Here is a 113279-nt window from a genome sequence, read left to right as displayed (position 1 = left end):
GTCGGACAGTCGTTCTCCCAGATAGGTCAGGCGCTCGGCGTGCAGGTCGAGGTTGGCGTCGAAACGGTTTAGCAGGGCGCCCAGGGCCGTCGCGTCCTGGCGCAGGCGTTTCGCCTTTTCCTCAGGGGTGTCGCTGTCACGCGGCAGGTATCCGTCCAGGTTCAGGCGATCGATTTCAAGTCCGAGGCCCAGACCCGGCCGTTCTCTCAGGGCGATAGCGAGGCCTCCGGTCAGGCGACTGACATCCAGGTTCAGTTCCAGGTCTGTGAACTGCAGCAGATCGTGGCTGTACTGGAAGGCCGTGGCCACGTCGGCATGGCGCAGGCGTTCGCCCGGAATGTGGCCTGTGTCCATGTCCAACCACGTCAGGAAATCCCTCAGATTGCCGGTTTGCCCCTCGAGGTTGCCTTCGAACTCCAGAGCTTGTGCGCCTGGAGAGAGAGTCCCGGTCAGTTGAAGGCTGCTGCCTCCCGGGGCTGAGGCTTCCAGGCGTTCGACCAGCGCCGCACCGGGGGCCAGGGTCGCGTCCAGGCGCAGGTCCTGTATCAGATCCCCCATGAAGCGTGCACTATCGGCCCTGAGGCGTAGCCGGCCATCAAGTTGACGGCCTAGAATGTCCTGCAACAGGCTCTGACCTCGTCCGTCCAGCCGCGCCACCCAGGATGCGAGGTCGAGTTGCGGCATGTTCAGGCGGAGGTCGAAGGCCGGAATTTGGGCGAAGCGGACCTGTACCTCGCCGCTGGCATCTATATTGCCCAGGCGAAGCTGTGCGTTGTCTGTCTGCAATTCCTCGAAATTCGTGGTCACCTTGGCTTCGAGGCTGGCCGGCAGGGCTTGCACCTCCCCCGGAGGGCTCGGGAACACCTGCTCCAGGTCCGCGATCTCTGCCGTCAGTTGCCCAGTCAGTTGGCGCTCGTCGTCCGAAAGCAGGATCTCGCCTCGCAGGCGGGCCTGTGCTTCGCCATACTCGGCGCTGGACCAGGAGACATCGACGGCACGCCGTTGCTCTGCATCGCTTTGTCCCACGGCCAGTGAAAACCGGTGCATTCTCCCTCGCAGGCGGCCCTGGCCCTCGAATCGCAAGGGTGTGCCGCTTTCCGGGACGCGGACGGTCAAGGCGACGCTGTCCGCAAGCATGCGGCGGTCCTCCTGAGATCCCAGGAAGATGGCTTCGCCACCGGAAATCTCGAGGTGGAGGGGGCGCAATCCTTCCAGTTTCTGCATCCACTCGTCGGCCAGCGTCAGGACCCTGTTGAGTGCATCGTCGCCGGGCGAAGCGAGAGAAAGTCGGGGTGTCTTCAGGTAAACTCTCTCGAACGCAGGGTCGCCGGAGAGCAGGGCAGACAGGGAGATGTCCAGTTCGGCCTCGGCAATCTGCATGAACGAGGTTGGCGCGGAACGCTCCTCGGCCGGCCGGATTCGCACGTCCCGCAGCTGCAGCTGAGGACGGGGCAGCAATGAGGCGCTCACGTCACCTGAAATGTCGACCCGGACATGCAGGTGTTCTTCCAGTTCCGCGGAAATGGCGTCCTTGCGCGCCTCTTCGTCAATCACGAAAGGTACCGCCACGGCGCCTGCCAGCAGGAGGCCGCAGAAAACCGCTAGGCACCACAAGACTGTCTTCAAAATCGTATTCCCGTAATCCCCCACAGCCCCGTGAGCCGGGCCCCCATGCGGCACAGGGTAGTGTTTCCCCCTGCCAGAGGCAAACCAAGGATATATCAAGCCTGTGCTTTTCAGGCTGGCAGCTTTTGCTTAATAAAATCCTGCAGTGCAATCTTTTCAATGGAGTTCAGTATGGATCGCCCGGCCGTTGATATCAGGTTCGAGGTGCTCACGGGGGATGCTCTCGAGCGGCACCTGCGAGAGCTTGCACGACTGCGTATCGATGTTTTCCGGGAACATCCCTATCTCTATATCGGCTCCATGGAGTATGAGGCCCGTTATCTTCGCGCCTATCAGGAGGCCGAGGAAAGCGTCATCATAGGCGCCTTCGACGGGAACGCCCTGGTTGGCGCAGCGACGGGCCTGCCGCTCAGTGCCGAGCCGCCGACCATGACCGAACCATTCCGTGCCCGGGGCCTGGATCCCGAGAGTTTCTTCTATTTCGGCGAATCCGTCCTGCAACGCAGTTACCGCGGCCGCGGGATCGGCGTGCGCTTCTTCGAGGAACGCGAGGCCTATGCCCGCTCGCTTGAACGCTTTTCCCGCTGCTGCTTCTGTGCCGTGGAGCGTTCCGAGGAGGATCCGCGCCGTCCGGCCGATTACCGGCCTCTCGACCGGTTCTGGCACAATCGGGGATACCGGAAGATCGAGGGCATGAGCGTCAGCCTGTCCTGGCAGGACGCCGACGAAACCGAGGAAAGCCTCAAGCCCATGAGCGTCTGGATGAAGTCCCTGTAGTTGGTCTCAAGGAGAACCGGGTTTCTAGGGGTGACGGTTCAGGCTGTTGGGCACGCCCACAAGGTCGGCCAGGCGCTGTCCCTCGCGCAGCAGCAGCGAGAGGTTGGAATCCCGCACCGTGGGCAACAGGTAGCGGGCTTTGCGGAACTGGTCGCAGTCCAGTTCGGCCGAGATCAGTTCCTCCGCCTCGCCGGCCTGTGCCAGGATGTGGCCGAAAGGGTCGATGATGCGCGAGCCGCCCCAGAAGCTGAGGTGACCTTCCCGCCCCACGCGGTTGGTCATTACCGAAACCGGCGCTCAGCTTATCTGGCGCTATCCTTTCGAGGTGGCGCTGCTGGGACGTCAGGTGTGAGCAAGGGGCTTCGCTAGTCATTCCTCTCAGAAGACGCCCTTAAACGAGCCTCAGGCAGCGCGCTGCCCGTTGTTTCCTGCCATGAAACGCTTTGCGGCCTGGAGCATGAAGCCGGAGCGGGTATAGCCGTGTGCTTCGGCATAGCGGTCGATCCTGCTCAGGATATCTTCCGGCAAGGTGATATTGACCCGGACGATGGGGGCAACGTCATCCGGTGCCGCCACGAGAATAGCCACACCGTCCCTGTTTTCCAGGTTGTCCATGATGTCTTCCAAGGAAGAGGCTTCGGGGACGGGTTCGCCGTCTTTCTTCATGCCTTCCAGATGCAGGGCGAGCGCTTCCTCTGCCATGACTCGAGCTTCGTCCAGCGTCGAGCCAGCTGTCACGCATCCCGGTAGATCAGGAAAGGAAGCGCCGTAATCACAGTCGGTTTCCTTGTGGATCAATGCTATGTACTGACGCATCACTTTGACCTTCGAAGCTTGAGACCGGCCTGCTTCTCGATGCTGAGCAGTGTTCCGGGAGGAAGATCCTTCTTTGGGTGCGGGATCGTTACACCTCCTTGCTTCTCAGGATGCTTGAACTGGATGTGGCTGCCTTTCTGGGCGACCTGATATCAGCCATCCTTCTCTATAGGCCTGATCATATCCCGACTGTTCATTTCTGCCCATGTATATTTATACACACTTTCCTTGGCAAACGATAGGTTCTAGTGGACTGGGAAGTTATGAAGGGGCAGATGTATCGGGTGATTGCTTGTTATGGTAGTAGCCAGCGATTGAAATCCAGGGATGGCGACAGGCATGGCGCCACGCGCGCTGGCTGATACAGGATATGGGAGAGAACTGAATCTCCGAGCTTCATCGAATGAAGAGGAGGAGGGTCCAAGCCGTTCTGATTGTCGCTGTGATAAAGGGTGGCATGCCGAGTGAGCCAATGACCCCTACGATGTCAAGAGTGGGCTCGCTCAATAATTATCAGGAAAAACAGATAGTTAAGGTGCCTCGAACCTAATATTAATATATGGTCGATTCTCACTGCAGAAATGACACCGCAACGAAGAAGCAGGGTAAGTGAACTGAGGATGCTGATGACCAACGAGGGACGACTGAGCCGCCGGAGTCAGATGAAACTGAGTGCAGCTTGCTATGAGTTAGGTGTCGCTAACGAACGACCGTTCAGATCAGAGATCCGGAGCATGTCAATTTACCACATATCGCTGAATTGCCATTTCTCGTGGCAATGCGCTGCGTTAAACTCGTAAAAGCCTTTGTAGTCCAAAGAGGCCGCGCTGCAGAATGAGCGATAAGGTTGAACGATGCTCTTCGAGTGAATTTGCAAGGGGGAACACGCCGACGGACCGGCGAGCCCGGAGGCTCGATTCTTTTCTCTTCCGCGTGATGGCGGGATGCGCAGGATTATTCATTCGGCATGGCAACATCAATCTTCAGTTTCGCGATAGCGGCTGGTTGACCCTCGGTGACGGCACCGGCCAGCCAGTAGACATTCACTTCAACCGGTTGCCGGCCTTGTTGCGAATCCTCGTCAACCCCGGTCTGGCTGTGGGAGAGACTTACGTTAACGGCGACTGGGAAATTGAAGAAGCTGACCTGCCCCGCTTCCTTGGCTATCTGCTGATAAACGAAGCACGTATCGAGGGCTGGCCACTGGTCCGGGCGCTGAACGGCATATACGGCATGGCATCGCATGTTTTGCGAACCAACACTACGCGCCAGAGCCGAAAGAATGCCTCGCACCATTACGATATAGGAAACGATCTCTATGAATCATTTCTCGATGGCGAGATGGTTTATTCCTGCGCCTTCTTCACACACGATACACAAAGCCTTGAAGCCGCGCAGAAGAACAAGCTGGAGATAACGCTCGACCGCCTCCAGGTGGAGCCTGGGATGCGCGTCCTGGATATTGGCTGCGGGTGGGGGGCGATGACCCGCGCGATTGCCCGCCGCAATGCCGAAGCAGTCGGGATTACCCTTGCAGACAGGCAATTGACATGGGCCGAACGGCATCTGCCTTTCGATCTGCAAGACAGGGTTTCCTGCCAATTGCAGGACTACCGTGACCACGCGGAGGAAAACCCGGAAGCTTACGATCGTGTGGTTTCGATCGGTATGTTCGAGCATGTCGGCCGACAGCACTTCGTCGACTACTTCAAGGCGATAAATCGTATGCTGAAGCCGGGCGGCCGGGCCCTCGTTCACAGTATAATCAAGCCCAACCGAACCCGGACGAATGCCTGGATGAGGAAATATATCTTCCCCGGGGGGTTGATTCCGCAACTTGAGGATATGACGGTCGGCGCCGAGGCGGCGAAACTGGTACGATCGCAGGAACCGTTCATCCATGACGGTAGTCACTACGCGATGACCCTTCGGCATTGGCGCAAGAGGTTCAACGGAAATTTCAGTGCGCTTGATCATGACCGTTACGATGAACGGTTCCGCCGCCTCTGGAATTTCTATTTGGCGAGTTCGGAAGCGGCGTTCGATACGCTCGGTTACGGGGTGGCGCAAATGGTCGTCGAGAAACCGGCCTGAGACTATTCCGGGCATCCGGTTCCCGTGGATGCGCCTGCAACCGATCGCTCCGGTAAGATAAGGCTCTAGCATCCAAAGTCCGCAGAAATCGCGAAACCCTGCCGCTGGGTCGAACAAGTGTTGCTGAAATTGGGTTCAAGCATGAAAGGGGTCCGATGAGAAGAGCAGGTACAGCGATGAACAGATTATTGGGTTTCTGAGAGAGCATGAGGCAGGCTCGAAGATCGCGGATCTTTGCCGCAAGCACGGCACGTCAACAGCGACCTTCTCTGCCTGGTAGGCCAAATATGGCGGCAAGGAGGTTTCCGATGCCAACCGCCTGAAGGCTTTGGAGGGGGAAAACCTGACTCAAGAAGCATCTGTGCCGATGCCATGCTGGACAACGCAGGCCTGAAGAATCTGTTGCCAAGAAAGTGGTGACGCCCGCTGCCCGGCGCAGGGCCATCGCTCTACTGAGGGACCGCCATGGGGTGCGCGAGCAGCGGGTCTTCGGCTTCGGGAATTACGAGAATTATCGCATGAGGGCCATGACCCTCTACAGCCGGAACGGTGTAATTAACCGTGTCTAATGAATGCCCATCCCCCGTTAATGGGGAAGAGCTTGATTTTTCTGGAAAATGGTGGGCGCGGCTGGGATTGAACCAGCGACCCCTGCCGTGTGAAGGCAGGAGACAATCTATTCCTGCTTCTGGCCCGAGATAGATAAAGCTTACTATATCATTGATTTTCGAAACAGTTTCCGTCATTGGTAATAGGCGGTAAGCGCGGGTAATTCTCGGATATGCTTACCTGGTGCTTACCTTGTGCTTACCCGAGGACGCCTATGCCGAAACTCACAAAGCGAACCGTTGATGCCATCGTTGCGGGTTCACGTGATTTTGTCGTTTGGGATGATGGCCTGCCGGGCTTTGGTATTCGGGTGAAGCCCTCCGGCGCAAAGTCTTTCCTTGTCCAGTACAGAAACCGGCATGGCCGTTCTCGGCGGCTGACGGTTGGACGTTATGGCGTGCTGACCCCGGATGAGGCGCGAGGGGAGGCACGCCAGTTTCTGGCGGCCGTGGCTCGTGGCGAGGATCCCGCGGAGAAGAGAGGTACCGATCGTTCGGCCTGGACAGTGAGGGATCTATGCGAGGATTACATGAAGGCCGCGCGAGCGGGAAATATCTTCACTCGGTACGGTGCCACGAAACGCCCTTCGACGCTTGCGACCGATGAGGGCCGGATCGACAGGCATATCGTGCCGCTGCTCGGCCATCGTGTTGTTCGCGACCTCAGGCGCCAGGATGTCCGCGCCTTCTTCATTTCTGTGAAGGCTGGCAAGACGGCTGCCGACGTAAAGACGGGCGTTCGAGGTCGCGCCATCGTGAAAGGGGGTGAAGGCACAGCGCGGCGAACCGTAGGCCTGCTTTCCGGTGTGCTGGCATATGCTGTTGATCAAGGCGTGATCGAGGTGAACCCGGCTCACGGACTGCGCCTGCCCGGAGATAGGAAGCGGGAATTATCCGGTTTCATGGCCAAATACGCTGCCCTGGGACGCGCCCTGGCGATGGCGGAAGATCGCCGGGAACCCTGGCAGGCTGTTGATGCCATTCGCCTTACGGCACTCACTGGTCTGCGACGCGGTGAAGTCTCCGGGCTCAAGTGGTCCGAGGTCGATCTTGCCGGGCAATGCCTATACCTGCGAAACACCAAAACCGGTGACAGCGTTCGACCGCTCGGACTGCCGGCGGTGGAATTGTTGCGATCTGTCCAGGAACGCGGGGCACTTGGGGAGTTTGTGTTTCCTTCGGTGCAGAGGGAGGCCGCGAGTTATGGGGGACTTCCTAAAGCGTACAAGCGGATCGTCACTCATAAGGAGCTGGAACAAGAGCAGCAAAACGCACTATCGGATCTGACGCTGCATGGGCTGCGTCATGGCTTTGCGACGACCGCGGACGGGCTCGGGCTCACTCTGCCAACCGTGGCTGCGCTCCTGGGGCATTCTGCTGGCGGTGTGACGGCCCGCTATATAGGCAGAACGGATACCGTCCTTCTGGCTGCTGCGGACAAGGTCGCGGAGGAAATTGCGCGACTTATGGACGGGAGCCAATGAAGCGATCGCTTCATTGCATCCGATAGCCCAGGAATTTATTTCCGTACGATTTCCGCTAACAGTGACAGTCAGCAATCCGACGAAGCTGGAGCTCGAAAATCCGCTCGAGGCAATCGATCGCGATTTTTTATTCTCCCCCGATCCTCCCCTGCTATAACAGCCCTCAGACCACGTAATGGGCCTGATAGAACGTCCCGCCAATATTTATTCGACCTCGCTTCGACCTTCTATCAACGGCCCGTAAATCGCGCCTGCGTGTTGGTCCTGCTGAGGTCGATGATTTTATTTCCTCCGGCTTTACACAGGGTCAATACAGCTGTTCTTGCGGCAATTCTCGACCTCAGATAACAGGCAGGGGCCGCTCAGAGAATTATAACTCATTGATATTATTTAGTTCTGAAAAATTGGCTATATTAACCTTTTGCCGGCGATTCTCGGCACTGTTGAGAAACAGAGGAGAAATGACCGATGCAAAACGTTCCCACTCGTTTGACCCGTTCCGAGGCTTCAGAGTACCTGCGGCAGCATCATGGCATTAGCCGCGCGCCAGCTACACTCGCCAAGCTAGCAGTGAAAGGAGGCGGACCAGCATATCGCAAGGCTGGAACACGCCTAGTTATTTATGAAGTAACAGAGCTCGATCGATGGGCTGAGGAAATTCTGTCGCCGCCCATGGGTTCCACGAGTAAAGCCTCAAGCAATGCTGCGGAATAATCGCCGCTGCGCCGGATCGAAAAAAAACCCGGCGGGCCATGTCCTAGACCAACCGGGCGGCGAAGTTTGATTTCCTACGTTGCTTGTATCGCAACACGCCGCCCCATGCAACCAATGGGGTACCAATGTCTGATTTTATCCCAACATTCCCGAGAACCGTTGCCGGAACTCGCTGGCGTGAGCCGCTCAGCCATCCTGAAATTGATGCTTTGGGAAAACGCGCCGATGTCTTGTATAGCCTCGCACTGCTCTCGGTGCAGGAACGCACGGCATTGCTACAGCTGTACCGTGAGCTTCAACGGGCTGACCGCAGCCTGTCGAACCTCTTGGAAGGGAAGCCGTTACCGCACGTCGAGGTGCGCCCGTCTCAAGCCATGCGTGGCGGCGTGGCGGCGAAGAAGATAGAGCACGACGCTGGTTTCGTCGCTCGTTTTCGTGAGTACATAGTGCGGCTCGAGCATCGTCATGGCCTGGGGGACGGGGATGCCGATGATATTTGAAACGTCACCATTCATACCCCTTCGTTGCTCCCTCACTGTTGACCTGAACAGTCGTCTCCGGCCTCAGGAGGGCGGCTCATGATGTACACTTTTGCAGACTTTAGCTCCGGACAAAGGCCACCGGAAAGCTGGGACGTTGCCGATGCCGTCGCGGCGGGCTGGACCAAGGACCAGATCGACGGGTTCATGCGCGCCAGGGTCCGCGATTGGAAACCACAGACGCCCAAGGAGACAGCGCGGGAGGATGAGCCTTTGGAGGTGGATCTTGAGGGACCCCCCATCCTCGACCCGAAGGATCCCTTGCGGTCCGCACGATCCCTGTTGAGAGACAATTACACCTCGAATGAGGTCCGGACCCTGCATCACCACCGTGGTGCCTTCTATGAGTGGGTCGGCCATTCCTATGCCGAGGCGGATCAGAACGCGGTCCAGGCGGCGGTGTGGCTCTTTCTGGACAAGGCGAAACGCTGGACAAGCGCAAAAGAGCTGGGACCGTTTCAGCCAAATCGTTCACGTGTCGGGGATGTAACCGCGGCGCTGGCGGCCGCTGCCAATTTGCCGGCCCACGTCGAGCCACCGGCCTGGTTGGAGAAGCCCGCAGACGCCCCGCCTGCCGATGAACTGCTGCCGGTTCGCAACGGCCTGCTGCATCTCCCCAGCGGGCGTCTGTATCCAGCCACGGCCAAGTATTTCGGCTTCAACGCAGCGGACGTGGATTACGATGCCGAGGCACCGGAACCCAGGGAGTGGTTGAAATTCATCAATCAGCTTTGGCCGAACGATGAGCAGTCCATTGCGGCCCTCCAGGATCTATTCGGGTATTACCTGTCGCCCGACACCTCCCAGCAGAAGATCGGCTTGATCGTGGGCCCGAAGCGCTCCGGGAAGGGAACGCTCGCCCGTGTCCTGACAGGCCTGCTGGGGCAGGGCAACGTTGTTGCGCCGACCCTGGCCAGCCTGGCAACGAATTTCGGCCTCGCCCCTCTGATTGGCAAATCGCTCGCCATTATCGGGGATGCACGTCTGAGCGCGCGAGTGGATCAGGCCTCCATTGCCGAGCGCTTACTGTCGATCTCTGGTGAGGACGTTCAGACCATCGACCGCAAATACCTGCCTCCGTGGACCGGACGAATGCCGGTCCGCTTCCTGGTCATGACAAATGAACTGCCGCGGCTGGCGGATGCGTCTGGTGCGCTCGCATCCCGTTTCGTTGTCCTGACAATGGAAAGGTCGTTCTATGGGCAGGAAGATCGCGGCCTTGGAGCGCGTCTGTTGGGGGAGCTGCCGGGGATCCTCAATTGGGCTCGGCAGGGATATCTGCGCCTGCGTGATCGTGGGTACTTCATGCAGCCGGAGAGTGCCCGGGAGGCAATCAGCGAACTGGAAGAGCTCGGCTCTCCCATGGGGGCCTTTGTCGAGCAGAAATGCGAGACGGGAACAGGCCTGCAATGCACCCCGGAAGAGCTGTTCAACGCCTGGCGCCAATGGTGTGAGGCGAACGGCCGCAAGGAACCAGGAACTCTACAGACGTTCGGCAGGGACCTCCGTGCAGCAGTTCCGAGCTTGAGTGTCAGCCGGCGCGGTGCCGATGGGGCGCGTAAAAGGCTCTATGAGGGCATCGATCTCGCCCCGGAAGCCCGTCCATTAGGTGGATACGGTATGGATTGGTGACTGGTCCGCAGTCGTCCGCGCACGTCCGCGCAACATCCTCAATTGGCTGCCCGCTGAAACCCGCAGAAAACCTCGCTTGGTCCGCGCACGTCCGCAGTCGTCCGCGATTATGCAAGATCTATATGAGAAAAATGTTGATGCATGTATATACCGGGGGAAATAAGAAAAAGTAGAGAATACAATGCATGCGACCGCGGACGTGCGCGGACGTTAGATGTGAGTACGGCGTAAAAACAGGCATCTAGGACGGCAGGACTATCTGAGGTCAGGAGCCGCTCAGAACATCGTGCTGGCGATGGAAACCACGGCCCAGCTTCCGGAAATGCCAATCCCGATCCCGAGCAGGACACCGCGCAGGCTTGAAGTCTCATAGGTGCGAGGGAACAAGCTGACGCCAAGCTTTTCCCCCGCGACAGTTGCCAGATATCCGATGCCCAGAAACGCCGCCATCGAGGCGATCGCACCGGACAGAAAGGCAATGCTGGCACCGGCTCCCACGTCGACCAGCGCGCCGGACACTGCGGCGAGTGGTAGTGTCAGGCAGGCCATTGCCACGACCCAGCTCAACGAGAATTTTATAGCTGCGCTCAATGTTCCGCCTCCGTCTGTCAGAGCGGATCCAAGCCTGTTCCAGGTAATGATCCTGGGGCTTGGAGCAGATTCTAGCCTCAACGAGGAACTGCCGGCAACCATCAGCCCTTAACTTAGTGAAACTTAGTAACTGGTTGCGGCAACACTTCAAGGCAGGCTCGTTCCATGACGCCCCGACAAGAGCGTTTCGTTCAGGAATATCTTTTGGATCTGAATGCCACTCAGGCCGCGATCCGTGCTGGATACTCTGAAAAGACCGCGAATGAGCAGGGTGCACAGCTGTTGAAGAAACCCGAGATTGCGGCGGCGATCGATGCCGCCAAGGCTGAGCGCGCCGACCGGGCGGATATCGATGCCTTCTGGGTGTTGCGCCGCCTTGTCGATGAAGCGGAGGCCGATCTTGCCGATCTGTTCGACAAGGAGACCGGCCAGGTGAAGCCGGTTCACGAGTGGCCGGAGATATTCCGCAAGGGCCTTGTCCAAAGTGTGGAGAGTGAAGAGCTATATGAGGGCTCCGGCCAGGATCGCGAACACATTGGACGCGTACGCAAGCTCAGGTTTTCGGACCGACACAAGCGCACGGAGCTCATCGGTAAACACGTCGACGTGAACGCGTTCCAGGATCTCATAAAGCACAACATGCATGAAGACCTGGCCAAACGTCTCGAGCGGGCAGCTGAGCGTTGGGGGGCGCCCACAGCGCCTGTCCGTCCAGCTCCCCAGGCCGATGGAACGCCCCCGTCGCCCCAGAAGCCCGAGGTAAAGCCTCATCCACTCAACACTCGAATGCGCAAGGCGGGAAAGGATGATGAGGCCAGGGAAACGGACAGCAAGCGCCCGCAGCCGCAGGCCAGTGAAGATTGGAACAAGCCTGCACCGCCCGCCTACAGCCCAATCCTGTCGGACTGGCCCGAAGGTGTTGGCCACGTGGAATGCGACTACGCCTCGTTGGAAGACGGGCTTATAGGCAGTCGCAACAAAGGAGACAAAGACAAATGACTATGACTTCTACGGATATTTCCAAGAAGATCAGGGCCGTAAATGATGAGTTGCGGTCCCGTGAAGCGGAGTTTGATACTCGTTCCGCCGAGGTTGCCGATGGCGTGGAGGGCGCCGGCAAGAAAATAACTGAGGTGAATGCCGAGATCGAGCGCCTCAAGCTCGAGCGGCGCATTCTGGAGCGGGCACTCCAAAAGGCGGAAGAGGCTGAAACGGCTGAGAGGGTCAGGCTCGAGGCTCAGGAGTGTGAGCGGCACTTTAGCGCAGCCCAGGCCAACGCAAAGACGCTTCTGCAAACGGCTGAGAAAGCCGACAACCTCCTATCTGAACTGAATGTCGTATTGGATGAGCTGACCAACCAGGAAAAGGCGGTCTGGTCGGAACTCCGCCTGGCAAAAAAGCCGCCAGGAAACACTACTGTCGGACGTAGAGGGGTTGCCGACCGCGCAAGTACTCTTGTCACTGCGATGGCGAATGGGCAGTTCGTGTACCTGCATGACAAGCGCGGCATTGCCGATTTTGTCTCTATCGGCTGGGCTTACCTCCTGGAAGGCAGCGGCGAAAAGGACGCCAACTGAGATGAGCGATAACGATACTTCCAGCGAGGCGGCGTACGTCCTCTTCCCAGACGATGCCCCGAAAGGGGAGGGGGCGCCTGAATGGTTCGATGCACGCATAGATGCCGCTACACAGCGGCTGTCTGGGCAGCAGGGCGCATCCCCTAAGGCGGATGAAGCTACGGGAGACGACAGCTCCGAAGCTGCTGAGCAGCTGTTCAAGAATGAGCAGCAGTATAACGATCAGCCAGTGCGCGACTTTGTTTCCGGGTTTGCGCACTCGGCCGCGGCGGATGGTGATGCTGAGCGCGCTCAGGAACTCCTGGCGGCCGGCGATGCCCTCTCCGACGACTTCAAGGCTGCTGGTACGGATCCTGGTGCTCTGGATCAGGCTTTTCAGATCGTCAAGGACCGGCAGGCCGATACCGTCGCGGGTCCGATCTCGGAGGAAGCCGTGCAGGCGGAATACATGGAGAGCATGGAGCTTCTCCAGGCCGAGGGCGTTACTGAGGCCGATATCTCGGCAGCGCGTCAGTTCATAGATGACCTAGAGGTTGTTGCGCCGGGCACGAAGGCGACGCTTCAGGCAACAGGAAGCGGAAACGATCCCAAACTTGTTCGCCTGGTTATCCAGGAAAGTCGTCGTCGCGGATATGGATCATAAGGACGCGGGCTGCGTCTCAACGTGGGGGTGTTTCGTTGGTAAACTCAATCTCTGATTACGCGAAGTGGAAAGCGAAGCGCCAGAAACACGGTGTTGGCGGTGTAAAGATCGTCCTGGGCTCAGTCGAGGACCAGCCGGACAAGGTGGCAAGCGATATCAAGCTGGCCAACGAGTTCGGCCAGGTGACCGGCAATCCTATACCGCCCAAGGCGATGGTGAAGGAGTACCGGAATGTCTTCGAGCGCAAGATCGAGGAAGTCCGCATACAACAAACCCTCGCTGCTTCCCCCAAGCTGACAGATTGGCTGCACTCCCCTGACAATATCGCTCTTTCGCGTGACGATCTCGAGCGGTTGGCCTGGATGGAGCGCTTTGGCGTCGGTGCCGCTGAGGAAGAAGAGCGTTCGCGTTGGACGGCTGCGCTGGAGCGCAGGATCCGGACATTCCCGCAAGGCTACCAACAGTGGATGGCGTTTAATGCAGCGGAGCGCGCACAGGACCAGGACAGAAGCTTTGGCGAAATCCTGGGGGATCGAACGCAGGTTCAGGACGATGAGGGCAATGTTGTTGCGGAGCGCAGACTTCCCGGGCCTGACGATCTCTTCTTTGCAGGGTCGCGCTACCTGACCTCTCGCCTTTCCGGATTGATAGGAGGTGATCAGCAAGAGGCTGCGGCGGAATATCAGCGCACCGCCGGCGAGATGGCCGATCGGATCATGGAAATTCCCATGTCACCGGCCGCAGAGCGTGGGCGCGAACGCCTCTTTGCACCGGCCGAGCCCGAGCGGATCCGAGACTATAGGGCTGCGCTCGAGGCGTGGAATGGGGAGGGTGAGCCGCCCGAAAAACCCGAGGCGGCGAGCTGGGGTGAGCAGGCCTGGCTCGATACGGCCCAGTTTGTTCGCGCCTTTGCGGAACAGCCTGGCGATGCGCTTGCCTTTCTGACGGAAACGGCGGTCGAGAGCCTGCCTACCCTGGCGGCCGCCAGCGCCGTGACCCTCGCGACCCGAAACCCAAGTCTTGGCGCTGCTGTTTCGGGTGGGCTGTCCGGGACGGTTGAGGCCAGCATAGAGCCTGCACAGTTCTTCCGGGAGCGTGGTATCGATATCTCCACGCCTGAGGGCGCAATGAAGGCGATATCAGATCGCGCACTCATTCAGGAAGCCGCCGAGCGTGCCGGCCTGCGAGGGACGATAATTGGTGTTATCGACGGCCTCTCAGGTGGCATTGCGGGGCAGCGATTGGCGCAGTCGCCTGTTGGCGACATGGTGCTCCAGTCCATCGTTCAAGCGGGCCTGGGCGGGGCCGGAGAGGCCGGGGCGCAACTTGCGACAGACCAGACGGTTGATGTCCGTGAAGTTTTCGTTGAGGCACTGGCCGAGTTTGCAACGACACCCGTTGAGGTTCTCGGCGTTGGCGGTCGCGCTCTCGTAGATAACCGTCGCAAGGCCCGGGCCGCTGAAAACAGGAAACAGCTCTTCGAGGCTTTGTCCGGACAGGCGCAGTCCTCGAACCTGCGCAACCGCATGCCCGACAAGTTCCGCGAGTTTGTCGATCGGGCCACGGCGAACGGTCCGGTCGAGACGGTTTATGTCCCGGCCGAGCAGTTCAACGAGTATTTCCAGAGCCAGGGCATGGATCCGCACGCTCTGGCCGATGAGCTCGAGGGCGTGACGCGTGACGATCTCGACGTTGCCCTTGCTGCCGGTGGTGACCTGGCTATCCCGACCGCGACCTATGCGGCCAAGATGGCGGGCAGCGAGCATGACGCGTTCCTGATGGAGAACATGCGGTTCTCGCCCGACGAGATGACGGCGAGCGAGGCGGCGCAGTTCAACGAGAACGTCCAGGACATCATGCAGGAGGCCTGGGAAGAGGCTGAGCGGATCCGCCAGGACGAAGAGCAGTTCCGCTCCCACGAGCAGGAAATCTACGACACCATGGTTTCGCGCCTGCGCATGGCCGGGCGCTCAACGGACGTGGCCACGACCGAAGCCATGCTGTATCCCGCGTTCTATCGGGTGATGGCCGAACGCTCGGGCCTGTCGATCGATGAGTTCATGGAGCGGTATCCCCTGCCCCAGGTACAGGGCGACCTGCCTCAAGGTGCTGTGCCGCGTGACGTGGACGACATGACGCGGATGTTGGCCGAGGCCCGCGCGGCCAAGCCGCTGAACGTGCGGCGCGGCATGACGCTGACCGAATTCATTGACCAGTACGGCGGGATCAATGATCCGGGCGGCGAGTTGCGTGCCCGCGATGCCGAGACGATCCGGCGTGGCCGGGGCCGGAAGACGTTGAACCTGGCGCGTGACGCGAACGACCAGGATCAGGGCAACATCCAGGGCCATGGTCCCGATGATGTGGCCCGGGCCGCGATCGAGGCGGGATACCTGGCCGACAATCCCATTGCCCAGCAGTACAGGGCGGCGGTGGAGAGCGGGGAGCAGGAGCCGGACATTACCGGTGCCCTGTGGGACGCCATCGATCAGGAGCTGCGCGGCACGCCTCAGTATGCCGGCGAAAACGTCACGGCCGACGAAGCGGAGCGGTCCAACGAGTGGCTCGAGCAGTTCCTGGAAGAGCTCGATCGGGCCGGTGTGTCGCTGGACGATGACGATGCCACGATCCGGGCAGCGCTGCAGCAGCGTTACGGGACCGATGACGGGCAGATGTATAATCAGTCCGGAGAGATCGACACGTCGAGCGAGGCGTTCCAGCGCTGGTTCGGTGACAGCAAGATCGTTGATCGTCAGGGGCGTCCCAAGGTCGTTTATCACGGCACGCCCGATGCCAGGGATATCTATACGCAGGGATTTTCGACGGCCCAGGAGCGGCTCAACGATCTCGATCAGGAAGGTCCGTATTTCTTCACGGACAACATCTCCGTTGCACGAACCTATGCCGATGATACGCGGGCATTCGACTATCAGAACGCGGAGCCGGAAACGCTCGGTGTTTACGTGAAGATCGAAAATCCGCTGACAGTCAATGCCGGTGGCGCTGCATTTAGCGGGATGGATCCTGCGTCGTTTCTCGCGGCTATTCCTGACGGTCCTGCCCGCGACAATGCAGAGCGGGCGGTCAATTCAGTAATCCGGGAAAGTGGTGGGCGGCTCACAACGGATCAGGTCGGAAGCCTGGCGCGGCGCTTCGGGTTCGATGGCGTCGTGGTCAACAATGTCGTTGATGACTACCTGGGCGCAGGAAGGCCCGCGACCGTTTATATGGTCTTCGGCGCAACCAATGTAAAATCCGTCAACAACCAGGGCACCTTTGATCCGAACGATCCGCGCATTCTGTATCAGTCCGCCTATCACGGCACGCCGCACCTGTTCGAGAAATTCTCGACGGATCGCATCGGCACCGGTGAAGGGGCGCAAGCCTTTGGTTGGGGGCTGTATTTCGCGGGCCGGCGCGAGGTGGCGGAGCACTATCGCAAGGCGCTGACGGATACCGGCGGATTTTCCCGCGCTGTCAATCTGGCTGAGGAAATCGCTGCGGATCCGGAGTTCTTCGGGTTTGGTCCGGATGATCTTGATGCCGAAGGTATAGTCGAGGCATTTAGTGCTGACGGGAACAATGTTTCCGCACGTGATCTCCCTGATGGCAGCATAGAAGTTACTGTTGATGCAAGGCGGGCCACTGGTCACCCCGGCCCTCCTGGTGTTTTCACGATTGAAAACGGCACTGTAAACATAACCCAGGAGCCGAGCGGACGCCTGTTCGAGGTCGAGGTCCCGGATGACAGTGAGCTGTTGCTCTGGAATGCACCGTTGAGCGAGCAGCCGGCAGAGGTGCGCGAGAAACTCCTGCCTCTTCTCGATCGCGAGAATGAGGACCGCATTGCCGACCTTTCGACGGCAGCGGCGATCGCGCGCGGAGAGGATCTTACTTTCGAGGAAGTGTACGCAGGCATTGAGGCCCGCCTCGGCTCCGATCGCGCCGCTTCCGAAGCCCTGCGCTCTGCCGGCATTCCTGGTCACCGTTTCCTTGACGGCGCCTCTCGCAGCGATGGTGACGGTACATACAACTATGTGATCTATGACGACAGCCGGATCCAGGTTCGCGGATATGAACAGAACGACGAACGCGGTCCGCGCGGTTCGGTCCAGTTTCCGGGCGCAGGTATGGGCAATGGCGACACGGTCATTCGCCTGTTCGAGAGCGCGGACCTGTCCACCTTCCTGCACGAGAGCGGTCACTATTTCCTGACCGTGATGCAGGACCTGGCGCAGCGTGGCGAGGGTAGCTCTGTTGAGGATCTGGCCGCGGTCAAGCAGTGGTGGCGCGAGAATGCCGCCGCGGTGGCCCGTGATGCACGCCGCGCCATGCCCGAGGTCGAGGTCACGGCCGAGGATGTGATGAGCGCGATCGACGTGGGCGCGATCGATGATGAGGCCAAGGCCCGGGCCATCGATGTGGGCATGCAGGAACAGTGGGCCCGTGCCTTCGAAACGTATCTGATGGAAGGTAACGCGCCCTCGAGTGCCCTGCGTGGTGCCTTCGAGAAGTTCCGGGCCTGGCTGATCTCGGTCTATCAGCGCCTGCGCGGCCTCGATGTCAGCGTGTCGGCCGATCTGCGCCGGGTGTTCGATCGCATGATCGCCACGGATCAGGAGATTGCCGAGGCCGAGCGTCAGTCCGGCGCGACCGGTCCCGTATTCGCCTCGGCCGAGGAAATGGGCCTGACGGATCAGGAGTACGATCGGTTCCTGAAACTGCGCGCCGATGCGGAAGAAGAAAGCCGCCGTCGCCTGCTGCGCGAAACCATGGCGCCGATCCGTCGCCAGCAGGAGAAATGGTATCGCGACGAACGCGCCCAGGTTCGCGAAGAGGTCGAGCGCGAGGTCAACGCCTATCGGCACTATCGCGCCCTGGAATGGATGGGGAACCGGCGCTGGCTGGGAGACGGGGAGGTTAGGGACATGCCCGACATGCGCATGTCCAAGGATATTCTGGTCGATCGCTATGGCGCCGGTATCCTGAAAACCCTGCCTCGAGGGCAGCAGACCGTTTATGCCGTCGAGGGCGGCGCGGATCCCGATGAGATCGCGGGCTGGTTTGGCTTCGACAGCGGCGATGAGATGATCCGGGCCATGGAACAGGCCCCGCCGCGCAAGGAAGCGATCGAGGCCGAAACCGAGCGTGTCATGTACGAGCGCCACGGCGATGCGCTGAATGACGGAACGATCGAGGCCGAGGCCCTGGAGGCGGTCCATACCGATCGCCGTGGCGACTGGATCGCGGCCGAGCTGCGCGCCGTGACGGATGTTGCGGGATCCGATGCCGCCATGACGCTGAAACAGGCCCGCGAGACTGCCCGGCGTTCCATTGCCGGGATGCGGGTCCGTGACGCGATCAAGCCCAACCGGTTCCTGGCAGCGGAGCGCAAGGCCGGGGAAGAAGCCGAACGCCTGGGCCGAATGCTGGCGCGCGAGAAGATTTGGATGAACAACGCCCGGCGCCGGATCGCCACGAAGACGCGTGCTGCGCTGCGCGAGGAAGGCAGCGTCGACGCGCCGGCCAGCCAGGTCGACCAGGCGAACCGCTCGACGGCGAACTATAACCAGACGGTCCGTGATTTCATCATCGCCAAGCGGCGCCAGCTGCTGAACCATGCGCTCTACATGGAGAGCCGGAAGGTTGCGGAAGAGGTCGAGAAGGCCGAGAACTACGTCACGAAGCTGGGCCGCAAGAGCACGCGAGAGAAGATTGCGGGCGCCGGTCGGCGCGAGAATGCGCAGATCGATTACCTGGCCGCGATCGATGATATTCTCGAGCGTCACGACTTCCGGCGCATAAGTGGGCGCCAGGAAGAGCGTCGCGGGGCGCTGGCGGCGTTTGTCGAGGCCATGACGGCGGCAGGCCGGGAGAACGAACTCGCCATTCCTGAGGCCGTTTTGAGGGACACACAGCGCAAGCCCTACAAGACCCTGTCCGTCGAAGAGCTGCGCGGCGTGGTCGACAGCCTGAAAAACCTCGAGCACGTTGCCCAGCGCTGGAACAGGCTGATCGATGAGCAGCGCCAGCGGGATCTGGACGAGAGCGTCGACGATGTCGTGACGGCCTTTGCCGAGAACATGAAGGAACGCCCGCCCGGTCGGGTCGGATCGCGCGGTGAAGGCCTGCGGCGATCCGCGCGGCAGTACCTGGACCTGGTTCTCAACGCCAGCACCCTGTTGCGCGAAATCGACGGGTTCAAGGATTACGGCGCGGCGTACAAGAACATCAAGGAGCCGATCGATCACGCCATGGACCGGCTCTATCAGCGCCGGGAGCGGGCCGCGATCGACCTCGAGGGACTCTATGACGTCTATACCTCCGAGGAACGCCGGCGCATGTCGGTGCGGGAGTACATGCCGGAGCTGGGCTATTCCCTGTCCAAGTGGGAGCGGATCGCCGTGGCGCTCAACACGGGCAACGAGGGCAACTATCACCGGATGACCGACGAGCGCGTGAACGGTCACCTGACCGAGGCCCAGGTTAATGCTGTGCTGGAAACCCTGGATCAGCGCGACGCGGACTTCATTCAGTCCGTATGGGATTACCTCGAGACGTTCCGTGACGATATCAGCCGGCGCGAGCAGCGCGTGACAGGCGTCGAGCCGGAATGGGTCGAGCCCTCGCCCGTCACCATTGCCGGCAAGGAGCTGCGGGGCGGTTACTATCCGCTGCGTTACGATCCGCGCCTGTCCTCCCTGGCGCGCGACGATGACACGGCGCTGCAGACACAGTCCCTCCAGGCCGGCCGGTTCGGCAAGGCACAGACGCGCAACGGTCACCTCAAGGAGCGCGCCTCGTCTTCGGGGCGTTCGGTGGAGCTGGATATCTCGGTCCTGCACCGGCACGTCAACCAGGTGATCTATGACCTGGAGCTGAGCGAGCCGGTCGCGAACTCCTGGCGGATCCTCCAGGACACGCGGATCCGCGACGCCTTCATCAATGCCGGTCGTCAGCCGGACTTCGAAGCCCTTGAGATATGGCTGCAGGACGTGGGTAACGGGGAGCTGCGTGCGGCCGACCTGGTCAACCGGTCGACGCGCATGCTGAAATCGAACTTCACCGCGGCCAAGTTGGCCCTGAACCTGTCGACTGTGGCGATCCAGGTGACGGGCCTGGCGCAGTCGGCCGTGGTCGTGGGCAAGCAGAACATGCTGAAGGCGACGATGCGCACCGTGGTCAATCCATTCGCGTCGGGCGCGGACATTGCTTCGCGCTCGAGCTTCATGCGGCTGCGTCAGACCACGTTCAACAAGGATATCTACGACTTTTACAACGATCCGCGCATGGGACCGGCTGCGTCGCGCTGGGGCGACTTCCGCCGCGAGATCATGGGGCCGCTGTCGTTCTGGCTCATGACCAAGGTGCAGTTCTATGCCGTCGACGTGCCGACCTGGTACGCCGGGTATCAGCAGGGCCTGGAGATGTTCGGCCAGGATGAGGCGCAGGCCATTGCACACGCCGACGCTGTCGTGAAGCGCGCCCAGGCCTCGGGCTTGTTCTCGGACCGTTCGGCCGTCGAGCGTGGATCTGTGAGCCGCACGACGCGTCAGAACGAAGTGGTGCGGCTGTTCACGGCCTTGGGATCGTACATGTTCGCCAAGTTCAACGTCGCCTATGAACGCACGGCCCGGGCCCGGCGCGTGATCGATGAGGAAGGCATGTCGACGCGTTCGGCGCAAGAAGCCCTGTCCTGGGCCATTGACATGGCGTTCCTGTTCACGCTCGAAGCTATCTTGTACTCGCTGATCAAGGGGCGCCTGCCCGACGAGGACGACGATGATGATAGCTGGGGCGAGTTCCTGGCCCGTGAAACGGCGTTCTCTGTGCTGGGATCCATGCCGTTCGTGCGGGACATTGCCTCGGTATCCTCAGGGTTCGAGGGTGGTGGTGCCTATGGCGCGATCACGAAGGAATTCGCCGCGCCCTTCACGCAGGCCGGCCAGGGCGAGGTCGATCCGGCCCTGGTCAAGTCCGTGATCAACGCCACGGGCCTGGCGACCGGCCTGCCCTCGACACAGATCAACCGGGCCGTGGATGCGGCCTGGCGCGAGGCCGAGGGCGAGGACGTGTCGTTGGGTGAGTATTTTCTGGGTCGCAAAAGATAGGCTGTTATCGTACATTATAAACTAAAGTGAAGAATTTGCATTAAGGCCAATACGTTAGCTGAGAAAAGCGCGCGTTTCTCAGTAGGGATCAGAATATGCTAACGTCCATTTTCAGAAAGTGGCTGTCGAACCATTGCTCATTCGTGGTTACGTAAAGCAGCCTAAAGGACATGGGAATGGGAAATAGGTCCATATCCATTACGGTTCATCCATCATCGGAAAAGGGTGAGTACCTGACCGTCGAAGATGCTATGCGCCAAGTTCTGGATATGATTGAAACTGTAGAATGCTCAGAAAACCCTCATGAGGCCAAACGAAAGATTGTGTGGCGGCTCACCGAGGCTCACACAAACTCGCCACCATTTACCGTGACGGCGGAAGCATTCTCTAAAGATCCCGAGGTTTCTGTATCCCTAGAAGCCAGCAGGGTTATGGATCGCTTTAAGAATGATGTAACGCGTTTGTTTGATGGCGAGCCACCGCGTTGGATGGGCTCTGCCGCAGAAAAGGCGATACATCGGTTGCTGGCAAGGAACTTAAATGGCGTAGCTTACACAGGTGTCAATTTCGACGGGGAGCCTGCTTTCTCGGTCAATCCAGTGAGGGCCCAGAAAGCAATTGATGTAATTGAACGTAGCATCGACCAGGATATAGATGGCGAACGTACGGAAATGGGGACCGCCGAGGGTGAGGTCATTGGTCTTACCAAATATTACAGCTCCCCTGCTCTTATTGTTCGGGAGCGAATTTCCGGCACCAAGGTTTATTGTGTCTTATCTGAAGATCTGGCGGAGAAGATTGGCCCGGAGCATAGCTGGTTAGAGGCTTGGCAGGACCTAACACATAGGTTCAGCGGTGAGCTGGTTTATGGGAAGGATGGCTTCCTAAAGAGGATTATTGTCAGCCACCACGAACAGGTCGATTGGAAAGACATTTCCTTATCGCAATTGAAGGACGTCAATGTAATAGAGAATAAGTCCATTCAAGAGCACTTAGATGAATTCTGGGGGGAGAAACTTGGCTAGTCCCGCTCAAGTTTATTGGGATTCTTGCGCATGGTTAGGACTTGTGAATGGCGAAGAGTCTAGAAAGGCAGCGCTTGGCAACGTCTACGGACAGGCTAAGAAAGGGTACATCGAGATATGGACTTCAACCATATCAATAGTTGAGGCAAATAGGTTGGCGTCAGAAATGAAACTCTCAAAACCTATAGCGCCCGATAGCATTGAAGTATTTGATGATGTTTTCTTTCAGCCATTTGTGAAATTGGTCGCACTTGATATTCCTATTGCGCGAAATGCTCGAAAGTTGGTTCGTGAGACACCCAAGCTAAGCAAGAAGCCGGATGCAATACATCTTTCGACTGCCTTATTTTGGAGCATTCCAACTTTGCATACCTACGATGGAAATGATCTTCTACATCTGGATGGTGAGATGGAGTGTCGGGATGGGACAAACTTGAGGATTTGCGAGCCTGGAGACGAAACAGATGGGGGCTTGTTTGATCGATCAGTTTCCAAAGGCTCAAACTGATCGCTTCAACGAGAGGCTCTATGGAAGGTCGCGAAGAGGAAATCTCAACATACAAGCAGCTTGATAAGTAGGGCACGCATTGAGGGCATTAGGCCGGCGATCATGTGGCGTTCCGCAAGTAGCCGCCTGCCAAGACAGACCTTTAATGGATAGGTTGCGGTCTTGCGTTTCGGTATGGCTTGGTCGCGATCTGCCGGCCCAGGAAAGCGCGATTTTCGATCCTAGCGACAGGATTGAGAGCTTTGGCTTCGGGTGCGGCTATTGTTTGATCCTGTCCACACTGTCCGCACACTGAAGCTTGCCCATCGGTGTTGCGATTATCGCATCATGTTGCGAAACTACCAACGTGATTGCGATCTCTCCCACAGACACCTGATCCAGGCTCGAGGTAGCCTTCCTTATCGTTTGATGAAGGAGGCAATGCCATGAACACAGAGCATGAAGTGATCGCCCTGGGGTCTTTGTTTGAAGAGGCTATCCAGATTGCGAACCAGCGGATCGATGCCATTCCTGAGGATACCAGTCCCGAGGAAGAGCTGCGCGCTATTCAGGATGCCAGCACGGTTCCGGAGGTCATCGCATACCGTATCTCTGAGCTGCCAGCGGAGAGCGAACAGGGCCAGGCAGTGAAGCACAAAGCGCTCTCCTGGCTGGGCTGACCGGCAGCCAAACCAGTTCCCACTTGCGAGGCGAGGCTCGCTCCACTGCTTACCTATTGCTTACCCGGGATATGGAAGTTTCTGTATCCTGGGTAAGCTTTCTGGATAACATATTGTTTTTTATTGAAAAATAATGGTGGGCGCGGCTGGGATTGAACCAGCGACCCCTGCCGTGTGAAGGCAGTGCTCTCCCGCTGAGCTACGCGCCCTGTAAGATGGAATGGGGCTGTGTACTGACGCTTGTGCCGGCTGTCAAGGTGCCGACAAGGGGACGTGTCTGGTTTCAGATAGTTGTCTTGTGCTGGCACTGTGACGTAAGGTCATGACATAAGCTTGCCTTCGAGGAGCCCATCCATGGCCACCGAGCAGGACAACGAACAGGACGCTTCCCCGCAACAGGACCGTCTCAATCCCACCGTTTTCTACAGCTCGAGCATCGGCATCGTGTTGTTCGCGCTGTGGACGATGTTCTTCACGGAGACCGCCAGCGGGGTGATCAATGCCGTGCTGGCGTGGATTTCGAACAGTTTCGGCTGGTTCTACTTCCTCGCCGTGGTGGTCTACCTGATTTTCGTGATCGCGATCGGCCTGTCACGTTACGGCAAGCTCCGGCTCGGCCCGGCGCATTCCGTTCCAGAATTCAACGTGATCACTTGGGCCGCGATGCTGTTTGCGGCCGGCATCGGTATCGACCTGCTGTTCTTTTCCGTTGCCGAGCCTGTCACGCATTTCCTGGCCCCGCCGGAAGGCGACGCGGAAACCGTCGCGGCGGCGCGCCATGCCATGGAGCTCACGTTCCTGCACTGGGGGCTGTCGGGCTGGGGGATCTATACCCTGGTCGGCATGTCCCTGGCGTTCTTCAGCTATCGGCACGGGCTGCCCCTGACCATTCGTTCCGCCCTCTATCCGATCTTCGGCAAGCGGATCGAGGGGGCCATCGGTCACACGGTGGACACCGCCGCGGTGCTCGGCACGATCTTCGGCATCGCGACCAGCCTGGGCATCGGCATCATCCAGTTGAACTTCGGGCTCAGCTACATGTTCGGCATTCCGGAGAGCACGGCCACCCAGGCGGCGCTGGCGGTGCTGATCGTGATCTTTTCTGCTGTCTCCGCGGTCACGGGTGTGGACAAGGGGATTCGCCGGCTGTCCGAGTTCAACATGCTGCTGGCGCTGCTGCTTATGCTGTTCGTCCTGTTCACCGGCAAGACGCTGTTCCTGCTCAACGCCTTCGTGATGAACGCCGGGGACTACCTGTCCCAGTTCATAGACCTGTCGTTCAACACCTATGCCTATGATCCCCCCACCGACTGGCTGAATGCCTGGACGGTCTTCTTCTGGGCCTGGTGGATCGCCTGGGGACCGTTCGTCGGCCTGTTCCTGGCGCGCATCTCCCGCGGGCGGACCATCCGGCAGTTCGTGGCGGGAACGCTGATCCTGCCCATGGCCTTCATGATGGCCTGGATGTCCACCATGGGGAACAGCGCTATCGACATGGTCATGCACGGAACCGGCGTGGCCGATTTCGGCCAGCAGGCCATGGAGAACCCCGGCTCGGCCATCTATCTGTTCCTGGAGGGCATTCCATGGTTCGGGCTCACCACCGTGGTGGTGACCATCCTGGCCATCGTGTTCTTCGTTACCTCCGGGGATTCGGGCTCATTGGTGCTTTCCAACCTGACCTCGGTGCTGACCGATCCCAATCACGATGCACCGGCATGGATGCGTATCCTCTGGGCGGCGATCATCGGCGTGCTGACCCTGGCATTGCTGATCGTCGGTGGCCTGGGCGCCCTGCAGAGCGCTGTCGTCATCATGGGCCTGCCCTTCGCCTTCGTGCTGTTCCTGATGATGGCGGGGCTGTTCAAGGCACTCAAGGTCGAGGGCCTGAAGGAGGACAGCCACTACGGCAGCATGGCTGGGCATCTGTCCGGACGCATTGCACACGACGAGCAGGGCATTCTCAGCTGGCGGCAACGCCTGACCCGGGCCGTCAGCTTCCCCGGTCGCTCACAGATTGGCCGTTTCCTGCGCGAGGTGGGCAGACCGGCCATGGAAGAGATCCGTGAGGTGCTGAAAGAGAAAGGCTTTACCGCTCAGATCGGCGAAGGAGAAGGCAGGGACGCGCACCTGGCCCTCAACGTCAACCTGGGCGAAGAGCAGGATTTCACCTATCAGATCTGGCCACGCCCCTGTGCCATGCCGGCCTTCTCGATCCGCGACACGCACGCGGGCACGCACTACTACCGTCTCGAAGTGCATATCCTCGAGGGCAGCCAGGGGTATGACATCTATGGCTACACCAAGGAGCAGTTGATCGCCGATATCCTCGACCAGTTCGAGCGACACATGCTGTTCCTTCATGCGCAACGGGAGTCTCCCGGAACAAGCGCCGCCATGCCCGATGATCCCGAGACGGCGGCGCCGTGAGGCAGCACGAGGAGCCAAGCGATGAGCGAGCAGACATTCGATCAGTCCGTCGACTACATTGTCGTCGGGGCCGGGTCGGCCGGCTCCGTTCTGGCCAACCGGTTGAGTGCGGACGGCAGTAACCGGGTGCTCGTGCTGGAGTTCGGCGGCAAGGACAACTCCATCTATATCCAGATGCCCACCGCCTTTTCCATTCCGCTGAACAAGCCCCGCTTCGACTGGGGACTGCACACGGAGCCGGAGCCCGGCCTGCAAGGGCGGCGTATCCACCAGGCCCGGGGCAAGGTCATCGGCGGCTCGTCCTCGATCAACGGCATGGCATATGTGCGCGGTTGTGCCGGGGACTATGACGAATGGGTCGAGCGCGGGGCCGAGGGCTGGAGCTATGCCGATGTCCTGCCCTACTTCAAGCGTGCGGAAGACTGCCTGTACGGAGAGGACGAGTACCGCTCTACCGGCGGTCCGCTCGGCGTGTGCAACGGCAACAACATGAAGAATCCGCTGTATCGCGCCTTCATCAAGGCCGGTCGTCAGGCAGGATACGGCGAGAGCCGGGACTACAACGGTTATCGCCAGGAAGGCTTCTGCCGCATGGACATGACCGTGCGCGACGGTGTGCGCAGCTCGACCGCCAACGCCTATCTCAAACCCGCAATGAGCCGGCAGAACCTCCAGGTCGAGACGCACGCCCTGACGACGCGTATCCTGATGGATGGCAAGCGGGCGGTGGGCATCGAATACCAGAAGGACGGCAAAACGTATCGGATACAGGCTCGACGCGAGGTCATCCTGTCCGCCAGCGCGTTCAATTCACCCAAGCTGCTGATGCTCTCCGGGATCGGCCCGGCGGAGCATCTGAAGGAACACGGCATCGAGCCCGTGCACGACCTGCCGGGCGTCGGCCAGAACATGCAGGATCACCTGGAGGTCTGGGTCCAGCAGATGTGCACCCAGAAGATCACCCTGAACGGCTGGCTGAACCCGCTCGGACAGGCCTGGATCGGTGCCCGCTGGCTGCTGTTCAAGAGCGGCCTGGGGGCAAGCAACCACTTTGAATCCAACGGCTATATCCGCAGCCGTGCCGGCCTGAAGTATCCCGACCTGCAATACCATTTTCTGGCTGGGGCCATCGCCTATGACGGCTCCAGTGCCGCCAAGGGGCACGGCTTCCAGGTCCATCTGGGTGCCAACAAGCCAAAGAGTCGCGGATGGATGCGGCTGACCTCGGCGGACCCGGCGGCGGCGCCGGAACTGGTTTTCAACTATCTGCAGGAGGAAGAGGACAAGCAGTCCTATCGCAACGGCCTGCGCCTGACCCGGGAGATCTTCGCCCAGCCGGCCTTCGACCCCTATCGCGGCGAGGAACTGTCCCCCGGCAAGGACGTCCAGAGCGACGACGAGATCGACGAGTGGGTCGCACGGACGGCGGAAACCGCCTATCATCCCTGCGGCACCTGCCGCATGGGCTCGGGCCCGATGGCGGTGGTGGATCCGCAGTGCCGCGTCTACGGCATCGACAACCTGCGTGTCGTCGATTCCTCGATCATGCCCACGGTGACCAATGGCAACATCAACGCACCGACGATCATGATTGGCGAGAAGGCTGCGGATTCCATTCTCGGCCGCGATCCCCTGGCCCCTTCGGAAGCCCCGGTGTACGCCCCCTCGGATTGGCAGGAGCACCAGCGCGAGACCGCGCCGGAGCGGCCGGGAACGGAGCAGGCCGGATCATCGTGAGGCATCGTCGTGGTCGGGAGGCGCCCTGCCGGTGTAAGCCGGTAGGGCGCCTCCCTGAATATCAGGCACCCATGACGTGGGCGCCGTGCGTCAGCACATAGACCGCATAGAGCGACTGGCTTGCCGTCATGAACAGGCGGTTGCCCTTCGAGCCTCCGAAGCACAGGTTCGAGCAGATTTCCGGAAGACGGATCTGCCCGATCCGATCGCCGTTCGGTGCAAAGATGTGTACGCCGTCGTAACCATCGCCAACCCATCCGGCACTTGACCAGATATTGCCGTCCTCGTCGCAATCGATGCCGTCGGCAAGCCCGGCCTTGTCGTCGAGCGTCATGTCGGTAAAGGTTCTCGGGTTTTTCAGTGTCTTGCCGTCGACGTCATAGGCCCAGATGATCTTTTCCGCTTCGGAATAGTGTGTCGCGCCGGTATCGGCGACGTAGAGAATGCTGAAGTCCGGCGAGAAGCACAGGCCGTTCGGCTTGTATGGCTCGTCGGCGACCTTGTCGACCTCGCCGGTCTGCGCATCGATGCGGTAGACCGCTTCCTTCCGATAGGGCTGCGGCGAGCCCGTATCGGCCTTGGTCCCCTCGTAATCGAGCAGGCTGCCGTAGCCGGGATCGCTGAACCAGATGGAGCCATCCTCACGATGGACCACCACATCGTTCGGGGCATTGAAGTCCTGCCCGTTCTCTGGGCCGGCGAGATTCGTGACACTGCCATCGTGCTCGTATCGAACGACCCGCCGTGTCTTGTGTTCGCAGGTGATCTGGCGGCCTTCCCAGTCGAAGGTGTTGCCGTTGCTGTTTCTCGAGGGATAGCGGAACTGGCGGGAAACGTGCTCGTCTTCCTCGAGCCAGCGCAGCTGTTCGTCGCCTGGAATGTCGCTCCAGACGAGATAGCGGCCAACACCGTTCCAGGCGGGTCCCTCAGCCCAGAGCGTACCGGTGTGAAGCCTGACGATCGGCGTATTGCCGATCTTGGCGGTGAACCTTGGATCGAGCTTGACGACGTCTGGCTCAGGATAGCGTATCGGCTCAGCATCGGGACCGAAATTCCGGGCAAGCGCGTGTGGCGCCATCGCCGTCGTGGCGGCAATGGCTCCTGCTGCCTTCATCAGGTTACGGCGAGACACCGAAGGCGCTGAACTTTCCGTCTCGTGCGATGAGGGTGCAAGGTCCAGGAATTTGTGTGCTTGTACTCTGCGCATGGCGCTTCCTCCCCTGTGGGTGTCGTCTGGATATAAATCCGCGAGTCTCCCATCCTGCCCAGTTTGCCTGGGCTTGCTGTGCGAGGCGTAGCCACCCTCTAGGTAGGAGCAGGTGACAAGGGTATGGGGAATGCCTCGCTCGTCGGGGATGACGAATTCTCTGAAACTGCTCATCCTTCATTATCATCGGCAATGCCGTCAAGTATGGCTGCGTTCCGTGCAGTGGAGTTGCAGCTGACCTCTGCATTTGCCGTGCTTTAATCTGTTGGGATGCGGAAAATCGTACGCGAGTACAGTTTCTGATTATCAGAGTGCTACACGTCTATTCGCCTGCGGCTGGTGCGTGGGGCCGCATCTTCAGTTTCAGCTCGACGATCTTGCGCAGGCTGAGGCCGGTGATCTCGGCGATTTCGGTCAGCGGCAGCGCGGTTTCCCGGATCAGTGCACAGGCGAAGTCCTTGCGTGGCCGCTGACGGTGGCTGCGCCGGTGATTGCCGCTGCGCCAGAGCCGCTCGACGCGGCGCTGCTCCTCCTCGGCCTCCTGTTCCCGCTGGATCTCCTCGCGTCGCTTCTGGCGCATGCGGCTGGCGGCCGCGTCGTAGGCATAGGCGGCATAGGTGCGCCACATCCAGGCCTGGTTGGCACGACGCTTCCTGGCCTCGGCCTCGCGATCCTCGTGGACACGCTGTTCAACGGCGTCGTCCTCGTAGCTGTCCTGTCGACAGGCCCGGGCGGCTTCCTCGAGATCCATGCCGAGTGAGGACGCCAGGCGCTTCGCGGCTTCCAGTGCGGCCGAGCGTTCGCCCGCGAAGGGGCTCTCGGCCGCCAGGGTCAGCAGCTTGCGGAATCGTGCGCGTTTGTCGGCGGTGAATGCGTCGTTCATTATGCCTTCAATTTAACCCGAAAGACCCCGTATGCCGCAACAGGCGCCGTGCTCCGGAAGGCGGCATGACGGGGCAGAAGTATTGAGCCTGCGGCCCGAGCGTGGCAGCGTGATTTCCCGTGCAACAGAACAATCGAAGGATACACACCCATGCGTCTTGAGAACAAAGTCGCTCTCGTAACCGGTGCGGCCGCCGGCATCGGACTCGCCTGCGCCAAGAGCTTGGCGAAGGAGGGGGCGAAGGTGGTCATGGCCGACGTGGCGACGGAACGCGGCGAGGCCGCGGCCGAAGCGGTTCGTGGCGAGGGCGGCGAGGCCCTTTTTGTCACCTGCGACGTCGGCGAGAAGGCCGAGGTCGATGCCCTGGTGGCGCGCAGCGTGGAAGCCTTCGGAAAGCTTGATATCGCGATTGCCAATGCCGGAATCGTGCATGCCTGTGACTTCCTGGAACTGGAAGAGGAGGACTGGGACCGCGTCCTGCGGGTGAACCTGAAGGGCGTCTTCCTGACCGGCCAGGCAGCGGCCCGACAGATGGTTGACCAGGGTACGGGTGGCACCATCATCAACATGTCCTCGGTCAACGGCGTCATGGCGATCCCCACCATTACCCCCTACGTGGTGTCCAAGGGCGGCGTGAACCAGTTGACCAAGGTCATGGCACTGTCCCTGGCCGACAAGAACATCCGGGTCAATGCCATCGGTCCAGGGTCGATCCACACCGAGGTCTTCGAGTCCGTCGCCAACGATCCGGCCAAGATGGAGGGCATCCTGTCGCGCACGCCCATGGGCCGTGTGGGCGACCCCTCCGAGATCGGCTCGGTCGCGGTCTTCCTGGCCAGCGATGACTCCAGCTACATGACCGGTCAGACGATCTATCCCGATGGCGGGCGCCTGGCTCTCAACTACACGGTCCCGACCAAGAAGTGATCTGTCGGACAGCCGGTCCAATGCGAAAGGGCGGCCCCGTGGCCGCCCTTTCTTGGTCCTGACGAGAGGAACCGCCTTATTCGGGCAGTTTGAAGATGCTGAGATCCGGACGGCTGGGATCCTCGCTCTCCGAGGTTTCCGGCTTGTTTTCCGCCTCGAAGGGGGCCGCGGCCTTGGGAACGTTCTTGCCGCTGCGTTCAGCCTCCTTCTTGGCCTTCTCGATCGCGGCGTTCAGTTCCGACTGGGTAGAGAGACCAAGCAGAACGGGATCCTTCGGTCGGATGTTGGAAGCGTTCCAGTGACTGCGGTCCCGAATGGACTGAATCGTGGCCTTGGTGGTGCCGATCAGCTTGACGATCTGGCTGTCCTTCAACTCGGGATGGTTGCGCAGCAGCCAGGCGATGGCATCCGGTTTGTCCTGGCGCTTGGCCACGGGCGTGTAGCGCGGGCCCTTGGAGCGCTTGGATGGCTTGGGCAGGTCCTGTACCAGCATGCGCAGGCGCCGGTTGGAGTCCTGCTGGGCCAGTTCGATTTCTTCCTTGGTCAGCTGGCTGTTGGCCACGGGGTCCAGGCCCTGGATGCCGGATGCGACCTCGCCGTCGGCAATTCCCTGGATTTCCAGCTTGTGAAGACCGCAGAAATCGGCAATCTGCTCGAAGGTCAGGCTGGTGTTCTCGATCAGCCAGACCGCCGTGGCCTTGGGCATAAGGGGCTGTTGCTGCATAAAAACTCTCCTCCGACAACGAAGCTGGTTCTCTCCGTCGCCGCATCGCCCGGAAGGCGACGTTCGCAAGGTGTCAGGAAACTTCTATTCACGCTATATAGAACGCCCGATCCCATGGTAAAAGCCCTAAAACACACCTGAGAGTGCAGTTCGTCAACTTTCTCCCTGCACGTTGAGCATGAGCTTGCCGATATGCGTGCTGGATTCCATCAGGGCATGGGCTTCGCTGGCCTCCGCCAGGGGGAAGGCGCGATGTATGATCGGCCGGATCCGTCCCTGTTCCAGCAGCGGCCACACCCGGCTCTGCAGGGATGCGGCAATGGCCGCCTTGAAGGTTACGTCGCGGGCGCGTAGCGTCGAGCCCGTGATCGACAGGCGCTTCATCATGACCTTGGCGAAGTTCACCTCTGCCTTCGGGCCGCCCAGGAAGGCGATGAAGACCAGCTTGCCCTCGGGCTTCAGGCAGTCGACGTTGCGCTGGACGTAGCTGCCGCCCACCATGTCGAGCACGAGGTCCACTCCCTCCTTGCCGGTTTCCGCCTTGATGACGTCGACGAAGTCCTCGCTTCGGTAATTGATGGCGCGCTTGGCCCCCAGTTCCTCGCAGAAGCGGCATTTCTCCTCGCTGCCAGCCGTCACGTAGACCTCGGCGCCGAACGCCGAGACCATCTGGATGGCCGTGGTGCCGATGCCGGAGGATCCGCCGTGAACCAGGATCTTCTGGCCGGGCTGAAGTCCGCCCCGATCGAAGACATTGGACCAGACCGTGAAGAAGGTTTCCGGCAGCGCCGCCGCTTCCAGCAGGGACAGGTTCTCGGGCACCGGCAGGCACTGGGCCGCCGGCGCTACGCAATATTCCGCATAACCGCCACCGGTCACCAGTGCGCAGACCTTGTCGCCCGTACGGAAGGATTCCACGCCCTCACCGCAGCTCACGATGCGCCCGGCAACCTCGAGGCCCGGCAGGTCGGATGCGCCTGGGGGCGGATCGTAGGCGCCCTGCCTTTGCATGACGTCGGGGCGGTTGACGCCAGCCGCCGCAACCTCGATCAGAACTTCACCCTGTCCAACGGCGGGGACGGCGCGGTGAACGGGCTTTAATACCTCCGGTCCGCCGGGTTCGGAAATCTCGATCGCGGTCATCTCAGAGGGAATTTGGCTCTGGGTGGAGTTGGTCATCTGGCTGCTGCCTCCCTGCTCGCGGCTTTCTCCTCCATTGAAGAAGAGCACGGTTCTGTGTTGGAATACGATCAGGCTTCGAGGTGGTGGCCTACGGCTTGGAGATGAAGGATGGAGATAGATCCTGAAGAAGATGTGCGGGTCAAAAGCCTGTCGGTTGGACGCGATCTGGACTTGATGGGCATTGTCGAGCTCAAGGATTACCTGTCGGAACTTGAAGCAGAGATGGAGCGTGTCAAGGAGAAGATCTCCACCAAGGGAGAACACCTGAACGCGGCTGCCGAGCTTTTCAAGACCTGACACCCGCCGGTCTGCGACGAGCCTTCATGAACAGCAGCCAGCCCAGCGGACCTGCCAGCATGACCAGGACCAGCCAGCCGAGGCGCGGGCTGAAGGGGCAGCGGACGTTCGTTTGAGCGCGCCAGCTCCCGCCACGCGGTGAAAGCGCGACATGCAGCAGCGGCAGCAGCCAGCCGAACGTCAGGATCATCCAGGCAATCAGGCTTTCCATAACCCCGACAGAATGACCTTTTCCTTCGGCCTTGACCAGAGGGGGTGACAAGGCTGTTCTGTATGCCGGGTTTCACACAGGACCAAGAGGAAAGGAGAACTGCGTGGTTAAGGGGAAAACGGTGCTGGTGACCGGCTCTACAAGCGGAATCGGACGGGGCATCGCCGAGGCCTTCGCCATGGAAGGCGCCAATATCGTGCTCAACGGCTTCGGCGATTCCGAGGAGATCGACCAGCTGAAACAGGATCTCGCCGCGCGCCATGGCATGAAGGTTGGCTACGAGGGGGCCGACCTGATGGATACGGCGGCGATCGAGGAGATGATGCGCAACATCGAGGCCGATTTCGGCGGTGTCGATATCCTGGTGAACAATGCCGGTATCCAGCATGTGGATTCCCTGGAAGACTTTCCCGCCGACAAGTGGGATGCCGTGATTTCTCTCAATCTTTCCTCGGTCTTCCATACCACGCGCCTGGCGCTGCCCTATATGCGGACCCAGGGCTGGGGGCGAATCATCAACATCGCCTCGGCCCACGGGTTAGTCGCCTCAGAGAAGAAGTCGGCCTATGTTGCCGCGAAGCATGGCGTCGTGGGCCTGACCAAGGTCACCGCCCTGGAAACAGCGAACAGCGGAATCACCTGCAACGCTATCTGTCCGGGATGGGTCCTGACCCCGCTGGTCCAGAAGCAGGTGGATGCCATCGCCGAGAACCAGGGTGTGGAGCTGGAGGAGGCGAAGAAGATCCTGCTGTCCGAGAAAATGCCGCTGCATCAGTTCGTCACCGTCGAACAGCTGGGGGCCATGGCGCTTTTCCTCTGCTCGCCGGCCGCGGACACCATGACGGGGACGCCTGTGACCATGGATGGTGGCTGGACGGCCCGCTAAACCCGGGCACTGCCTGGGGGCGGCGGCATCCTTCAGAAGTGGATCTCCATGCGCAGGCCGCGGGAGTCTGTTTCCGCTGAGTCGCTCGGGACATGATGTCCCTGCTGATGGACCGACCAGCTTGCGGCCAGGGCACAGGCTGCGGCATCGAGGAAGTCGTCGGGGGATGCCCGGTTTCGCGCTACGGAGGGAATTGCGCGCTCCACCTGTTCCAGGCCCGCCCTGGCCAGAAGGTGCAGGCGGTGCCGCCGTCCCTCGGCTGTCTTCTTGTTGGCGAGCCTGTGCCAATCATTCAGTCGGTGGAAGACCAGTTCGGGGTGGGCTTCCAGAACCCGGGCCTGCCGGGCCGGCGTGATAAAGGCATCCAGCTCGCACAGACGCGGATGCAGGTTCCAGGCCTGTTTGCTGAGGCCTTGGCCGTCCTCACGCGCCATGCGATTGGCCGCCTCGTAGTCGGGACACTCCAGCAGGGGGCGTCTCAGGTCCATGAAGATCCGGCTTCGCGTGCGTGGGGGCAGAAGAGCGCGCGCCTCAAGGTCACAACGACGCCGGCCGCTGTCCGGCAGGCCAATGGGCATGTCCACGGCAATACAGGCTATTCGCTCCAGACTGTCCTTGGGCCAGCGTTCCAGAAGTTCAAAGCCCGGAGTTCGCCGGGACGCATTCAGGGAGCAGAGAATCCAGCCTGCACGGCAGCCGTCGAATCCTCCATAAATGATATCTTGTGTCCCCAATTTGTGTTAACCTTATTTTAGTATTGTTGCTGCAGGATAGCTTGTATCAGCGGAACACGAGCATTTGTATTTCCGCTTTGTATCCTTCGATTGCGAGTCTCCCTGTGCAACTTGCCGCCGATACTCTCGGCGGCATTTTCTTTGTCGGCGCTCAGGGGGCGACAAGGAGGTGGTCTTGCGACGCCCTTGTTGCCCATGCGCCGGACTATCCTGCGCCCTGTAATTCTCTTCAGTAAATAGAATGCAATCTTAAGGCTTGATTCTTTGCCTCGGATGTCTTTAGGCTTCGTTCCTAGGCAAGTTGCACAGGGCAAGGCTTGTAAAAGAAGGGGGCCGCACTTCCCAAGGGGGAGCTGCGGCCCTCAAAACTTTCAGAGCCTTGCCGCCTGCCTTGTGAAGGCCTTCGGGGGGCCACCATGGAATACCTCGTCGACAACACATCCGTACATGCGCTTTCCCAGGATCCGCCTGGTGGGGCGGAGCCTGTGCTTGTTTTCCTGCATGGGGCAGGCATGAGCCATGGTGCATGGTCCCCCCTTCTATCCGCCTTCACCGAAACGCCGGCCATTCTGGCGCCGGACCTGCCCGGGCATGGCCGCTCGGGCGGTCCGCTTCTGCCGGACATAGCGGCGATGGCGCAGTGGCTTGAGAAATTGCTTGAGGAGGCGGGCGTGATGCAGGCCTGTCTCGTGGGCCATTCCATGGGGGCACTGGTCGCCCTGGAAACTGCGGCGCGCTGTCCGGATCGCGTGCACAGTCTGGCTCTGCTGGGGGTGGCCGAGACGATGCCAGTTCATCCCAAGCTTCTGGTGGCCGCCAAGGAAGGCAATCCTCAGGCTGTGGAGATGATTGTCGGATGGGGCCATGCATCTCCAGCCGACCCGGGTGCAGAGGCGGCCACGGCCGTGCAGCGGACGCGGCAGCTGCTGAGCGAGTCGGTACCAGCCGTTCTCTACAATGATCTCGCCGCCTGCAACGACTATCGGCAGGCCGCGGAGACAGCCGTCCGCATCGACTGTCCCGTGCTGCTGGTCCTGGGCAGTGAGGACCGCATGACACCGGCCAAGGCGGGACGCAAGCTGCTGGACCACCTGCGAAACGCACAGGCCTGCCAGATCACCGGTGCGGGACATATGCTCATGCTGGAGCAACCTCGGGAAACGGCGCGGGCATTGGAGTACGGCCTGCCGGACTGCTTCGGTGGCTTAGCGCCGGAAACCACTTGATCGCGGATCGAGCGCATCCTGGAGACCGTCGCCCAGGAAGTTGAAGGCGATCACCGTCAGGAAGATGAACAGCCCCGGCCAGATCGCCAGCATGGGCGCTTCCCAGATCAGTTCCTGGGCCCCCGTCAGCATGTTGCCCCAGCTGGGCAGCGGCGGCTGGATGCCCAGGCCCAGGAAGGACAGCGCCGATTCCAGCAGGATGATGTTGCCGATGGACAGGGTGGTGGCCACCACGATGGGCGAGAAGACGTTGGGCAGGATATGACGCAGCATGACGCGCCAGGGTCCCGCCCCCAGGGCTTCGGCCGCGATGATGAATTCACGGCGCTTGAGACTGAGCGTGGCGCCGCGGACCAGGCGGGCCACGGTGGTCCAGCCGAACAGGGCGATGAGCGCGACGATGCGATAGAAGCTCAGCAATGTGGACTCGGCGACATCCTGCGGCACCCCCAGCTTGGTGGGATCGATCGCCGCCATGATGATGAGCAGCGGCAATAGGGGCAGGGCAATCACGGTGTCGGTCAGGCGCATGAGCACGGCATCGAAGCGCCCGCCGAAATAGCCGGCCACGATGCCCAGGCAGGTGCCGATCACGGCAGAACAGAGTGCCGCCAGCAGACCGACCGCGAGCGAGATGCGCCCGCCGTAGAGCAGTCGGATCAGCGTGTCGCGGCCCAGTTCGTCGGTGCCCAGTGGATGCTCGGGTGATGGCGGTGCGTAGCGGGCCATCAGGTTCACCTGCTCCATCTCGGCCCCCAGCCAGATCTCGAACAGAGGGGCGGCCGTGCAGGCAGCAGCAAAGATGACAAGCAGGATCAGGGAGAGGACAGCCGGCTTGTGCCACAGGAAGCGTCGCCAATAGGTTATCGTTCCGTCCCTATTGCCCTGAGGCTGTCCCTGGTTGGCAGAGAGGACTGTCTGCTGGCTCATTCGTATTCGATCCTCGGATCCAGCCAGCCGTAGACAAGGTCGGCCAGGATGTTGGCGAGCAGAACCGTTGCGGTGGCCAGCAGCAGGCCGACCAGCGCCAGGTTGTAGTCGTTGCCCATGACGGCGTCATAGATCGTCTTGCCCATGCCCAGCCAGCCGAAGATGGTCTCGGTGATCAGCGCGCCGCCGAACAGCGTGCCCATGTCCAGGGCCAGAATGGTCACCACCGGAATCATGGCGTTGCGCAGCACATGCCCGTAGAGGATGCGATTTTCGCTGAGTCCCTTGGCACGGGCGGTGCGCACGTAGTCCTGGCGCATGCTCTCGCGTACGGCTGCACGAACATGACGCAGCAGCGTGCCGATGCTGGTGATGCTGAGCGCCATTACCGGCAAGACCATGTGCCGGGCTGTTTCCACGAAGCCGCCGTCGCCGGTGCCGCCGGCAGGAAACCAGCCCAGATGGACCGCGAACAGCAGGATCAGAAGGATGGCCATCCAGAAGGAGGGGAGGGAAAGTCCGGCAAAGGCCAGCAGGTTGATCGTGATATCCGCCAGGCTGCCGGGCTTGCGCGCCGCCAGAAGGCCGGCGGGCAGGGCGATGATGAAGGCGACCAGCAGGGCCGCGAACATGAGCAACAGGGTGTTGCCAAGACGTGGCAGCAGGACTTCGGTTACGGGCACGGCGAACAGCCGCGAATAGCCGAGATCTCCGGACAGGGCTGAGGTCAGCCAGTTCCAGTAACGCTCGTGAAACGGCTGGTCGAGGCCGTATAGCGCCTTCAGGCGCTGGGCATCCGCAGCCGTCAGGTTCGGATCGGCGGAGATCATCAGGTCGACCGGGTCCCCGGGCATGAGCGCGATCAGCCCGTAGATCACGAAGGACATGACGAACAGGACGAACAGGGATTCAAGCAGGCGCCGGGTGAGATAGGCGCCCATCTAGACCTCGTTCTTCCCGCCGCGTGTCCGGCTGCTCATGCCTTCAGGATCCCTCGCGGTGCCAGTCCTCGACCCATAGGGTCGAGGTGCCCATGTGCCCGGTGGGCTGAACCCCCTCGAGCCATTCCGGCAGGATGAAACTGTTGGCACGCCAGAACAGAGGCAGGGCGGGCAGTTCCTTGGCATAGAGGGTTTGCAGTTCGCCCCACAGTTCGCGGCGTTTCTCGCGGTCGAGCTCGACCTCGATCCGGTCGATCAGGCTGTCCATGCGTTCGTTGGAGAAGCCGGTGAAGTTCTGTCCCACCCATCCGTTCTCTTCGCTGGGAATCTCCTCGGAGTGCAGGGTCGTGCGCGGCACGCTTTCCGGACTGGAAATCCAGGCGAAGAGTGCCATGGCACTGAATTCGCGCCGGTTCAGAGTCTCCCCGAAGAGCACGCGCGGCGGCTGGTTGCGGATGGCCAGCTCCACACCGATCTCCTGCCACTGGCTCTGCAGGACCTGCTGGATCAGTTCGCGCGTGCGGTTGCCGGCCGTGGTCATGATCTCGAAACGCAGGGGCTTGCCCTCGGCATTGTGGCGGACCCCCTGGCGCATCTCCGTCCAGCCGGCCTCCTCGAGCAGGGCGACGGCCTTCTCGGGATCGTAGGCATAGCGTGGTACGTCCTCCTCGAACACCCAGTCCAACGGGCTGACGGAGGTCAGGGCCACCGGCTGTTCGCCATGGAACAGCTGCTCTGAGATGGCCTTGCGATCGAGGCCGTAGAGCAGGGCGCGCCGCACGCGACGGTCGGCCAGGATGGGGTTGTCCAGATTGAGGTCGATGTGCTCGTAGATCAGCCCCGGCTTGTGAATGACATCGTAGCTGTCGCCGTGCCGATCCTCGAAGGCCAGTGCCTGGTCGATGCTGAGCCCCAGCTCACCGGATATCATGTCGATTGACCCCGACAGCAGGTTGGCTTCCAGCGCCGTGGTATTCTCGAAGATGCGGACGACGATCCGGTCGAAATGGGGATCCTTTCCGGACCAGTGCTCGTTCTTCACAAGCGTGATGCGCGCGCCTGGCTCCAGATCGCTGACACGGTAAGGCCCCAGGGAGAGCCCGGGATTCGTGGGGTTGCTGTCGAAGGCCGTGCGATTGCGATACTGCGCCGGGTTCTCCTCGAAGATCGGGCGTTCGATATGGGCGGGCAGCAGGCGGTAGTCGGCAAACGCGTTATAGGCGAAGGTCACCCGGTCCAGGTGGAAAGTGAAGGTTCTTTCGTCGTGGACGGTGATGTCCTCGATGCGGCGATAGAGTTCGGCGTTGCTGATACCGGACTCCGGGTGGCTGCCCACGTCCCAGGTGAAGACGACATCCTCGCTGGTGACCGGCGTCCCGTCGCCCCATTCGAGGCCCTCCTTCAGCTGGAAGGTGACTTTCAGGCCGTCCCGGCCCTCGTCGCGCGAAACCCGTTCGGCGCCGCCGTTCTCGAGGGTCGGTACCTCCGTACACAGGAAACAGGTGACCTGCCAGTCCTGATCGTAGTGCGAGAGCGGCCGCGAGGTCATGCCGTTGACGTAGCTCTTGGCCAGCATGCTGTCGATGTTGGGATTGAGTGTCGAGGGATACTGCGTGATGCCGATGGTCAGGGTCTCGGCGCCGGCGGCGCGGGCGGAAAGCGCGAAGGCTGCCAGCAACACAACGAGGGTCAACTTCATGAAAGAACGCATTTTCTCTCCTTTTCTCGCAGCCACGAGACTAACGCAGCTTGCAAGCAGGCGCGAGGGAGGAGGTTGTCCGGCCGGAAAGATTTCCCCGGCGCGAAGCCGCCAGCGGACAAGCCGCGCGGCGGCAGGCGTTGACAACCACGAGGGCCGCGATGACGCTGTTCCCACCATAACTCGAGGTATTTCGGGGGAGCCTCACGCTGGCAGGCACAGGCTCTGGACGACTCTCGTTCTTTCCATTTCAGGGGATGGTTCCATGAATCTCTATTCGATGCTTCAGCGCCGCCAGTCGGAAGGCCGACCGATTCGCGTCGGCCTGATCGGGGCGGGCAAGTTCGGCTCCATGTTCCTGGCCCAGGCGCGGGTCATTCCGGGGATGCAGATTCTCGGCATCGCCGATCTCTCCCCGGATCGTGCGCGCTCGGCGCTGGCCAGCACGGGCTGGGATGTGGAGGCCGTGGTCACCTCGAGCTTCGAGGAGGCGCGGGACAGCGGACGGACCTGCATCACCGACGATGGCGAGGCGCTGATCCGTGCGGATGGCCTGGACGTGGTCATCGATGCCACGGGCCATCCCACGGCGGGCCTGCAGCATGCCCTGCTGGCTGCCGAGCAGGGCCGGCACATGGTGATGGTGAACGTCGAGGCCGACGTGTTGGCCGGACCCTATCTGGCCGCGCAGTTCCGCAAGGCAGACCTGGTCTATTCCATGGCCTACGGCGACCAGCCGGCGCTGATCTGTGAGATGATCGACTGGGCGCGCACCTGCGGCTTCCGCGTGGTGGCGGCCGGCAAGGGCACCAAGTATCTCCCAGGCTATCATGCCTCCACGCCTGATACGGTGTGGGAGCATTATGGCCTGTCGCCGGAAGAGGCGGAAAAGGGTGGCATGAACCCGCAGATGTTCAATTCCTTCCTGGACGGGACGAAGTCGGGCATCGAGATGGCCGCCGTCTCCAACGCCGCTGGCCTGACGGCGCCGAAAGACGGCCTGTTGTTCCCGCCGGTGGGCGTCCACGACCTGCCGAAGGTGCTGAAGCCGCGCGATCACGGCGGTGTGCTCGAACAGGCGGGGATGGTCGAGGTGGTGTCCAGCGAGGAACGGGACGGCCGCCATGTCTTCGGTGACCTGCGCTGGGGTGTCTATGTGACCTTCGAGGCGATGGACGACGCAGGAATCGGTGCGGACTATGTGCGCCGCTGTTTCCGCGAGTACCAGGTGGTCACGGATCCGTCCGGCCGATATGCCACGCTGTTCCGCCCCACCCACCTGATCGGGCTGGAACTGCCCGTCAGTGTCGCCAACGCCGCCCTGCGCGGCGAGCCAACCGGCACCTCAGAGGCGTTCAACTCGGACGTCGTGGCCGTGGCCAAGCGCGCGCTCACCGCCGGTGAGGTGCTGGACGGAGAGGGCGGCTACACCGTCTGGGGCCGCCTGATGCGGGCCAGCGATTCGCTCTCCAGGGGCGGCTTGCCCATCGGGCTGGCGCATGGCGTGACTCTCAAGCGTGCGGTTGCCGAGGGTGAAATTGTTGTCTGGCAGGACGTCGAGGTCCCGGATGGAGATGCGGTAAATGTCCGCCGCGACATGGAAGAGATGTTTGGCAAGCGGCTGGAGACGGCGGTCTAGAAGCGCCTATCCAGCCTTCTCAACGCTTACCGCTCAGATCGCAGATGGCCCGGACGAAAGCATCCGGGGCCTCCTGGGGCAGGTTGTGGCCGGTACCGGGGATGATGCGGCGTTCATAACTGCCCGTGAAATGCGATGCGTGGCGATCCAACTCAGCGGGCGGGTCGACACCGTCGTCGGCCCCTTCGAGGACAATGGCAGGTACGGTGATGGCGGGCTGGTCGGCCAACTGAGCTTCAAGGCTCTGCAGAGCTGGATCACTGGGAACCAGCCCATAACGGTGCCGATAGGAGTGGATCACCACCTCGACGAAGTCCAGATTGTCGAAGGCGGCGGCGCTGCGTTCGAAGGTTTCCGCGTCGAAGCGCCAGGTCGGCGACCAGAGCTCCCAGAGCAGGTGCGTCAGGGCCCGGCGGTTCTGTTCCAGGCCGGCACGGCCGCGTTCGGAGTGTAAATAGTACTGGTACCAGAAGCGCCGTTCCTGTTCCGGCGCGGCCGGCATCCCCGCGTTGGCAATGTCCTGGATGTTGTATCCGTCCCCGCAACTGATCAGCCCCCGGGCGCGTTCCGGCCAGAGAGCGGCCACGACGCAGGCGGCCCGGCCGCCCCAGTCGTAACCGGCCAGGATGGCCCGCGGGATGTCGAGTGCGTCCAGGAGTGCCCGCAGGTCGTTTCCCAGCGCGGCCTGCTGGCCCGAGCGGGGCGTGTCTGCAGACAGGAAGCGTGTCGGCCCATAGCCGCGCAGGTAGGGAACAATACAGCGGATGCCTTTTTCGGCGAGGCGGGGAACCACCTCGTCGTAGGCATGAACATCGTAGGGAAAACCGTGCAGCAGGACAGCCGGAAAGCCGTCCCGTGGCCCCTGGTCCAGGTAAGCGACTTCGAGATCCCCGGCCACGATCCGCTTCATCGGTCTGCCTTCATGCCAGGTTTGCTGCGAAGTACCTCCCAGCGCTCGAGGCTTTCGGGCGGCCAGTGCTGGCTGCGGCGATAGTACTGGGGCATGGCGGGAACGTCATCGGGCAGAGGCAGCCAGGGCTGCTTGGACTCTGTGAAGATATGGATATCGGGCGGGAAGCGGTCGGGGTCGTCCAGGGTGCCGACACGCAGGAATGCAACCTTGTCGCCGGCGCCGGCATAATGGCTCCAGAGCGCGACGTGACAGTTCGGACAGCGGATGACCTTCTGGCCCTTGCCGCTTTCCGAGGGCGTATCAATGAGCAGCGGGCCACCTTGCAGGAGCTCCACGCGCTCGCTCTCGATCATGGCGTTGATGGCCAGCGCGCTGCCGGTTTCCCGCTGACACCAGCGACAATGGCAGCCGTGCACGAACAGGGGCGGGCCTGCCATGCGATAGCGCACTGCGCCGCAGGCACAGCCACCCTCGAGGTTCTCTGGATTTTCCGCTTGGCTCATATCCCGTTATCCCCCGATCATTGTCCTGACCCATGGAAGGACCAGAGTACTCCGCTGTGCCGGCCTTTGGCCAGCCATGGCCATTCCACAAGTCTCAGGCCACGCGCGTCAGCAGGACCTTGATGCCGGCCGAGGCGAAGGCCAGCGCGAAGAAGGCCTCGAACCAGCGGCGCAGGCGCAGGTAGCCACGGACCACCGGCGGAATCGAGAACAGCAAGGCATAGCCGTGGAAGACCAGGAAGCTCTGGAGCCCGATTGCGGCGATCACCAGGATCAGGTCCTGCAGCGTGGCGCCGGAGGGAATGGCGATGGAGTAGAGCGAGCCGAAGAACAGGGCGGCCTTCGGATTGGTCAGATGGATGGCCAGGCCTTTGCCATAGGCACGGCCGAGGGAGGTCGAGGGCAGTGTGTTCGTCTGAGGCTCACGGGCCGTCATCGCCTTGCGCCCCGCGATGGCAGCCAGGTAGACAAGATAGCTCGCACCGAGATAGCGCAGGATTTCCAATGCCCAGGCATTGGTCAGCATGATCGCGCCCAGCCCGAATGCGGCACTGACGGACCACAGCAACGAGCCGGTCATGACGCCCGAGGCCAGCGCCAGGCCGAACCTGCGCCCGCAGGTCATGGAGGTGCTGGCGATGGCCAGGGTCGTTGGGCCGGGACTGAGTGAGGCGATCAGGGCTGTGCCCAGGATCAGTGTCAGCTGGATGCTCTCGGACATGGGCCTGTTCAAAATGAGCGATGTGGACTCCGGCCGGGGCGAGTCACGCCTCCTCGCGTGCGCTTGACCAGCCGTCGGGGTCGTTCAGGAAGGACTCCACTTCGCGGATGCCGGCCTCATCCAGGTACTTGCGCTCGGCGGCTACCTGCAGCGCCTCGTGCCAGGTGCAGAGTGCGTGCAACTCCACGCCCTGTGCCCTCAGTTGGGCGATGCCTTCCGGGAAGATGCCGTAGTGGAAGATGACGAAGGTGTGCGCCACCTTGGCTCCGGCCTCGCGCAGGGCCTCGACGAAGCTCAGCTTCGAACCGCCGTCGGTAGCCAGGTCCTCGACCAGCAGGACGCGCGCGCCCTCGGGGAAGGTCCCCTCAATGCGGGCGTCGCGGCCGAAGCCCTTGGCCTTCTTGCGAACGTAGACCATGGGCAAGCCGAGGCGCTCGGCGATCCAGGCGGCGAAGGGAATGCCGGCCGTTTCGCCCCCGGCCACGGCGTCGAAGGCCTCGACACCTGCCTCCAGCCTCAGGCGTTCCACCGCCAGGTCCATCAGGGCCGCGCGGGCCCGCGGAAACGAGATGATCTTGCGGCAGTCGATATAGACCGGGCTGCGCCGGCCCGAGGTGAAGGTAAAGGGCTCCTGCGGACGGAAGTGCACGGCCTCGATCTCCAGCAGGGTCGCGGCGGTCAGGCGGGCATGGTCTGTCAATTGGGTCATGGTCTTTCGGTCCCCTTGCATCGCTCCCGCTAGATATCCTGTTCGATGCGACAGGACAATCTCGGAGGCGAGGGAAAAGCGTGCATTTCCTTTCATCGGCAGCCAGACTGCCCATCTGTCGGACAGGACATTCTTGAAGAGAGCGCTCAAAGGCATGCTGACAGACCCATCCCCTGGGCGAAGCCTGGACGCCATCCGGCAACGTGGCCCGCTGGTTCACAACATCACGAATCTCGTGGCCATGGACCTGGCCGCCAACGCCCTACTGGCCATCGGGGCTTCGCCCGTGATGGCCCATGCGCAGGAGGAGGTGGAGGATTTCGTCTCCCTGGCCGGGGCGCTGGCGATCAACATCGGCACCTTCACGCCGGAGTGGCAGGACGCGGCCGTGAGCGCGGCGGTCCAGGCCCTGGGGAACGAGACCCCCTGGATACTGGATCCGGTGGGCTGCGGGGCCACCCGCTTTCGCATGGACAACGCCATGCGCCTGCTGAAGATCCGTCCTTCGCTGGTGCGCGGCAATGCTTCGGAGATTGCCGCCCTGGCCAACAACGCGCTTGGAACCGGCAAGGGTGTCGAGGCCACGATGTCCGTGGCGGATGTGGAAGCAGAGGCCAGCCGGCTGGCCAGCGAGACCGGCCTTGTCGTGGCGGTGACAGGCGAAGAGGATTTCGTCACGGACGGACAGCGCGCTCTGCGTGTCGCCGGCGGCCATACCCTGATGACACGGGTCACGGCGGTCGGGTGTGCGCTGACCGCCATAACCGCTGCCTTCATGGCGGTGGAAGAGGATGTCCTGGCTGCCACCGGTCACGCGCTGGCCTGCATGGCCGTGGCCGGTGAGACGGCCGGCAAGGCAGCCGATGCGCCAGGCTCCTTCCGGGTGGAATTGCTGAATGCACTCTATCGCATGCATCCCGGGGAATTGGACGAACGCGCGGCAATTCAGTGGCTGGAGGCAGACGCATGAAGCGACCCGATTTCGATCTGTCCGTCTATCTCGTCATGGGGCCCGACGATGTCAGGCATCACACCCTGGAAGAGATGCTTTCCCGTGCCCTGAAGGGCGGCGTTACCCTGGTGCAGTTGCGTGACAAGACGGCCGACAGGCAGCGGTTCGTGGAACTCGGCCGGGCCATGCAGACTCTCCTGAAACCGGCCGGCGTGCCGCTGATCGTCAACGACCGGGTGGAAGAGGCCATTGCCCTGGGTGCGGCCGGCGTGCATGTGGGCCAGGACGACATGTCAGCTCGACTGGTGCGTCAGTCCGTGGGGCCCGACCGGCTGGTCGGTCTGTCCAGCTCGCGACCCGAGGACGCGGCAGCTGCCGACCCTGGAATCGTGGACTACCTTGGTGCCGGTCCGGTTCATGCCACGACCAGCAAGGCGGATGCCAAGACCCCGATCGCGGCACAGGGAGTGGGGGCGATCTGCCGCGCTTCTAGCCTGCCGGTGGTGGCGATCGGTGGAGTCCGGGAGGGGGATGTCCCGGACCTTGTCGCTGCTGGAGTGGCCGGCGTGGCAGTGGTTTCGGCCATCTGTGCCGCGGAGGATCCCGAGGCGGCCGCCCGAGGCTTGCGCCGGGCCATGGAGCAAGCCCGAAAGCCGGCCTGAAACGCGCTGGGACGCAAGGGGGAGCGTCAACCGGGCTCGCAGGCCAGGTTCCCCACACGCTCGCGCGCAAGCGTGCGGAAGATGCTGCTGGAAATGATTCCCAGCAACAACCAGAACCCCGCTGAGGTGCTGAGCGAGGCAAGCAGGAACTGCTCGCTGAGCTCCGGCGGGATGCTGCTCTGCACGGCCGGGACGGCAGGAGCGCCGTAGACATGTGGCAGGGCCAGCAGGGCCAGGCCTATCGGTTTCAGCCAATGCGGTCGCAACAGCACCAGGGCCAACAGTCCCGCCGAGCTGCAAAGCGCCGTGGCCAGGAACCAGGACTGGCGCTCAAGCAGCGGAGCCTCCTCCACGCCCGGCAGGCGAGGTGGAACGCCGAGTGCAGGCAGCAGGCTCCAGGCCAGGAAGCCGCCGATACCCCAGAGCAGGCCATGCCAGGCCCGGGGGCGGCCCACCAGGCTCATGCCCGCGGCAATCACCAACCCGAATCCGATTCCGGTCATGCCGTTGGACAGCAGTGTCAGCAGGCTTTTTCCAAACACACCGGCCTGGTCCCGGTCCTGCAGGATATTGTCGTGCATGCTGAGCGTCTCGTTTGCGCCATGGCCAGCTTCGTAGACCTCGGCCTGATGCACCAGGGGCATCAGAGTGGCGAACTGCAGCACAGTGACGGCGAGTCCGGCTATAGAGCCTGCGACCAGCCCGGTAATGAGAATGCGGCTTAGCACAGGCGTTTCCTTCAATGGCGCATTTTACAGACTTTCAGGTTAACGCTCCGGGGTTGGCGGAATCAATCATTGCCGGCTGCGCGCACTTAAAGGACACAGTGGCGGAATGCAGCACCGGAGAGAAGAAATACGCTTTCGTTGGCGCTCTTGGGGTAAGCAGGCGAAAAGTGACACAAAAAAGCAGAATGTTTCATACGAAAACACCCGTGGCTTTCTTGTGTCACGCACGTGTCATTACTGAGCGGAATGAGTATAAGTGGCTGTTTTTATTTTCATGGCATCGGGGGCGTGTAGCAAAAGTACAAGCCTGCCTTGAAGATTGCCTTATTGCCGCCAAATGGAAAGGCGATACATGGGCAGGATTACATTTGATCCTTGCCATAGTACTGAAGGAAGGAGCTTGGAGAATGAAACAGATCGTTCTGGCCCTGACAGCGATTGCCGGTCTGACCCTGGCTGGGTGTTCCGGCATGTCCACCACGGAGCAGCGTACCCTGAGCGGGGGCGCGGCCGGTGCGGCCGGCGGCGCGGCTCTGGGCGCGATCACAGGCGGCAGCGCAACGACAGGAGCCCTTCTGGGCGGCGCGTTGGGTGCCGGTGGCGGTTATCTCTACGACCAATCCGAAGAAGACTGAGCCTGCCCCTATCAGTCTTTTCCGTGAACCGGGAAGCCATTGGCTTCCCGGTTTTTTTTATGTCGGAACCGGGCTCATGCCTGCTGTTGGCTGGGCGGAGGTGCCGGTTGTTTCGGCTGTTCCAGAGGCTCCGTGGAGGCGAAGCGTTTCTGCCAGAAGAAGAGTCCGATCCCCAGCGCGATACCGAAGATGTCGGTGTACGTACCGCCGGAAATCATAGAGATCGCGGCGATCAGCAGGGGGATCCGGACATAGATCCGAGCGTGGCCGAAGTACCAGGCCTGCACGGCCGAGGCCAACAGGAAGATGCCGACCAGGGCCGTGACCATGTTCTGGGTGATCTCCGGCCACTCGGCCTGTAGCAGCAGGCCCGGTGCATAGAAGAACATGTAGGGCACGATGAAGGCCGCCAGACCGAACTTGAAGGCCGTGACCGACGTTCGCATGGGATCGGAACCGGCGATCGCCGCTCCCGCATAGGCGGCCAGGGCTACAGGAGGTGTGATGGCCGAGATGACCGCGTAGTAGAAGACGAAGAAGTGGGCGGTCAGAGGATCGATACCCAAACGGATCAAGCCCGGCGCGATGACCGAGGCAGCAACGGCATAGGCGGCTGTCGTCGGCATTCCCATGCCCAGGATGATGGAGATCACCATGGCGAAGGCCAGTGCCAGCAGCTGGCTGGTATCTGCCAACTGGAGCAGCATCGAGGAAAAGCGCAGGCCGACACCGGTCAGGCCGATCACACCCACGATGATGCCGGCACAGGCACACACCGCGATCAGCTGGATGGCCATGCGCGAGGCCCGGTTGAGGGCCGAGATGATGCGCACCGGTCCCATCCTGTGCTGGGTCAGCCAGCTGACCACCACAGCGGCGATCAGCGACATGGTGCCCGCCCGGATGACGGAATACCCCGACAGCAGGGTATAGATCAGGATGATGATGGGGATGAAGAGGAAGACCTTCTTGAGAATCTCTTCCATCCGCGGCAGGGCCGAGGAGGGCAGGCCGCGCATGCCCAGCTTCTGCGCCTCGAAGTCGACCATCAGGAAGACGGCGGCAAAGTAGAGGATGGCCGGTATGATGGCCGACATCATCAGTTCCGTGTACTTGATGCCGGTGATCTCGGCCATGATGAAGGCGCCGGCCCCCATGATCGGCGGCATGATCTGTCCGCCGGTGGAGGCGGCCGCTTCGATCGATGCGGCGGACTGCGAGCGATAGCCGACCCGCTTCATCAGCGGGATGGTCAGCGACCCCGTGGCCACCACATTGCCGGCCGAGGTCCCGTTGATCATGCCCATCAGACCGCTGGAGAAGACCGCCACCTTGGCCGGACCGCCGCGCGTGCGACCGGCAACGGCGAAGGCGAAATTCACGAAGTACTCGCCCACCCGAGATTCCTGCAGGAAGGCGGCGAATATGATGAACAGGATAATGTAGGTCGAGGAGACGGCAACCGTCGGGCCCAGGATGCCGTTATCCGTGTAGATGTAGGTGAAGAAGCGCGCGGCGCGGTAGCCGCTGTGCTCGAGAATCCCGGGCAGATAGGGGCCCAGGAAGGAATAGGCGATAAAGACCAGCGCGATGACAACCAGCGGCATCCCCGCAACACGACGGGTCAGTTCCATGATCAGCAGGATGCCGGTCAGCGAGATCCAGAAATCCGGCGGGGTGGGCATGACGCCCGCGCGCGATTGCAGCGCCGCCAGGTTGATCAGCAGGTAGACGCAGACCAGGACACTGCAGATCGCCAGGATCACATCGTACCAGCCAAAGTACTGTGCCTGCGGCTTGAAGGCCCAGCTGCTGAGGATCGCGACAATGAAGGCGGCGAAGGTGCCGATGCTGGCGTATTCCCAGACCCAGGGCGGTGGTGCCATCTGGCCCTGGATCACGACAATGTGCGCGGCATAGAGAGAGAGCAGGGTTGCCCCCAGGATCAGAAGGCCGCCGACGATTCCCGGCAGGAGTTCCAGCTTGGAGGGTGACCAGCCGACGTTGCCGCCGGTTTCCGTATCCTGGAACTTGCGCGCGGCCATCAGGATGAACCCGATCACCAGTGCCCCGGCGACGTGCGTGATCCGGAAGGACCAGGTTTCCATGGGAAAGATGTTGAGTGTGATCAGATGGAAGGCGGCATAGGCCACGCAAGCTGTGAAAATGAACCACCCGCGCCAGCTTTTCGGGTCACGTTCATTGGCAACGACCACTTCATCGTCGATCTTCTCGACGTTCAGGGTTTCCGCGACGTCGGATTTCGAGGCGTCTTCCTTGTGCGTGTCGTTGTCTTCTCGGGCCATCGCTGCCGTTTCCGGTGAACAATCTTAATGGTAATGCGTGAGATTATAGTGTTTGCAGGCGGCAAGGAAAAAGCCAGCCGGAAGCCCGCGGGCTTCCGGCTGGTCGGGATCGGTTACTACTTCATTTCAGGCGGAATGAGATCCTCGTCGATCTCGTATCCCTTCTCCCGGAAGTACTGCACCGCGCCTGGGTGGAAGTACATGAAGCTGTTCTTGTCGTAATGTTTGGGCAGCGTTTCCTTGGCTGACTTGTGGACCTCCATCATGCGGTCGTTGTTGTCGAGCACGACCTTCATGATCTCGTAGCCGAGGCTCTTCGGGATTTCCTTGTTGGCAATCGCGAAATTCCACATGGCCACGGTGTCCTGGTCCTCCTGGATGGCATCATAGGTGTCACCGGGGACCGTGAACGGCGCCAGGGACGGGTTCTCGTCCAGCAGCGTCTGGATCTGTTCGTCGTTGAACGAGAAGATGTTCACATCCCGCTGAGCGGCAACCTCGCTGAAGGCCGCGATCGGGATTCCGGCGCCGAAGGCGAAGGCATCGATCAGGCCGTCCTGAAGCTGGCTGCCCAGGTCGCTGGCACCCCCGTACTGCGGCTCGATATCGATGCCCAGCTGTTCGAAGAAGCGCGGGAAGTAGGTGCCCGGCGTGCCGCCGCGCGGCCCAACACCAACCGTTGCGCCGTCCAAGTCATCGACGGAATCGATTCCCGAATCCGCAAGGGCAATGATCTGGAAGGGCGTCTGGTACATCGGGAACAGGGCCCGCACGTCACGCATTTCGACGCCCGGTGCGATTTCGTTCTCGCCGATCCAGGAATCGTAGCCCGGTCCCATGGTGGTCATGCCGAACTCAAGGTCGCCAGCATTGACCAGCGCCATGTTCTGGACCGGGCCGCCAGTGGCCTCGGAGGACGTCCGGATGTCCAGTTCTTCCTGCACGAGATCGGCCCAGCCGGCCCCGTAGATGAAGTAGGTGCCGCCCTGGCTGGCGGTTCCGACAGTTACGGAATCCGGCCAGTCACTTGTGTCCTGTGCAATGGCTCCGCTGGCCATGGCGCTGGCCATGACGAGAGCCGCGCTGGCGGTTCCCAGTTTTGTGAGATATGAAAATTTCATTCCTATGGTTCCTCCCTTTTCAAATCAGGGGTGTGGGGTACAACCGTAGCTGTACCGACTGTCAAGGAGGATCCGGTTGCAGGGGTCGGGAATGGGCTCGAATGGCATGCGCCTTCGAGTGTCCGTGGTGGCCGAGCCGGGTCGAATGTGGCAGGCCAGCCAGCGTTCCTCCCTGTTTGCAACCGGTCTTGCTGCCGGTAAGCTTTGGTACCCAGCTATGGCAAAAACATACAGTTGTGAGTGCAGAAAGCAAACTAAAGTTACTGTCGCTCGCCGACTGATACAGCTTTAGCGGGTATTTCCTGCTGGATGTCCGTGCAACGCTATATTCGAGCGATCTCGTTCCAGTGCATGTTTGCCGCCTTTTCGTGAAGCGGCATATAGGATATGCGGATAAAGGGGAAGTCATGGGGAGTCGTCAGAGATCGTGAGCAGCATTTCCGCCAATCCATCCATCAATCTTTCCGCGGATGTCGCGAAGGCACGCTATATCGTCCTGGGAAACGAGAAGGGGGGCTCGGGCAAGTCCACCACAGCCATGCACCTGGCCGTCGCATTGATGAATGCGGGCCGAAGCGTAGGCATCATCGACCTGGATGCGCGCCAGGGAACCCTCTCGCGCTATGTCGAGAACCGCACTGCGTTCGTGGAGTCCCAGGGTCTGTCTCTCCAGATGCCGAAGCTGGAGAAGGTGCTGGGCTCAACACTGGATAACGGGTCAGAGGCCCGGGCCGAGGAGGAGGAGCGCCTGAACGCCGCGGTTGCCCGGCTGGAGGATTGCGACTGCCTGATCATCGACACGCCCGGCAGTGATTCGCATCTCTCGCGCCTGGGTCATGTTCTGGCCGACATCCTGATCAGTCCACTCAATGACAGTTTCATCGATTTGGACCTGCTGGCTCGCCTCGATGCCGAGGGACGCAAGATCCTGGGCCCCAGCATCTACAGCCAGATGGTCTGGGAACAGCGTCAGAAGCGGGCGCGACAGGGCGGCCGCCCGGTGGACTGGATCGTCATGCGCAACCGCCTGTCGCACCTGGATGCCCGCAACAAGCAGCGCATTGGCCAACTGTTGGAGAAGCTCTCTCAGAGGATCGGCTTCCGCCTGGCGCCAGGCTTCGGTGAGCGCGTGATCTTCCGTGAACTCTTTCCCCAGGGGCTGACGCTTCTGGATCTGCGTGAGACCCACAGCAGTCTGACCATGAGTCACGTGGCCGCACGTCAGGAGGTTCGCGAGTTGCTGCGGACCATCGGCGTGACGCAGGAGAGTTGATGCCATGTTGATTTCCTGCCGGCCCGCGCTGATCTAGACTGGATGAAACATCGGGCTGCAGCACAGTGAGCAGGTATCATGGCGGGTAAGGGCGACGTTACGAAACCGGGAACGTCCGGTCAGTCATACAGCAACGAAGTCGACAGTTTCCTGCGCAAGGTCAGGGATCTGCCCGCAGGCACGGGCGGTGGCGGCCAGCGTGGTCGCCTGATCTTCTCGCTGGATGCCACGGCCAGTCGCCAGCCGAGCTGGGATCAGGCCATGGACCTGCAGGCCGAGATGTTCAGCCAGACCGGAAACCTGGGCGGTCTGGATGTACAGCTGGCCTATTATCGGGGATTCGGGGAATGCAAGGCCAGCCGTTGGCACTCCGATCCGAAGGCCTTGCTGAAGGCCATGACCGCCGTGCAGTGCCTGGCCGGTCGTACGCAGATCGGGCGGCTGCTGCAACATGCCCGTAGCGAGAATGCCAAGAAGAAGGTTTCCGCACTGGTTTTCATCGGGGACTGTGTCGAGGAGGATGTGGACGAACTGGGTCATCTGGCTGGCGAACTCAAGCTGGTTGGCGTGCCCTGCTTCATCTTCCAGGAAGGCCATGAACCGATGGCAACCCGAGCCTTCGACCAGATTGCCCGGCTGTCCGGTGGCGCGCACTGCCGCTTCGATGCCGGCTCGGCGCGACAGCTCAAGGACCTGCTGGGCGCGGTCGCCGTCTATGCCAGCGGGGGTCTGAAGGCATTGTCCGAGCGCTCGACGCGCGAAGGAGGTGCAGCAAAGCAGTTGCATGACCGTCTGCGCCTGAGCGATCACAGACGCGGCTCGTGATGCTGGGTGCCATCGTTCTGGCGGTCACCGTTCTGGTAGGGGGATACCTCCTTCTGCGCTGGTTTGTCACGGCACCACCAGGTCGCGTGAAGACGGCCCTGATCTGGACGGCCGCCCTGATCGGCGTGGGATTGCTGCTCTTCGCGCTCTGGGGCGGCATACGCCAGTTGATTGCACTGGCCTTGCCATTTCTCATGCCGATGCTGTTCCGCTTGCCCGGCCTGTTGCGTCGCCTGAAGCTGCCCGGCGGCGGCTCTGCACCGGGTCAGGTCTCCACCGTCGAAACACGCTTCCTGCGCATGACCCTGGATCACGATACCGGGGACATGGATGGGGTGGTGCGTGAAGGGCAATTTCGACCGCAACGCCTGTCCGAGATGACGCACGAACAGCTGCAGGCTCTCTGGGAAGAGGTGCGCAGCGCCGACGAGGAATCGACGGCCGTTCTGGAAAGCTACCTTGAGCGTGTGCTGGGAGAGGATTGGCGCAGCGGTGAGGGAGAGGAAGAAGCGTCCTGGGCCAACAGCGGCCGTGGCCGGGCGGGCCCGGAAAGCGGCGCAGAAATGTCACTGGAGGAAGCCTGGCGCATTCTCGAGCTGGATCCGGGTGCCGACGAGGCAGAGGTGCGGGCCGCCCATCGGCGATTAATGCAGAAATTTCATCCGGATGCGGAAGGCTCTACCTATCTGGCCAGCAAGATCAACCAGGCCAAGGAGGTTCTGCTGCGGCACCTGAAGCGCCGTGGTTGATCTTCTCGTGAAAAAGTTGTGAGTTGAAGAATGGGCATGCCGAACTTTATTCAGATCAGTGTGTTGTGAACAGGAGGACTGGTTCAAGCCATGCCAAAACCCATACGCAAAGCCGTTTTTCCCGTCGGCGGGCTGGGAACCCGTTTTCTGCCGGCCACCAAGGCCATGCCCAAGGAAATGCTGCCCGTCGTGGACAAGCCCTTGATCCAGTATGCGCTGGAGGAGGCCCGCGCCGCGGGAATCGAGGAATTCATCTTCGTGACAGGACGTGGCAAGGCCGCCATCGAGGATCACTTCGATCATTCCTACGAACTTGAGGAAACGCTGCGCGAACGTGGCAAGCAGTCGAGCCTGGAGATGATCCAGGACACGGTCATGAAACCGGGCCAGGTGGCCTATATCCGCCAGCAGCAGCCAATGGGGCTGGGCCATGCCGTCTGGTGTGCGCGCGCGCTGCTGGGCGACGAACCCTTCGCTGTCCTGCTGGCCGACGATCTGGTGCAGGCACCGCGATCCTGCCTGGCGCAGATGATCGAGGTTTACAACGAAGTCGGGGGAAACGTGGTGGCTGTCATGGACGTGCCGGAACAGCATACCGATCGCTATGGCATCCTGGATGTGGTCAACGACGACGGCCGGATTGCCGAAGCCCGAGGGCTGGTCGAGAAGCCGAAGCCGGCTGAGGCTCCCTCGACCCTGTCGATCATCGGCCGCTATATCCTGCAGCCGCAGGTGATCGGCGAACTGTCGCGCCAGGACAAGGGCGCCGGAGGCGAGATCCAGTTGACCGATGCCATGGCACGGACCATCAGCGAGGTGCCCTTCCATGGCCTGCGCTTCGAGGGCACGCGTTTCGACTGCGGCAGCAAGGAGGGCTTCCTCGAAGCCAATATTGCCTTTGCCCTGGCGCGCGAGGACCTGGGTGACGCCATGGGGGAGATTCTCGAGCGTTACAGCCCTGCGATGAAGGAAACGGCATGAGCAGCGAAGCGCCGACAGAGACGTCCGGACACACGTTCCATCCCAGCCTGCTGCGCGAGTACGATATCCGCGGCTTGGTCGGAGACACGCTCTTCACGGAGGATGCACGAGCACTTGGCCGTGCCGTGGGGACGAAGATCCGGCGCAATGGCGGGCAGCGCGTTGTGGTCGGCTATGATGGGCGGCTCTCGTCGCCCGAACTGGAGGCCGCCCTGGTCGCCGGGATCCTGTCCAGCGGCGCCCATGTGGACAGGATCGGTCTCGGCCCCACACCGATGCTCTACTATGCGGTCCATGCCCTGGATGCGGATGGCGGGGTCATGGTGACCGGCTCGCACAATCCCCCGGATTACAACGGCTTCAAGCTGGTCATCGGCAAGCAGGCCGTGTTCGGTGAGGATATTCAGGAACTCGGCCGGATGGCGGCACGTGGCGATTTCCTGCAGGGTCATGGCGAAATGGAGGACCACGAACTGCTGGAGGCCTATGTTTCGCGCCTGCTGCGCGACTACAAGGGATCGCAGCAGGTCAAGGTGGCCTGGGATGCCGGCAACGGTGCGGCCGGTGTCGCCATGGAGCGGCTCTGCGAGCAGTTGCCCGGCGAACACATCCTGCTCAACCAGCGCATCGACGGGACCTTCCCGGCCCATCATCCCGACCCGACAGTGGCCGAAAATCTGGAGGAATTGCGTCGGGTGGTCCTGGATGAGGGCTGTGATCTGGGCATCGCATTCGATGGCGATGGCGACCGCATCGGCGCCGTCGATTCCAGGGGGCGTATCCTCTGGGGCGACCAGCTGATGCTGCTGCTGGCCCGCGATGTACTGAAGGCACAGCCGGGGGCGACGATCATCGCCGATGTGAAGGCCAGCCAGATCCTGTTCGACGGCATCGCCGAGATGGGCGGCCAGCCGCTCATGTGGAAAACGGGGCATTCGTTGATCAAGTCCAAGATGCAGGAGACCGGATCGCCTTTTGCCGGAGAGATGAGCGCTCACCTGTTCTTCGCCGATCATTTCTACGGTCATGACGATGCACTCTATGCCGCCGTACGCCTGCTCTCGGCCCTCGAGACCTGGGGAGACAGCCTGGCGGCCTTCCGCGAGTCCCTGCCGCCGGTGGTCAATACGCCGGAACTGCGGTTCCCCTGCCCCGAGGACCGCAAGCAGGCGGTGATCCGCGAGGTCCGCGAGCGCCTGGAACGCGAGGGAGCTGCCGAGGTCAATGCCATCGACGGTGTCCGGGTGACGGAAGAGGGCGGTTGGTGGCTGCTGCGCGCCTCCAACACCCAGGATGTCCTGGTGGCGCGGTGCGAGGCGCGGGACGAAAGCGCTCTGGCCCGGCTCAGGGAGCGTCTGGCCGAGCAGGTGCGCCTGAGCGGACTGGAGTTGTCAGAACACTAGAGTTTCAAATCCACATAAAAACTGCGCTTAATGATTCCTTAAAAACCTGCTTTTTAGACTTTCCGCCGACACTCTCAACTCAATGCGAGGAAAATCATGAGTGAGCGGGAAGGAAACGAGACAGGGACAATGGTCGACCAGGTCGCGTCCATCGCGGGCGGCCTGGGACTCGAGTTGACCGATGTGGCCGGGCATGTGGAGAGCATTGCCCGGGACGTTGAGGAGCAGGCCTCGGCCCTGAACGAGTTGTCGAGCCAGGCCGACCGCGTTTCGGAGCGCAATCACCGGATCCTCGAGATGGCGGCTTCGGCGCGCGAAACCGCTTCCGGCGCCTGCCAGGAAGTGGCGGGATCGCGCGAGACCATGGACAGCGGCCTGGAGAAGATCCGCAACCTGGTTCAGTCCGTCAACGACATTGAAAGCCAGCTGTCCGGATTGCAGGAGGCCTTGGACAAGGTCTCTCGGGTAGCGGCAGGCATCGATGCCATCGCCAAGCAGACGAATCTTCTGGCGCTCAATGCGACCATCGAGGCCGCCCGGGCCGGCGAAGCCGGCAAGGGCTTCGCCGTCGTGGCCGGGGAGGTCAAGGAGCTGGCGGGACAGACCAGCAAGGCGACCGCGGAAATCGACGAAACCCTGAACCAACTGACCAGCCAGGCCCGGCAACTGATGTCCATGGGCTCCGAGAGTACACAGCAGGCCGAGGCCGTACGCGAGGGAACCGAATCCCTGGATGGCCTGCTGAGCAATCTGCAGCAGGCCATGGAAGCGGTCGACGGACGGGCTGGTGACATCGCCAAGGATGCCGGAGATATTGATGAAGGTTCACGACAGCTTGCGGAAACGCTGAACGGCATGACAGGCGGCATCAGCCGCTCCGGAGAAACCCTGAACGAGAGCCGGGATCGTATCAACAAGCTGATCGCCACAGGCGAGGACCTGCTGGGCCTGGTGGCGGACAGCGAGGACAACACGCTGGATCGCCCTTTCATCCAGTTGGCCCGCGAAACAGCAGAACGCTGCAGTACGGCCCTGGACGAAGCCGTCGGCGAGGGGGCAATCACCCGGGACAGGCTGTTCAGCCGGGACTACCAGTTGATTCCGGGCAGCAATCCCGAGCAGTACATGGCGCCCTTCACGGAACTGGCTGACCGCCTCTTCCCCGAATTCCAGGAAGCCGTTCTCGACAAGGATGAACGCATCGTCTTCTGCGCCTGTATCGATACACAGGGATATATACCGACGCACAACAGGAAGTTCTCGAAGCCGCAGGGTGACGATCCGGTCTGGAACAATGCCAACTGCCGCAATCGCCGCCTGTTCAATGACCGCGTCGGACTTGCAGCCGGACAGAACACGAAACCGTTCCTTTTGCAGACCTATCGCCGTGACATGGGGGGCGGGCAGTTCGTCCTGATGAAGGATGTCTCGGTGCCCGTCCATGTTGGTGGAGAGCACTGGGGAGCTGTGCGCCTGGCCTATCGTCCCGAAGGTTGACGCCCTGGACCAGCAGGAATGGAAAAAGGCTGCCGGAGTTTATCCGGCAGCCTTTTTCCGTAATCCGTCTGTGTCGCGTGTCTGGCCGTGCACTCAGCTTCCCGAAGGATTGACCACCAGGCAATCCATGCCTTCGGATGACAGGGTTTTGCAGGCTGTCCTGGCCTGCGTCTCCTCGAGGCCGATCAGGCGAGCGCGATAGAGGGCCCCCTTGACGCCGCGGGTGCTGCTGACAGCCACATGCTCGAGGGACAGTCCCTGGACCTGTTCGGCGGCCTTGCCGGCGATGTGCTGGGCCGACTGGGAATCGCTGAACGCTCCGACCTGAATGGCCCAGATGCCGGAGGTGGCGGCGTCCCCCTCGGCATAGGTGGCGTCGCTCGTGGCGGCCTCGGCGCTTGCAATCAGGGAAAGCCCGGAGTCCTTCTCAGTGCCTTGAGTGGCAGCGGAGCCCGCGGCCGAGGCCAGTTGCATCGGTTTCGGAGCGGCCGGTCCCTCGGGAGCCACGCTGCGGGCCACACGAAGCTGTCTTGCTTCCTCGAAGCCGCGGTCCAGCAGGGTCACCATGTGAGCGTTGCGGGACTGGGAGCTGCGGCCGCCGAAGACCACGGCGATGATGCGACGGCCATTGCGCACGGCCGAAGCCGCGAGGTTGAACCCGGAGGCATTGATATAGCCCGTCTTGATCCCGTCCAGGCCCTTGTAGCGGTCCAACAGCTTGTTCGTGCTGTTGATGGTCTGGCCACGGTAGGTGTATTCCGTAGTGGAGAAATACTCGTAGTAGTGGGGAAAGTGATCCAGCAGCGCCTTGGCGAGGTGCGCCATGTCGCGCGCCGTCGTTACCTGGCCGCTGTTCGGCAGGCCGGAGGCATTGCGGAACGTCGTATGCCGGAGGCCCAGCTGCCGTGCCTTGCGGGTCATGAGCTGGGCGAATTCCGATTCCGTGCCGGCGATGCTCTCCGCAACCACCACCGCCACATCGTTGGCCGAACGCGTGACGAGAACGCCGATGGCGTCCTTCACGCGGATGGTTTCCCCCGTGCGCAGGCCCAGCTTGGACGGTGGCATGCTGGCAGCGCGCGGGGAGACATGCAGCGGCTGATCCAGCGTCATGCTGCCGTTCTCCAGCCGCTCGAACACCATGTAGAGCGTCATCATCTTGGTCAGCGAGGCAGGGTAGCGCTGGGCGTCCGCACTGGACGCGTGGAGAACCTGTCCCGTCTGGTAATCCATGACGATGGAGGCATATTTCGGATTGGCCTGGGCGGCCGCTGCCAGCAGAAAAACGGCGGCAAAAACGCACAGAAACTTTGCAGCAAGGCGTGGAAATGATGCGGGAATCATTAAGACGGCCCCCAAAGAATAGATGATAGTCCCCTGAATCACAGCGATTCTATGCGATCGATTCGATCCTGTCCAGAATTTCGCGATGACCGGGCCCGAGAGGCTCAGTATTGCGCTGGAATGGTTTATAAAGGATTTACGAGCTGTCCTCGCCGACCAAGGCCAAGCGGGCTTTGCTCTGGTCAGCCAGGAGGCCTTCCACCCAGGGGCCGTGCGGCATGCGGGCGGCCAGGGCTGTGATTTCCCGGTTCCACCACTGCCGCTGCTCGCTCAGTTGGTCATAGTCGTACTGGGCATGTCGCCAGCACGCCTCCTCGCCGCTGTAGGTCAGCATGTCTACGGGGTAACCGACATCGGCGGAACTGTAACGGGTGGAATCGAACGAGAGGTAAGCCAGCTTCAGAGCATTCGCCAGCGTGGTTTCGTAGGTCAGCGCCCGGTCGAGGATCGGCTTGCCGTAGGCGATCGAGCCTATGGAGAGATAGGGGGTCCGGTTGTCCACCTCGATCCAGTTGCCCTCGGGGTAGACGAGATAGAGGGTTGGTATCCGGTCCCCGGGCAAGCAACCGCCAACGATGCTGTGCAGGTTGAAGTTCAGATCCGAGCGTTCGAGAAAGCTCCGGTCCTCGGCCTCGACCTCCCTCAGGCATTTGCCGTAGGCGATGACGGCATCCAGCATGCTGGCGAATCCCTGCGGGGCCTGCTGCTGCTGATAGCGGTCGAAGTAGGAGAGCTGCTTCTCGCGCAACGAACGCAGCCCGGAGGTCATGACCACGATGCTATGGTCTTGCGGGCCATGCAGCGTCGCCTTGCGCGCGTTGGTGACAAGGTTGCCGCTGGTGACCCGTCCGTCGGCCAGACAGACGAGACCTTCCGCAACGCGAATTCCGAGGCAATAGGTCATTGTTTGCTGCTGAGCTTCCTGCGAAAGATGCGACTCCGAAGCCCCTTCTCCTTACGCTCAGAAAGGTGGCAGCTTTCGAAACAGGCGGCAAGCTCTCATACGGGCCAATTGGCGGAGGAAATGGCGGTGGGCGCTCCGGGAAGGGCCGAGGAGCCAAGGGAGCGCGAGCTCGCCTTCCAAATATGCTGCACTGCACAAAAAATTCTTGACTTGGTCAGAGCAGTCCTTATCTTACGGGTATGCTGCATCGCAGCAAAGACATGCGTGGATCATCCGACGGGGCGCGTACAGCCCCTGGAGAATAAAGATGAACCCGCCAACCATCAGGAGTAGTAAGATATGACCACGAAGAAAACCGCCTCGGCGCAGGAAGCGTTGAAGCCTGTTGAGGCCGCCGTCAATTCCGGTAAGGAAACTGTCGAAGCGGTTCTCAAGGTCAGCGCCGACGCTGCCACGAAGCAGTACGAGCAGGCCTTCTCCATGACCAAGGAGCAGGTCGAGAAGTCCTCCAACATGGCGTTCAAGAGCTATGACGAGTTCTCGGATCTCGGCAAGGAGAACCTGAACGCCGTCGTGACCTCCGGGTCCACTTTTGCCAAGGGCTTCGAGGCCATCAGCAAGGAAATGATGAGCTTCACCCAGAGCAACATGGAAGCCGGCCTGGCCATGACGAAGAAGATGCTGGGCGCCAAGAATCTGCAGGAAGTTACTGACCTGCAGGGTGAATACAGCCGCGGCCAGTTCGACAAGTTCCTGGCGGAGACCGCCAAGCTGAGCGAGATGTCCATGCAGACGGCCAACGAGACCGTTGCTCCGCTGCAGACTCGCGCCCAGGCGACCATCGAAAAGGTCATGAAGCCGGCGGCCTGATGCTTTCGGCAGCATGACAGATGAACAACGGGGCCCGGCAGCGATGCCGGGCCCCGTTTCGTTTGCAGCCGCTCTCTGTCTTTGCCAAACTCTGTGCATGACAGCCTTGAGGGAACACCCTCTTGACGCCGCATTCTTCTTTCCAAGTTAATCAGTAGGGAACGATTTTTGTGTTATGCTCATCAGATCCGGAGGCAGTCAGTTACCTCGCATGTATCAGGAAGCGGTAATGAGTACGGACGACGGACAGGACGACGATGATGGCGCCTCTACCGGCGTTGTCGTCAAGCCCAAGGCGAAGACCAAAAAGCCGTCACTTTACAAGGTTCTCATGCTGAACGACGACTATACGCCCATGGAGTTTGTCGTTCATGTGCTGGAACAGTTTTTCTCGAAAGGTCGGGAAGAAGCCACACAGATCATGCTCCAGGTGCACCGCCGTGGCGTCGGCGTGTGCGGCGTCTTTACATATGAAGTCGCGGAAACCAAGGTAACCCAGGTGGTCGATTACGCGCGCAAGCACCAGCATCCCCTGCAGTGCACGCTGGAAAAGGAGTAGGCCTCTCATGCTCTCGCCCAATCTCGAAAAAACACTGCACCGCGCCCTGGCCCTGGCCAGTGAACGCCGGCATGAATACGCGACGCTGGAGCATCTGCTGCTCGCGCTGAGCGAGGACGGGGATGCGCTGTCCGTGATGCGCGCCTGCGGGGTCGACGTAAATCGCCTGCGCAGTGATATCAGCGATTATATCGATAATGAGCTGGCTAATCTGATCAACCTGCAGACGGAAGAGAGCAAGCCGACCGCCGGTTTCCAGCGCGTCCTCCAGCGTGCCGCCATCCATGTGCAATCCTCGGGGCGTGCCGAGGTGACCGGGGCCAACGTCCTGGTGGCCATGTTCTCGGAGCGCGAGAGCCACGCGGTCTACTTCCTGCAGGAACAGGACATGAGCCGGTTGGACGCGGTGAACTACATCAGTCACGGCATCGCCAAGGTGTCCGGCAAGGAGGAATCCAAGACCGTTCACGGCACGGACAGCGAGGCCCAGTCCGAGAAGGCGTCTCAGAAGGGTCGCGAAGCCCTGGATGCCTATTGCGTCGACCTGAACCAGAAGGCCCAGAATGGCCGCATCGATCCCCTGATCGGACGCGAAGCCGAGATCGAGCGCACCATCCAGGTGCTCTGCCGCCGCACCAAGAACAACCCGCTCTATGTCGGGGACCCGGGTGTCGGCAAGACGGCGATCGCCGAGGGACTGGCCAAGCGGATCGTCGACAGCCAGGTGCCCGAGGCCCTGAAGACGGCCACGATCTTTGCCCTCGACATGGGCTCGCTGCTGGCCGGAACGCGCTATCGCGGCGACTTCGAGGAGCGGCTGAAGGCGGTTATGAACGAGCTGGAACAGCAGGATCATGCCGTGCTCTTCATCGACGAGATCCATACCGTGATCGGTGCCGGTGCGACCTCCGGCGGGGCCATGGATGCCTCGAACCTGCTGAAGCCTGCCCTGCAGAACGGTACGCTGCGCTGCATCGGGTCCACGACCTACAAGGAATACCGCAGCTATTTCGAGAAGGACCGCGCCCTCGTGCGTCGTTTCCAGAAGATCGACGTCTATGAGCCCACGGTCGACGATGCGGTGAAGATCCTGCAGGGCCTCAAGCCCTATTACGAGAAGCACCACAGCGTGCGCTACACGCAGGATTCCCTGCGCAGTGCGGTGGAGCTCTCGCATCGCTACATCCATGACCGCAAGCTGCCGGACAAGGCCATCGACGTGATCGACGAAGCCGGTGCGGCACAGACCCTTCTGCCGGACTCTCGCCGGCGCAAGACCGTTGCGGTCAAGGACATCGAGGCGGTGGTCTCCAAGATCGCGCGGATTCCCCCGAAGGCCGTCACCAAGGACGACCGGGAGGCTCTGCGTACGCTGGAGCGCGACCTCAAGACGATGGTTTTCGGGCAGGACAAGGCCATCGACGCCCTGTCCGCCGCAATCAAGCTGTCCCGGGCCGGCCTGCGCGAGCCGGAGAAGCCTATCGGCAGCTATCTCTTTGCCGGGCCCACCGGTGTCGGCAAGACCGAGGTGGCGCGCCAGTTGTCCCGGACACTGGGGATCGAACTGACCCGCTTCGACATGTCCGAGTACATGGAGCGTCATACCATCAGCCGCCTGATCGGGGCCCCGCCGGGCTATGTCGGTTTCGACCAGGGCGGCCTCTTGACCGATGCCGTGGACCAGAACCCGCATTGTGTCCTGCTGCTGGACGAGATCGAGAAGGCGCATCCCGATCTCTTCAATATCCTGCTGCAGGTCATGGACTACGGGAAGCTGACGGACCACAACGGGAAGACCATCGACTTCCGCAACGTCATCCTGATCATGACGACCAATGCCGGAGCCGCGGAAATGGAGAGGCCGACCATCGGATTCATCTCCAGCAGCCGGGAGAGTGAGGACGTGGAGGCGATCAACCGTCTCTTCACGCCGGAGTTCCGCAATCGGCTGGATGCGGTGATCTCCTTCGCCGGGCTGTCGTCCGAGATTGTGGCCCAGGTGGTGGACAAGTTCGTCATCCAGCTGGAGGCCCAGCTGGCCGACCGCGGGGTCACCATCGAGGTGAGCGACGAAGCCCGGAAATGGCTGGCCAAGAAGGGCTATGAGCCGTCCTACGGGGCACGGCCTCTGGGTCGGATCATCCAGGAGAACATCAAGACGCCGCTGGCGGAGGAGCTTCTCTTCGGCAAGCTTGCCAAGGGCGGTTACGTCCGCGTCGAGGTCAAGGACGACCGCCTGAGTTTCTCGTTCGAGGAGCCGCCGAAGGGCAACGGCAAGAAATCCTCGGGCTCGAACGGCGGCAAGGGCAAGACTCCTGCCCTGGTGGAATAACCGATTGGACAAGCTGTACGTGGAAAGGCCCGGAGCGATGCTCCGGGCCTTTTTCTATGCGCTGTCGTTGCTTGGGGTCCTGCCGGTCAGGGCTCGTTCCTCGATCAGGCTGTAGACCGCCCGCAAGGCCATGGCTTCGCCGCCGGTGGGCCGGCCCGGACGGTCGCTCTGGTTCCATGCATAGATGTCGAAGTGCACCCAGGGAGTCTTCGGCGGGACGAAATACTCCAGGAAGAGCGCCGCCGTGATGGAGCCGGCGAAGGGGCCTTCGGAAATGTTGCTGAGGTCCGCGATCTTGCTTTTCAGTTTCTGCTTGTAGGGCTGGTGCAAGGGCAGGCGCCAGATGCTGTCCCGTTGCGTCTCCGCGTGACGGAGAAGGGCGGTGGCCAGGGCGTCGTCATTGCAGAACATGGCCGGCAGATCCGGGCCCAGCGCAACCCGGGCGGCCCCCGTCAGCGTCGCGAAGTCGAACAGCAGGTCGACCGTCTCGTTGCCCGCTTCACTGAGGGCATCGGCCAGCACCAGCCGGCCTTCCGCATCCGTGTTGCCGACTTCCACCGTCAGCCCCTTGCGTGTCTGCAGCACGTCCATCGGCCGGAAGGCGTCGCCGGAGACGGAGTTCTCCACGGCGGGAATCAGGACTCTCAAGCGCAGCGGCAGCTCCGCCTCCATGATGATGGAGGCCAGTCCCAGGACATGGGCCGCACCGCCCATGTCCTTCTTCATGATCTTCATGCCGTCGGCCGGCTTGAGATCAAGCCCCCCGGTGTCGAAACAGACCCCCTTGCCGACGAGAACCACAAGCGGTGCGCTCTCGTCACCGCCCGACCAGCGCAGATCGATCAGGCGTGGTGCGCGTGTCGAGGCACGGCCGACGGCATGGATGGCGGGATAGTTCTCCTCCAGAAGGGAATCGGCCGAGGTCACTTGGCAGGATGCGCCGTGCGTCCCCGCCAGGCTGCGGGCGGCCTGTTCCAGTTCAGCCGGCCCCATGTCATTGGCCGGCGTGTTGATCAGGTCCCGGGTCAGCCCGATGCCGCCAACCAGTCGCTGCACGGTGACAGGATCGCAGTTCAACGGCCAGACCAGGGACGCGGACAGCCGATCCACCTTGCGGTACTGGCTGTAGGTGTAGCTGCCCAATGCCCATCCCAGTGCGGCTGCGTTCGCGCTTGCACTGCCAAGGGCCGGCTGAATCTCATAGGTCCCCGGCGGCAGGCTATAGGGCAGGCTGCCGTAGGACCAGATATCGTCGAAGTCATCGACGCCGACCAGCATCTCCCCCAGATATCCCTTGCCGTCAGGCAATGCACAGAAATTGCCGGACTTCGCGCTGAAACCGTTGGCGGCAACCCACGACCTGACATGATCCTCCTGTGTGGCAAGCCACCTTTCCAGGCTGTCCGCATCGAGAATGCGCAGGGGTGTGGCGTTGCCGGGGGACTCGACAAGTGAGGCAAGCATGTGATTTGTCATGATTCTCGGTTCACCTGGACTGGGTGGAAGAAGCAGTTGCAGAAGATCTCGGGCGGCGGCAGGCTGTAGGCTGGATGCTCGCCGCCGAGCGTTTGGGAGTTCCTATGGATAGCACACTGGTTATCGGAAACAAAAACTACTCTTCCTGGTCGTTGCGTGCCTGGCTGCCGTTGCGGCAGGTGGGGATCGATTTCGAGGAAAAGGTCATTCCCCTGCGCACTGCGGAAACGGCCGAGGCAATCCGCGCCTGGTCGCCCAGCGGCAAGGTGCCGGTACTGATCCATGAGGGCCGGACCGTCTGGGACAGCCTGGCCATCGGGGAGTATCTAACCGAACGTTTTCCCGAAGCCGGCCTGTTGCCGGCGGACACTCGCGCCCGGGCCAGGGCGCGCTGCGTGATTGCGGAGATGCACGCGGGCTTTGCAGCGCTCAGGAAGGAATGCCCCATGGACATGCGCGCGCACCGTCCGGCTTCGCTTTCCCCGGAAACTCAGGCCGATGTCGAGCGCATCAGCCAGCTCTGGGAAGATTGCCTGAGTGAGGCCGCGGGCACGGACGGTTTCCTCTTCGGATCCCCCGGCCTCGCCGATGCCTTCTATGCCCCTGTGGTCAGCCGCTTTGCCACCTATGGCATCTCGCCCGGCCCGCAGGGCAAGGCCTACATGCAACGGGTCCAGGAGTGGCCACTGTATCAGGAATGGCTGAACGTCGCCCGGGAGGAGACCTGGGATTTCAGCCTGACGGCCTGAACCTCAGGCCGCGTGGGCCGGCGGCTGCTGGCCGTTTCGCCGCGAGGCGTCCGCGTGTCCACGCTTGACGGTCCGCTCGATCTCCTCGGGACTGCTGAAATACTGGCCGTCGAAGCGATCATAGCGGGGATCGAGCGCAACGAAGCGAAAGCCGTCGTTCTCGCGAACCGCAAGCCCGACCCCACGATCCTGGTTCTCTATCAGAAGTGCGCCTGTGTTTCCGAATACCTGCATGATGCCTGTCCTCGCTGGATGGTGCCGTCGATCCCGGATCGGGACGCGGCGCTGTTCAATTGCCGTCCAGACTACAGCAGGCTTGATGATGTTATGATGTCATCCGCATGATAATGCAGGGAAGGCCGCGTCCAGCACGGAGCCTGTCAACGGAACTTCAGGGTGCGCAGGAAGAACTCCGAGGTGCGTTCCAGGCTGTCATCGAAAGTGGAACCCTGCAGGGTGTGTGCCTGACCGTCATAGATCTGGAGCTCATAGTTGGCGCCCACCGTTTTCAGGACCTCGGCGGTTTCCCGGGCCCGCCCCACAGGCACGATGGGATCGCGCGCGCCATGCAGCAGCAGGGTGGGAGGCATGGACTCGATGCGTGAGCGGTCGATGCTCCGGGACAGGCCTCCGCCGACGGCGACGACGGCCTTGATGCGCTGGTCATCCACGGCCCGGCTGAGCGCCTGGAAGGCGCCGAGGGAGAAACCGTAGATACCGATGCGTTCGCCGTCGACCTCGGGCAGCCGGGCAATGTACTCGAGAGCCTTGCCGACGATACGATCGCGTTGCTCGAAATAAGCGGGGCTTGCCTTGTTGCCGACGTTCAGACCATCGAAGTAGTGAATGATGAACGCGGCGATGCCTTCCTGCACCAGTTCTTCGACGATCGGATAGAAAAGCGTTCCCCCGCCGAAACCGCTGGCGCCGTGCAGGACCGCGACAGCCGGAACCGTGTTCCGGGAACTGGCCACCTCGGGCAGGGCCATGTCGATGCGCACGTTGCGCCCCTCGACAGTGAAGCTGCCCATGCCATTGACGATCTGGGAGGGACTGCCGGCGTGAGCCTGGGGGACGGGAAGTAGCAGGAAGAGGGTAAGAACGAGACAGACCAGGGCAGGAATGAGGTGTGTTCTGTGCTCCCGCATCGCTTCGCCAATGCCTCCCGATGATTGCTCCTGTGGCTCTATAACACCAAAACCCGCACCGGTCCCAACCTAAAACGGCTTAAGCACTGTCAAATTTCGGTCAAGCTGTGTTTGCTCTTCACCGTTGCAGCCCCTCGTCGGCATGCACAGGCGCCCAGAGGACCTCTTCGATTCTGCCGGCACCGGTGGCCAGCATGACCAGGCGATCGACCCCCAGGGCAATGCCCGCAGCCTCCGGCATGCCGTAGTCCAGGGCGGCGAGAAAATCCTCGTCGATGGGGTAGCGCTCTCCGTAGATACGTTCCTTTTCCGCGCAATCGGCTTCGAAGCGACGGCGCTGTTCCGCTGCATCCGTGAGCTCTCCGAAGGCGTTGGCCAGCTCCACGCCGGCAACGTAGAGCTCGAAGCGTTCTGCAAGTCTCGGGTCGGACGGCTTCGGGCGCGAGAGGGCGGCCTGGCTGACAGGATAGTCGTACAGGATTGTTGGGGCTGCATGCCCAAGATGGGGCTCGACCTTCTCCAGCAGGATACGCGTGAAGACCGCCTGCCAGTCGTCGTCCTCGGCGGTGCGGATGCCCTGCTGGCGTGCCGCGCTTGCAAGCAACGCGGCATTCGGGGCCAGGGGATCGGGGGCGGTGGCCAGCAGGTCGATGCCGGCATAGCGATGAAAGGCCTCGGGCACCGACAGGTAATCCCAGGGCTGGAAGACATCGACCTGACGGCCATCGTGTTCCATGGTTGTCCGCCCGAGTGCAGACGCCACGGCACGCAAAAGCTCTTCGCAATCATGCATCAGGCGCTCGTAAGTGTCGTGCGCCCTGTACCATTCCAGCAGTGTGAACTCCGGGTGATGCAACTCGGAGCGTTCGGCATTGCGGAACACCCGGGCCAAAGCGAAGAGACGCGGTTCTCCTGCGACCAGGAGTTTCTTGCAGGCGAATTCCGGAGACGTATGCAGATAGAGCGTGGCCTGCTGACCCGCGGGCGTGCGCAGGCTGGTTTCGAAGGCTTGCAGGTGCGGCTCCAGGCCGGGGGAAACCTGCAGGGCCGGTGTTTCCACTTCCAGAAAATCCCGCTCCGAGAAGAAGCGGCGCAGTGTGCTCAGGACCGCGGCACGCTTGACCAGGCGGGGGCGCCGCTGGGCGTAGATATCCGGATGCCACCAGTTGGCAGGAGGTGCAGGCATGCTGTACGGCCATTCCGTGCGGCTTGGCGTTGAGGGAACACCGGCAAGCTGTTAGCTTCCGGCATCTTTCTCAACAGGGATATTCGATCGTGAAAGTGAATGCCAGTGCACTGCGGCAGGGCAATGTCGTCGAATACAACGACAAGCTCTTCGTCGTTCTCAAGGCCGACAACATCAAGCCGGGCAAGGGAACGCCCGTCACGCAGCTGGAAATGCGCCGCCTGAGCGATGGGGTGAAGGTTTCGGAACGCTTCCGCACCACGGAGCAGGTGGAGCGTGCTTTCATCGAGGAAGGCGATTACCAGTATCTCTATGAGGATGCCGAAGGCTATGCTTTCATGGAGGTCAATACCTTCGACCAGGTCATCGTGCCGAAATCGGTGATCGGGGACAGGGATGTCTATCTGCAGGAAGGACTGGTGGTGAAGGTCTTCCAGCACGAGGGCGTTCCCGTCAGTATCGAACTGCCCCAGCGGGTGACTCTGGAAGTGACGGACACCGAACCGGTGGTCAAGGGCCAGACGGCCGCCTCCTCCAACAAGCCCGCCTCGCTCAGCAACGGCCTGCGGATCATGGTGCCCTCGCACATCACCGCGGGCACGCGGGTCGTCGTCAATACGGCGGACAACACCTATCAGGAACGCGCCAAGGACTGACGTCCCCTGGTTGGTATCTTCGGGGATGAAGGACAAGTCGCCTGCTGGCTGGCAGGCGATCTGTCTTCGGTGGCTTTGAAGAAGCCCTGTTGTTACCAGCCTCGCCGTCACCGATGAGTAGCTGAGAAAGGAAGACACAGGCCTTCAGACGGAAACGGCTATGCCTCGATAAAGGCAAGAAGGTCAGTGTTGATTACATTGGCATGCGTGGTGCACATGCCGTGGGGGAAGGTCTCATAGATCTTGAGGGTCCCGTTTTTCAGAAGCTTTGCGGACAGCAGCGCAGAGTCGGCGATCGGAACGATTTGATCATCATCACCGTGCATGACGAGCGTCGGGACGTCGATTACCTTGAGATCCTCGGTGAAGTCCGTTTCCGAGAAGGCCTTGATGCCCTCGTAATGGGCCTTGACACTGCCCATCATGCCCTGCCGCCACCAATTCTCGATCACGCCCTGTGACACTTTCGCTTGTGGCCGATTGAAGCCGTAGAATGGGCCGCTGGCGACATCGAGATAGAACTGGGCACGGTTGGCCGCGAGTTGACGCCGGAAGTCGTCGAAGACTTCGAGCGGCAAGCCACCCGGGTTGGCGGGAGTCTTCACCATGATGGGCGGCCCCGCACCGATGAGCACGAGCTTGGCCGCACGGCCCTTTCCATGGCGGGCTACATAGTGTGCTGCCTCTCCGCCCCCCGTGGAATGGCCGACATGAATGGCATTGCGCAGATCGAGGTGTTCGACAAGGGCAGCAACGTCGTCGGCATAATGGTCCATGTCGTGGCCGTTGCTGGCCTGACTCGAGTGACCATGACTACGGCGATCATGAGCGACGACGCGATAGCCCTTCTCCACGAAGAAAAGCATCTGCGAATCCCAGTCGTCACTGGAAAGCGGCCAGCCATGGTAAAAGACGATCGGCTGGCCGGAACCCCAATCCTGGGTGCCATCCTTTGCGGTAACCACACTCATCGCTTGGGTTCTTGTGTCGGAGAGAGAAGACGGGATGGGACTTTTGGTCGATTTTGCGAAAGCCAAGGCCGGCAAGGCCCCGGAAATGGTGGCCAGCAAACTTCCCAACAAGACATTTCGGCGAGATGCGCCAGCGGCTAAAAGAAAGTTCTTATCTATCGCTTTGATCTTTCATTGGCTCAGGACCGTGACTGGCCGACAGCAATCCCCTGCCAGTTCGGCAGGGGAGCTGGGGTGTGCCTTTCCAGACGCCCGGTTCATTCGGTCGTCGAGTGGTTCGAATTGTCTAAGTCGTGGCCGAACATGAGAGGATTGGCGGTGTCGTTCCGGCTGTGCAGAGCGACATTCTCGCCGCCATGCCGCTTACTGAGGTAAACTGTCTCTTCGTTGGATCTGTGCGTGGAACTCGCGCCGATATCAGCGGCTGTCTGAAGGTTGTTATAAACGGTTCGATGGGCTGTTATCCTGTTCTCCTGGATGTCCCCGGTCAGGTCGGGACCGGATTCGCGCGAGTTTTCGGCGCTTTGTGCATAAGAATCGCGTATCAGTACCTCCGTAGATAAACCGGTGAACATGAGTCCGGATAACAACAAGGTGAATAAAGCTGGGGCAGTATATCTCTGAGTATAGGATTTCATCGTATATCTCCTTGAAAAATGTATATTTGAAAAATCCCTCTTAATGACTGGAGGGCAGGGAAAAAGCGCATCTTAACGTTCGCTAGTCTGGTTTCTGTCCTGTTCGGGGATAGAGAAAGCGGATCAGTATTCTCCGCGTGTCGAAACCAGAAACACCAGACAGGGACTCCTGTCATTCGGGGACTCATCCAACGGGAGTTCCCGCCGCAGGCCTGTCTTCGGATCCCAGAGTTCGGGTGCGGCCCTGTGAACTGCAATAGGATACCCCGAATGCTCGCAAACCTGCCCACTAGGGTAGGCTTGCAACTCCACTCGGGTGGGTTTGGGGGAGCAACTACCTCGGAATACACGCCCGTCAGGAGGGCTGGCCGGGCGTTTGCCGGTCCTTCGCGAATGACGTGTGCACGCGAAAATGACGTGCCTGTCGGATCGGAGGTTTAAGCGATTTCATTACTGAACCCTTCGTGGCTTGCTCAAGCTTTTGGAAAAAGCCCCCTGCTTCCCCAGGGGGCAGGGTTGGGAAGCAGGGGGAGAGGTCCTCAGTCCGTATCTTCAGGGGCTTCGTATTCGGGCATGGTCTCGATGTCCTCTTCCGTCAGGGAGCTGGCGAGCTGGCCATTCTCACCGGCGGAAAGTTCGGACAGGGGGATGGCGATCTGCTTGGCTCCGATGCCGAGGATGCCGCCGGCTTCTGCCAGGACAGCCACTGCCTCTCCACTCTGATCGGCGAGCAGGTCCTCGACTCTGGCCACTTCATCGCCTTCGCTGTTGACGATCGCGGCGCCGACGACCTCTTCGGGGTCCATGCCGTTGCTCAGCATCACGCCTTCATATTCGCCTTTGAGAGGGCGCAGGTTCGACATGTTCACCGTGGGCTCCTCCGCGGTGTCACTTTCCATGGTTTCTTCCACGGTCTCCGCGGCATCCTCGGCCGCATCGTCAGTCGCTTCGGCCGCGTTCTCGACATCTTCCTCGGCCGCTTCTGCCGCACCGGTCTCGCCGTCGTTGACGTTTGTGCCTTCCTCTACGGAAGGCGCAGCATCGTTGTCCGAGGTTTTGCCGGCCTCGGCATTCACGCCGGACCCGGCGTCAGGCGACGTCTCTGTCGTTTCGGCCGGCTGGCCGCTGTCCTTCTCCGAGGGCGTGGAGGATTGGGCCAGGGCCAGGCTGGTCGATGACAACAGCAGGGCGAAGGCCGAGATCAGGGTTATAAGTCTTGGTTTCATGACGGCACCTCTTCGTAAACCGTTGTTTCGGTTTCTCAGAGGTTGGGAAGCGCCGATACCCTGGCAACGTGCCTACCAACAATGTCGCAGCAATGCCTTCGGATGCCTACACAAGAGGGGGTTGTTCGCGTTCCGGCAGAGGGCGTACGCCCCTGAATGTCACAGACGACAGCTGATGCGTACGCGGACAAGAGGGTTTTCACAGCCGTGATCCTGATTAGCTGTAAAGGATGGGTTTCAAAAGCCGACCCATGCCGGAGGTGACACAATGGCACGGAACGACAACTTTCAGAGCCATGATGAGCATGCAGAGCGTACCCCGGAGCAAGCCCGCCAGGGCAAGGAACTGGGAGTCATGCGCTACGTGCTTTTCGTTTCGGCAGCACTGGCGGTGGTCCTTCTGGGAGGCCTCTTCCTGGGCTTCGCCTGAGGTGGGGCGGCGGATTACCCTTGTGCTGCAGCAGGCATGACCTGACAGGTCAGATCGCCGATCCTCTCGATTGTGCCATGCAGCCTGTTCCCGGGGAGAACAGGGCCGACGCCGGCCGGAGTACCTGTGTAGACAAGATCTCCGGGCAGAAGCGTGAAATAGCGGCTGAGATAGGACAGCAGCTCATCCACCGCCCAGGTCATCTGCGAGAGGTCACCGACCTGGCGTTCCTCGTCATCTACGGATAGCGCGATCCGCCCCTCTGTGGGATGTCCGATCTCCGCGGCCGGATAAAGGCGAGAGCAGGGCGCCGCGTGATCGAAGGCCTTGCCGACCTCCCAGGGCCGCCCCTTCTGCTTGGCTTCACCCTGGAGATCGCGGCGAGTCATGTCGAGGCCCACGCCATAGCCGAAGATATGTTCGCGTGCCTTGGGACGAGGGATATTGCGACCTTCCTTGTGCAGGGCAACCACCAGCTCGACTTCATGATGCACATTCTGGGTTTCCGAGGGATAGGGAAAGTTCCGTCCTTCAGGCAGCAAGCTGTCGGCCGGTTTCATGAAGAAGAAGGGAAGCTCGCGACTGTCCTCGCCCATTTCGCGGACGTGTTCGGAGTAGTTGCGTCCGACACAGAAGATGCGCCGTACCGGAAAGGTTGCGTCGTGTCCGGCAATGGGAAGGGAGGGCGGAGCCCAGGCGGCAGGGATATCGGTCATCATCATGCCTTCTGTTGGGAGGATGAGTCGGATTTGCTGCAGAAAAAGTGGTTTCCTGTCAACTTTACCCGAGGCCGAAGTGCTTCTATAGCTGTGGCGCCGATGCTCCCCGCGTGGAGCGGGAGCATAAAACGCAAAGGAAGGTTCGCTCTTGATGTTCAGGCTGAAATTCGGGCTGCTGCCAATCGTTCTCGGCGGGGCCTTTCTGGTGTTCGGGTCGATTTCCCAGGCCACTGCCCAGGAGGTTACCTTACGTATTCACCATTTCCTGCCGGCTTCCTCCACAGTGCAGGTGGAGCTGCTGGAGCCCTGGGCCGAGCGCGTCGAGACCCAGTCCGAGGGCCGGATCGCCATCGAGATCTACCCGACCATGCAGTTGGGCGGGCGTGCCCCGCAACTGTTCGACCAGGTTCGCGACGGCGTGGTGGAGATGGTCTGGACACTGCCCGGCTATACGCCGGGGCGTTTTCCGAAGCTCGAGGTTTTCGAGCTGCCCTTCGTGCCCGGCAGTGCCAGGGCCACCAGCGCAGCTGCCCAGAAGTATTACGAAACCCACGCCCGGGATGAACTGTCTTCTGTGCGTCCCATCCTGGTGCACGCGCATGCGCCAGGCACTCTGCACATGAAGGACACGCGCATCCGCAAGCTGGAGGATCTCCAGGGCGTGAAAGTGCGCGCGCCCACACGAATCCTCAACGATACGCTGGACATACTTGGGGCGTCGCCCGTGGGCATGCCGGTGCCGCAGGTCCCCGAGGCCATCTCCAAGGGGGTTATCCAAGGTGCGGCCCTGCCCTATGAGGTAACGCGGTCCCTGCGCATGCACGAACTGACCGATAGCCACACCGAGTTTCACGGAGAGCGCGGTCTCTATACCGCGGTCTTCCTGTTCCTCATGAACAAGCAGACATATGAGTCTCTGCCGGCGGACCTGCAGCAGGTCATCGACGATAACAGCGGACTCGAGCTGGCCCTCGAGATTGGCGCCACTTGGGACGAGGCCGAGGAGCCGGGGCGCCAGGCTGCCCGCGAGGAGGGGGATGCCTTCGACATCATAGAGGGGGAGGAACTGCAGCGCTGGAGGGAAGCCAGCCAACCCGTGATCGAGGAGTGGGTCGCCGAGCGGGACGCGGCCGGAGATGATGGAGAGGCGCTGCTTTCGGCGGCCCGGGAGCTGATCGAACACTACAGCGAGGAGTGAACGAAGCATGTACGGCAGCCGCATTTCCGATGGGTCTGTGCTCTGGCGGATTGCGGAGAGAGTGCTGCATGCAGTCTGCCTCGGCTTCGCCATCTTCGGTGGCGCCTTGCTGTGTCTTGTGGCCTTGCTGACCGTGGTCAGCATTCTGGGGCGCGCGGTCTTTGGTGCCGGGCTCGGAGGCGACTATGAACTGGTCGAAATGGGCTGCGCCACGGCCATTTTCACCTTTCTACCCTATTGTCAGTACGTGCGTGCGCATGCCCGGGTGGATTTCTTTACCCAGCGGCTGGGATCACGGCTTAAGGGGATTCTGGATGGCCTGGCCGATCTGCTGTTCGCTCTTATTGCTGCCTTGATCGCCTGGCGGTTGGCTGAGGGGGGACTGGATCTCTGGCGCTATGGCGAGTCGACCATGGTGCTGCGCCTGCCGGTGTGGTGGGGCTTCGTTCCGGCCGTGCTGTCGTTTGCATTGCTGGCCTTGCTCTGTGCCTATGGCGTGCTGCGTCGCTTCCGTGTCCCAAACGGGCAGGCGAGCGGGGGATGACGGCTTTTACCCTGGGACTCGGCAGTTTCCTGCTGCTCCTGGTCCTGCTTGTGCTGCGCATTCCCATCGGCGTCGCCATGCTGGCTGTCGGCGGCGGGGGGTACATGGTGATGAACGGCGAAACCGCCTTTCTGAACTACATGAAGACCACGCCCTACTATCTCTTCTCGAACTACTCCTTCTCCGTCATTCCGCTCTTCCTGCTGATGGGGCAGTTCGCCACGCGTGCGGGACTGTCGGAAGCTCTGTTTCGCGCGGCCTATGCCTTTCTCGGCCACAGGCGCGGGGGGCTGGCCATCGCCGGAATCGGCGGATGCGCAGGATTCGGGGCGATCTGCGGGTCCTCGACCGCCACGGCCTCGACGATGGGGCAGGTCGTGCTGCCGGAGATGCGGCGCTACGGCTATTCCGGTGCTCTGTCCACCGGCACGCTGGCGGCCGGAGGAACCCTGGGGATCCTGATACCACCCTCGGTGATCCTGGTGATCTATGCGATCCTGACGGAACAAAACGTCGCCAGCATGTTCCTTGCGGCCTTCATACCGGCCCTGCTGGCGGTGGTCGGATTCATGCTTGCAGTGTCCGTCTATGTCCGTCTTTTCCCGGCCGAAGGTCCCTCGGTCGCACCCATGCCGTGGCGCGAGCGCTGGCGGGTCCTGCTGTCCATCTGGCCGGCCCTGCTGATCTTCGTCGCCGTGATCGGGGGCATCTATGGGGGGGTCTTCACGCCGACCGAAGCAGCGGCGGTGGGCGCCGCCGCCACCGGCCTGCTGGCCCTGCTGAAAGGCGGCCTGGCCAACGGAGGCTGGCGCGGCGTCCTGCTGGGCACAGCGCAGACGACGGCCATGATCTTCCTGATCCTGCTGGGTGCCGAGGTCTATTCCGCCTTTCTCGCGCTGACCCGAATGCCCATGGAGGCCGCTTCCTGGATCACCGCCGCGGAACTTTCCCCCTATCTGGTGATCATCGTCATCCTGCTGTTCTACCTGCTGCTGGGCTGCGTCATGGACAGCCTGTCCATGATCCTGCTGACCATTCCCATCCTGTTTCCCATCGTCAGCGGACTCGACTTCGGACTGGGACCCGAAGAAACCGCCATCTGGTTCGGGGTGCTGGCGGTGATCGTGGTGGAACTTGGCTTGATTACACCGCCGGTCGGTCTCAATGTCTTCGTGATAAATGCCATGGCCAGAGACGTGCCGATGCTGGAGACCTTTCGTGGTGTCCTGCCCTTCCTGATCGCGGAAGTGCTGCGGGTGGGCCTTCTGGTCGCGTTCCCGGGTATCGTTCTGTTTGCCCTGAGGTTTGCATGAGTTCCTCCGGTAACCTTTTCGAATCCACAGCCGACAGACCGTTGGCGGATCGCCTGCGACCCGTGCGCCTGGAGGAGGTGGTGGGGCAGCAGCACCTGCTGGCTGCGGATGCCCCGATCGGCCGGATGGTACAGCAGGGACGCCTGGCCTCTATGATTCTCTGGGGGCCGCCCGGATGCGGGAAGACCACGATTGCCCGGCTGATCGCGGATGCCAGTGATCTGGCCTTCGAACCGCTCTCGGCCGTGTTCTCCGGCGTGGCTGACCTGCGCAAGGTCTTCGACCGGGCGAAGGAGCGGCGGGGTGCCGGCCAGGGAACCCTGTTGTTCATAGACGAGGTGCATCGTTTCAACCGCGCCCAGCAGGACGGGTTTCTGCCCTACGTGGAGGACGGCACGGTCATCCTGATCGGCGCTACGACGGAAAACCCCTCCTTCGAGCTGAACCCGGCACTGCTGTCGCGTTGCCAGGTCTATGTGCTGAACCGCCTGGGGGAACCCGCCCTGAGCGAACTGATGACAAGAGCGGAGAAAGAGGCCGGCCGCTCCCTGCCGCTGGACGACGAGGCGCGCAGTGCGCTGCTGGCCATGGCCGACGGAGATGGCCGCTATCTCCTGAACCTGGCCGAGCGCCTATTCGCGGAGCCGGAAGACAGCCAGCTGTCGACTGCAGACCTGGTGGCTGTCGTGCAGAAGCGTGCACCGCTCTATGACAAGGGACAGGAAAGCCATTTCAATCTGATCAGTGCACTGCACAAGTCGCTGCGTGGCTCCGACACGGATGCCGCGCTCTACTGGTTTTCCCGCATGCTCGATGGCGGCGAGGACCCGGAGTACATCGCTCGTCGCCTGGCGCGCTTTGCCTCCGAGGACATCGGCCTGGCCGATCCCCAGGCGCTGCCCCAGGCTCTGGCGGCCTGGGATGCCTATAACCGGCTGGGCAGTCCGGAGGGAGAACTGGCCCTGGTCCAGGCGGTGATCTACCTGGGTACCGCGCCCAAGTCCAATGCCGCTTATTCGGCCTCGAAGGCGGCCATGCGCGCGGCCCGTGAAACGGGCTCGCTGGCGCCGCCGAAGCATATCCTGAATGCACCCACGAAGCTGATGAAGGAGCTGGGCTACGGAAAGGACTATGCCTACGACCACCACACGGCGGAGGGCTTTTCCGGCCAGGATTACTTTCCGGACGAGATGGAGCGTCAGGCGTTCTACAATCCCGTGGAACGCGGCTTTGAGCGCGAAATTTCCAAGCGGCTGGAGTACTGGGCCCGGCTGCGGGCAAAAAAGAGTTCATGAAGAACGCTCTAATTCAGCCTTGCGCCGCCTGCGATTCCGTCATGCAAAGCTGTTCCTTGCGTTGCCGGACTGGGTGCGTAAGGTCCTCCCGTCACGTCGAAACAGTTTTGCCAGAAGGCCGGTACGGGATCTGAATGACCAAGACCATGACCGAGCAAAATGTTCCAGACCGCTCCGCGGTCGCCCTTCTGACCATCGATTTACAGCGCGATTTCGTTTGTCAGGGCTCTCCCGTCCAGGCGTCGGGAGTCAGTGGTTGCCTGCCGCAGGTCCGCAGGATCGTCCAGGCGTTCCGCGATTATGAAAAGCCGATATTCCATGCCGTTCGGCTCTATCGTCCCGATGGCTCCAACGTTGATCTCTGTCGACGGTCCGCCGTCATGGAGGGGTTGCGCGTCCTGATGCCCGGCACCAAGGGCGCGGAACTTCTGGACGAGATCAAGCCCAATGCCGATGTCCGCCTGGCCAGCGAGGATCTTCTGGCCGGTGAGTTTCAGGAGATTGGCAACAGGGAATGGGTCTACTACAAGCCGCGCTGGGGTGCCTTCTATGGGACGGAGCTCGAGACACGCTTGCGGGATCTTGGCATTGGGACACTGGTGGTCACCGGCTGCAATTTCCCGACCGGCGGGCGGGCCACGATCTATGAAGGCTGTGCCCGCGATTTCTGTGTGATCGCCGGCAACGATGCCATCTGTGATGCCAGTCGCGAGGGGCTGGACGAGCTGGGCCGCCTGGGCGCTTATCAGAAAACCACGGAGGCCGTCCTGGAGTGGCTGTCGGGCAAGCGGCAGAACAGCGCTGCCTAGCCGCGGCTCTTCCCGCGACGGCTTTTCGGTACCTGCTCCTTCTGGTAAGGGCAGTCTCCGTACTGTCGGGAAAGAGGGCTGAAGGATGTATTCGCTGTTTGCCGTGGCGGCCGGAGGCGCTCTAGGTGCCGTAGCCCGACACCTTCTCGCGGGCCAGATCATGCGCCTGACAGGACATGGTTTCCCGTACGGAACCCTGTCGGTGAACGTCCTGGGTGGCCTGCTGATGGGATTGCTGATCGGCCTTTTCGCCTTGCACTGGAACCCGGGGCAGGAACTGCGCCTGTTTCTGACAGTGGGTCTGCTGGGTGGTTTCACCACCTTTTCCACCTTTTCCATGGAGACGATATTGCTTTTGGAGCGCGGCGCGTGGCCTTCAGCCGGGCTCTATGTCCTGGTGTCAGTGAGTCTGGCGATAGCCGGCTTTGCCATGGGCCAGGCCCTTGTGCGTCTGTTGTCAGGGTGAGTGCCGTGGTCGAGAACAGAAGCGTCGCACGGGAAGATGGGCAGCAACGGCTGGACCGCTGGTTCAAGCGGCATTATCCGGGCCTGTCTCACGGACGGCTGGAGAAGCTGTTGCGCAAGGGACAGATCCGCGTGGATGGTCGGCGTGCGAAGGCTTCCACTCGGCTGGAGCCGGGGCAGATCGTGCGCGTGCCGCCGCTGGGAGAAGACAGTCGCAGCGGCAAGCCCCCCGCCCCGACACCGACGCTGTCGGAAGCGGAAGCGGCAGAGTTGAAGGCCCGTATCCTCTATCAGGATGACTGGCTGATGGCGATCGACAAGCCTGCCGGACTGGCCGTCCAGGGGGGCAGCAGGCAGCACCGTCACCTGGATGCCTTCCTGGACCTGCTCCAGTTCGAGAAGAAGGAACGCCCGCGCCTGGTCCACCGGCTGGATCGAGACACGGCCGGCGTCCTGTTGCTGGCCCGAACGGCCGAGGCGGCGCGCCGCCTGACAGCCATCTTCAAGGGGGACGAGGCCCTGAAACTCTACTGGGCTCTGGTGGCCGGGCAGCCGGACCCGGCGGCCGGCGAAATCGACCTGCCGCTCGGGAAATACCGCAGCAGAGGGACGGAAAAGGTGGGCCCGGACGTGGAGGAGGCGCGCACGGCCATCTCGCGCTATGCCCTGATCCAGAAAACCGGGAAGCAGGTCACCTGGCTGGCCCTGCGGCCGCTGACCGGTCGGACGCATCAGCTGCGGGTCCATTGCAATGCCATTGGCCATCCGATCCTGGGCGATGGCAAGTATGGCGGCCGCCAGGCCTTTCCGGAGAAACCCTGGAAACCGGAGCGTCTCATGCTGCTGGCACGAGAGATCACCTTGCCCCATCCCGAGGATGGCACCACTTTACGGATCACTGCGCCGCTTCCCGAACACTTCGAGGCCGCCTTCCGGACTCTCGGTTTCGACAGTGATACGGGCTATGCCCTCAAGGCGGCCGGGACGCTTGGACTGTAGGCCCTCATTCGTGAGTTGAACAGAAATACAGATGCCCACTCATTCCTATCGCCTGATTCTCTTCGATTTCGACGGCACCCTGGTGGACAGCCAGGCCAATATTCTGCGCTGCATGGCGCAGTCCTTCTCCGAGGCCGGATTGGACCCGCCACCGGAGCAGGATATTCGCAGGATCGTGGGGCTGACCCTGGATGTGGCCGTCGAGCGCCTGCTGCCGACGGGGTACGCCGACCGGGTGGAGGAAATCTGCGAGGGCTATCGCAGGGCATTCCTCAGCTGGCGACAGCATCCGGACTACAGGGAGCCGCTGTTTCCCGGCGTACGCGAGACGCTGGAGCGTCTGAACGAGCCGGAGATATTCCTGGGGATCGCCACTGGCAAGAACCTGCGCGGACTCTCGGCCTCCCTGGACCATCATGACCTGGCGCATCTTTTTTGCACGTTCCAGACCCCGGATCACTCTCCCGGAAAACCGCATCCGGGCATGGTGCTTCGTGCCATGGACGAGGTGGCCTGTCGCCCCGAGGAAACCCTGCTGATCGGGGATACGACCTATGACATCGAAATGGCCCGGAATGCCGGTATCAATGCAATCGGCGTCAAATGGGGTTACCATGAAGCGCATGAGTTGATGTCGGCAGGCGCATTGCGCGTGCTCGATCGCTTCTCGGACATTCCGGACCATTTACCAGACCTTGCGGAGATACAGGCATGAGAAAACTGAAGTGGGTGCTGCTCGCCGTTATCGTCATTCCCATTGCCCTGGCGGTGACGGCCTATGCCATCATCTCCACCTACAGCTTCGACGAGGTGAAGGCCATTGCCCGTGAAGAGGTCAGGAAGGCCACGGGACGCGAGCTGGTCATCGATGGTCCTCTGGATGTTTCGCTTTCGCTCTCGCCGGCGGTGACCATCAGCGACGTGCGCTTTGCCAATGCCGAGAGCGGCAGTCGCGAAAACATGGCCACCCTGGAGCGTTTCGAATTGAAGGTGGAGCTGCTGCCGCTGATCAACGGAGATATAGAGGTCCAGGAGCTGGTGCTGGTGGGAGCGGATATCCTGCTCGAAACGGATGAATCCGGGGCGCCCAACTGGCAGTTCTCGCCGCCCGAGGCAGCTTCCGGGGAGGGTACGGAGACCACCGCCGACCAGGCCCGGGAGACGGGACGCCAGCAGATGCCCAATCTCCAGTCCGTCTCGATCGAAGACAGCCAGGTCACCTACCGGAACGGTGAGACGGGTGAAAGCACGACGCTCACCCTGGCCAGCGCCACGATCACGGGCTCGGGCGATCTGCTGGATCTGGAACTGGACGGGGACTACCGCGAGGCACCCTTTTCCTTTGCCGGCTCCGTCGGTGGGCTGGACCGCTTGACTGGAGGAGGTGACTATCCCGTCAAGCTCGAGGGACAGCTGGCCAATGCCGATATCGGGCTGAATGGCAATATCATCAGCATGACCACCGATCCGCGGCTGGATCTTCAGGTGTCCCTGGAGGGCGAGAGCCTCGCAGCCTTTTCGGACGTGAGCGGCACTGAACTGCCGGATCTGGGGCCGTACAGCTTCGACGGCCACCTCGAGGGCGAGATGGCCTCGCTCTCTCTCAACGGCATGACCCTGGAGATGGGAGAAAGTGACCTTTCAGGAGACCTGAACCTGGACACAAGCGGGCAGCGTCCACGAATCACCGGGGAAGTGCAGAGCACTTTGCTCGATCTTGCCGACTTCCAGGCGGGCTCGGGTGGCAGCGAGGACGAGAACGGTGAAGGGAATGGCTCGGACAGTGAATCGTCAACGGATTCGGACTATGTCATTCCGGATACCCAACTCCCTCTCGATGCCTTGCAAATGGTCGATGCTCAGCTTCAAGCCAGTGTGTCGACCCTTCGCGTCCAGCCGGACACGGAGATGTCGGATGTGGAGATCACTCTGGCACTGGCTGACGGCAAGCTGGATATCACGCCGGTACGTGCCGGTTTCTCCGGAGGGGAACTTGGAGGCGGCCTGAGTGTAGACAGCTCGTCCCAACCGCCTCGCCTGGCTGTCGACATGACCATGGAGGACTTCGACTTCGGACGGTTGCTGCGCGAACGGGGCCTCACGGAGGATGTCGAAGGCACGGCCGACATCACCCTGGATCTCGAAGGCAATGGAAACTCGCCGCGTGCGCTTGCATCCAGTCTCAACGGACGCAGCGAGATCGTCGGCGGTGAGGGCGTGATCACCAATCGCCTTCTGGCCATTGTGTCCACTGGCCTCTCCGAGATCATGGGACCGCTACTGGGGGATAGCGAGCAGACCCGATTGAACTGCGTGGTCAGCCGTTTCGACTTCCAGGACGGTGTGGCCACCAGCCGGGCCCAGCTGATCGATACCACGACGTTCTCCGTCGCCGGTGGCGGGCGGATCGACCTGCGCGACGAGAGCCTGAACATGAACTTCGACACCTCAACGCGACAGACGGCCCTGGTCAGCCTTGCCGTGCCTTTCAACGTGCGCGGAACGTTAAAGGATCCGAGCTTTTCGCCGGATCCCGCGGGTACGGTTGCGGCCGCCGCAAAATTGTTCGGATCCGACAAGGATCCCGAGGAGATCCTGGGGTCCATCCTTTCGGGAGGCGGTTCGGATGGACAGGCCGAAGAAGAGGAGAATAATCCCTGCCTGACCGCGCTTGGGCAAACGGAAGGCCAGACCCAGACGTCCGGAGACGGGCAGCAGTCCACTGCGGAGGATGGAAGCCAGGTGGAGGACTCCGCGGAGGGCGTTGCGGACGAGGTTGAGGAAGGCATCAAGGGATTGCTGGGAGATTGACGAACCCATGATTCAGCCTGCCAAGCGATTCTACAAATCTGCGGAAGCTGCCGAGCTCGAGAGTGGTTACGGGATTTTCCTGGATGGCCGTCCCGTAAGCACGCCCGGCCGCAACAGCCTTGTTTTTCCTGCAGCGACACTTGCCCACGCTGTGGCCGAGGAGTGGGAGCAGCAGGACGAACAGCTGGAGCCGGGAGCTATGCCGCTGACGGCTCTGGCCTTCACGGCTTTCGATATCGTGATACCACGGCGCTCCGAGGTCATCGAGGAGATCGTGGCCTATACGGACACCGATCTGCTGTGCTACCGCGCAGCCTATCCGGACAGCTTGGCGCAGCGACAGAATGAGGTCTGGCAGCCGCTGGTCGATTGGGTCGGTGCTGCCCATGATGCGCCACTGTCGGTGACCTCCGGCCTCCAGGTGGTGGAACAGCCGTCGGAGAGCCGTCGAAACCTGAGACGGGTGGTGGAGGGGCTGGACGGTCTGGAACTGGCATCCCTGTCATCCGCGGTGCGCACGAGTGGCTCGCTGGTGATCGCATTGGCCCTCTGCGAGAAACGCATCTCTGCAGAGGAGGCCTTTGCCGCGGCGGAACTGGAAGAGACCTATGAAATGGAGCTCTGGGGTTGGGACAAGGAGGCTCAGCAGCGCCGGGACGGCCTGAAAACGGAACTGGAAAGCGCCCGGCGTTTCATTGAGCTTTATAAACCGTGAGACTTGACTGTCCGACGTCTCAGTAACTGCCATTCTGGTTCTGGTTCGGGATGGGACTGCCGGCAAGGAGAGCGACCCATCTCGTTTGCTCGTATTGGCTGCAGATCGTCATGATGGCAATTGTTGCCGGAACCCCGATAAATGCACCGGCAACTCCCCAGATCATGCCCCAGAAGAAGATCGAAATCACGACAACCAGAGGGGAAAGCGCCAAGGCACGCCCTTCCAGACGTGGGTCCACGTAGTTGCCCAGTACGATCTGGATGGTCGAGGTGCCCAGGAGCACGAGCAGGGGCATCAGCCAGTTGTCAAACTGAACCGTGGCAAAAACCACAGGCGGTATGACGGCAAGGATCGAACCGATGAAGGGAATGTAGTTCAGTATGAAGGCGATCAAGCCAAAGGTCAGCGCGAAATCGAGTCCGAGCACCAGAGCGAAGAGATAGGTCAGAAGGCCCGTCAACATGCTGACGAAGGTGCGCACGACGATATAGCGCCGGAACTTGTGACTGATCTGGTGAATGGCATCGAGAATGGGTTTGCCGTGCGGCATGGAATTCAATTTGTCGGCGAAGTCGCGGATTTCCAATAGGCCGAGCAGGATAAAGATAAACGTCAGGCCGATAAGTCCGATGCTTGCGTTCACGCGTTCGAAGGTGCCCGCCACCATTCCGACAATGGGCCCAATATCCATTTCCTCGACATTCGGGACATTGACCGGAAAGCCATTTGCGGCGGCCCAGGACAGGAGGCTGAAATAGGCGCGGTCCAGTTCGTAACGATACTCGCCGATGCCGTCGCCGATCAGGAGGACACCCAGTGCCAGCAAACCGAAGAAGGCCCCGAAAGCGATCACGAGTACCAATACGCAGGTAACGAATCCGACCCATCGCGGGAACCGCTTATCCAGTTTCTGCTGGATGGGCCAGACAATCGCCATGAGGAAGAGCGCGAAGGCCAGAGGCAGGGTAACCGGGCGGCTGAGATAAAGGACAAAGATGAAAAGTGTAGCGGCGCCAAAGATGATTGACCACTGTACCAGTCTGGCCGTCCGGTTCATTCTTGCTCCCTCCCGTTATTATAGAAGTTCTACTCTTGTGGAGCCTTTGCGGCCAGCCCCAGCTTGGCGACAGCCGGTGCGCATGATATCAGCAGATAGGTGAAATTTCATATTTGCGCCACAACAAGACAGGAAATGACCCATGCATGACATTCTTGGCGAGTTGGAAGAGCGGCGTGAACGCGCGCGTCGCGGTGGTGGGGAACAACGCGTCGAGGCCCAGCACGCCAAGGGAAAGCTGACGGCGCGTGAGCGGATCGAGGTCCTGCTTGACGAGGGCTCCTTCGAGGAACTCGACATGTTCGTCGAACACCGCTGTCACGATTTCGGCATGGAGGAACAGCAAACCCCCGGCGACGGAGTCGTGACCGGGCACGGCACCGTGGATGGGAAGCCTGTCTTCGTCTTCAGCCAGGATTTCACCGTGTTTGGCGGCTCGCTTTCCGAGACGCACGCGGAGAAAATCTGCAAGATCATGGAGCAGGCCATGAAAGTGGGCGCTCCCGTGATCGGCATCAATGACTCGGGGGGCGCGCGGATCCAGGAAGGCGTGGCGTCTCTTGGCGGTTATGCCGATGTCTTCCAGCTGAATGTCTCGGCCTCGGGCGTCATTCCGCAGATTTCCATGGTCATGGGACCGTGTGCTGGCGGGGCGGTCTATTCTCCGGCCATGACCGATTTCATCTTCATGGTGAAGGACAGTTCCTACATGTTCGTGACCGGACCCGACGTGGTGAAAACGGTCACGCACGAAACGGTCACCCATGAGGAACTGGGCGGCGCGGTCACGCATACGACCAAGTCGGGCGTTGCCGACCTGGCCTTCGAGAACGACGTGGAGGCCCTGCTGGAGCTCAGGCGCTTCCTGTCCTACCTGCCGGCAAGCAACCGTGATGAAGCCCCGGAACGCCCCACCGAGGACCCGCCGGAACGGGACGACTATTCCCTGGATACGCTGGTGCCGGGCAGCCCCAACAAGCCCTATGACATGAAGGAGCTGATCGAGAAGGTCGTCGACGAGGGCGAGTTCTTCGAGTTGCAGCCGAACTATGCCGGCAACATCATTATCGGCTTTGCTCGCATGGAGGGACGAACCGTCGGTGTCGTTGCCAACCAGCCCATGGTTCTGGCCGGGTGCCTGGATATTGCCAGTTCGATCAAGGCCGCGCGTTTCGTGCGCTACTGCGATTGCTTCAACATTCCCATCCTGACCTTCGTAGACGTGCCGGGCTTCCTGCCCGGCACGTCGCAGGAGTTCGGCGGCATCATCAAGCACGGGGCCAAGCTGCTGTTCGCCTTTGGACAGGCGACCGTGCCCAAGGTCACCGTAATCACCCGCAAGGCTTATGGGGGTGCCTATGACGTCATGAGTTCCAAGCACCTGCGCGGCGACGTGAACTACGCCTGGCCTTCGGCCGAGATTGCCGTGATGGGTCCCAAGGGTGCGGTGGAGATCATTTTCCGCAAGGATGCCGATGATCCCGAGAAGATAGAGGAACTGACCGAGGAGTATCGCAAGAAGTTCGCCAATCCCTTTGTGGCGGCTTCGCGTGGGTTCCTGGATGATGTCATCATGCCGCACGGAACGCGCCGCCGAATTTGCCGCGCCCTTCGCATGCTGCGCAGGAAGAAGATCGAAGAGCCCTGGAAAAAGCATGACAACCTGCCGCTTTAGGGGCTGTCGCCGCAGCTGGCGGACAGAAAGAAGAAGAAAGGGAGGGTCGGTGCGTGTTTGACAAGATTCTGATTGCCAACCGGGGAGAAATCGCCTGTCGCGTCATCAGGACATGCCGGCGCATGGGAATTGCCAGCGTGGCGGTCTTTTCCGAGGCGGACAGCGATGCCTTGCATGTGCGCATGGCCGACGAGGCCGTGCTGATCGGGCCGGCGGCTGCGGCTGAAAGCTATCTGCGTAGTGACAAGATCATCGAGGCGGCCAGAAGTACCGGCGCCCAGGCCATTCATCCCGGTTTCGGGTTCCTGTCCGAGAACGCGGAGTTCGTGAAAGCCGTTGCGAAGGCAGGCCTGGTCTTCATCGGTCCGCCGGCAGACGCCATCGCGGCCATGGGCGACAAGATCCAGTCAAAGACGCTTGCCGAGAAGGCCGGGGTCAACACGGTGCCAGGCCACGTCGGGGACATTTCCGATGCAGATACGGCCATTTCCATCGCCGCCGACGTCGGATACCCGGTGATGATCAAGGCATCGGCCGGAGGTGGCGGAAAGGGCATGCGGATCGCGCGAAACGATCAGGAAGTGCGTGATGGATTCAGTTCGGCACGCAACGAGGCCAAGAGCAGTTTCGGCGACGATCGCATCTTCATCGAGCGCTATGTGGAGGAACCGCGGCATATCGAGATCCAGGTGCTGGCCGACGGCAAGACCGCGCCGCTCTATCTCTGGGAACGGGAATGCTCCATCCAACGCCGCCACCAGAAAGTGATCGAGGAGGCGCCCTCGCCCTTCCTCGATGAAAAGACCCGCAAGGCCATGGGCGAGCAGGCCTGCCAACTAGCGGCGGCCGTGGACTACCATTCCGCCGGCACTGTCGAGTTCATCGTCGACAAGGACCGCAATTTCTTCTTCCTGGAAATGAACACGCGGCTGCAGGTGGAGCATCCTGTTACGGAAATGATCACTGGCCTGGACCTGGTGGAGTGGATGATCCGCATTGCCGCCGGTGAAACGCTGGATTTCGGGCAGAAGGATCTCAAGCGCCAGGGCTGGGCCGTCGAAACCCGGGTCTATGCCGAGGATCCGGCGCGCAACTTCTTGCCATCCATCGGTCGCTTGAGGCGTTACCAGGAGCCTGCGACGGGCCGTGATGTCCGGGTTGACAGCGGTGTCGACGAAGGCTCCGAGATTACGATGTTCTATGATCCCATGATCGCCAAGCTGGTGACCTGGGGGACCGACCGCCGCGCTGCCGTGGCCCGCATGCAAACCGCCCTTGATTCCTTCTATGTCAGGGGCATCAATCACAACATGAACTTCCTGTCGGCAGTGATGGCGCATCCGCGGTTTCGCGAGGGCAACATCACGACCAACTTTATCGCCGAGGAATTCGCCGACGGCTTTTCCGGGCGCGAACTGCGCGAGGATGAGCGTCGCCGGCTGGCCGCGGTGGCGGCGTTCATCGACTGGCGCCGGCAGGAGTGCCACGGCACTCCGATGCACGCAGCCGAACGCGTGGTGCGGGTGGGGCAGGAACAGTATGCCTTCGCGCTCGAACGTGCCGAGAAGGGTATACGCGCAACCTCGACCGAGGGCACGACCACCATCGAAGGCGACTGGCGACCCGGGTGGCCGCTTTTCAATGGAGAGGTGGATGGTACGGCGCTGACCGTTCAGGTTGACCGGCGTGGACCTGCACTTGTGCTGTCCCACGACGGCAGCGTGCTCGAAGCGCTGGTGATGCGCCCTCGGGTGGCGGAACTGGCACGAACAATTCCCGAAAAGGCGGCACCTGACCTGTCACGCTATCTGCTTTCTCCCATGCCGGGCCTGCTGGTTTCCGTGAAAGTCGAGACGGGCCAGGAGGTCAAGGCCGGCGAGGAATTGGCCGTGGTCGAGGCCATGAAGATGGAGAATGTGCTGCGTGCCGTGTCGGATGGTACTGTCGTGAAGATTCATGCCCAGCCAGGGGAAAGCCTTTCGGTTGACCAGGCCATTATTGAATTTGAAGAGCTTCCGGCCAATTGAAGCTTTATGGAACATCTTGACCCGCCTGACGTGGTGACTTGGGACGAGCGGCGTCTCTGGTTCGAGGAACTGGAGGAAAGGCACGCACGCTCGGGCGCGTCGCGCCACCTGTCCGAGCAGGCCTGTGCCCTGATGCTGGACCTCCAGGCGGTCTTCTGTGCCGGGGCCTGGGCCACTGTGATCATCCTTGCGGCCGCGATCGTGGAAACCCAGGCGGATCGCTCGAAACTGTACCGGACCGCTTCGGCGCGTGACCTGCAGTGGCTGCGTGGCTTGCGCAACAATTTGCTCCACGAGAATCAGGGGGAGCCGGTTCTGACGATCGAGGATCAGTGGGTCCAGCGTCCGCAGTGGGAAAAGCATGCGCGGCGGGCGATCAAGCTGGTGTTCCAGGCAATCTATCCGGAGTCCTCGCAGGAAGAGGACGAAGAGATATCGGCGGAAAAGGAATGAAGTGATGGCACAGATTTCCCGGCATCTTACGATTCACGGCAGGGTCCAGGGAGTAGGCTATCGGGACTGGGTGCAGCGTGAAGCCACGGCTCGCCAGCTCAGGGGGTGGGTGCGCAATCGTCGAGACGGCACCGTGGAAGCCGTCTTCAGTGGTTCCGAGGCGAACGTCGAGGACATGATCCAGGCCTGCTGGGAGGGGCCCGCAATGGCCCGGACGACAGAGATCGAACAGGCCCCGTGCGCAGTGCCCGAGGAAACGGGGTTCACCATGTTGCAGACTCTCTAAACGGGTCGGAAGAGATTGCCACTTGATCGCCTTCGATACGCCTGATCCTGCCTATCTCTATACCTGCCGACCCGGGGCTTATGGCATCGCCTGGGATGATCAGCGGCGCCTGTTCCTCGTGCGCACCCCCGATGGGCTGGAGATTCCGGGTGGCGGAATCGAGCCGGGCGAAACGCTGGAGCAGGCCCTGCGCCGGGAGTTCGTGGAGGAAACCGGCTATGAACTGGAGGGGGTGGAACCCTATCTGTCCATCAGGCAGTATCTGACCAAGCCTCTGGAAGACAAGTTCTATGACAAGTACCCGACTTTCTTCCTGATCGCCCTTGGCCGACGGTTGGGGCCGCCTTTGGAAAGCGATCACGAGCCCTGCTGGATCGAGCCGCGGTTCGCCCGGGGTGAAATGGCGGAATCAGGCCAGGAATGGATGATTGAGCACATCGTGAAAGAGTTGCTGGGGAAAAGTTTTCCCGAACATGCCACTGGAAACGCACGGTCTTCTTCGTTTAGAAGAGAGGGCCGTTTCACAAAGGAAGGGGGCAGTCATGGCGGAGCCGGAAATCCAGACACCTCAGGGTAGCGGAGAGTCTAATGAGAAGCTGATGCCCCTGGTGGTCTATATTCTCTACCTTGTTGGTTTTATCATCGGCATCACCCCGCTGATCGGTGTGATCATGGCCTATGTCAACAGGGGAGGCGCCGCTGCCTGGCTGCAGACCCATTACAGCTTCCAGATCCGGACCTTCTGGATCGGGCTTCTGCTCAGCATCATCGGGGCAATCACGGTTCTCATCTTCATCGGCTGGCTGGTCCTGTTCGCAACTGCCATCTGGTTCATTGCCCGCTGCGTAAAGGGGCTGATGCACCTGCAGCGGGGCGAGGCCTATCCCGACCCGGCGACCTGGCTGCTCTGAGGGAAAGGTTCTCAGGCCTCTTCAAAGGTATCCAGGAAGCTGCGATACAGCGCGGCGTCCAGATCATCGAAGGTGACGGGGAGTCCCTGGTCCACCAGCGAAGTGACGCCGTAGTCACGGAGGCCACAGGGAACGATACCCTGGAAATGCGCCAGATCGGGCTCCAGGTTCAGGGCAATGCCATGGAAGGTGACCCATCGACGGACCCGGACACCGATGGCCGCGATCTTCTTTTCCTGTCCGCTTTTCTCGTCGGCGACCCAGATTCCGACACGTCCCTCGCGCCGCTCTCCGCGCAGGTTGAATTCCTGAAGCGTCCGGATCAGCCAGTCTTCCAGGCTGTGGACGTAATGGCGCACATCGGGGCGCCGCTTCCTGAGATTCAGCATGACATAGGCTACGCGCTGGCCGGGACCGTGGTAGGTGTACTGACCGCCGCGCCCTGTTTCATAGACGGGAAACTGCGGGTTCAGCAGATCGTCCGGATTGGCACTGGTGCCGGCCGTGTAGAGTGGCGGATGCTCCAGAAGCCAGACCACCTCGCGGGCTTGCTCCGCGGCGATCTCGCCCGCCCTTGCTTCCATGGCGGCGAGCGCCTCTGGGTAGGGGACGGCAGTCGTGGACAGGCGCCATTCGGCACGACCCGAACCCGGATCGGCATAGAGGGCGCTGTCGGCCAGAGCGGTTTTGTCCATGGCGATGTGCTTGTTACTCTTGCCTGGGCCTTCTTCGTGATCCACGCCTTGCGCTTCGGACTTGTGTTCGTCAAAGCTTGGTCTAGTTTCGAACAGCCCTGATCCTTGTAGGCCATCAGGGCCAGCCAGAAAAGAACAAGGGACCGTCCATGGCAGACAATCTCTCCGAGGCCGCGCTGGCGTATCACCGCCAGCCGAGAGCCGGCAAGCTTGAGGTTACGGCGACCAAGCCCCTGGGAAACCAACGCGATCTGGCGCTCGCCTATTCACCCGGTGTGGCGGCGGCCTGCTATGCCATTGTGGATGATGAGGCGGAAGCCTCGCAGGTTACAACCCGGGGAAACCTGGTGGGCGTGGTCACCAACGGGACGGCCGTTCTCGGCCTGGGATCGATCGGGCCGCTGGCGGCCAAGCCGGTGATGGAAGGCAAGGCCGTGCTGTTCAAGAAGTTCGCCGGCATCGACGTCTTCGACATCGAGATCAATGAGCGTGATCCCGAAAAGCTGATCGATATCATCGCTTCGCTGGAACCCACCTTCGGGGGCATCAATCTCGAGGACATCAAGGCGCCGGAGTGTTTCATCGTGGAGGGGGCCCTTCGCGAGAAGATGGATATTCCCGTCTTTCACGACGATCAGCACGGCACGGCCATCATCGTCAACGCGGCCATCTATAACGGCTTGCGGCTGATCAAGAAGTCCGTGGAGGACGTGAAGGTGGTCTGTTCCGGGGCCGGTGCTGCGGCCCTGGCCTGTCTCGATCTGCTGGTCAGCCAGGGAGTGCAGCGCGAGAACATCTGGGTCACCGATATCGCCGGGGTGGTCTACGACGGCCGCATGGACGAGATGGATCCCTGGAAGGAAAAATACGCACAGGCCACGGACAAGCGCCATCTGGCAGAGGTCATAGAAGGGGCGGACATCTTCCTCGGGCTGTCCGTTCCCGATGTGCTGAAGCCGGACATGGTCAAGCAGATGGCGCGCGATCCGATGATCCTGGCACTGGCCAATCCGGTTCCGGAAATCATGCCCGAGGATGCGCGGGCCGTGCGTTCGGACGCGATCATCGCAACGGGACGCTCGGACTACCCGAACCAGGTCAACAACGTCCTGTGCTTTCCCTTCATCTTCCGCGGTGCCCTGGATGTGGAATCCACCACGATCAACGAGGAAATGAAACTGGCCTGCGTGAGAGCGATCGCCGACCTGGCGACGATCGAATCCTCGGAAGTGGTGACGCAGGCCTATGGGGGCCAGCCGACCTCCTTCGGGCGTGATTACCTGATTCCCCGCCCCTTCGATCCGCGCCTGATCATCCAGGTGGCCCCGGCCGTGGCCAAGGCGGCGATGGACAGTGGCGTGGCCAAGCGGCCCATCGAGGACATGGCTGTCTATCATCAGCAACTGAGCGAATTCGTCTTCCGCTCCGGCCTGGTCATGAAACCGGTGTTCGAACGCGCTGCCGAGAATCCGAAACGGGTTTTCTTTGCCGAGGGCGAGGCCGAACGGGTGCTGCGTGCCGCCCAGGTGCTGGTCGACGAGCGGCTGGCCCGTCCGGTGATCTGCGGCCGTCCCAAGGTGGTGGAAAAGCGGATCCGCAAGCTGGGCCTGCGCATTCGCGAGGGCGAGGATTATGACCTGATCAATCCCCTCAGCGATTCGCGTTACAGCGACTACTGGCGACTCTACCACAGCCGGATGGAACGCAAGGGCATCTCTCCGGACCAGGCCCGTACGATCGTGCGGACCGATTCCACGGTGATCGGGGCGCTTGCCGTCCTGCGTGGGGATGCCGACACCATGGTCTGCGGCGTGGAAGGGCAGTACAAGGCACATCTCAAGCATGTGAACGACATCATAGGGAAGGCTCCGGAGGTCTACGATTTCTCCGCGCTCAGCCTGCTGATCACGCAGAAGGGAACCTTCTTCGTCGCCGATACCTACGTCAGCGACGACCCCTCTGCCGAAGAGGTGGTCGAGATGACGGCCATGTCGGCGGAAGCGGTGAAACGCTTTGGAATCACACCGAAGATCGCGCTGATTTCCCACTCCAACTTCGGAAGCCACGAGGATGCCTCGGCACAGAAGATGCGCAGGGCGACCCAGCTGCTGCATGAGAAGTATCCAGAGCTTGAAGTGGAGGGGGAGATGCATGCCGATGCCGCCCTATCCGAGGATATCCGCGAACGCATCTTTCCCAATTCGCGCCTGAAGGGGGCTGCGAACCTGTTGATCATGCCGACCATCGATGCAGCCAACATCTCCTTCAACCTGTTGAAGGTCCTGGGGGACGCCCTGCCGGTCGGCCCCCTGCTGATCGGTGCGGCGAATCCCGTGCATATCGCGACGCCATCGATCACTGCACGAGGCGTCGTGAACATCAGTGCGGTCGCCGTCGTGGATGCCCAGAGCCGGGAAGCCTCTGCCGCCCCTGTCGAAGCGGACAGGGGCTGAGCCGATGGCCGAAGCCGATACCCGCGCACCCGAGCCGGAAACGGAGGATGAGGTCGTCGGCCTTCCGGCTTCCCTCGTGCGTGCAGTGGAGGAGGCTCTTGAGGAAGGCGAGGCGGAGAAGGTCAGTGAACTGATCAGTGAGTTGCATCCTGCCGACATGGCTGACTTGCTGGAAAGCCTGTCGCCGGTGCAGCGTGCTGAACTGCTGGGCCAGATCGGCCAGACGCTGGATCCCGAGGTGCTGTCCTACCTGGACAGCGACCTGCGCGAGGATGTCTCGGAAACACTGGGCGCCAAGGAGATCGCACGTGTCCTGAAACGCCTGGAAAGCGATGATGCGCTGGAATTCTTCGAGGATCTGAGCGAGGAACTTCGCACCCAGGTGCTGGCGCGCGTGCCGGTCACGATACGCCGCCTCTTGCAGGAAGGGTTGGAGTATCCCGAGGATTCGGCCGGTCGCCTGATGCAGCGCGAGGTGGTCGTGGTGCCCGCCATCTGGACGGTGGGCGAAACCATCGACTACATGCGCTCGCACAAGAAACAGATGGAGCGGGACTTCTATGACCTCTACGTCGTGGATCCCCGTTATCGGCCGATCGGCAAGATCCCCTTGTCCAGGGTTCTCAGAAACAAGCGGCATGTCCCGATCATGGACCTGTTGGACGAGGGTGTCCGCAGCGTGCCCGTGACCATGGACCAGGACGACGTGGCCTACCTCTTCAAGCAGTATTCGCTGCTCTCGGCGCCGGTGGTCGATACCGCGGAGCGCCTGGTCGGCGTCGTGACCATCGATGACATCGTCCATGTGGTCGAGGAAGAGACCGAGGACGATCTGCTGAAACTGGGTGGCGTGACCGAGACCAATGTCTACAGCGCCGTACTGGAAACCACGAAGTCCCGGTTTACCTGGCTGCTGGTCAACCTCGGGACGGCGGTGCTGGCCTCGCTGGTGATCGGCATTTTCGAGGCAACCCTGCAACAGGCGGTGGCTCTGGCCATTCTGCTGCCAATCGTGGCGTCCATGGGCGGGAATGCCGGCACACAGACGGTGACGGTGGCCGTTCGCGCGCTGGCCCTGAAACAGCTTTCCGGAGGCGCGAGCCAGCGTTTCATCACAAAGGAACTGCTGGTCGGCGTGGCCAACGGTTTCCTCTTCGCAGGTCTGGTCGGGCTCGTGGCCTGGATCTGGTTCGGGAATCCCTTGATCGGCGTTGTCATCGCGCTAGCCATGATCATCAACATGGCGGCTGCCGGGCTTTTCGGAACGCTAATTCCCATCACGCTGGAGAAGCTGAACATCGACCCTGCCGTGGCCTCCTCGGTCTTCCTGACCACTGTGACGGATGTCGTTGGCTTCTTTGCCTTCCTGGGCCTGGCCGCTCTGATCCTGCTGTGATTGTCTTTACGCGATTGATTCACGTCTCGAGGAAAAGCATCCTTGCTTAGCTGGAAGACGGAGGCATTGGACATGTATCGACTTTACTGGTCGCCCTCCACCGGAGCGTTTGCCCCGGAAGCCGTGCTGAACGAGATCGGGGCGCGCTACGAGCGCGTTCTCGTCGATACACGCGAGGACCAGCACCGTGAAAGCGACTTCCTGGCGCTGAACCCCCGGGGGCAGGTGCCGGTCCTGGAGCTCCCCGATGGTTCCGTGATGACCGAATCCGCGGCCATGGTCCTGACTCTCTGCGATCGCCATCCTGAGGCCGAGCTGCTTCCCGTTCAGGACCATTCCGCCCGGGCCCAGGCCTATCGCTGGCTGTTCTTCGCGGTCGCCAACATCTACGAGGCCGACCTGCGCCATGCCTACAACGATCGCTATACCGTGGATCCCATGGGTGGCGAAGCCGTGCAGCGCCAGGCGGAAAAGGATCTCGATACCCACTGGGGCACTGTCGAACAGGCCCTGTCCGAGGACGGACGGATCCTGCCGGACAGCTTCAGCGCCGTGGATATCTATCTCGCCATGCTGGCGCTCTGGCACCACGACATTCCCCGGTTGCTTGGTACGCATCCGCGGCTGTCCCGGCTTGTCGAGCGGGTGCGTGGCCGTCCGGCGCTCGGGGCCTTGTGGAAGGAGAGCTTCGGGCATAAGAAGCTGAGCTGACGGCCCAGCCCTTTCCGGATAGGAAATTCATGATGAAGCATTTCGATCCAGCCGACGCCAACTGGGAGGGGCGTGTGCACGCGTCCTTCGCCCGGCAGGGGATCATGGACACCCTGGGTGCGCGTTTGGGGTCATTGGCACCGGGAAAAGCCGAGATTCTGCTGGATTTCCATGAGCGGCTCAGTCAGCAGCACGGGTTCTTTCACGCCGGTGTCATCAGCACCATTGCCGACTCTGCGGGGGCCTTCGCTGCCTACAGCCTGTTTCCGCCAGGCCGTGCCATCGTGTCCGTGGAATTCAAGATCAACATGCTGAATCCGGCGGATGGTGAGCGCCTGCGTGCTGCGGGAGAGGTTCTGAAGTGCGGCAGGACACTGTCGATTTGCGAGGTCGAGGTTTACACTATCAAGCAGGGTGCGGAGACGCTTTGCGCCAAGATGCAGCAGACGCTGTTCCAGGTCGCGGAAGGCAAGTGAGTTTGGCCGGGCACTGGGGTGTCCGGTCGGCTCAGTGAAAGGGAGGTTGGCTAAGATGTATAGGGGTCTGAATTTCGGGCTTGGGGAAACGGTGGACATGCTGCGCGAGAGCGTGGCCGGCTTTGCGGCCGCAGAAATTGCACCCCTGGCCGCAGAGATCGATCAGAGCGACAGCTTTCCCCGCCAGCTCTGGCCGCAGATGGGCGAGCTCGGCCTGCATGGCATTACCGTGGACGAGGACTACGGCGGTTCCAACCTGGGCTACCTGGCGCACGTCGTGGCCATGGAGGAAGTCAGCCGGGCCTCGGCGTCGGTTGGCTTGTCCTATGGGGCGCACTCCAATCTCTGCATCAACCAGCTCCGCCGGAACGGAACAGGGGATCAGAAGCAGCGCTATCTGCCCGGACTGATATCGGGTGAACACGTGGGCGCCCTGGCCATGAGCGAGCCCGGAGCCGGCTCGGATGTGGTCTCGATGAAGACCCGGGCGGAGCACAAGGGAGACCGCTATATCCTCAACGGCACCAAGATGTGGATCACCAATGCCAGCGAGGCGGACGTCCTGATCATCTACGCCAAGACGGATCCAGGGGCGGAGTCGAAGGGCATCACGGCCTTCCTCGTGGAAAAGGGATTCAAGGGCTTTTCCATCGCCCAGAAGCTGGACAAGCTGGGTATGCGTGGCTCACCCACCTGTGAAGTGGTCTTCGAGGACTGCGAGATTCCGGAAGAGAATGTCCTGGGGCAAGTGAACAAGGGCGTGCAAGTCCTGATGAGCGGTCTGGATTACGAGCGAGCGGTCCTGGCAGCGGGGCCGCTCGGGATCATGCAGGCCTGCATGGACCTGGTCCTGCCCTATGTCCACGATCGCAAGCAGTTCGGCCAGTCCATCGGGGAGTTCCAGTTGATCCAGGGCAAGCTGGCCGACATGTATGCGACGATGAATGCCTGCAAGGCCTATGTCTATGCTGTGGCGGCCGCCTGCGACAGGGGCGAGACCGCGCGAAAGGATGCCGCGGGTGCTATCCTCTATGCTGCGGAAAAGGCGACGTCGATGGCACTGGAGGCGATTCAGATCCTGGGAGGAAACGGCTATATCAACGAGTACCCCAGCGGACGGCTGTTGCGTGATGCCAAGCTCTATGAGATCGGTGCAGGCACCAGCGAGATACGCCGTTGGCTCATTGGCCGCGAGCTTTTTGCCGAGACGGCCTGAAGTCCAGTTAACCGGGAGTTTCTTGTGTCAACTGTCCTGATTACCGGGGCCAATCGCGGTATTGGCCTCGCACTGGCTGGCTGTTTCGTGGAAGCTGGCTGGGATGTTCATGCCTGCTGTCGTCATCCCGAGAAGGCGACGACACTGCAGTCCCTGGGTGCGTCCGTCACCATTCATCGGCTGGATGTGACGGACATGCTGCAGACCGAGAATCTGGCACGAAGTCTGTCTGGTGTGCCGCTCGATATCCTCGTCAACAATGCGGGTGCAAAAGAGCCCGGCTCGGCTTTCGGCAAGGTTCCCTACGAGGAATGGTCACGCGTCTTTGCCGTCAACACCATGGCGCCGCTGCATCTGGCAGAACGCTTTGTCGGCCATCTGGAGACGGGCTCGAGAAAGCTGATCGCCAATATCAGTTCGCGCATGGGCTCCATTGGCGACAACGACAGCGGCGGCAGTTATGTCTATCGCTCCAGCAAGGCTGCTCTCAACATGGTGACGCGCTCGCTGTCCATTGATCTGGCCGACAGGGGGATTTCGGCGATTGCCCTGCATCCGGGCTGGGTCCGCACCAAGATGGGCGGGTCGAATGCGAAACTGGAGACCGACGTTTCGGCAAACTCGCTGAAAGAACTCATGCTCAACCTGCGTCCCGAGGACAACGGCCGCCTTCTGAACTACGATGGCGAGCACATTCCCTGGTAGACCTCCTGACGGCGTGTCAGGTGGACGTCTCAGAACTGTTTGTCGGGGCTGTCGCCGGTGAAGTTCTGCGTGCCCCTCATCGTGGCTCCGATATGGGGTTCGGGATCGTCGTTGGCCGAGGCGGCACTCTGCTGGTGCGTGACGCGCGGCAGCGTGACGACGAAGCGCGAGCCCTGGCCCGGCGTGCTTTCCGCGATGATGTCGCCGCCCATTTCGCGCGCCAGTTCGCGCGCGATGGCCAATCCGAGGCCGCGTCCCGGGCGTACGTGATCCTTGTTCTGCTTAGCGCGGTAGCCGGCCTCAAAGATGCGGTTGAGCTCCTGCTCCGGGATGCCGATTCCTTCATCCCAGATCACGATGGCAAGCTGTTCCTCGGAGAGCGGCTCTGCCTTCAGTCCCACCGAGCCGCCATGGGGCGTGAACTTGATGGCATTGCCCAGCAGGTTGATCAGAATCTGGGCTATGGCCCGGCGATCGCCCTTGATCATCCAGGGGCCGACCGGTCCGATCTTCGACCAGTTCACACCCGCCCGTTCCGCTTCGAGGGAGAGAATGACTGCAACCTCGGCCACGATCTCGGCCAGCGGCAGTTCGTCATCGGCCTGGTCTTCGCTTTCTTCCTTTGGCTGACTGCCTTCGACAAAGGTCGTGATCACCCGCTGCAGGTGGGCAGCGGCCGCCGAAATGCTCTGCAGGCAGTGCAGGTAACGGGACGGCAGGGGACCATAGGGGCTCTTGGTGGCGAACTCCGCGTAACCGACAATGGCGTTGAGGGGAGAGCGCAGCTCATGAGCCAGGCGCGCCAGCCGCTCCTCTTCACTTTCGTCGCTGTTCTGTTCGCTGATCTTGAGGCCGTAGCGCAGTTCGGAAACCTCGATGGCCAGCCGCTCCATCTCCTGAATCAGCCGGTAATTGGTGTCTTCCTCCGGGGCCGACTCGAGGGCCTGCACGTTTTGTGTCTGCCGTCCGGACCCGGCATGGGGCTCCCAGGGGGCCGCCGTCCCGCGATAGCCGAGGTAGCGTCCGGTGGTGTCGTCGAAATAGGCAACACCGCAGAGACTGACGACATCGGTGTCGCCTTCGGGGTTGGTGATGTGGAAGAGCAGGTTGCGGAACGGACGCCGTGCCTCGACGGCGCGGCGCAGGGTGTCACGGCTCAGTTCGTCCGCTTTCTCGTCCGCTTCGGAAAAAAGCGACAGCAGGGGCTCTCCCACCAGCCTGTAGGCCAGCCGGCCCAGGCCACGCGTGACCGGAGCGCTGACGTAGGTGAGATTGAGATCGCTGTCGGTTTCCCAGAGCCACTCTGCAGATGCACGCAGGAAATCTTCCGCCCGACGGTCCACCTCTCCGGAGGGATAGGTGGACTCAATCCGGGATTGCTGCGTTTCCGCGGCTTTGCGCTCGGGGACGCCTATCATGGACACGCCGGTGGACGGCATGGAACTCCTTCCAATTCCCCATCGCTAGATCCTGCAGAATAACCTTCCTGCAGGCTACGTGGAAAAGCAACTCTCACGATAACACACTTTTAACATATTTTTAGAAAAGATCAGCCCTTTCTTTTCCGAATAGCGCATTTCCTGTCCAGCGAACAAGGTATGCCTTTTATCCCGAGTGAAACGTTGCTCTCCCCCGGAATCGGCCCAGAATCAGAGTTGGAAAGGAGAGGGGCACAGACTGTCTCGAAGCGCATCAGCTCACGTAGCGGAAAGTCCCTTCACCGGTGGCTACAAGCTTGCCGTCCTCGTCACGAATTTCGCAGCGGCTGAAGAAAATGCTGCGGCCGCCGCCAATTTTCTCGCCCACCGCCATGAGGCGACTGCCTTCGCGGCCCGGCCCGATGAAGTGGATGTTGAGGGACAGGGTGACGGCTCTACGCTGGCCTTCCGGCATCTCGGGATGGGTTCCTGAGCCGCCGCAGGCCGCATCCGCCAGTGTGGAGACCATGCCGCCGTGAAGGGCCTGTCCGCGATTCAGGTGTTTCCTGTCGACCTGAAGCGCGATTTCGATTCGGTCGATTTCCCAAGCCGTGATCCGGAGGCCGACAAGCTCGCCGAAAGGGCCGATGTCCTCTTGATGGTCGTGCGCGGGCAGGGTGGAAGAATCGGTTGTCATGGAATTGGAGACTGCCGCCATGGCAGTGCCCTGTCCAGCCCTTACGCAGGAATGCCGGACAGGGTTGCGCCAGTTACATGGGCAGGTCTTCGCTCATGGACATGAGCGAGGCGTTGCCTCCGGCCGCCGTGGTGTCGATCGAGATCACCCGTTCCGTTGCGAAGCGATGCAGGTAGTGCGGGCCGCCGGCCTTGGGGCCGGTGCCCGACAGCCCCTCTCCGCCGAAGGGCTGCACGCCCACCACGGCCCCGATCATGTTGCGATTGACGTACATGTTGCCCACACGGATGCGGCGGCGCACGAAATCCACCGTGGAATCGATGCGCGTGTGCAGGCCGAAGGTCAGACCGTAGTCCAGCGCGTTGATGTCCTCGATCAGCTTGTCCATTTTTTCCGCCTTGTAGCGCAGGACGTGCAGCACGGGCCCGAAGACCTCGCCCTGCAGGCGCTTGAGGGAATCGATCTCGAAAGCCACGGGCGGAACAAAGGTTCCCTTGTCGGCGTCCGCCGGCGTTTCCGCCCGGGCGATCAGGCGGCCTTCCGACTCCATGCGGTTGATGTGACCGTTCAGCATGTCCCGGGCTTCGGGATCGATCACGGGACCCACGTCGGTGGAGAGCCAGGCGGGATCGCCGACGCTCAATTCGCCAATGGCGCCGGAGAGCATCCTCAGGGTCTTGTCGGCCACATCCTCCTGCACGCAGAGGATGCGCAGGGCCGAGCAGCGCTGTCCTGCCGACTGGAAGGAGGAGATGACGACGTCGCGCACCACCTGTTCGGGCAGGGCGGTGGAGTCCACCAGCATCGCATTCTGCCCCCCGGTCTCGGCGATCAGGGGCACGATGGGCCCTTCGCGCTTGGCCAGGGTCTGGTGAATGAGGCGGGCAGTTTCCACCGAGCCGGTGAAGGCAACCCCCGAGATGCGCCTGTCCGGAACCAGTGTGCCGCCGATCTTCGCGCCGTCGCCCGGAACCAGGTGAAGCACCTCGCCGGGAATGCCGGCGCGATGGAACAGCCGCACCGCGGCGGCGGCCACGAGGGTGGTCTGTTCGGCCGGCTTGGCGAGGACACAATTGCCGGCCACCAGGGCAGCCGAAACCTGCCCGGTGAAGATGGCCAGCGGGAAGTTCCACGGGCTGATGCACAGGAAGGTGCCGCGGCCGTGCAGCTCGTATTCATCGATCTCGCCGGTGGGGCCGGGCAGCTTGAGCGCTCCGGAGAAATCCTCGCGGGCCTTCATGGCATAGTAGCGGCAGAAGTCGACCGCCTCGCGTACCTCGGCGATGGCATCGTTGGGGGATTTGCCGGCCTCCTTGATGCAGATCGCCATCAGCTCGGCCGTGTTCTCCTCCATCAGGTCCGCCATCCGCTCCAGGCAGGCGGCGCGCTGGTCGGCCGGCGTTGCGTTCCAGGAGAAGTGCGCCTCTGCGGCAATCTCCAGCGCCTGCAGGGCCTGCTCCGGTGTGGCATTCACGACCTGGCCCACGACTTCCTCGTGGTTGGCGGGGTTGCGGACATCCTCGACTTTTCCGTCCGCGTCCCGGCCCTTGATGATGGGGGCGGCCTTCCAGTGCTTTTCCGCCTTCTCGCTCATCTGCCGGGACAGGGGGGCCATCACCGAGATGTTGGTCAGGTCCAGACCGGCGGAGTTCTTCCGGCTCTCGCCGTAGATGTTCCGGGGCAGGGGGATGTGGGGGTGTGGAACCCGCTTCAGTTTCCTGGCCTGCTCCACGGGGTCGGCCACCATCTCCTCGATGGGCAGGTCCTCGTCCTGGATGCGGTTGACGAAGGAACTGTTGGCGCCGTTCTCCAGCAGGCGGCGCACAAGATAGGCCAGCAGGTCCTCGTGGCTGCCCACGGGGGCATAGATGCGACAGGAGCGGTTCTGCTTGTTCTTGCCGACCACCTCTTCATAGAGCGCTTCGCCCATGCCGTGCAGACGCTGGAACTCGTATTCGTCGTTCTCGCCGGCGAATTCCAGGATGGAGGCCAGGGTCTGGGCATTGTGAGTGGCGAACTGGGGATAGAAGGCATCGGTGTTGGCCAGAAGCTTCTTGGCGCAGGCCAGGTAGGAGACATCCGTCAGGACCTTGCGCGTGAACACGGGATAACCGGGATAGCCCAGCTCCTGCGCGTGTTTGATCTCAGTGTCCCAGTAGGCACCCTTGACCAGGCGTACGTTGAGACGCCGCTGATGGCGGCGGGCCATGTCCGCCAGCCAGTCGATCAGGATATAGGCGCGTTTCTGATAGGCTTGGACCGCCAGCCCAAAGCCGTTCCAGCCGGCCAGGTCGGGATCGCCGGAGACGGCTTCGATCACGTCCAGGGAGATGTCCAGCCGGTCGGCTTCCTCGGCGTCGACGCAGAGGGCGATCTCCTTCTGCTTGGCATCCAGGCAAAGCTGCTTCAGGCGCGGCACGATCTCGTTCATGACGCGCTGGCGATGGGCGAACTCGTAGCGCGGATGCAGGGCCGAGAGCTTGACCGAGATCCCCGGGCTGTCTTCGATGCTCTTGCCCGAGCCGGCCTTGCCGATGGCGGCGATCGCCTGGCGATAGGACTCGTAGTAGCGGTCCGCATCCGCCATGGTGCGGGCCGCCTCACCCAGCATGTCATAGGAGTAGCGATAGCCCTTGGCTTCGATGGGCTTCGCGCGCTCGAGCGCTTCCTCGATGGTGCGTCCCATGACGAACTGGCGGCCCATGATGCGCATGGCCTCGCGCACGGCGCGGCGGATCACGGGTTCGCCGGAGCGGTGGATCATGCGGCGCAGAACGCCGCCCACATCCCGACGCTTCTCGTCGCTCAGCTTGACCACGCGCCCGGTGAGCATCAGGGCCCAGGTCGAGGCGTTCACGAAGAGGGAATCGCTGGCGCCCACGTGCTTGTCCCATTCGGCGGAGCCGATCTTGTCCTTGATCAGCTTGTCGACCGTGTAGGAGTCCGGCACGCGCAGCATGGCCTCGGCCAGGCACATCAGGATGACGCCTTCCTCGCTGGAGAGTTCGTACTCATGCATGAACGCGTCGATGCCGCCCTGGCCTATGCGCGAATTGCGCACCGCCTTCACCAGGTTTGTAGCCTTCGTCTCAATCCTCTGGCGCGTATTCGCATCGGTTTCGGCCAGCTTGATCAGGTGCTTGACGGTCTCAGCCTCGTCGGCATGGGTGTTCTCGCGCAGCGTCTGGCGCAGTGTGCCGACCTCCGCCAGTGCAGGATCGATAATCATGAGATAGCTCCCTTCTCGTGCGCCGTTGCGAACCCCGGTGAAAATAGCAATACCACGTAGGCGATAATTCTGATAAGTTGTGGTAACAAGCGCGATTTTGCAAGGAAATAGCAAGAAATGGCAGCAAAATCCTCCAGGGAAGCCGCATCCGACAGGAATTTAGACCAGGTCGATCGAAACATCCTTCGCGCCCTGCAGACGGAAGGCCGGCTGAGTAACGTGGAACTCGCACGGCGCGTCAGTCTCAGCCCCACGCCCTGCCTTGAACGTGTTCGGCGCCTGGAACGTGAAGGCTACATCAAGGGCTACCGAGCCCAGCTCGATCCGATGAAGCTCGATGCCGCCTTGATGATCCTGGTCCAGGTCACGCTGGATCGCACAACACCCGAAACTTTCGAACAATTCCGAAAGATTGTCGAGGGTTTGCCGGAGGTCCTGGAATGCCACATGGTTTCCGGTGGTTTCGATTACCTGCTCAAGGTCCGCATTGCCGACATGACGGCTTATCGGCGTTTCCTGGGCGAAGGGCTGGCGGAGATGTCGGCGATCGCGCAAACCCATTCCTACGTGGTGATGGAAGAGGTGAAGACGGACAGCCCCCTGCCGATCCATGACCCGCCGGAAGGCAAGTGAGGCGTTTCTGCACGGGTCGCTGATTTTTTGTACAGGGGGCTGAATCCCCCAATTGACATTCATTCTCAGAAAACGTAGAAATGAAACTGCGAATGATTAGCGGTGTCTCATGTACGTTTGTCTCTGTAATGGATTTACCTGTCGCGATGTTCGCCGTTCCATCGAGGATGGAGCGGTAACGCCCGCCCAAGTTTATCGTGCCCAGGGTGTCAGGCCCAGTTGCGGGCGTTGCAAGGAAACGATCTGCGATATTCTCTCCGAATGCCGGAAGCCGGCGGAGAGCTTGTCCTTCTCGTCGGAACCGCTGCCGTTGCCGGCCGAGTGACAATCGCCTCTCTTTCCTGATATAATCACTACACTGTCTGTGGTCACGAAGGGTGGCCGCAGCACATGTTCGTGTGCGCAACAACAAGGCGAGTGCAGGAGAGATCCATGAAGGGCGACAAGCAGGTCATCGAGTATCTCAACAAGGTACTCACCAACGAGCTGACGGCGATCAACCAGTACTTCCTGCATTCGCGGATCCTGGGAGACTGGGGCATTTCGGAACTGGCCGAGAAGGAGTACGAGGAATCCATCGATGAGATGAAGCATGCCGACAAGCTCATCAAGCGGATCCTCTTCCTGGAAGGCCTGCCCAATCTTCAGGACTTGCACAAGATCCTGATCGGCGAGGACGTGAAGGAAATCCTGGAATGCGACCTGAAGCTCGAAAGCAAGGCCATTCCTCTTCTCCGTGAAGCCATCACCCATTGCGAACAGGTGCATGACTTCGTCAGCCGGGAACTGTTCGAGAGCATTCTCGAGGGCGAAGAGGAGCACGTGGACTGGCTGGAGACCCAGCTGGGCCAGATCGGGCGCATGGGATTGGAGAACTTCGTCCAGCTGCAGACAAGCGCCAACGAGTCCGGGGACTGAGCCTGGCGCCTGCCTTCAGCGTCGCCTGTGCTCTACCACAGGCCGGCGTGGCGGCACGCCCTTATTCCTGCTGTATGGCGCGGTCCGCGTTCTCGGAGCGCGGAGCCGTGGTCTCACAGGTCTTCGCCTCCTGGTCGGGCGGGCCGGCGTCCTTCGGCGTATGGGACCAGTGACTGTTTTCCAGCGTGGTCAAGCGCATGAGCAGGATGGGGTCGAAGGTGCGCAGGACAGTCATGAAGCAGCTCCCTGAATAGATAATGATAATCATTATCAATATTATGCAGAGGCTGGCAAGAGGTTTGCCCTGGCGTCGCCAGGGACAATGTACGCCGGACCTTCCGGCCAGGATCGATCGGCGCGTCGGGGTCTTTGGGTGCGGGCGTCAGGCGGCCCGGTGCGTGGCCTGCGCCACGCGTGCGACCGCCAGCTGATCCGCTGCTTCCGACGTGGCGATGCCCTGTTGCTGGGCGCGGCGGAAGATCTCCTCCAGGGTTTCGGCGATGCGCGCCACCGCCTGGAATGCGCGCGCCCGATCATAGGTCGGCCCGCCGGCACGGGTTTCGTGAGCGATGTTGATGACCCCGCCGGCGTTGATGACGTAGTCCGGTGCGTAGAGAATTCCGCGCTCCTGCAGAGCGCGGCCATGGCGCGCTTCGGCCAGCTGGTTGTTTGCCGCACCGGCCACGATGCTCGCCCTCAGACGCTCGAGGCTCAGATCATTGATGACCCCTCCAAGGGCGCAGGGTGCAAAGACTTCGGCATCCACATCCAGCAGCGCATCGCCCTCGAGCGGAATGGCATCGAAGCGTTCGCGGGCTTGCTTCATGCGCTCCGGGTTCAGGTCGCTGACGAAAAGGCGCGCGCCTTCCCCGAACAGCAGCCGGCAGAGTTCCATGCCGACCTGGCCCAGTCCCTGCACGGCGATGGGAACATCCCGCAGGCTGTCGAGAGAAGAGCTGTGCCGGACGGCGGCGCGGATGCCGCAAAACACACCGAAGGCCGTGGCCGGAGAGGGATCCCCGGCGTCGCCGGCGCGTATGCCGGCGACATGCCTGGTCCGTTCTGCCATGACCTCCACGTCCGCGACGGAGATCCCGACGTCCTCGGCGATGTGATAGCGTCCGCCCAGGCTCTCCACGAAACTGCCCATGGCCTGCAGCTGCGCCGGAGTCTTCTGTGCCCGGGGGTCGGCCAGGATGACGGATTTCCCGCCGCCGAAGGACAGGCCGGCCAGGGCGGATTTATAGGTCATGCCGCGCGAGAGGCGGAGGACATCGGTCAGAGCCGCCTCGCTGTCCTGGTAGGTCCAGTAGCGGCAGCCGCCCAGAGCGGGGCCCAGGGCCGTGTTGTGGATGGCGATGATCGCGTGCAGGCCGCTCTCCCGGTCATGGGCAAAATGGACACCTTCGTGACCGTCGTACTCGTGATGCTCGAAGACCGTCATTTTCGCGACTCCTGTCAGGTTTTTCCGCCTTTCGGTGGGCAAACCTTTGCCTAAGTCTCTTCGAATATGATATTGGAAATGAAGCGTAATTTCTTTTCTATCTTTTCAGCTGCCGACAGGGGCTGCGTGTGTGTCACTGTATGCATACGCAAGAATCGATCTTTTTGGCGTTGCGTCGCGCCGCAGTGCCCCTGAACCTTGGTCTTTCCGCTATTCTCTGGCGGTGTGAATCGAGATGGAGCCAGTCGCATGAGTCGCATCGACTCCACCCTGTCGCCCCAGAGCGAGGATTTCCGGAAGAATGCCGAGGACATGGGACGCCTGGTGGGCGACCTGAACCATCAGCTGGCCAGCGTTCGCTCGGGCGGCGGCGAGGCCGCACGCGAGCGCCATCTGAAACGCGGCAAACTCCTGCCCCGCGAACGCATACGCCTGCTGCTGGACGAAGGGTCGCCCTTCCTGGAGCTTTCGCCGCTCGCCGCCTGGGGGCTTTACGAGGACCAGGTCCCCGCGGCGGGGATCCTCACCGGCATCGGGCGTGTCAGCGGACGCGAATGCATGGTCGTGGCCAACGATGCCACCGTCAAAGGCGGGACCTACTATCCGTTGACGGTCAAGAAGCACCTGCGCGCCCAGGAGGTGGCGGAACAGAATCGCCTGCCCTGCATCTACCTGGTGGATTCCGGTGGCGCCAACCTGCCCAACCAGGACGAGGTCTTTCCGGACCGCGATCACTTCGGCCGCATCTTCTATAACCAGGCGCGCATGTCGGCTGCCGGCATTGCCCAGATCGCCGTGGTGCTCGGGTCCTGCACGGCCGGTGGCGCGTACGTGCCGGCCATGTCGGACGAGGCGATCATCGTACGCGAACAGGGAACGATCTTCCTGGGCGGGCCGCCCCTGGTCAAGGCGGCGACAGGCGAGGAGGTGAGCGCCGAGGACCTGGGCGGGGCCGAGGTGCATACGCGGCTGTCGGGGGTGGCCGACCACTTCGCCGTGGACGAGAAGCACGCGCTGGGCCTGGCGCGGCAGTCCGTGGCGCGCCTCAACAGCGTGAAGACCACCAGCCTGGATCTGAGCGCTCCGCGCGCGCCTCGCTATGATCCTGGTGAGCTGCACGGGGCCGTACCCTGCGACCTGCGCCAGCCCTATGACGTACGCGAGATCATCGCGCGCATCGTGGACGACAGCGCCTTCGACGAGTTCAAGACGCTCTACGGACCGACACTGGTCTGCGGCTTTGCCGAGATTCACGGCTATCCGGTAGGGATCCTGGCGAACAACGGCATCCTCTTCAGTGAGTCGGCGCTGAAGGGCGCCCATTTCATCGAGCTCTGCTGCCAGCGTGGTATCCCGCTGGTCTTCCTGCAGAACATCTCGGGCTTCATGGTGGGCCGGAAGTACGAGGCCGGCGGTATCGCCAAGAACGGCGCCAAGCTGGTGACGGCAGTTGCCAGCGCCAACGTGCCCAAGTTCACCGTCGTGATCGGTGGCAGTTTCGGGGCCGGCAACTACGGTATGTGCGGGCGGGCCTACAGCCCGCGCTTCCTCTGGATGTGGCCCAATGCCCGCATCTCCGTGATGGGTGGCGAGCAGGCGGCCAACGTGCTTGCCACCATTCGTCGCGATGCGCTGGAGGGGCGCGGCGAATCCTGGCCCGCGGAGGAGGAAGAGGCCTTCAAGGCCCCGATCCGCGAGCAGTACGAAACCCAGGGACATCCCTATTACGCGTCGGCGCGGCTGTGGGACGACGGCGTGATCGATCCGCGCGACACGCGGACCTGCCTGGCCCTGGGCCTCTCGGCCAGCCTGAATGCCCCCATCGAGCCCACCCGTTTCGGCCTTTTCAGGATGTAGTATCATGACTGAACAGCTCTTCAGGGAAGATCGCAGGGACAACGGCATTGTCCGGATCACGTTGACCCGGCCCGAGGTTCACAATGCCTTCAATGACGCGCTCATCGCGAAGCTCAGCGAGACGCTGGCGCGCCTCGACGGCGATCCGGAGGTTCGCCTGCTGCAACTGGCCGCCGAGGGGCGTTCCTTCTCGGCCGGCGCCGATCTCAACTGGATGCAGGCCATGGCCGGCTACAGCGAGGCGGAGAATATCCGTGACGCCGAGGCCATGGCTGCCCTGATGGAGCGGCTGAACAGCTTCTCGCGTCCGACCCTGGCTCTCGTCCAGGGGGCGGCGATTGGCGGCGGGGTCGGTCTCGTCGCCTGCTGCGACATTGCGCTGGCCTCCGAGACGGCAGCCTTCGCACTCACCGAGGTGCGGCTGGGGCTGATCCCCGCGGTGATCTCGCCCTATGTTCTGGATGCCATGGGCGCGCGGGCCTCGCGCCGCTATTTCCTGACGGGGGAAAAGTTCTCCGCGGTCGAGGCCTGTCGCCTGGGACTGGTACACGAAGCGGTCGCTCCTGACGAGTTGGAGGCAAGGGCGGAAAAGCTCTCCGGCAACCTGCTGGCCGGCGGCCCCGAGGCCCTGCGTGCGGCCAAGGACCTGGTGTTCTCCGTGTCGGCCAACCGTCACTCGTCCGAGCTGACGCGCGAGACGGCGAAGCGAATAGCCCGCTTGCGTGCCTCCCCAGAAGGGCGCGAGGGCATTCGCTCGTTCCTGGAAAAGGCGACGCCTTCATGGCGGCAGCAGCGGGAGTGACGGCTGTGACGCAGGAGCGAAAATAGGGACTTGGGCGCTGGTTCGTGACGAACACAAGTGAGTGAGGAAGAAATCGGCCTGTCAGGCCGTTCAGCAAGATGGAATTTGCCAATCAACTGATATTCATGGGAGGTGCGCTGCTGCTGGTCAGTATCCTGGCCGGCGTGCTGTCCTCCCGCATAGGGGCGCCCCTGCTGCTGGTCTTCCTCGGACTCGGCATGTTCTTCGGGGAGGACGGTCCCTTCGGGATCTCCTTCGACAATTTCGATCTCGCCTATCTGGTGGGCAGCCTGGCGCTTGCCATCATCCTGTTCGACGGTGGCCTGCGCACGCCCCTCAAGTCCATTCGTGTGGCCTGGGCGCCGGCCTCCTTGCTGGCGACGCTGGGCGTACTGATCACGGCTGGTCTCACGGGGCTCTTCGCCTGGGCCGTGCTCGATTTCGGGCTTGTGCCTTCGCTGTTGGTCGGCTCGATCGTGGGCTCCACCGATGCCGCTGCGGTCTTCCTGCTGCTGCACCAGCGCGGCATGGACCTGAAGCGCCGGGTCGGCACGACCCTGGAGGTCGAGTCCGGCGTCAACGACCCCATGGCCATCTTCCTGACCATCACCCTGGCCGAGCTCGTGTCGTCGGGCACAACTGACATCACCTGGGATATCGCCCGCAGCTTCCTGCTGCAGCTGGGCGTCGGTGCGGCCTTCGGCCTGCTGGGCGGCTACGCACTGACCTGGGTGGTCAACAAGCTGGAACTTGCGCCCGGCCTCTATCCCGTCTTCGTGATTGCGGGGGCGCTGGTCGTGTTCGGCGGGGCGCAGCAGCTGGAGGGCAGTGGCTTCCTGGCCGTCTATCTGGCCGGCATCGTGGCGGGCAACAAGCGCTTGCGGGCCAACCAGCTGATCCGCAGGTTCCACGACGGAATCGCCTGGGTCTGCCAGATCGGCATGTTCCTGATGCTGGGCTTCCTGGTGACCCCCAGCAACCTGCTGCCCGACCTGTTGCCGGCCGGCCTGATTGCCCTGGGACTGATGTTCATCGCCCGGCCCGTGGCGGTCCTGCTCTGCCTTGCGCCCTTCAACTTTTCGCGCGAGGAGCGATTGTTCATCGCCTGGGTGGGCCTGCGCGGCGCCGTTCCGATCTTCCTGGCGATCATCCCCCTGCTCCAGGGCGTGGTCGGGGGGATGCAGTTCTTCAACGTTGCCTTCCTGGTGGTGCTCAGCTCGCTGATCCTGCAGGGCTGGACCGTGCCCTGGCTGGCACGAAAACTGAACATCGAGCTGCCTCCCACCCCGGAGGACAAGGGCAAACTGGATTTCGAGCTGCCGACGGGCTTCGACCGCGAGATGGTGGGCTATCGCATCGCCGAGTCCAGTCCCATGGTGAACAAGTCGATCGACGCGCTGCGCGTGCCCGACCGCGTACGCATCCTGGCGCTCCTGCGCGGGAACGTCGTGGTGCCGCGCCAGCTGATCAAGATGCTGAAGCCGAACGACTACCTGCTTGCCGTGGCCCCGCCCGAACAGGTCCTGCTGCTGGATCGCCAGCTGCTGCCGCGGCGGCGCAGCCGCTCCCGGCGCGAGGAAGTGACCCTGGGCGACTTTTCCTTTCCCGGAACCACGCCCGTTGGGGCGCTGTCCGACATCTATGATCTGCCGGTCACCACGCAGGAGCGCGAGATGCCGCTGGCCGATTTTCTGCGCAAGCGGCTCGGCAAGACGGTGTCGGTGGGCGACCGTCTGGCACTGGGACCCATCGAGCTGGTCGTGCGCGACCTGAACGAGGAGGGCATCACCGAGGTGGGAATCTGGCTGGAACCGGCGCCGCCGCAGCTGCTGCCCGAACGGCTGCTCGTCCTGTTCCATCGCGCGGCAGCGCTTTTCCGGCGGGGATGGCCGGGGATCTCCACGACACATCACCAGGACAGCTCGGTGGAGTCGTCCTCGGAGGCTGACGACGACCAGGCGGCAAGTGCAGGGGACAGGAAGCCATGACATGTCCTGGGCCGCCACGTGCGGGAACGAGCAAACGGTGTCTTCTTTCCAAGTCGCGAGGTGCAGCGTGTTTTCGACTCTTCTGATTGCCAATCGCGGCGAGATCGCCTGTCGCATCATGGACACCGCCCACCGCCTGGGGCTGCGCTGTGTGGCGGTCTATACAGCCGCGGATGCCGGGGCGCGCCACGTACGCCTGGCCGACGAGGCCGTGTACCTGGGGGACGAGAAGGGGCCGGGCAACTACCTGGATACGGCAGCCGTCCTGGCGGCGGCGCGGACCTGCGGGGCGGAGGCGATCCATCCCGGCTATGGCTTCCTGTCCGAGAACGCGGACTTCGCCGAGAGCTGCGCCGAGGCGGGGCTGGTCTTCGTCGGGCCTCCGACCTCGGCCATCCGCGCCATGGGGTCCAAGACCCGGGCCAAGCAGATGATGGAGAAGGCCGGCGTTCCCCTTGTGCCCGGCTATCACGGCGACGAGCAGGACGACGCCACCCTCGAAGAGGCTGCCGCCGGGATCGGCTATCCCGTGCTCATCAAGGCTTCGTCCGGCGGCGGCGGCAAGGGCATGCGGATCGTCGAGGATGCGGCGCGCTTCACCGACGACCTGGAGGGCGCACGCCGCGAGGCGCGGGCCGCCTTCGGCGACGACCGGGTCCTGATCGAGAAGTACCTGACGCAGCCGCGCCATATCGAGGTGCAGGTCTTCGCCGACAGCCACGGCAACTTCGTCCACCTGCACGAGCGCGACTGCTCCGTTCAGCGCCGCCATCAGAAGGTGATCGAGGAGGCGCCGGCACCCGGCCTGTCCGAGGAGGTGCGCACGGGCCTGCAGCAGGCGGCCTTGCGCGCCGCCCAGGCGATCGGCTACTGCAACGCCGGCACGGTGGAGTTCATCGCCGAGGGCGAGGACTATTTCTTCATGGAAATGAACACCCGCCTGCAGGTGGAACATCCGGTGACCGAGATGGTCACCGGCCAGGACCTTGTGGAATGGCAGCTGCGCGTGGCCGCCGGCGAGTGTTTGCCGTTGGCACAGGAGGACATTCCCCGGCAGGGACATGCCGTGGAGGCCCGGCTCTATGCCGAGGATGCGGCGCGAGACTTCATGCCTTCGCCGGGACGGCTGGTACACCTTGCCTTTCCTGACACGCAGGCGGGTTTCCGGGTCGATGCCGGCGTCGAGAGCGGGGACAGCATACCCGTCGACTACGATCCCATGATCGCCAAGGTCATCGCCCATGGCCGGGATCGGGCCGAGGCGCTGCGGCGGCTGGAGTATGGCCTGCGCCGAACGGAGATCGCCGGGCCGGTGACCAACCTGGCTTTCCTGCGCTCCATCGCGGGTCATGTTGCCTTCCGTAACGGGGATTTCGATACGGGGTTCGTCGAACGCTATCGCGCGGAACTCCTGGTGCCCTCCGAGGGCCTGCCGTCGGCGTGGGTGCTGTTGCTGGCCGCGCTTTCCCGTCTTCAGGAACAGCGCCTGCACACCCTGTCTGTCCAGGCCGCCACACAGGACCCGTACTCGCCCTGGGCCGAGCTGTCCGGCTGGCGTCCCGGCGGCCACGAGGCGCTGGTCCTGGATTTCCGGTACCAGGACGAGGAGCATGCCGTCCAACTGTTGGCGTCGGGGCGGGACTGGAACGTCTGGGTGGGCGAGGCGTGCCATCGGGTCCGTCTGGAGGACAGTGGTGATCTCACGTCCATGACGGCGGCGATCGATGGCCGGCGGCTTGGCTGGCGCTGTTTTCGCGAGGGCGGCGACTATCTGGTCGTGGTGGATGGCCAGTGTCATCGCCTGCATTTCCTGGACCGCCACGGCTTCGAGGCCCTGACCCAGGAGGGCGCGGACCGCCTGGTTGCGCCCATGCCGGGCAAGGTCACCCGCGTGGCGGTCACCCCCGGCCAGCAAGTCGCCAAGGGCACCGCCCTCATGGTACTTGAAGCCATGAAAATGGAACATACCATCACCGCCGCCGAGGATGGCATTGTGCAGGAGGTCCTCTTCGCGGAGGGTGATTCCGTGGGCGAGGGCGTTGAGCTCATTCGCTTCGAGGTTCAGGAAACAGGAACGGCAGGTAACGATGAGTGAATTGCCGAAGACAGTCCGTCTGGTGGAAGTGGGCCCGCGCGACGGCCTGCAGAACGAGTCGGCCCATCTGCCCGCTGCGATGCGCGCGGACCTGATCGTCCGCCTGGCCGATGCCGGCCTGACCCACATCGAAGCCGGCGCGTTCGTCAGTCCGCGCTGGGTGCCGCAGATGGCCGCGACCGCCGAGGTGATGTCGCTGTTACCCGCACGTGCCGGCGTCAGCTATCCCGTCCTGGTGCCCAACGAGAAGGGCCTGGATGCGGCCCTGGAGGCCGGAGCAGGGGAGATTGCAGTCTTTGCCGCGGCCTCCCAGAGCTTTTCCCAGCGCAACATCAACTGTTCCATCGAGGAGTCGCTGGAGCGCTTCGCGCCGGTGACGGAGCGGGCCCTGGCCGAAGGCCTCAAGGTGCGCGGCTATATCTCCTGTGTGCTGGGCTGCCCCTACGAGGGCGAGATCGATGCGGAAGCCGTTGCCTGGGTGGCCCGCGAACTGCGCGGCCTCGGCTGCTACGAGATCTCGCTTGGCGATACCATCGGAGTGGGCACGCCGGGGCAGGCGCGAAACCTGATCCGGCGGCTGGCGCGGGACGTGCCGCTGTCCGAACTGGCGGTCCACTATCACGATACCTACGGCCAGGCCTTGGCCAACATCTACGCCAGCCTGCTGGAAGGCGTTTCGGTGGTCGATGCCTCCGTCGCCGGACTCGGCGGCTGTCCCTATGCGGCCGGGGCCAGTGGCAATGTCGCCAGCGAGGACGTGGTCTACATGCTGAATGGCCTCGGCATCAGGACGGGGGTCGACCTCGACCGCCTGGTCGCGGCGGGCAACTTCATCTCCGAGCAGATTCGCCGTCCCTCGCGTTCGCGCGTGGCGCTGGCGCGCAGCGGTGCGAAGGCATCCGAGGTGGCCTGACCTTGGGGGATTTGCACCTGATCAAGCTGTCGGTGGGCAGCGAATCCGTGGACAGCCTGACGGAGTTCCAGGAGCGTCGCCTGGCAACCGCTGGCGGGCTTTGGCACGACACCCGCATGATGCCCCGGCGGCGGGCCGAGCTGTTGGACGGCGGTTCCGTCTACTGGGTGATCAAGGGCCTGGTCCAGGCGCGCCAGCCACTGGAGGATATCGAGGAGCGCGTGGACGAGGAGGGACGCTCCTATGCCCGACTGGTGCTGAAGCCGGGCCTGGTGCGCGTGGCAGCCCGCCAGCAGCGTCCCTTCCAGGGCTGGCGTTACCTGCCGTCCGAACAGGCGCCGGCCGACCTGGGCCAGGCGACGGACTCCCTGGCCGAGGCGCCGCCGGAGATGCTCGCCGAGCTGCGGGCGCTGGGTCTGCTGTGAGCGCGCGGACGGCTGTGGATAACTTTTCTGACATGAATCTCGATTTTGCTCTGGACAGCGCCCGGCGATATCCCTAAATACCAAGGCGTCGCGGCGCTGAAGGCGCTCTGCCTTAACTTCCGCGGCTTCCCGAAGACAAAACTTCAGACAGCGTCTGAAAGGCGTTGAATGGGTCTGTCTTCGTGATTATAATCTCCAACCTTCCGTTCAGGGACTGAGTGGTCTGGAAGCGATGCTTCCGAACGGGGGTTCTTGGCCCTCACCTCAGGGTGAGATGCCGGCTCTTTGACATTGTTGATTGTTATTGGAAGGGATACGCGGACGGCGGTTTTGCGAGCTGTTTTGGCTTGGGCCGTTGTTCGAGATGCGTATCCTGGCTTTAAGCCCTCTGGGGGATTTTGGTC

General features: G+C 61.8%; 102 protein-coding genes, 1 tRNA gene and 2 pseudogenes (1 of these 105 running past the window's edge). 66 read left to right on the top strand and 39 right to left on the bottom strand.

The window, feature by feature from the left end:
• Positions 1–1626 carry the beginning of an AsmA family protein gene (locus tag ACFOW6_RS16675; RefSeq protein WP_382423559.1) on the bottom strand. Its footprint begins 1671 nt before the window's first position, so the window shows 1626 of its 3297 coding nt (coding positions 1–1626); its start codon is at positions 1624–1626; the stop codon falls past the left edge of the window.
• A 171-nt stretch (positions 1627–1797) separates the two neighbouring features.
• On the opposite strand from ACFOW6_RS16675, the gene ACFOW6_RS16670 reads away from it, so the two are divergent.
• A complete protein-coding gene (locus ACFOW6_RS16670) occupies positions 1798–2403 on the top strand; it encodes a GNAT family N-acetyltransferase (protein ID WP_382423558.1) in 606 nt (201 codons plus the stop codon).
• Positions 2404–2427: 24 nt separating this feature from the next.
• Here ACFOW6_RS16670 and ACFOW6_RS16665 read toward each other — a convergent pair whose 3' ends face one another.
• The 3 genes and pseudogenes from ACFOW6_RS16665 to ACFOW6_RS16655 all read right to left on the bottom strand — a co-directional run.
• Positions 2428–2685, bottom strand: coding sequence for a nitrilase-related carbon-nitrogen hydrolase (locus ACFOW6_RS16665; RefSeq protein ID WP_382423557.1), 258 nt, complete (start codon positions 2683–2685; stop codon positions 2428–2430).
• A gap of 120 nt (positions 2686–2805) precedes the next feature.
• On the bottom strand, positions 2806–3219 hold the full coding sequence (locus tag ACFOW6_RS16660) for a type II toxin-antitoxin system HicB family antitoxin (RefSeq protein WP_382423556.1): 414 nt from the start codon (positions 3217–3219) through the stop codon (positions 2806–2808).
• Positions 3219–3356 (bottom strand): annotated as a pseudogene (locus ACFOW6_RS16655) (type II toxin-antitoxin system HicA family toxin); the annotation flags it as partial. The gene ACFOW6_RS16660 and the pseudogene ACFOW6_RS16655, both read right to left, overlap by 1 nt.
• 697 nt (positions 3357–4053) lie before the next feature.
• Here ACFOW6_RS16655 and ACFOW6_RS16650 point away from each other — a divergent pair.
• The 5 genes and pseudogenes from ACFOW6_RS16650 (at position 4054) to ACFOW6_RS16630 (ending at position 10290) form a co-directional block, all read left to right on the top strand.
• Positions 4054–5313: a class I SAM-dependent methyltransferase gene (locus ACFOW6_RS16650; protein WP_382423555.1), complete on the top strand. Its 1260-nt coding sequence runs from the start codon at positions 4054–4056 to the stop codon at positions 5311–5313.
• Positions 5314–5497: 184 nt separating this feature from the next.
• Positions 5498–5750, top strand: a pseudogene (locus ACFOW6_RS18195) (transposase); the annotation flags it as partial.
• Between the two features lie 386 nt (positions 5751–6136).
• Positions 6137–7405 carry a tyrosine-type recombinase/integrase gene (locus tag ACFOW6_RS16640; protein WP_382423554.1) on the top strand — a complete coding sequence of 423 codons (1269 nt, stop codon included), beginning with the start codon at positions 6137–6139 and terminating at the stop codon, positions 7403–7405.
• 839 nt (positions 7406–8244) lie between these two features.
• A complete protein-coding gene (locus ACFOW6_RS16635; RefSeq protein ID WP_382423553.1) occupies positions 8245–8619 on the top strand; it encodes a hypothetical protein in 375 nt (124 codons plus the stop codon).
• 78 nt (positions 8620–8697) lie between these two features.
• Entirely contained in the window at positions 8698–10290 is a 1593-nt protein-coding gene (locus ACFOW6_RS16630) for a DNA primase family protein (protein WP_382423552.1), read from the top strand.
• A 276-nt stretch (positions 10291–10566) separates the two neighbouring features.
• Here the strand turns inward: ACFOW6_RS16630 and ACFOW6_RS16625 are convergent, their stop codons facing one another.
• Positions 10567–10881 carry a hypothetical protein gene (locus tag ACFOW6_RS16625; RefSeq protein WP_382423551.1) on the bottom strand — a complete coding sequence of 105 codons (315 nt, stop codon included), beginning with the start codon at positions 10879–10881 and terminating at the stop codon, positions 10567–10569.
• A 165-nt stretch (positions 10882–11046) separates the two neighbouring features.
• On the opposite strand from ACFOW6_RS16625, the gene ACFOW6_RS16620 reads away from it, so the two are divergent.
• The 7 genes from ACFOW6_RS16620 to ACFOW6_RS16590 all read left to right on the top strand — a co-directional run bounded on the left by ACFOW6_RS16620 (position 11047) and on the right by ACFOW6_RS16590 (position 23404).
• Positions 11047–11880 carry a terminase small subunit gene (locus ACFOW6_RS16620; RefSeq protein ID WP_382423550.1) on the top strand — a complete coding sequence of 278 codons (834 nt, stop codon included), beginning with the start codon at positions 11047–11049 and terminating at the stop codon, positions 11878–11880.
• Complete coding sequence (locus ACFOW6_RS16615) at positions 11877–12458, top strand: hypothetical protein (RefSeq protein WP_382423549.1); 582 nt, start codon at positions 11877–11879, stop codon at positions 12456–12458. The genes ACFOW6_RS16620 and ACFOW6_RS16615 overlap by 4 nt, the downstream gene beginning before the upstream one ends.
• 1 nt (position 12459) lies before the next feature.
• On the top strand, positions 12460–13101 hold the full coding sequence (locus tag ACFOW6_RS16610; protein WP_382423548.1) for a hypothetical protein: 642 nt from the start codon (positions 12460–12462) through the stop codon (positions 13099–13101).
• Between the two features lie 35 nt (positions 13102–13136).
• A complete protein-coding gene (locus ACFOW6_RS16605; protein WP_382423547.1) occupies positions 13137–21212 on the top strand; it encodes an ADP-ribosyltransferase-containing protein in 8076 nt (2691 codons plus the stop codon).
• Between the two features lie 176 nt (positions 21213–21388).
• Positions 21389–22237: a hypothetical protein gene (locus ACFOW6_RS16600; RefSeq protein WP_382423546.1), complete on the top strand. Its 849-nt coding sequence runs from the start codon at positions 21389–21391 to the stop codon at positions 22235–22237.
• Positions 22230–22745 (top strand): type II toxin-antitoxin system VapC family toxin, encoded by a 516-nt coding sequence (locus ACFOW6_RS16595; RefSeq protein ID WP_382423545.1) that lies wholly within the window; start codon positions 22230–22232, stop codon positions 22743–22745. Before ACFOW6_RS16600 ends, ACFOW6_RS16595 begins: the two co-directional genes overlap by 8 nt.
• A 425-nt stretch (positions 22746–23170) precedes the next feature.
• Positions 23171–23404 (top strand): hypothetical protein, encoded by a 234-nt coding sequence (locus ACFOW6_RS16590; protein WP_382423544.1) that lies wholly within the window; start codon positions 23171–23173, stop codon positions 23402–23404.
• Between the two features lie 134 nt (positions 23405–23538).
• On the opposite strand, the gene ACFOW6_RS16585 is transcribed toward ACFOW6_RS16590, so the two are convergent.
• A tRNA-Val gene (locus ACFOW6_RS16585) sits at positions 23539–23613 on the bottom strand.
• Positions 23614–23758: 145 nt separating this feature from the next.
• Between ACFOW6_RS16585 and betT the strand changes: the two genes are divergently transcribed.
• Both betT and betA read left to right on the top strand, forming a co-directional pair.
• Positions 23759–25834, top strand: a complete 2076-nt coding sequence (betT, locus tag ACFOW6_RS16580) for a choline BCCT transporter BetT (protein WP_382423543.1) — start codon at positions 23759–23761, stop codon at positions 25832–25834.
• Positions 25835–25855: 21 nt separating this feature from the next.
• Positions 25856–27571 (top strand): choline dehydrogenase, encoded by a 1716-nt coding sequence (betA, locus tag ACFOW6_RS16575; protein WP_382423542.1) that lies wholly within the window; start codon positions 25856–25858, stop codon positions 27569–27571.
• A 61-nt stretch (positions 27572–27632) separates the two neighbouring features.
• Here betA and ACFOW6_RS16570 read toward each other — a convergent pair whose 3' ends face one another.
• Complete coding sequence (locus ACFOW6_RS16570; RefSeq protein WP_382423541.1) at positions 27633–28778, bottom strand: SMP-30/gluconolactonase/LRE family protein; 1146 nt, start codon at positions 28776–28778, stop codon at positions 27633–27635.
• 322 nt (positions 28779–29100) lie between these two features.
• On the bottom strand, positions 29101–29661 hold the full coding sequence (locus ACFOW6_RS16565) for a hypothetical protein (protein WP_382423540.1): 561 nt from the start codon (positions 29659–29661) through the stop codon (positions 29101–29103).
• A 150-nt stretch (positions 29662–29811) separates the two neighbouring features.
• On the opposite strand from ACFOW6_RS16565, the gene ACFOW6_RS16560 reads away from it, so the two are divergent.
• Positions 29812–30588, top strand: coding sequence for an SDR family NAD(P)-dependent oxidoreductase (locus ACFOW6_RS16560; RefSeq protein WP_382423539.1), 777 nt, complete (start codon positions 29812–29814; stop codon positions 30586–30588).
• A gap of 76 nt (positions 30589–30664) precedes the next feature.
• Here ACFOW6_RS16560 and ACFOW6_RS16555 read toward each other — a convergent pair whose 3' ends face one another.
• Both ACFOW6_RS16555 and ACFOW6_RS16550 read right to left on the bottom strand, forming a co-directional pair.
• On the bottom strand, positions 30665–31312 hold the full coding sequence (locus ACFOW6_RS16555) for a DUF1013 domain-containing protein (protein WP_382423538.1): 648 nt from the start codon (positions 31310–31312) through the stop codon (positions 30665–30667).
• 153 nt (positions 31313–31465) lie between these two features.
• A complete protein-coding gene (locus ACFOW6_RS16550) occupies positions 31466–32491 on the bottom strand; it encodes an NAD(P)H-quinone oxidoreductase (RefSeq protein ID WP_382423537.1) in 1026 nt (341 codons plus the stop codon).
• A gap of 111 nt (positions 32492–32602) precedes the next feature.
• On the opposite strand from ACFOW6_RS16550, the gene ACFOW6_RS16545 reads away from it, so the two are divergent.
• On the top strand, positions 32603–32791 hold the full coding sequence (locus tag ACFOW6_RS16545; protein ID WP_382423536.1) for a DUF1192 domain-containing protein: 189 nt from the start codon (positions 32603–32605) through the stop codon (positions 32789–32791).
• Here ACFOW6_RS16545 and ACFOW6_RS16540 read toward each other — a convergent pair.
• On the bottom strand, positions 32781–33053 hold the full coding sequence (locus tag ACFOW6_RS16540; protein WP_382423535.1) for a hypothetical protein: 273 nt from the start codon (positions 33051–33053) through the stop codon (positions 32781–32783). The genes ACFOW6_RS16545 and ACFOW6_RS16540 overlap by 11 nt on opposite strands.
• Positions 33054–33105: 52 nt before the next feature.
• Here ACFOW6_RS16540 and ACFOW6_RS16535 point away from each other — a divergent pair, with 52 nt between their 5' ends.
• Entirely contained in the window at positions 33106–33888 is a 783-nt protein-coding gene (locus tag ACFOW6_RS16535; protein WP_382423534.1) for a 3-hydroxybutyrate dehydrogenase, read from the top strand.
• Positions 33889–33920: 32 nt separating this feature from the next.
• On the opposite strand, the gene ACFOW6_RS16530 is transcribed toward ACFOW6_RS16535, so the two are convergent.
• Positions 33921–34622, bottom strand: a complete 702-nt coding sequence (locus ACFOW6_RS16530) for a DUF429 domain-containing protein (RefSeq protein WP_382423533.1) — start codon at positions 34620–34622, stop codon at positions 33921–33923.
• Positions 34623–35038: 416 nt separating this feature from the next.
• On the opposite strand from ACFOW6_RS16530, the gene ACFOW6_RS16525 reads away from it, so the two are divergent.
• Complete coding sequence (locus tag ACFOW6_RS16525; RefSeq protein ID WP_382423532.1) at positions 35039–35848, top strand: alpha/beta fold hydrolase; 810 nt, start codon at positions 35039–35041, stop codon at positions 35846–35848.
• Here ACFOW6_RS16525 and ACFOW6_RS16520 read toward each other — a convergent pair.
• The 3 genes from ACFOW6_RS16520 to ACFOW6_RS16510 are packed head-to-tail and all read right to left on the bottom strand — an operon-like array spanning position 35828 to position 39430.
• Positions 35828–36778 carry an ABC transporter permease gene (locus tag ACFOW6_RS16520; protein WP_382423531.1) on the bottom strand — a complete coding sequence of 317 codons (951 nt, stop codon included), beginning with the start codon at positions 36776–36778 and terminating at the stop codon, positions 35828–35830. The genes ACFOW6_RS16525 and ACFOW6_RS16520 overlap by 21 nt on opposite strands.
• Positions 36775–37719, bottom strand: coding sequence for an ABC transporter permease (locus ACFOW6_RS16515; protein WP_382423530.1), 945 nt, complete (start codon positions 37717–37719; stop codon positions 36775–36777). The genes ACFOW6_RS16520 and ACFOW6_RS16515 overlap by 4 nt, the downstream gene beginning before the upstream one ends.
• A 43-nt stretch (positions 37720–37762) precedes the next feature.
• Positions 37763–39430, bottom strand: coding sequence for a peptide ABC transporter substrate-binding protein (locus tag ACFOW6_RS16510; protein WP_382423529.1), 1668 nt, complete (start codon positions 39428–39430; stop codon positions 37763–37765).
• 253 nt (positions 39431–39683) lie between these two features.
• On the opposite strand from ACFOW6_RS16510, the gene ACFOW6_RS16505 reads away from it, so the two are divergent.
• Complete coding sequence (locus tag ACFOW6_RS16505; RefSeq protein WP_382423528.1) at positions 39684–41057, top strand: NAD(P)H-dependent oxidoreductase; 1374 nt, start codon at positions 39684–39686, stop codon at positions 41055–41057.
• Positions 41058–41076: 19 nt separating this feature from the next.
• Here the strand turns inward: ACFOW6_RS16505 and ACFOW6_RS16500 are convergent, their stop codons facing one another.
• The 4 genes from ACFOW6_RS16500 to ACFOW6_RS16485 form a co-directional block, all read right to left on the bottom strand.
• The gene (locus ACFOW6_RS16500; protein ID WP_382423527.1) at positions 41077–41967 is read right to left on the bottom strand and encodes an alpha/beta fold hydrolase; all 891 of its coding nucleotides are present in this window, start codon (positions 41965–41967) and stop codon (positions 41077–41079) included.
• The gene (locus ACFOW6_RS16495; protein WP_382423526.1) at positions 41964–42473 is read right to left on the bottom strand and encodes a GFA family protein; all 510 of its coding nucleotides are present in this window, start codon (positions 42471–42473) and stop codon (positions 41964–41966) included. The genes ACFOW6_RS16500 and ACFOW6_RS16495 overlap by 4 nt, the downstream gene beginning before the upstream one ends.
• Positions 42474–42567: 94 nt before the next feature.
• Positions 42568–43194, bottom strand: a complete 627-nt coding sequence (locus ACFOW6_RS16490; protein WP_382423525.1) for a LysE family translocator — start codon at positions 43192–43194, stop codon at positions 42568–42570.
• Positions 43195–43237: 43 nt separating this feature from the next.
• Positions 43238–43903 carry an orotate phosphoribosyltransferase gene (locus ACFOW6_RS16485; protein ID WP_382423524.1) on the bottom strand — a complete coding sequence of 222 codons (666 nt, stop codon included), beginning with the start codon at positions 43901–43903 and terminating at the stop codon, positions 43238–43240.
• 154 nt (positions 43904–44057) lie between these two features.
• Here ACFOW6_RS16485 and thiM point away from each other — a divergent pair, with 154 nt between their 5' ends.
• Together thiM and thiE are read left to right on the top strand one after the other, a co-directional pair.
• A complete protein-coding gene (gene thiM / locus ACFOW6_RS16480; RefSeq protein ID WP_382423523.1) occupies positions 44058–44873 on the top strand; it encodes a hydroxyethylthiazole kinase in 816 nt (271 codons plus the stop codon).
• Positions 44870–45517: a thiamine phosphate synthase gene (gene thiE / locus ACFOW6_RS16475; RefSeq protein ID WP_382423522.1), complete on the top strand. Its 648-nt coding sequence runs from the start codon at positions 44870–44872 to the stop codon at positions 45515–45517. The genes thiM and thiE overlap by 4 nt, the downstream gene beginning before the upstream one ends.
• A gap of 26 nt (positions 45518–45543) precedes the next feature.
• Here thiE and ACFOW6_RS16470 read toward each other — a convergent pair whose 3' ends face one another.
• Entirely contained in the window at positions 45544–46245 is a 702-nt protein-coding gene (locus ACFOW6_RS16470; protein WP_382423521.1) for a CbtA family protein, read from the bottom strand.
• A 407-nt stretch (positions 46246–46652) separates the two neighbouring features.
• On the opposite strand from ACFOW6_RS16470, the gene ACFOW6_RS16465 reads away from it, so the two are divergent.
• On the top strand, positions 46653–46880 hold the full coding sequence (locus tag ACFOW6_RS16465; protein ID WP_382423520.1) for a hypothetical protein: 228 nt from the start codon (positions 46653–46655) through the stop codon (positions 46878–46880).
• A 74-nt stretch (positions 46881–46954) separates the two neighbouring features.
• Here ACFOW6_RS16465 and ACFOW6_RS16460 read toward each other — a convergent pair whose 3' ends face one another.
• Together ACFOW6_RS16460 and ACFOW6_RS16455 are read right to left on the bottom strand one after the other, a co-directional pair.
• Positions 46955–49186, bottom strand: coding sequence for a TRAP transporter permease (locus ACFOW6_RS16460; protein WP_382423519.1), 2232 nt, complete (start codon positions 49184–49186; stop codon positions 46955–46957).
• A gap of 116 nt (positions 49187–49302) precedes the next feature.
• Positions 49303–50307 (bottom strand): TAXI family TRAP transporter solute-binding subunit, encoded by a 1005-nt coding sequence (locus tag ACFOW6_RS16455; protein WP_382423518.1) that lies wholly within the window; start codon positions 50305–50307, stop codon positions 49303–49305.
• A gap of 427 nt (positions 50308–50734) precedes the next feature.
• Here ACFOW6_RS16455 and ACFOW6_RS16450 point away from each other — a divergent pair, with 427 nt between their 5' ends.
• From ACFOW6_RS16450 to ACFOW6_RS16425, 6 genes are all read left to right on the top strand, one after another.
• Entirely contained in the window at positions 50735–51580 is an 846-nt protein-coding gene (locus ACFOW6_RS16450; RefSeq protein ID WP_382423517.1) for a division plane positioning ATPase MipZ, read from the top strand.
• 78 nt (positions 51581–51658) lie between these two features.
• A complete protein-coding gene (locus ACFOW6_RS16445; protein WP_382423516.1) occupies positions 51659–52405 on the top strand; it encodes a VWA domain-containing protein in 747 nt (248 codons plus the stop codon).
• A complete protein-coding gene (locus ACFOW6_RS16440) occupies positions 52405–53154 on the top strand; it encodes a DnaJ domain-containing protein (RefSeq protein ID WP_382423730.1) in 750 nt (249 codons plus the stop codon). The genes ACFOW6_RS16445 and ACFOW6_RS16440 overlap by 1 nt, the downstream gene beginning before the upstream one ends.
• 90 nt (positions 53155–53244) lie before the next feature.
• Entirely contained in the window at positions 53245–54135 is an 891-nt protein-coding gene (gene galU / locus ACFOW6_RS16435; protein ID WP_382423515.1) for a UTP--glucose-1-phosphate uridylyltransferase GalU, read from the top strand.
• Positions 54132–55538: a phosphoglucomutase/phosphomannomutase PgmG gene (gene pgmG, locus ACFOW6_RS16430; RefSeq protein WP_382423514.1), complete on the top strand. Its 1407-nt coding sequence runs from the start codon at positions 54132–54134 to the stop codon at positions 55536–55538. Before galU ends, pgmG begins: the two co-directional genes overlap by 4 nt.
• A gap of 96 nt (positions 55539–55634) precedes the next feature.
• The gene (locus ACFOW6_RS16425; protein ID WP_382423513.1) at positions 55635–57035 is read left to right on the top strand and encodes a methyl-accepting chemotaxis protein; all 1401 of its coding nucleotides are present in this window, start codon (positions 55635–55637) and stop codon (positions 57033–57035) included.
• 93 nt (positions 57036–57128) lie between these two features.
• Here the strand turns inward: ACFOW6_RS16425 and ACFOW6_RS16420 are convergent, their stop codons facing one another.
• Both ACFOW6_RS16420 and ACFOW6_RS16415 read right to left on the bottom strand, forming a co-directional pair.
• Positions 57129–58379: a serine hydrolase gene (locus ACFOW6_RS16420; RefSeq protein ID WP_382423512.1), complete on the bottom strand. Its 1251-nt coding sequence runs from the start codon at positions 58377–58379 to the stop codon at positions 57129–57131.
• Between the two features lie 136 nt (positions 58380–58515).
• Positions 58516–59283, bottom strand: a complete 768-nt coding sequence (locus ACFOW6_RS16415) for a peptidase (protein WP_382423511.1) — start codon at positions 59281–59283, stop codon at positions 58516–58518.
• A 339-nt stretch (positions 59284–59622) separates the two neighbouring features.
• On the opposite strand from ACFOW6_RS16415, the gene ACFOW6_RS16410 reads away from it, so the two are divergent.
• The 3 genes from ACFOW6_RS16410 to clpA all read left to right on the top strand — a co-directional run bounded on the left by ACFOW6_RS16410 (position 59623) and on the right by clpA (position 63044).
• Positions 59623–60153: a phasin family protein gene (locus ACFOW6_RS16410; RefSeq protein WP_382423510.1), complete on the top strand. Its 531-nt coding sequence runs from the start codon at positions 59623–59625 to the stop codon at positions 60151–60153.
• Positions 60154–60382: 229 nt separating this feature from the next.
• Entirely contained in the window at positions 60383–60712 is a 330-nt protein-coding gene (gene clpS / locus ACFOW6_RS16405; protein WP_382423509.1) for an ATP-dependent Clp protease adapter ClpS, read from the top strand.
• Positions 60713–60719: 7 nt separating this feature from the next.
• A complete protein-coding gene (gene clpA, locus ACFOW6_RS16400; RefSeq protein ID WP_382423508.1) occupies positions 60720–63044 on the top strand; it encodes an ATP-dependent Clp protease ATP-binding subunit ClpA in 2325 nt (774 codons plus the stop codon).
• 54 nt (positions 63045–63098) lie between these two features.
• Here clpA and ACFOW6_RS16395 read toward each other — a convergent pair whose 3' ends face one another.
• Entirely contained in the window at positions 63099–64520 is a 1422-nt protein-coding gene (locus ACFOW6_RS16395) for a leucyl aminopeptidase family protein (RefSeq protein WP_382423507.1), read from the bottom strand.
• 104 nt (positions 64521–64624) lie between these two features.
• Here ACFOW6_RS16395 and ACFOW6_RS16390 point away from each other — a divergent pair, with 104 nt between their 5' ends.
• Complete coding sequence (locus ACFOW6_RS16390; RefSeq protein WP_382423506.1) at positions 64625–65269, top strand: glutathione S-transferase family protein; 645 nt, start codon at positions 64625–64627, stop codon at positions 65267–65269.
• Positions 65270–65272: 3 nt separating this feature from the next.
• Here ACFOW6_RS16390 and ACFOW6_RS16385 read toward each other — a convergent pair whose 3' ends face one another.
• The 3 genes from ACFOW6_RS16385 to epmA form a co-directional block, all read right to left on the bottom strand.
• Positions 65273–65503 (bottom strand): hypothetical protein, encoded by a 231-nt coding sequence (locus ACFOW6_RS16385; RefSeq protein ID WP_382423505.1) that lies wholly within the window; start codon positions 65501–65503, stop codon positions 65273–65275.
• A gap of 146 nt (positions 65504–65649) precedes the next feature.
• The gene (locus tag ACFOW6_RS16380; protein ID WP_382423504.1) at positions 65650–66417 is read right to left on the bottom strand and encodes a dienelactone hydrolase family protein; all 768 of its coding nucleotides are present in this window, start codon (positions 66415–66417) and stop codon (positions 65650–65652) included.
• 118 nt (positions 66418–66535) lie between these two features.
• Positions 66536–67603: an EF-P lysine aminoacylase EpmA gene (gene epmA, locus ACFOW6_RS16375; RefSeq protein WP_382423503.1), complete on the bottom strand. Its 1068-nt coding sequence runs from the start codon at positions 67601–67603 to the stop codon at positions 66536–66538.
• 89 nt (positions 67604–67692) lie between these two features.
• On the opposite strand from epmA, the gene efp reads away from it, so the two are divergent.
• Positions 67693–68259 carry an elongation factor P gene (efp, locus tag ACFOW6_RS16370; RefSeq protein ID WP_382423502.1) on the top strand — a complete coding sequence of 189 codons (567 nt, stop codon included), beginning with the start codon at positions 67693–67695 and terminating at the stop codon, positions 68257–68259.
• Positions 68260–68417: 158 nt separating this feature from the next.
• On the opposite strand, the gene ACFOW6_RS16365 is transcribed toward efp, so the two are convergent.
• The 3 genes from ACFOW6_RS16365 to ACFOW6_RS16355 form a co-directional block, all read right to left on the bottom strand.
• The gene (locus tag ACFOW6_RS16365) at positions 68418–69230 is read right to left on the bottom strand and encodes an alpha/beta fold hydrolase (RefSeq protein WP_382423501.1); all 813 of its coding nucleotides are present in this window, start codon (positions 69228–69230) and stop codon (positions 68418–68420) included.
• A gap of 257 nt (positions 69231–69487) precedes the next feature.
• Positions 69488–69868 (bottom strand): hypothetical protein, encoded by a 381-nt coding sequence (locus ACFOW6_RS16360; protein ID WP_382423500.1) that lies wholly within the window; start codon positions 69866–69868, stop codon positions 69488–69490.
• Positions 69869–70407: 539 nt separating this feature from the next.
• Positions 70408–71094 carry a PRC-barrel domain-containing protein gene (locus ACFOW6_RS16355; protein WP_382423499.1) on the bottom strand — a complete coding sequence of 229 codons (687 nt, stop codon included), beginning with the start codon at positions 71092–71094 and terminating at the stop codon, positions 70408–70410.
• A gap of 268 nt (positions 71095–71362) precedes the next feature.
• Here ACFOW6_RS16355 and ACFOW6_RS16350 point away from each other — a divergent pair, with 268 nt between their 5' ends.
• On the top strand, positions 71363–71524 hold the full coding sequence (locus tag ACFOW6_RS16350; RefSeq protein ID WP_382423498.1) for a hypothetical protein: 162 nt from the start codon (positions 71363–71365) through the stop codon (positions 71522–71524).
• Between the two features lie 14 nt (positions 71525–71538).
• Here ACFOW6_RS16350 and ACFOW6_RS16345 read toward each other — a convergent pair whose 3' ends face one another.
• Positions 71539–72246 (bottom strand): fumarylacetoacetate hydrolase family protein, encoded by a 708-nt coding sequence (locus tag ACFOW6_RS16345; RefSeq protein WP_449267370.1) that lies wholly within the window; start codon positions 72244–72246, stop codon positions 71539–71541.
• Between the two features lie 148 nt (positions 72247–72394).
• On the opposite strand from ACFOW6_RS16345, the gene ACFOW6_RS16340 reads away from it, so the two are divergent.
• From ACFOW6_RS16340 to ACFOW6_RS16295, 10 genes are all read left to right on the top strand, one after another.
• Positions 72395–73441: a TRAP transporter substrate-binding protein gene (locus ACFOW6_RS16340; RefSeq protein WP_382423497.1), complete on the top strand. Its 1047-nt coding sequence runs from the start codon at positions 72395–72397 to the stop codon at positions 73439–73441.
• A gap of 7 nt (positions 73442–73448) precedes the next feature.
• Entirely contained in the window at positions 73449–73985 is a 537-nt protein-coding gene (locus ACFOW6_RS16335) for a TRAP transporter small permease (protein ID WP_382423496.1), read from the top strand.
• Complete coding sequence (locus ACFOW6_RS16330) at positions 73982–75298, top strand: TRAP transporter large permease (RefSeq protein ID WP_382423495.1); 1317 nt, start codon at positions 73982–73984, stop codon at positions 75296–75298. Before ACFOW6_RS16335 ends, ACFOW6_RS16330 begins: the two co-directional genes overlap by 4 nt.
• Positions 75295–76593 carry a replication-associated recombination protein A gene (locus ACFOW6_RS16325; protein ID WP_382423494.1) on the top strand — a complete coding sequence of 433 codons (1299 nt, stop codon included), beginning with the start codon at positions 75295–75297 and terminating at the stop codon, positions 76591–76593. Before ACFOW6_RS16330 ends, ACFOW6_RS16325 begins: the two co-directional genes overlap by 4 nt.
• Before the next feature lie 146 nt (positions 76594–76739).
• Positions 76740–77402 (top strand): isochorismatase family cysteine hydrolase, encoded by a 663-nt coding sequence (locus ACFOW6_RS16320; RefSeq protein ID WP_382423493.1) that lies wholly within the window; start codon positions 76740–76742, stop codon positions 77400–77402.
• 85 nt (positions 77403–77487) lie between these two features.
• Positions 77488–77868 carry a fluoride efflux transporter CrcB gene (crcB, locus tag ACFOW6_RS16315; RefSeq protein WP_382423492.1) on the top strand — a complete coding sequence of 127 codons (381 nt, stop codon included), beginning with the start codon at positions 77488–77490 and terminating at the stop codon, positions 77866–77868.
• Positions 77869–77873: 5 nt separating this feature from the next.
• Positions 77874–78866 carry an RluA family pseudouridine synthase gene (locus ACFOW6_RS16310; protein ID WP_382423491.1) on the top strand — a complete coding sequence of 331 codons (993 nt, stop codon included), beginning with the start codon at positions 77874–77876 and terminating at the stop codon, positions 78864–78866.
• A 31-nt stretch (positions 78867–78897) separates the two neighbouring features.
• The gene (locus ACFOW6_RS16305; protein WP_382423490.1) at positions 78898–79581 is read left to right on the top strand and encodes an HAD-IA family hydrolase; all 684 of its coding nucleotides are present in this window, start codon (positions 78898–78900) and stop codon (positions 79579–79581) included.
• Positions 79578–81677 carry an AsmA family protein gene (locus ACFOW6_RS16300; protein WP_382423489.1) on the top strand — a complete coding sequence of 700 codons (2100 nt, stop codon included), beginning with the start codon at positions 79578–79580 and terminating at the stop codon, positions 81675–81677. The genes ACFOW6_RS16305 and ACFOW6_RS16300 overlap by 4 nt, the downstream gene beginning before the upstream one ends.
• Positions 81678–81684: 7 nt before the next feature.
• A complete protein-coding gene (locus ACFOW6_RS16295) occupies positions 81685–82392 on the top strand; it encodes an ATP12 family chaperone protein (protein WP_382423488.1) in 708 nt (235 codons plus the stop codon).
• A gap of 19 nt (positions 82393–82411) precedes the next feature.
• On the opposite strand, the gene ACFOW6_RS16290 is transcribed toward ACFOW6_RS16295, so the two are convergent.
• Entirely contained in the window at positions 82412–83452 is a 1041-nt protein-coding gene (locus ACFOW6_RS16290; RefSeq protein ID WP_382423487.1) for an AI-2E family transporter, read from the bottom strand.
• Between the two features lie 142 nt (positions 83453–83594).
• Between ACFOW6_RS16290 and ACFOW6_RS16285 the strand changes: the two genes are divergently transcribed.
• From ACFOW6_RS16285 to ACFOW6_RS16260, 6 genes are read left to right on the top strand one after another with little or no spacing between them, the layout of a single operon-like run.
• Positions 83595–85127, top strand: coding sequence for an acyl-CoA carboxylase subunit beta (locus ACFOW6_RS16285; RefSeq protein ID WP_382423486.1), 1533 nt, complete (start codon positions 83595–83597; stop codon positions 85125–85127).
• Between the two features lie 53 nt (positions 85128–85180).
• The gene (locus tag ACFOW6_RS16280) at positions 85181–87154 is read left to right on the top strand and encodes an acetyl-CoA carboxylase biotin carboxylase subunit (RefSeq protein WP_382423485.1); all 1974 of its coding nucleotides are present in this window, start codon (positions 85181–85183) and stop codon (positions 87152–87154) included.
• A gap of 6 nt (positions 87155–87160) precedes the next feature.
• A complete protein-coding gene (locus ACFOW6_RS16275) occupies positions 87161–87607 on the top strand; it encodes a hypothetical protein (RefSeq protein ID WP_382423484.1) in 447 nt (148 codons plus the stop codon).
• A gap of 4 nt (positions 87608–87611) precedes the next feature.
• Complete coding sequence (locus tag ACFOW6_RS16270) at positions 87612–87893, top strand: acylphosphatase (protein WP_382423483.1); 282 nt, start codon at positions 87612–87614, stop codon at positions 87891–87893.
• A 22-nt stretch (positions 87894–87915) separates the two neighbouring features.
• Positions 87916–88470 (top strand): NUDIX domain-containing protein, encoded by a 555-nt coding sequence (locus tag ACFOW6_RS16265; protein ID WP_382423482.1) that lies wholly within the window; start codon positions 87916–87918, stop codon positions 88468–88470.
• Complete coding sequence (locus ACFOW6_RS16260) at positions 88436–88804, top strand: DUF4870 family protein (protein ID WP_382423481.1); 369 nt, start codon at positions 88436–88438, stop codon at positions 88802–88804. Before ACFOW6_RS16265 ends, ACFOW6_RS16260 begins: the two co-directional genes overlap by 35 nt.
• Before the next feature lie 11 nt (positions 88805–88815).
• Here ACFOW6_RS16260 and lipB read toward each other — a convergent pair whose 3' ends face one another.
• Positions 88816–89499 carry a lipoyl(octanoyl) transferase LipB gene (gene lipB, locus ACFOW6_RS16255; RefSeq protein ID WP_382423480.1) on the bottom strand — a complete coding sequence of 228 codons (684 nt, stop codon included), beginning with the start codon at positions 89497–89499 and terminating at the stop codon, positions 88816–88818.
• A gap of 149 nt (positions 89500–89648) precedes the next feature.
• On the opposite strand from lipB, the gene ACFOW6_RS16250 reads away from it, so the two are divergent.
• From ACFOW6_RS16250 to ACFOW6_RS16225, 6 genes are all read left to right on the top strand, one after another.
• On the top strand, positions 89649–91952 hold the full coding sequence (locus tag ACFOW6_RS16250) for an NADP-dependent malic enzyme (protein ID WP_382423479.1): 2304 nt from the start codon (positions 89649–89651) through the stop codon (positions 91950–91952).
• A gap of 4 nt (positions 91953–91956) precedes the next feature.
• Complete coding sequence (gene mgtE / locus ACFOW6_RS16245; RefSeq protein ID WP_382423478.1) at positions 91957–93348, top strand: magnesium transporter; 1392 nt, start codon at positions 91957–91959, stop codon at positions 93346–93348.
• A gap of 72 nt (positions 93349–93420) precedes the next feature.
• Entirely contained in the window at positions 93421–94059 is a 639-nt protein-coding gene (locus ACFOW6_RS16240) for a glutathione S-transferase family protein (protein WP_382423477.1), read from the top strand.
• Positions 94060–94088: 29 nt separating this feature from the next.
• Complete coding sequence (locus ACFOW6_RS16235) at positions 94089–94535, top strand: PaaI family thioesterase (RefSeq protein WP_382423476.1); 447 nt, start codon at positions 94089–94091, stop codon at positions 94533–94535.
• 55 nt (positions 94536–94590) lie between these two features.
• The gene (locus ACFOW6_RS16230; RefSeq protein WP_382423475.1) at positions 94591–95751 is read left to right on the top strand and encodes an isovaleryl-CoA dehydrogenase; all 1161 of its coding nucleotides are present in this window, start codon (positions 94591–94593) and stop codon (positions 95749–95751) included.
• A gap of 24 nt (positions 95752–95775) precedes the next feature.
• Positions 95776–96456: an SDR family oxidoreductase gene (locus tag ACFOW6_RS16225; protein WP_382423474.1), complete on the top strand. Its 681-nt coding sequence runs from the start codon at positions 95776–95778 to the stop codon at positions 96454–96456.
• 29 nt (positions 96457–96485) lie between these two features.
• Here ACFOW6_RS16225 and ACFOW6_RS16220 read toward each other — a convergent pair whose 3' ends face one another.
• The 3 genes from ACFOW6_RS16220 to putA form a co-directional block, all read right to left on the bottom strand.
• Positions 96486–97895 carry a PAS domain-containing sensor histidine kinase gene (locus ACFOW6_RS16220; protein WP_382423473.1) on the bottom strand — a complete coding sequence of 470 codons (1410 nt, stop codon included), beginning with the start codon at positions 97893–97895 and terminating at the stop codon, positions 96486–96488.
• A 253-nt stretch (positions 97896–98148) separates the two neighbouring features.
• Positions 98149–98571 (bottom strand): PaaI family thioesterase, encoded by a 423-nt coding sequence (locus tag ACFOW6_RS16215; RefSeq protein WP_382423472.1) that lies wholly within the window; start codon positions 98569–98571, stop codon positions 98149–98151.
• 73 nt (positions 98572–98644) lie between these two features.
• Entirely contained in the window at positions 98645–101800 is a 3156-nt protein-coding gene (gene putA / locus ACFOW6_RS16210) for a bifunctional proline dehydrogenase/L-glutamate gamma-semialdehyde dehydrogenase PutA (RefSeq protein WP_382423471.1), read from the bottom strand.
• A 117-nt stretch (positions 101801–101917) separates the two neighbouring features.
• Here putA and ACFOW6_RS16205 point away from each other — a divergent pair, with 117 nt between their 5' ends.
• The 3 genes from ACFOW6_RS16205 (at position 101918) to bfr (ending at position 103351) form a co-directional block, all read left to right on the top strand.
• A complete protein-coding gene (locus tag ACFOW6_RS16205; protein ID WP_382423470.1) occupies positions 101918–102433 on the top strand; it encodes an Lrp/AsnC ligand binding domain-containing protein in 516 nt (171 codons plus the stop codon).
• A 109-nt stretch (positions 102434–102542) separates the two neighbouring features.
• Positions 102543–102758: a (2Fe-2S)-binding protein gene (locus ACFOW6_RS16200; protein WP_382423469.1), complete on the top strand. Its 216-nt coding sequence runs from the start codon at positions 102543–102545 to the stop codon at positions 102756–102758.
• Positions 102759–102865: 107 nt separating this feature from the next.
• Positions 102866–103351 (top strand): bacterioferritin, encoded by a 486-nt coding sequence (bfr, locus tag ACFOW6_RS16195; protein ID WP_382423468.1) that lies wholly within the window; start codon positions 102866–102868, stop codon positions 103349–103351.
• Positions 103352–103412: 61 nt separating this feature from the next.
• On the opposite strand, the gene ACFOW6_RS16190 is transcribed toward bfr, so the two are convergent.
• Complete coding sequence (locus tag ACFOW6_RS16190) at positions 103413–103586, bottom strand: hypothetical protein (protein WP_382423467.1); 174 nt, start codon at positions 103584–103586, stop codon at positions 103413–103415.
• Between the two features lie 147 nt (positions 103587–103733).
• Entirely contained in the window at positions 103734–104795 is a 1062-nt protein-coding gene (locus ACFOW6_RS16185) for a Glu/Leu/Phe/Val family dehydrogenase (RefSeq protein ID WP_382423466.1), read from the bottom strand.
• A 249-nt stretch (positions 104796–105044) separates the two neighbouring features.
• Between ACFOW6_RS16185 and ACFOW6_RS16180 the strand changes: the two genes are divergently transcribed.
• The 6 genes from ACFOW6_RS16180 (at position 105045) to ACFOW6_RS16155 (ending at position 112875) form a co-directional block, all read left to right on the top strand.
• Positions 105045–106652, top strand: a complete 1608-nt coding sequence (locus ACFOW6_RS16180) for a carboxyl transferase domain-containing protein (RefSeq protein ID WP_382423465.1) — start codon at positions 105045–105047, stop codon at positions 106650–106652.
• A 4-nt stretch (positions 106653–106656) separates the two neighbouring features.
• Positions 106657–107454 (top strand): enoyl-CoA hydratase-related protein, encoded by a 798-nt coding sequence (locus ACFOW6_RS16175; protein WP_382423464.1) that lies wholly within the window; start codon positions 106657–106659, stop codon positions 107452–107454.
• 98 nt (positions 107455–107552) lie between these two features.
• Entirely contained in the window at positions 107553–109442 is a 1890-nt protein-coding gene (locus tag ACFOW6_RS16170) for a potassium/proton antiporter (RefSeq protein ID WP_382423463.1), read from the top strand.
• 67 nt (positions 109443–109509) lie between these two features.
• Positions 109510–111537 carry an acetyl/propionyl/methylcrotonyl-CoA carboxylase subunit alpha gene (locus ACFOW6_RS16165; RefSeq protein WP_382423462.1) on the top strand — a complete coding sequence of 676 codons (2028 nt, stop codon included), beginning with the start codon at positions 109510–109512 and terminating at the stop codon, positions 111535–111537.
• On the top strand, positions 111530–112450 hold the full coding sequence (locus tag ACFOW6_RS16160) for a hydroxymethylglutaryl-CoA lyase (protein WP_382423461.1): 921 nt from the start codon (positions 111530–111532) through the stop codon (positions 112448–112450). Before ACFOW6_RS16165 ends, ACFOW6_RS16160 begins: the two co-directional genes overlap by 8 nt.
• Before the next feature lie 2 nt (positions 112451–112452).
• Complete coding sequence (locus ACFOW6_RS16155; protein ID WP_382423460.1) at positions 112453–112875, top strand: DUF1489 family protein; 423 nt, start codon at positions 112453–112455, stop codon at positions 112873–112875.
• Positions 112876–113279 lie beyond the last annotated feature (404 nt).

This window comes from Fodinicurvata halophila (assembly GCF_042651425.1).
Lineage (GTDB): Bacteria > Pseudomonadota > Alphaproteobacteria > Kiloniellales > DSM-21159 > Fodinicurvata > Fodinicurvata halophila.
This window is presented reverse-complemented; position numbering and strand designations above follow the sequence as displayed.

What these genes read in the sequence shown, in the direction of transcription:
- ACFOW6_RS16670 (WP_382423558.1), top strand. Translation starts at nt 1,798, where the DNA reads ATGGATCGCCCGGCCGTTGATATCAGGTTCGAGGTGCTCACGGGGGAT.
- ACFOW6_RS16665 (WP_382423557.1), bottom strand. Translation starts at nt 2,685, where the DNA reads ATGACCAACCGCGTGGGGCGGGAAGGTCACCTCAGCTTCTGGGGCGGC.
- ACFOW6_RS16660 (WP_382423556.1), bottom strand. Translation starts at nt 3,219, where the DNA reads ATGCGTCAGTACATAGCATTGATCCACAAGGAAACCGACTGTGATTAC.
- ACFOW6_RS16650 (WP_382423555.1), top strand. Translation starts at nt 4,054, where the DNA reads ATGAGCGATAAGGTTGAACGATGCTCTTCGAGTGAATTTGCAAGGGGG.
- ACFOW6_RS16640 (WP_382423554.1), top strand. Translation starts at nt 6,137, where the DNA reads ATGCCGAAACTCACAAAGCGAACCGTTGATGCCATCGTTGCGGGTTCA.
- ACFOW6_RS16635 (WP_382423553.1), top strand. Translation starts at nt 8,245, where the DNA reads ATGTCTGATTTTATCCCAACATTCCCGAGAACCGTTGCCGGAACTCGC.
- ACFOW6_RS16630 (WP_382423552.1), top strand. Translation starts at nt 8,698, where the DNA reads ATGATGTACACTTTTGCAGACTTTAGCTCCGGACAAAGGCCACCGGAA.
- ACFOW6_RS16620 (WP_382423550.1), top strand. Translation starts at nt 11,047, where the DNA reads ATGACGCCCCGACAAGAGCGTTTCGTTCAGGAATATCTTTTGGATCTG.
- ACFOW6_RS16615 (WP_382423549.1), top strand. Translation starts at nt 11,877, where the DNA reads ATGACTATGACTTCTACGGATATTTCCAAGAAGATCAGGGCCGTAAAT.
- ACFOW6_RS16610 (WP_382423548.1), top strand. Translation starts at nt 12,460, where the DNA reads ATGAGCGATAACGATACTTCCAGCGAGGCGGCGTACGTCCTCTTCCCA.
- ACFOW6_RS16600 (WP_382423546.1), top strand. Translation starts at nt 21,389, where the DNA reads ATGGGAAATAGGTCCATATCCATTACGGTTCATCCATCATCGGAAAAG.
- ACFOW6_RS16590 (WP_382423544.1), top strand. Translation starts at nt 23,171, where the DNA reads ATGAACACAGAGCATGAAGTGATCGCCCTGGGGTCTTTGTTTGAAGAG.
- betT (WP_382423543.1), top strand. Translation starts at nt 23,759, where the DNA reads ATGGCCACCGAGCAGGACAACGAACAGGACGCTTCCCCGCAACAGGAC.
- betA (WP_382423542.1), top strand. Translation starts at nt 25,856, where the DNA reads ATGAGCGAGCAGACATTCGATCAGTCCGTCGACTACATTGTCGTCGGG.
- ACFOW6_RS16570 (WP_382423541.1), bottom strand. Translation starts at nt 28,778, where the DNA reads ATGCGCAGAGTACAAGCACACAAATTCCTGGACCTTGCACCCTCATCG.
- ACFOW6_RS16565 (WP_382423540.1), bottom strand. Translation starts at nt 29,661, where the DNA reads ATGAACGACGCATTCACCGCCGACAAACGCGCACGATTCCGCAAGCTG.
- ACFOW6_RS16560 (WP_382423539.1), top strand. Translation starts at nt 29,812, where the DNA reads ATGCGTCTTGAGAACAAAGTCGCTCTCGTAACCGGTGCGGCCGCCGGC.
- ACFOW6_RS16555 (WP_382423538.1), bottom strand. Translation starts at nt 31,312, where the DNA reads ATGCAGCAACAGCCCCTTATGCCCAAGGCCACGGCGGTCTGGCTGATC.
- ACFOW6_RS16550 (WP_382423537.1), bottom strand. Translation starts at nt 32,491, where the DNA reads ATGACCAACTCCACCCAGAGCCAAATTCCCTCTGAGATGACCGCGATC.
- ACFOW6_RS16545 (WP_382423536.1), top strand. Translation starts at nt 32,603, where the DNA reads ATGGAGATAGATCCTGAAGAAGATGTGCGGGTCAAAAGCCTGTCGGTT.
- ACFOW6_RS16525 (WP_382423532.1), top strand. Translation starts at nt 35,039, where the DNA reads ATGGAATACCTCGTCGACAACACATCCGTACATGCGCTTTCCCAGGAT.
- ACFOW6_RS16520 (WP_382423531.1), bottom strand. Translation starts at nt 36,778, where the DNA reads ATGAGCCAGCAGACAGTCCTCTCTGCCAACCAGGGACAGCCTCAGGGC.
- ACFOW6_RS16515 (WP_382423530.1), bottom strand. Translation starts at nt 37,719, where the DNA reads ATGGGCGCCTATCTCACCCGGCGCCTGCTTGAATCCCTGTTCGTCCTG.
- ACFOW6_RS16510 (WP_382423529.1), bottom strand. Translation starts at nt 39,430, where the DNA reads ATGCGTTCTTTCATGAAGTTGACCCTCGTTGTGTTGCTGGCAGCCTTC.
- ACFOW6_RS16505 (WP_382423528.1), top strand. Translation starts at nt 39,684, where the DNA reads ATGAATCTCTATTCGATGCTTCAGCGCCGCCAGTCGGAAGGCCGACCG.
- ACFOW6_RS16500 (WP_382423527.1), bottom strand. Translation starts at nt 41,967, where the DNA reads ATGAAGCGGATCGTGGCCGGGGATCTCGAAGTCGCTTACCTGGACCAG.
- ACFOW6_RS16495 (WP_382423526.1), bottom strand. Translation starts at nt 42,473, where the DNA reads ATGAGCCAAGCGGAAAATCCAGAGAACCTCGAGGGTGGCTGTGCCTGC.
- ACFOW6_RS16490 (WP_382423525.1), bottom strand. Translation starts at nt 43,194, where the DNA reads ATGTCCGAGAGCATCCAGCTGACACTGATCCTGGGCACAGCCCTGATC.
- ACFOW6_RS16485 (WP_382423524.1), bottom strand. Translation starts at nt 43,903, where the DNA reads ATGACCCAATTGACAGACCATGCCCGCCTGACCGCCGCGACCCTGCTG.
- thiM (WP_382423523.1), top strand. Translation starts at nt 44,058, where the DNA reads ATGCTGACAGACCCATCCCCTGGGCGAAGCCTGGACGCCATCCGGCAA.
- thiE (WP_382423522.1), top strand. Translation starts at nt 44,870, where the DNA reads ATGAAGCGACCCGATTTCGATCTGTCCGTCTATCTCGTCATGGGGCCC.
- ACFOW6_RS16465 (WP_382423520.1), top strand. Translation starts at nt 46,653, where the DNA reads ATGAAACAGATCGTTCTGGCCCTGACAGCGATTGCCGGTCTGACCCTG.
- ACFOW6_RS16460 (WP_382423519.1), bottom strand. Translation starts at nt 49,186, where the DNA reads ATGGCCCGAGAAGACAACGACACGCACAAGGAAGACGCCTCGAAATCC.
- ACFOW6_RS16455 (WP_382423518.1), bottom strand. Translation starts at nt 50,307, where the DNA reads ATGAAATTTTCATATCTCACAAAACTGGGAACCGCCAGCGCGGCTCTC.
- ACFOW6_RS16445 (WP_382423516.1), top strand. Translation starts at nt 51,659, where the DNA reads ATGGCGGGTAAGGGCGACGTTACGAAACCGGGAACGTCCGGTCAGTCA.
- ACFOW6_RS16440 (WP_382423730.1), top strand. Translation starts at nt 52,405, where the DNA reads ATGCTGGGTGCCATCGTTCTGGCGGTCACCGTTCTGGTAGGGGGATAC.
- galU (WP_382423515.1), top strand. Translation starts at nt 53,245, where the DNA reads ATGCCAAAACCCATACGCAAAGCCGTTTTTCCCGTCGGCGGGCTGGGA.
- pgmG (WP_382423514.1), top strand. Translation starts at nt 54,132, where the DNA reads ATGAGCAGCGAAGCGCCGACAGAGACGTCCGGACACACGTTCCATCCC.
- ACFOW6_RS16425 (WP_382423513.1), top strand. Translation starts at nt 55,635, where the DNA reads ATGAGTGAGCGGGAAGGAAACGAGACAGGGACAATGGTCGACCAGGTC.
- ACFOW6_RS16420 (WP_382423512.1), bottom strand. Translation starts at nt 58,379, where the DNA reads ATGATTCCCGCATCATTTCCACGCCTTGCTGCAAAGTTTCTGTGCGTT.
- ACFOW6_RS16415 (WP_382423511.1), bottom strand. Translation starts at nt 59,283, where the DNA reads ATGACCTATTGCCTCGGAATTCGCGTTGCGGAAGGTCTCGTCTGTCTG.
- ACFOW6_RS16410 (WP_382423510.1), top strand. Translation starts at nt 59,623, where the DNA reads ATGACCACGAAGAAAACCGCCTCGGCGCAGGAAGCGTTGAAGCCTGTT.
- clpS (WP_382423509.1), top strand. Translation starts at nt 60,383, where the DNA reads ATGAGTACGGACGACGGACAGGACGACGATGATGGCGCCTCTACCGGC.
- clpA (WP_382423508.1), top strand. Translation starts at nt 60,720, where the DNA reads ATGCTCTCGCCCAATCTCGAAAAAACACTGCACCGCGCCCTGGCCCTG.
- ACFOW6_RS16395 (WP_382423507.1), bottom strand. Translation starts at nt 64,520, where the DNA reads ATGACAAATCACATGCTTGCCTCACTTGTCGAGTCCCCCGGCAACGCC.
- ACFOW6_RS16390 (WP_382423506.1), top strand. Translation starts at nt 64,625, where the DNA reads ATGGATAGCACACTGGTTATCGGAAACAAAAACTACTCTTCCTGGTCG.
- ACFOW6_RS16385 (WP_382423505.1), bottom strand. Translation starts at nt 65,503, where the DNA reads ATGCAGGTATTCGGAAACACAGGCGCACTTCTGATAGAGAACCAGGAT.
- ACFOW6_RS16380 (WP_382423504.1), bottom strand. Translation starts at nt 66,417, where the DNA reads ATGCGGGAGCACAGAACACACCTCATTCCTGCCCTGGTCTGTCTCGTT.
- epmA (WP_382423503.1), bottom strand. Translation starts at nt 67,603, where the DNA reads ATGCCTGCACCTCCTGCCAACTGGTGGCATCCGGATATCTACGCCCAG.
- ACFOW6_RS16365 (WP_382423501.1), bottom strand. Translation starts at nt 69,230, where the DNA reads ATGAGTGTGGTTACCGCAAAGGATGGCACCCAGGATTGGGGTTCCGGC.
- ACFOW6_RS16360 (WP_382423500.1), bottom strand. Translation starts at nt 69,868, where the DNA reads ATGAAATCCTATACTCAGAGATATACTGCCCCAGCTTTATTCACCTTG.
- ACFOW6_RS16355 (WP_382423499.1), bottom strand. Translation starts at nt 71,094, where the DNA reads ATGAAACCAAGACTTATAACCCTGATCTCGGCCTTCGCCCTGCTGTTG.
- ACFOW6_RS16350 (WP_382423498.1), top strand. Translation starts at nt 71,363, where the DNA reads ATGGCACGGAACGACAACTTTCAGAGCCATGATGAGCATGCAGAGCGT.
- ACFOW6_RS16345 (WP_449267370.1), bottom strand. Translation starts at nt 72,246, where the DNA reads ATGATGATGACCGATATCCCTGCCGCCTGGGCTCCGCCCTCCCTTCCC.
- ACFOW6_RS16340 (WP_382423497.1), top strand. Translation starts at nt 72,395, where the DNA reads ATGTTCAGGCTGAAATTCGGGCTGCTGCCAATCGTTCTCGGCGGGGCC.
- ACFOW6_RS16335 (WP_382423496.1), top strand. Translation starts at nt 73,449, where the DNA reads ATGTACGGCAGCCGCATTTCCGATGGGTCTGTGCTCTGGCGGATTGCG.
- ACFOW6_RS16330 (WP_382423495.1), top strand. Translation starts at nt 73,982, where the DNA reads ATGACGGCTTTTACCCTGGGACTCGGCAGTTTCCTGCTGCTCCTGGTC.
- ACFOW6_RS16325 (WP_382423494.1), top strand. Translation starts at nt 75,295, where the DNA reads ATGAGTTCCTCCGGTAACCTTTTCGAATCCACAGCCGACAGACCGTTG.
- ACFOW6_RS16320 (WP_382423493.1), top strand. Translation starts at nt 76,740, where the DNA reads ATGACCGAGCAAAATGTTCCAGACCGCTCCGCGGTCGCCCTTCTGACC.
- crcB (WP_382423492.1), top strand. Translation starts at nt 77,488, where the DNA reads ATGTATTCGCTGTTTGCCGTGGCGGCCGGAGGCGCTCTAGGTGCCGTA.
- ACFOW6_RS16305 (WP_382423490.1), top strand. Translation starts at nt 78,898, where the DNA reads ATGCCCACTCATTCCTATCGCCTGATTCTCTTCGATTTCGACGGCACC.
- ACFOW6_RS16300 (WP_382423489.1), top strand. Translation starts at nt 79,578, where the DNA reads ATGAGAAAACTGAAGTGGGTGCTGCTCGCCGTTATCGTCATTCCCATT.
- ACFOW6_RS16295 (WP_382423488.1), top strand. Translation starts at nt 81,685, where the DNA reads ATGATTCAGCCTGCCAAGCGATTCTACAAATCTGCGGAAGCTGCCGAG.
- ACFOW6_RS16290 (WP_382423487.1), bottom strand. Translation starts at nt 83,452, where the DNA reads ATGAACCGGACGGCCAGACTGGTACAGTGGTCAATCATCTTTGGCGCC.
- ACFOW6_RS16285 (WP_382423486.1), top strand. Translation starts at nt 83,595, where the DNA reads ATGCATGACATTCTTGGCGAGTTGGAAGAGCGGCGTGAACGCGCGCGT.
- ACFOW6_RS16275 (WP_382423484.1), top strand. Translation starts at nt 87,161, where the DNA reads ATGGAACATCTTGACCCGCCTGACGTGGTGACTTGGGACGAGCGGCGT.
- ACFOW6_RS16270 (WP_382423483.1), top strand. Translation starts at nt 87,612, where the DNA reads ATGGCACAGATTTCCCGGCATCTTACGATTCACGGCAGGGTCCAGGGA.
- ACFOW6_RS16260 (WP_382423481.1), top strand. Translation starts at nt 88,436, where the DNA reads ATGGCGGAGCCGGAAATCCAGACACCTCAGGGTAGCGGAGAGTCTAAT.
- lipB (WP_382423480.1), bottom strand. Translation starts at nt 89,499, where the DNA reads ATGGACAAAACCGCTCTGGCCGACAGCGCCCTCTATGCCGATCCGGGT.
- ACFOW6_RS16250 (WP_382423479.1), top strand. Translation starts at nt 89,649, where the DNA reads ATGGCAGACAATCTCTCCGAGGCCGCGCTGGCGTATCACCGCCAGCCG.
- mgtE (WP_382423478.1), top strand. Translation starts at nt 91,957, where the DNA reads ATGGCCGAAGCCGATACCCGCGCACCCGAGCCGGAAACGGAGGATGAG.
- ACFOW6_RS16240 (WP_382423477.1), top strand. Translation starts at nt 93,421, where the DNA reads ATGTATCGACTTTACTGGTCGCCCTCCACCGGAGCGTTTGCCCCGGAA.
- ACFOW6_RS16235 (WP_382423476.1), top strand. Translation starts at nt 94,089, where the DNA reads ATGATGAAGCATTTCGATCCAGCCGACGCCAACTGGGAGGGGCGTGTG.
- ACFOW6_RS16230 (WP_382423475.1), top strand. Translation starts at nt 94,591, where the DNA reads ATGTATAGGGGTCTGAATTTCGGGCTTGGGGAAACGGTGGACATGCTG.
- ACFOW6_RS16220 (WP_382423473.1), bottom strand. Translation starts at nt 97,895, where the DNA reads ATGCCGTCCACCGGCGTGTCCATGATAGGCGTCCCCGAGCGCAAAGCC.
- ACFOW6_RS16215 (WP_382423472.1), bottom strand. Translation starts at nt 98,571, where the DNA reads ATGACAACCGATTCTTCCACCCTGCCCGCGCACGACCATCAAGAGGAC.
- putA (WP_382423471.1), bottom strand. Translation starts at nt 101,800, where the DNA reads ATGATTATCGATCCTGCACTGGCGGAGGTCGGCACACTGCGCCAGACG.
- ACFOW6_RS16205 (WP_382423470.1), top strand. Translation starts at nt 101,918, where the DNA reads ATGGCAGCAAAATCCTCCAGGGAAGCCGCATCCGACAGGAATTTAGAC.
- ACFOW6_RS16200 (WP_382423469.1), top strand. Translation starts at nt 102,543, where the DNA reads ATGTACGTTTGTCTCTGTAATGGATTTACCTGTCGCGATGTTCGCCGT.
- bfr (WP_382423468.1), top strand. Translation starts at nt 102,866, where the DNA reads ATGAAGGGCGACAAGCAGGTCATCGAGTATCTCAACAAGGTACTCACC.
- ACFOW6_RS16190 (WP_382423467.1), bottom strand. Translation starts at nt 103,586, where the DNA reads ATGACTGTCCTGCGCACCTTCGACCCCATCCTGCTCATGCGCTTGACC.
- ACFOW6_RS16185 (WP_382423466.1), bottom strand. Translation starts at nt 104,795, where the DNA reads ATGACGGTCTTCGAGCATCACGAGTACGACGGTCACGAAGGTGTCCAT.
- ACFOW6_RS16180 (WP_382423465.1), top strand. Translation starts at nt 105,045, where the DNA reads ATGAGTCGCATCGACTCCACCCTGTCGCCCCAGAGCGAGGATTTCCGG.
- ACFOW6_RS16175 (WP_382423464.1), top strand. Translation starts at nt 106,657, where the DNA reads ATGACTGAACAGCTCTTCAGGGAAGATCGCAGGGACAACGGCATTGTC.
- ACFOW6_RS16170 (WP_382423463.1), top strand. Translation starts at nt 107,553, where the DNA reads ATGGAATTTGCCAATCAACTGATATTCATGGGAGGTGCGCTGCTGCTG.
- ACFOW6_RS16160 (WP_382423461.1), top strand. Translation starts at nt 111,530, where the DNA reads ATGAGTGAATTGCCGAAGACAGTCCGTCTGGTGGAAGTGGGCCCGCGC.